The following is a 113,270-nucleotide window of genomic DNA, read 5'->3' on the forward strand; positions in this document are numbered from 1 at the left end:
GGTTCCTGTTCTTCTTTGTCACGGTTGCTTCGGTCATAGGACGTTATTTCCGTTATCGTCTCATGACCTCGGCACACAGAAAATCTGACAGGCTCCCGGCGTCGGAATCCAAGCCGGCCCCGACGCGGCCGTCTCACTCGCGCCCGACGACGAAGCCGGCGTCAAGCCGACCGACCCCCGCCCCGACGCCGGGGCAGCGCTATTCCTGGCCGCATTCCCACTGCCATCGTCGCCATTACCACCGCCGCCACAAGCGGACAGCGCCACGCTGGCGCCCAGAAACGCGCAGCCAAGCGTCTTGTTCAAAGTCGTCATGTTTATCGTGTTGTATAAAGCCGCGCGTCGCTTCATTGCAATTGCTCCACCCGAACCCCAACGGGCACCAGACGCGGCAAATACGCCTTGCCGAAAAACCGGCCCGCACGGCCGGCCGATTCGATATGAAAATCGCCGTTGTGTTCGATCATCGGACCGACGCCGCGCGCGCGTTCGGCGGCGGCACTCGTGAAATTGGGAAAGTAGCTGCCGAGCAGCGCGTTCATGTCCGGGCGCACGGGCCCTTGCCACGTGACGGCAAACACCACATTGCTGGGCAACACGTATTCATGAATCGTGACGCCGTCGGCGCCATACGAAGGACGCATCGTGTACGGCGTGGCCGCTGCGGTCGTGTTCAATGCAGCCGCCGATCGCAGCACCGATTGCGATGCCGTCCCCACACCCGGCGGCCCACCCAATGCCGCATACGAAGCGAGCGGCAACATGCCCGCTACGGCTAGCGCGAGCTTCACAACATTCATTACATGGCTCCCGAAAACAGATCGGAGCATCGTGCCAGCGGGCCGTTATTGGGATTGGGTGAAAAATCCCATTGGAAAATCGGAAACGGCTTGAGGAGACGCCACCAACAGGCAGCGTCTCCGAGTCAGCCATGCTGTCAGTCGTCAGAAGGCGACGAACGGTCCAGTCTGCTTGCCGACCTTGACGTTGCCGATCACGTTATAGATATCGCGGCCGTAGAAGAACGGCAGCCCCCACAGGAACATGTTGTTCCGGCTATTCGAGAAGGACTGGCCGAGGTTATTGAACGCGGTGTTGCCACTGGCCATCAGGCCGGTGACGTTGGCCAGCGGAAATGTCATTTGGAGCGGCGGGCTCGTTCCGTTAGTCGCTTCGATTGTCGCGATCGGATTCAGCGGGCTGGCCGGCGTGTATAAACCTTCGACGGAAGAGGGAATGGTGCTGTCCGGAAACGCGTAAGCCGGGGTGCCGCTATCGATCGCGCTCTGGTTGAACACATGCCCCTGATACTGCGTCGTGAACGTGCCGTATCTGTCGAGCGCGACGACGGTGGCCGTGGCCGGCAACGTATTGTTCGACTGCGTGTTGACGCCGAACACTAACTGGCCCGTCACGTTTGCCTGACCCGTAGCCGGCACGGCGGGCAGACGGATGACTGTGCCGTTGTTGTCGGTCGCGAACGCGGGGACGGGATTGGCAACCTCCTTGCTCGCCAGCATGCGCGTGCTGACGCAGTTGGTCTGCAAAGCGCAATAGTAGTAGAGGCCGGGCACCGCCGTGGTCAGGGCATCGAGCGAGTCGCTCGTGAAGTTGTCGATGCCGAGAATGCCGTTCGCTCCGAGGGTGTCGAAGCGCGTGCTCAAGTCCCCGCCGTTGTGCGCGATGCAGTCGGCCGGCGTGGAAAACTCGCCGTCGGCAATCACCTGGATCGGCAGATTGCTCGCCGTCTTGCTGCCTATCGTGATGTCGGCGCGTTTGACGGAACCCCACGTAAAGCCCGAGGCAAACGGCGCGCATTCGGCAATCGGCGCCGAGCCGATCTTGTCGTCTACCGCGCCGGCTTGCGTGAGCAGCAGCGGGGCCAGCGTCGGTATCGCGTTCGCTGAAATGCGTACGCCGGTCGAGCCGGTGTCCACCAGCATGTTGTCGACGGTGACGCAGCGGCTCGCGTCCGAGGTTCCCGGCACACAAATCTTGATCGACACGAGCAGGCGGTTGAGCCCGTTGGCGTCGCCCGTCGAGGTGCCGACGCGAACAGGCACGGTGTTGTCGCCGGTAGCCGGAGTGGATGAATTGTTCGAGCTACCGGAACCGCCGGAGCCGCCGGAGCCGTTTGGCGCTGGGGTCCAGGCCGGCGTAGCGTTCCAGCCGATGGAGTTGCTCTGGTTGCCGCTCGAACTTCCGCCGCCGCCGCAGGCGCAAAGAGCGATCGTCGCCAGGGCCGCCGCGAGCCCGAGCGTCTTCTTCAATGTGTTCATGTTGTGTTTTTTCATAGCTCGACGCGGGTCCTATTGCAGATCACCAGGACGCACGCCGGCGGGCATCAGGCGCGGCAACCAGGCCATGCCGCTGAAGCGCCCCAAACGGCCGGCGGATTCGATGCGAAAGTCGTCGTTGCCGTCGATAAGCGGCCCCGTGCCGGCCGCGCGGCTTTGGCCGGCATTCACGAAGTTGGGGAAGTAGCTGCCGAGCAGCGCCGTCATGTCCGGACGGATCGGCCCGTTCCATGTGACTGCGAACACGATGTTCTGCGGCAGCACATATTCATGGATGGTGACGCCATTGGCGTCGGCCGACTGGCGCATGGAGTAGGGCGCTGAGCCCGCCGGCTGAGCCGCGGGCGCCGCGGCGCCGGACTGCGGCGTGGCACGCAGCAGCGCCGTGGACGATGCGCCCGTGGATGGCGCCCCGCCCAGCCTTGCATACGACGAGAGCGGCAACAAGGTTGCGGCTAGCATCGCGATCTTCAAAAATCTCATCACATGACTCCCCAAAATATCGGGAGCATGTTGCCTGTGCGATGCTCAGGAAACCGTATGAAATTTCGGAAGCGAATGCACGAAGCGGCGCAACGGAAGCTGGCCGCAAGGTCGTGGCGAAGGACGTGACGTCAACGCGGCGTCAATTGAGCCAGGCCGCGTCGAGGTTGACGACGGCCTGAACTGGGCGGCTGATCAGTACGTGGGAACGGACGGATCGACCTGACGCGACCACGCGTCGATCCCGCCTTGCAGATTGAAGACGTTGGTATGGCCGCGCGATTCGAGGAACATCGCGACCTGGGCGCTGCGCGCGCCGTGATGGCAAACACAGACGATCTGCGCGTCGTCGTCGAGTTCTTCGCTGCGGGCGGGGATCTCACGCATTGGAATCGACAGGGCGCCGGCGATCGACGCCGTTTGAATTTCCCACGGCTCGCGCACGTCGAGCAGCACGGGCGCGGGACGCGAAGTATCGGCGAGCCATTCGGCGAGCGCCGGAGCGGTCAGATTTTGCATCAGCGGAACGTCCGGGATCGTGCGAGTTAGAACTTGAAACGCGACGGCTGCACGGCGTTGATGAGCGGCTCGACATACGTTTCGAACACGTCGGCAATGCGGTATTGCTTCTCGTCGATACGCGTGATGATCTGCGCCTTCATGACCGGCGCGGTGCCGACGAACGCCGCCAGACGGCCGCCGATCTTCAGATGGTCGAGCATTTCCTGCGGCAGCACCGGCAGGCCGCCCGACACGCAGATCACGTCGTACGGCGCAGCGCCGGCCCAGCCGCGCGCGGCGTCGCCGGTGGCGACTTCGGCGTTCAGCACACCGTTGGCGGTCAGATTGCTCTTCGCCAGTTCCGCCAGTTCCGGTTCGATGTCCACCGTCAGCACGTGCTGCCCGCGGTGCGCGAGCAACGCGGCCATGTAGCCCGAGCCCGCGCCGATTTCGAGCACGCTTTCGTGCTTCTTCACCGCCAGTTCCTGCAGCACGCGCGCTTCGATGCGCGGCGCCAGCATGTGCTGGCCGGCCGGCAGCGGCACTTCGAAGTCGACGAAGGCCAGTTCGCGATACACGGCGGGGACGAAGTTTTCACGCTTGACGATCGAAAGCAGATTCAGCACGTCCTGGTCGAGCACTTCCCAGGGGCGGATCTGCTGTTCGATCATGTTGAAACGCGCTTGCTCGATGTTCATGGTGGGTTCGGCTGTATGGTTTGGCGAGTCTCGCGGGGTTTGCTAGGTTTGCTATCAGCCACTGACCGCCGGCCTTGCCCGCGCAACTCGGCACGCAAAGCCTGTCAGGGTAACTGCGGGATTGTACCAAATGACGGTGACGATCCGCGCCTCGGCGGGCAACCGGCGGCGCCATCGCAAGACGAAAATTCGCGATGCCGGGCAGTGCACGCCCCCGTGTTAATCCCTAGCGATCTTTCCTTGCGCTTCCCGCATTCATCGCTCAAGAATGTAATCGATTACATTTTCAAGGCGAGTTCACTTGTCCAGATCGTCATCCAGGACGGCTCCCGCGGCGGTGTCTGCGGCGCGTTCCCAGCCCGGCGTCGCGCCATTGCGCGGCGCGGCCGAAGGCATGTCGATTGCCGGCGTGGCCGAGCAGGCGGGCGTCTCCGTGGCGACGGTGTCGCGCGTGCTGAACGGCCACGAGAACGTGCGGCCCGCCACGCGCGACAAGGTGCTGGCCGCCATCGACGCGAGCGGCTACCGCGTCAATGAACTCGCGCGCAACCTGCGCACTGCCGAGAGCCGGCTGCTGCTGACCATGGTCCCGGACGTGGGCAACCCCTTTTATGCGGAGATCGTGCGCGGCATCGACAGCGTGGCGCGTCAGCACGGCTACTTCATGCTGCTGTGCGACACCGGCGCCGATCCGGGCCGCGAGCGCAGCTACTTCGATCTGCTGCGGCGCCGCCGCGCGGACGGCGCGATCTGTCTCGATCCGGCCACCATCCAGCAGGCGCTGGGCGAGGCCTCCAGCGCGCTGCCGTGGGTCGCGTGCTGCGAGTTCGACCCGGCGATGGGTGTGCCGTACGTCGGCATCGACAACTACCGCGCCGCAGGCGACGCCGTCCGCCATCTGCTCGCGCGCGGCCACCGTCGTATCGGCCTTATCAATTCCGATGTCGATTACCTGTACGCACGGCAGCGTCAACAAGGCTATCTGGACGCGTTGATCGCGGCGGGCATCACACCTGACGAACGCTGGCGCATGAATCTGAACAGCCTCGACTATGAAGCCGGCGCGTCGGCCGCGGCCACCCTGATGAGTCAGCCGCAGGCGCCGAGCGCGATCTTCGCGGTCTCAGATACGCTCGCGATCGGCGTGATCCACGGCTTGCGCAGCGTCGGCAAGCGCGTGCCGGACGACATCGCCGTGGTCGGCTTCGACGATATCTCGCTCGCCGCGCAAATCGATCCGCCGCTCACCACCATCGCGCAACCCATGCGCGAGCTGGGCGAAACCGCGGCGCGCCTGTTGCTGCAACGGCTCGCCAATCCGTTGGCGAACGTGCCGGGCGTGCTGCTGCCGCATCGGCTCGTGATTCGCGGGAGCGCCTGAACCATGAGTCTCGCGATCCGTTTCGACGATATCCGCAAAGACTTCGGGCCCGTGCGCGTGCTGCACGGCGTGAGCTTCGAACTGACGCCGGGGCGCACCTACGGTCTGCTCGGCGAGAACGGCGCCGGCAAATCCACGCTGATGAAAATCCTCGCCGGCTACGAGACCGCAACCTCGGGCACTTTGCTGGTCGATGGGCAAGCGCACCAATTCATCGGATCGCGTGATGCCGAAGCGCAAGGCATCGTGCTGATTCACCAGGAGTTCAATCTTGCCGAGCATCTGACGATCGCGCAGAACATGTATCTCGGTCATGAAAAAAAGCGCGGCTGGTTCGTCGACGATGCCGGAATGAAAACCGAAGCCGCGCGCTTTCTCGCGCAGGTCGGGCTGGAAAAAACGCCTGATACGAAAGTGCGCGAATTGATCGTCGCGGAAAAGCAGATGGTGGAGATTGCGAAGGCGCTGTCGCGGCGCGCGCGGCTGCTCATCATGGACGAACCCACCGCAACGCTCACGCCATCCGAGACCGAGCGCCTCTTCACGCTGATGGCCAAGCTCAAGGCCGACGGGGTGACCATCATCTACATTTCGCACAAGCTGGACGAAGTGGAGCGCATCACCGACGAAGTGATCGTGATGCGCGACGGCCGCTTCGTCGCGCGTGGCGAAACTTCCGGACTCGCGCGCCAGCAGATGGCGAACCTGATGGTCGGCCGCGAGTTATCGGACATGTTTCCCGACAAGATCACCGTATCCGCCGACGCGCCGCTCGCGTTGAGGGTGGAAGGCCTAGTCGTGCCCGATTGGGTGGAAGACCTGAGCTTCGACGTGCGCGCCGGCGAAGTGCTCGGTTTCGCGGGACTGGTAGGCGCGGGCCGCACCGAAGCGTTCGAAGCGATCATCGGTCTGCGCAAGCGCACGGCGGGCCGCATCGAAGTCGCCGGCCGTCCCGCCGATCTGAACAGCCCGCGCGACGCAATGCGCCACGGCATCACGTATCTCAGCGAGGATCGCAAGGGCAAAGGTCTGCACGTGAACCTGAGTCTGCAAGACAACGTCACGCTGATGACCCTCGAACGCTATGCGCATCCATTGCTCGACATGAAAGCGGGACGCGCCGCATTGACCAAAGCCGTGAGCGAATTCGGCATCCGCACGGGCGACCTGTCGAGCCGCGCGCGTATGCTGTCCGGCGGCAATCAGCAGAAGCTCGCGCTCGCCAAATTCCTGCAGCCCGACCCGAACGTGATCGTGCTCGACGAGCCGACGCGCGGCGTCGACGTGGGCGCGAAACGCGACATCTATTTTCTGATTCATCGTCTCGCCGCGCAGGGCCGCGCGGTAATCGTCATTTCATCCGAACTGATCGAGCTGATCGGGCTGTGTCACCGCGTCGCCGTGATGCGCGCGGGTCGCCTGCAAGCCACGCTTACGCTCGAACATCTGACCGAAGAGGAGTTGATCGCCCATGCGACCGGCACCCACTGAAGCCGTGCAATCCGGCCGCGCGTTGCGCTTCGCGCATCGACTGTATGCGCTCGGGCCGCTCGTCGGACTGATCGCGCTGTGCATTGTCGGCACGTTGCTCAACCGCGACTTCGCGACCCTCGACAACATGATGAACGTGCTCACGCGCACGTCGTTCATCGGCATCATCGCGGTCGGCATGACCTTCGTGATCATTTCCGGCGGCATCGATCTGTCGGTCGGCTCGATGGCCGCGCTGATCGCGGGCAGCATGATCTGGCTGATGAACGGACTCGCGGCGGGCGTCGGCGGACACACGTTTCCGCCGCTGATGATTCTCACGCTCGGCATCGTGGGCGCGCTGATGCTCGGCGGCCTGTTCGGTTGCGCGCACGGCTTGCTGATTACCAAAGGGCGCATCGAGCCGTTCATCGTCACGCTCGGCACGTTGGGCATCTTTCGCGCGGTGCTGACCTGGCTTGCCGACGGCGGCGCGCTGACGCTGGATAACTCGCTGTCCGACTTGTATGGCCCGGTGTATTACGCGAGCCTGTTCGGCGTGCCGGTGCCGATCTGGGTGTTTCTTGTGGTCGCGGCCGGCGGCGCGCTGATTCTCAACCGCACGGCATTCGGCCGTCACGTGCAGGCGATCGGCTCGAACGAACAGGTCGCGCGTTATGCGGCGATTCGGGTCGATACCGTGAAGATCGTCACCTACATGCTGCTAGGCATTTGCGTGGGCGTGGCCACGGTGCTGTACGTGCCGCGGCTCGGCTCGGCGACGCCGACGACCGGCTTGCTTTGGGAACTCGAAGCGATCGCCTCGGTGGTGGTCGGCGGCACCGCGCTCAAAGGCGGCGAAGGGCGCGTGATCGGCACGGTGATCGGCGCGATCCTGCTTTCGGTGATCGCCAACATTCTGAATCTGACCAGCATCATCAGCGTGTACCTGAACGCGGCGGTGCAGGGCGTAGTGATTATCTTCGTCGCGTTCGTACAACGTGGACGGCGGTAGCGGTGGCGCTTCATATTGCGCCTTGAATCTGTAATCACGGCGAGTTGAGAATCGGGGCGCACGAACGCCTCACAAACGGAGACACAACCATGAAGCAGGTCATTCGAGCGGTCGGCGCCGGCATGCTGGCGTTGGGAATACTGGGCACGGCGAACGTCGCGCGTGCCGATGAAAAAGTCACGTTGGGCGTCGCGATTCCGACGGCCGATCACGGCTTCACGGGCGGCATCGTCTGGTGGGCGAACAAGGCCAAGACCGATCTGGAGAAGGCGCATCCCGATCTGAAGGTGATCGTCAAGACCGCGGCCGGCGCGCCCGAACAGGCGAACCAGTTGCAGGATCTCGTGACGGTCAACAAGATCAATGCGCTCGTGATCTTCCCGTTCGAATCGGCTTCGCTCACGCAACCGGTCGCGCAGGTGAAGAAGAAAGGCGTGTACGTGACGGTGGTGGATCGCGGCCTGACCGACACCAGCGCGCAGGATGCGTATGTGGCGGGTGACAACACGGCGTTCGGCAAGATTCCCGCCGAGTTTCTGGCGAAGGAGCTGGGCGGCAAAGGCGATATCGTCGCGCTGCGAGGCATTCCGACGACGCTCGACAACGAACGCTGGGCCGCATTTACCGGCGTGCTGAAGGCGTATCCGAACATCAAGATTCTCGATGCGAAGTACGCGAACTGGAATCGCGACGACGCCTTCAAGGTCATGCAGGATTACCTGACGCGCTTCAAGCATATCGACGCCGTCTGGGCCGCCGACGACGACATGGCCGTCGGCGTGATCAAGGCGATCGAACAGGCCAAACGCACCGACATCAAGATCGTGTTCGGCGGCGCGGGCTCGAAGGGCATGGTGAAGAACGTGATGGACGGCGCGCCGATGATCAAGGCCGACGTGTCGTACTCGCCTAAGTTCATCTACGACGCTATCAAGCTCACTGCCGAAGCGCGTCTGAAGGGCGACAAACTGCCGGCCACCACGATCATTCCGTCGGTGCTGATCACGAAGGAAAACGCGCAGCAGTTCTATTTCCCGGACTCGCCGTTCTGAGCTGAGCATCCGGGGCGCGCCGCCGGGCTTTTTGCCGCAGTGGCACGGCGAGCGCGCCCTCCCCGTTCAAGGAGCCGTACGATGAAAACCATCCAAGGGCCGGCGATCTTTCTCGCCCAGTTCATGGGCGACGAGGTGCCGTTCGACAACCTCGCGCATCTTGCCGAGTGGGCCGCGGGTCTCGGCTTCAAGGGGATACAGGTGCCGTGCGACAGCCGCCTGATCGATCTCGAACAGGCGGCGGCGAGCCAGACGTATTGCGACGAGTTGCGCCAGGTCGTGGACGACGCGGGCGTGACGATCACCGAACTGTCGACGCATCTGCAAGGGCAGCTCGTTGCCGTGCATCCGGCTTATGACGCATTGTTCGACGGCTTTGCCGCTGCCCACGTGCGCGGCGATCCGGCGGCGCGCACGCAGTGGGCGATTGAGCAGATGAAGCTTGCGGCGAAGGCTTCGCAGCGTTTGGGATTGAACACGCACGTGTCGTTTTCAGGGGCGCTGGCGTGGCCGTATCTGTACCCGTGGCCGCAGCGCCCCGCAGGTCTGGTCGAAGCCGCGTTCGACGAACTCGCGCGCCGCTGGACGCCGATTCTCGATGCGTTCGACGCGGCGGGCGTCGACGTGTGCTACGAATTGCATCCCGGTGAAGATCTGCACGACGGCGTGACCTTCGAGCGTTTTCTCGACGCGGTGAAGCAGCATGCGCGCGCGAACATTCTGTACGACCCGAGTCATTTCGTTTTGCAGCAGCTCGATTACCTTGCGTTCATCGACATTTATCACGAGCGTATCAAGGCGTTCCATGTGAAGGACGCGGAGTTTCGTCCGAACGGCAAGCAGGGCGTGTATGGCGGCTATAGCGGCTGGGTCGACCGGGCGGGGCGCTTCAGATCGCTCGGCGACGGCCAGATCGATTTCGGCGCGATCTTCTCGAAGATGGCGCAATACGATTTTCCCGGCTGGGCCGTGCTCGAATGGGAGTGCGCGCTGAAGCATCCGCACGACGGCGCGCGCGAAGGCGCAGAGTTTATTCAGCGGCACATCATCCGCGTGGCCGAGCATGCATTCGATGATTTCGCCGGCAGCGGTGTCGATGCCGCGCAGTTAAAGCGCGTGCTCGGCATCTGAGGAGCGCGACCAAACCGAAGGAGTAACGGCGATGCCACAACGAAGGCTCAAACTGGGGATGGTCGGCGGTGGACAGGGCGCGTTCATCGGCGCCGTGCATCGGATCGCGGCGCGGCTCGACGATCGTTTCGAACTGATGGCGGGCGCGTTGTCGTCCGATCCGCAGCGTGCGCAGGCGAGCGCCGACGAGGCGGGAATCGCGCGCAGCTATGCGGACTGGCGCGAAATGGCGCGCGCCGAAGCCGCGCGCGACGATGGCATCGACGCGGTAGCGATCGTCACGCCGAATCATCTGCACGCACCGGTCGCGACGGCGTTTCTCGAAGCGGGTATTCACATCGTGTGCGATAAACCGCTGGCGATTTCGCTGGCGGAAGGCGAGGCGCTGGCGAAACTGGCTCGCGAGAAGAACAAGCTGTTTGCGTTGACGCATACGTACTCCGGCTATCCGCTGGTGCGTCATGCGCGCGAGTTGATCGAAAGCGGTGAGTTGGGCGAGATACGCGTGGTGCAGGTCGAATATGCGCAGGACTGGCTGGCGGAGCCGATCGAAACGAGCGGCACGAACAAGCAGGCGGGTTGGCGCACGGACCCGGCGTTGGCGGGGCCGGCCGGATGTCTCGGCGATATCGGCACGCATGCTTATCATCTCGCCGCGTTCGTCACGGGTATGACGCCGCACGCACTCGCGGCGGAAGTGCATACGTTCGTGCCGGGGCGTCGCATCGACGACCACGTGCAGGCGATGCTGCGTTATCCGAACGGCGCGCGCGGCATGCTATGGGCGAGCCAGGTGGCGAGCGGCGCGGAAAATGCCTTGCGTTTGCGGGTGTACGGAACGAAAGCCGGTCTTGCGTTCGATCAGGAGCATCCGAATGAATTGTGGTTCACGCCACTGGGCGGCGCGGCCGAACGTCTGACACGAGGGCGCGTGAAGAGTACGATTGCGGCCCACGCGACGCGCGTGCCGTCGGGACATCCTGAAGGTTATCTGGAAGCGTTCGCGCAGTTGTACAAAGACGCGGCGTTGCAGATCGAAGCGTTGGACGCAGGCCGCGCTTTGCCCACCGAGAGCCTGTTGCTGACGACGGTGGAAGACGGTGTGGCGGGGCTACGCTTTATTGACGCGATGCTCGCGAGTAGCGCGGCGGATGGGCAGTGGCGGGAGATAAAGTCCGCTTGAGCGCGGACGCGTGGCGGACGGGGCCGGGCAGGCGCCGACTAGCTGCCTTTGCTCTTCTTGATCTGCTCTTCAAACGCGATATCCAGCTTGCTGGCCTTGCGCGGCTTCGGCGGCCCGAAAGCGTCGACGAATTTGACGAAGTCGTCGAGCGTCAGCGGATCGGAGACTTTTTTATCCGTGCCGCTCGATTTGTCGACCAGATAAAACAGGCCGCCGGACAGGCTGATCGCGGCGAATTGCGGATTGCCGCTGCGGGTTTTCAACCGCTCGACGGCGTGGATGGCTCGGGTAGTGCGCATGATGGGAAGGCGTCTAACTGAAGGTACGCACTTTAACAGTAATCCAGCGCGTGCCTGACTCCAGCAAGGAACGGGCGGACTGCGATGTCTTCAGTCGCGGACCGATCTTGTACGATTTTTTCGTTGTGTACGATTTTATGATACATTCAATGAAAATCGTACACATGCAAATTTATGCCGCGTGCCGCCCATTCCTTTCTTGAAGCCCAGGTTCTCGCCGAAGCATGCGAGGCCTTTGAGCGCTCTACCGGCATTTACAGGGCAGCGCCTGCTCGCAAGCATGTTTCGTATAGCGACGCCTCGATCTCTTTCGACCTCGCCGGACGGAAATTCGAAATGCCTACGCTCGTCACGACCCGGCTGGGCCTGGCGGAGATGGCAAACACTCTTCTTGCGGAAAGCCGGTCTTCCGCGATGGAGCCTCATCCGCTCTACCGTCGGCTCATGCTGGTCGCTCCTTACATCGAGCCGCAACTCGCCGACCGCCTCATCAAGCAAAACGTGCCATTTCTGGACGCAGCGGGCAACGTCTTTCTGAGCGAACCAGAAGGTATGGTCATGATCAGTGGCCGGCCCAAACCGCAGCAATTGCAAAAACCGCAGACAGGCCGCGCCACGACGCGAAAAGGTTTGCAGGTGATGTTCGCTATTGCGACACAACCGGGCCTTGTGTCGGAACCGTACAGAACTATCGCGCAGGCCGCTGGCGTCGCGTTGAGTACAGTCAACCAGGTGATCGACGATCTGCAGTTCCGTGGGCTGCTCGCCCAGAAGACCAGTGGTGAGCGCATCTTTCCGGACTGGCAGAAATTCGTTTTCGAGTGGAGCAGCCTCTATCAGACCCGCCTGCGACTCAAATTGGGAGCACGGCGCTTCGCCAGCACGACGCCCGAGTGGTGGCGCGAGTTCGACTTCGCAAGTGTCGACGCTCGCCTGGGTGGCGAGTCGGCGGCCGACATCCTGACGAATGAACTGAAGGCCGCGAACGTCACCCTCTACAGCCGCGCACCGCTGGGCAATCAGTTCATGCTGAACGCCAGGCTGCGCCCTGATCCACGCGGGGATGTCGAGATTCTTGAATCGTTCTGGCCGCAGTCGCTGGAGCTTAACTGGGTGGAATCGGGCCGCCAGCCGCTAGTCCACCCGTTCCTCATCTACGCGGACCTCGTTGCCTCGGGCGACAGCCGTAATCTTTCCGTCGCCGCGCAAATCTATGAGCAGTACCTTCCCCAGCCTTAAAGTAGCCGAAGAGCGGCCCGTCCACCCGGCTACCGCTGCGCTGCTTGCCCGCGTCCAGGAGACTGCGGATCAGCTAGGCACGAAGTTCGTTGTCGCCGGCGCAACCGCGCGGGATCTGGTGCTATGGCATGTGCACGGCGTGCGTGCTGAGCGCGCCACGCGTGACGTCGACGTTGCCGTTTGCGCGATCAGTTGGGAAGCGTACGGCGCACTGATTACCGGGCTCGAACGGACAGGCGTTTTCAGGGCGAGTACCCGGGCACAGCACACTCTGGTGTTTGACGATCCGAGCGTCGGTTATTCGATACCGTTGGACCTGGTTCCGTTCGGCGAAATTGAAACTCCCGAGGGCGCGGTCGCGTGGCCGCCCAAAGGAGAAGTTGTAATGAATGTGCTGGGGTTTCGGGAGGCCGTCGACGAATCCGTCGAAATCGATCTGGGCGACGGTCTCATGGTTCCGGTTGTAACTCTGCCGGCGCTTGCGCTTCTAAAAATTCTCGCGTGGCACGACCGGCGAGTGTCGAAGAATACCGACGCATCTGACCTGCTTCTGATCCTTCGCAGCTACGGCGACGCGGGCAACGCGGTCCGCGTCTGGGACGACGGCGCAGACCTTCTCGAGCAGCTCGGCTTCGATGTCGATCTTGCCGCGTCCGCACTACTTGGCCGCGAATCGCGGCAGATCGCCTCACCCGCAACAGCTGATGCAGTTTCGGCAATCCTCTCGAACGAAGCCGTATACGACACGCTGAGACGCGACATGCAGGCGCGTGCCGTCGCGCAGATGCTGGACGACTTCGCCGATGGATCCGACCGGACGTTGTCAGCCTTCCGGAGCGCATTTCTGGGCGTATCGGCCGGCGCCTGATTGGATCACGAGCCGGCCATGAGCCGCCTCACTGACTCAAATAGACAAACTTGCCGTTCTTGATCGTCCCCATCACGCTAGCGCGCTGGTCCAGCCCCACGTGATCCTTCGGGCTCGTGTTGACCACGCCGTTCGGCACGACCAGCTCATGCGCATGCTCCAGCTCGTCACGCAGTGCCGTGCGGAACGCCGGCGTGCCCGGCTGCGCCGTCTTCAGCGCGCGGGCCACCGCGTCCTGCAAACGCGGATACACGCCGGCCGCGTCGCCCGCGAACTGCGTTACGCTGCCCGGGCCGTACTTCGCTTCATATTCGTTCGTGAACGCGAGCGCCGCCTTCTTTGCCGGATGATCGGCCGGCAGCGTGCGCGCCACCACGACCGGCTGGGTCGGGAACAGCGTGCCTTCCACGTCCTTGCCGCCCAGCTTGATGAACTCCGGCGTGGCGATGCCGTGCGTCTGGTAGATCGGCCCTTTGAAGCCGCGCTCGATCAACGTGCGTTGCGGCAGCACCGTCGGCGTGCCGGCGCCCGCGATCAGGATCGCGTCCGGTTTGGCGGCCATCAGCTTCAGAATCTGGCCGGTGACGCTCGCGTCGGTGCGGTTATAGCGCTCGGTGGCCACCAGCTGGATATGGCGCAGCGCCGCGAACTTGCTGAACTCGTTGAGCCAGCTTTCGCCGTAGCCATCCGCGAAACCGATGAAACCCACCGTCTTCACGTTGTGGTTCGACATGTAGCGCGTCATCACGTCGGCCATCGCGCTGTCGGTTTGCGCCATCTTGTAGGCCCACACCTTCTTGCCTTCCTGCGGCTCGACCACGCTTGCCGAGCCGATCAGCGTAATCATCGGCGTCTGGCTTTCGGCGACCGGATCGAGCGCGGCCATCGCCGCCGGCGTAATGTTTGGCCCGACGACCACGTCCACGTGGTCTTCGTTGATCAGTTTGCGGATGTTGCGCACGGCGGCGCCGGGGTCGGAAGCGTCGTCGAGGAAGATGTAGTCGGCTTTCTGGCCGGCGATCGTGGCGGGCCACATCAGCATCGCGTTCTTGCTGGTGATGCCGATCACGGCCGCCGGGCCGGTGCTCGACAGATCGATGCCGACCTTGATGTCGGCGTGTGCAGCGGTGGCGAGCAGGAGCGCGCCAAAACCGAAAGCGGCAGCGAGTCCGCTGATTTTTTTCTTATACGACGTCATCGAAGGGTCTCCGTAGCAGGATGCGAGGGTGTTATCAAAGTTCGTAGCTTTCGTGTTCGCCCTTGAGCGCCTGTTCGATCAGCTTGCGGTTCATGCTCGGCGACAGTAGTTCGACGAGCGTATACACATAGCTGCGCAGATAGGCGCCCTGTTTCAGCGCGACCCGCGTCACATTGCTGCCGAACAGGTGGCCGACCGGCATGGCGCGCAAATGGCGGTCGCGCTCGGCGTTGAACGCGATATCCGCCATGATGCCGACCCCCAGGCCCAGTTCCACATAGGTCTTGATCACGTCGGCGTCGATCGCCTCCAGGACGATGTCCGGATGCAGCCCGCGCAGGCGGAACGCCTCGTTGATCTTGGTGCGGCCGGCGAACGCGTTGTCGTAGGTGATCAGCGGATACTGGGTCAGATCATCCAGCGACAAAAGTTTGCGGTCGAGCAGCGGATGATCCGGTTGCATCACCGCGACGTGGTGCCACTGGAAGCACGGCAGCGAGACCAGTTCCTTATAGTTGGAGATCGCCTCGGTGGCGATGCAGAGGTCGGCCTGGTCGTGCAGCACCATTTCGGCGACCTGGGTCGGGCTGCCTTGCAGAATCGAAAGGTGGACCTTGGGAAAGCGCTTCTTGAATTCGGCGATGGCCGCCGGCAGGGAGTAGCGCGCCTGCGTGTGGGTGGCGGCGATCACCAGATTGCCCTGATCCTGCGCCGCGTAATCTTTACCGACCCGTTTAAGGCTCTCCACCTCCTGCAGAATCTTCTCCACCGACTGCAAAATGATGCGCCCCGGCTCGGTCAGCGAGCGCACGCGCTTGCCGTGCCGCGTGAAGATTTCCACGCCCAACTCGTCTTCCAGCTCGATGATCGCCTTGGAAACGCCCGGCTGGCTTGTAAACAGCGCCTTGGCCGCTTCCGTCAGGTTGAAGTTCTGCCGCACAGCCTCGCGGACGAAGCGGAATTGGTGCAGGTTCATATATAACCTCTCCGCATATCAAAAGAATTTTTTAGTCGTTTGAAATATAAGGGCAGTTTATTACGATCTGTCCATCTTTTTCAATATGGATATCTGTATTTGTCATAAGCAAATGAGCGATGGGTCTAAACGTTCATGAGCCGAGGGTGACAAAGGAATGTATCCAGGGCGCGGCGAAACCGGATCGCCGTGTATCACTGCAAAAAATTGGGGTCCCCGAATGTACCAATACGATCAGTACGACCAGACCATCGTCGATGAACGGGTCGCGCAGTACGCCGATCAGGTTCGCCGCCGCTTGTCGGGCGAATTGAGCGAAGAGGAGTTTCGTCCGCTGCGCCTGCAGAACGGCCTGTACATGCAGCGTCACGCGTACATGCACCGCATCGCGATTCCGTACGGCAACCTGCGCAGCGACCAGATGCGCGTGCTCGCGCAGATCGCCCGCGAACACGACCGCGGCTACGGCCATTTCTCGACGCGCTCGAACATCCAGTACAACTGGATCAAGCTCGAAGAAACGCCGGAAATCCTGCGCAAGCTCGCGGCGGTGCAAATGCACGGCATTCAGACCTCGGGCAACTGCATCCGCAACATCACCGCCGACCAGTTCGCCGGCGTGGCGCCGGATGAAGTGGTCGATCCGCGTCCGTGGGCCGAAATTTTGCGTCAATGGTCCACGTTCCACCCGGAATTCGCGTGGCTGCCGCGCAAGTTCAAGATCGCCGTGTCGGGTTCCAGGGAAGACCGCGCTGCCGTGCAGATTCACGACATGGGTGTGTATCTGCGCAAGAACGAGCAGGGCGAACTGGTGGCCGATATCCTGGCCGGCGGTGGCATGGGCCGTACGCCGATCATCGGCGCGATCATCCGCAAAGATCTGCCCTGGCAACATCTGTTGACGTACTGCGAAGCGGTGCTGCGCGTATACAACCGTTACGGCCGCCGCGACAACATGTACAAGGCGCGCATCAAGATTCTCGTGAAGGCGTTGAGCCCGGAGAAATTCTCGGCGCAAGTCGAAGAAGAATGGCAGCACCTGAAGGACGGTCCTTCGACGCTCACGCAAGCCGAAGTGGATCGCGTGTCGCAGTACTTCCAGCCGCCGGTGTACGAGAAGCTCGCTGATACCGACGCTTCCTTCGAAAAACATCTGCTGGAAAATCGTGCGTTTGCCCGTTGGGTCGAGCGTAATGTGCGTCCGCATAAGGTGTCGGGCTATTCGTCGGTCACCTTGTCTTTGAAGCCGACCACGATCGCTCCTGGCGACGCCACAGACGCACAGATGGAAGCGGTCGCCGATTGGGCCGACGAGTACTCGCTCGGCGAAATCCGCGTGTCGCACGAACAGAACCTGATTCTCGCGAACGTGAAGAAGCGCGACCTGTTCGCGCTGTGGGAAAAGGCCAAGGCACAAGGTTTCGCGACGCCGAATATCGGCTTGCTGACCGACATCATCGCGTGCCCGGGCGGCGACTTCTGCTCGCTCGCGAATGCGAAGTCGATCCCGATCGCGCTGGCCATTCAGGAACGCTTCAACGATCTGGACTACGTGTACGACCTCGGCGACGTGTCGCTGAACATCTCGGGCTGTATCAATGCTTGTGGTCATCACCACGTCGGCAATATCGGCATTCTGGGCGTCGATAAGGACGGCTCGGAGTGGTATCAGGTGACGCTCGGCGGCGAGCAGGGCACGGGCGCTACCGGCGCACACCTTGGCCGCGTGATCGGCCCGTCGTTCTCGGCGGAAGAAATGCCGGACGTGATGAGCAAAGTGATCGATACGTTCGTGGAAAACCGCCACGAAGGCGAGCGCTTCATCGAAACGTACAACCGCATCGGCATCACCCCGTTCAAGGAACGTGTGTACGCCTCGCGTCAACCGGCTCACGCGTAACCGCGAAAAGGATACTGAACAGATGGCTTCTATCATCAAGAATCGCGCGATCGTCAACGATGACTGGACGGTCGTGCGCCCGGCAGAAGATGGCTCGCTGCCCGCGGTGAACGAATTGCCGGCAGGCAAGGTGCTGGTGCCGCTCGCGTTGTGGCAGGCTGAACGTGATGCGTTGACCGCTGCGCGTAGCGCCGCTGAGATCGGCGTGTGGCTCGCGCCGGACAGTGAACCGGCGGATATCGTCGCCGACTTCGACAAGATCGCGCTGATCGGCGTGGACTTCCCGGTGTTCCGCGACGGCCGCGGCTACAGCATCGGCCGCTTGCTGCGCGAGCGCTATGGTTACAAGGGCGAGCTGCGCGCAATTGGCGACGTGCTGCGCGATCAACTGGCGTTCATGTTCCGTTGCGGCTTCGACGCGTACGCATTGCGCGCGGACAAAGACTTCGACGACGCACTGAAAGCGTTCGACGAATTCAGCTTCAACTATCAGGGCGCGGTGAACTCGTCGCCGCTATTCCGCCGCCGTGAAGCGGGCGAACTGACCAAGGCATCGGCATGAGCGAAGTTCAAACCCTCACGCCGGAACTCGCCGCAAAGGTCGAGCGCCTCGATGCGTTGCTCGACTCGATCGCCGCGCGTCACGAGAACGTGAAGCTCGCCAGCAGCCTCGCAGCGGAAGACATGCTGCTCACGCATGCGATTCTGTCGCGCGGCGTGAAGATCGGTATCTTCTCGCTGAACACCGGCCGCTTGCATGCGGAAACGCTCGGCATGCTCGATCGCGTGAAAGAGCGCTACGGCTACGACATCGAACAGTTTCATCCGCAAGCTGCGGCGGTCGAGGAATACGTCGGTTCGCACGGGCTGAACGCGTTCTATGAAAGCGTCGATCTGCGCAAGCGCTGCTGCGAAATCCGCAAGGTCGAACCGTTGAACCGCGCGCTGTCAAATGTTAGTGCATGGGTCACGGGCCAACGTCGCGAGCAATCGGTGACGCGTGCCGAGTTGCATGCGGAAGAGCACGACGCCGCACGTAATATCGCCAAGTTCAATCCGCTGACCGAGTGGACCGAGGCCGAAGTGTGGGACTACCTGAAAGCGTTCGATGTGCCGGTCAATCCGCTGCATGCGCGTGGTTATCCGAGCATCGGCTGCGAGCCTTGCACGCGCGCCGTGCGCCCCGGCGAAGATAGCCGGGCAGGGCGCTGGTGGTGGGAGTCGCGCGATACGAAGGAATGCGGACTGCACATCACGACGATTACGCCGATCGCAGTAGAGCGCGGCGCAGACGTCCAGGCCTGAAGTTGAGCGAGCGGGCCTTGGTTTTTGGCCCGAACACCGCACATACCGATTTGAATACCTGCGCGACGCGAGCAACCGCTTGCGACGCGAACCAACGAAGGACCCAGATATGAGCACCACGCTCGATTCCACTGTGAACGCACCGCTCGCCAACACGGCAAACCGTATGGATCACCTCGACTGGCTCGAAGCCGAGTCGATTCACATCCTGCGCGAACTGGTCGCTGAATGCAGCAAGCCCGCGCTGCTGTTTTCGGGTGGCAAGGATTCGGTCGTGGTGCTGCACCTCGCGCTGAAGGCTTTCGGCATTGGCGCGAATCGCAAGACCGTGCTGCCGTTCCCGCTCGTGCATATCGACACCGGCCATAACTACGAGGAAGTGATCGATTTCCGCGATCGTCGCGCGAAAGAGATTGGCGCTGAACTCGTGGTGGGCCACGTGGAAGATTCGATCAAACGCGGCACGGTGCGTCTGCGTCGTGAACTGGATTCGCGCAACGCCGCGCAAGCCGTGACGCTGCTCGAAACCATTGAACAGTACGGCTACACCGCGCTGATCGGCGGCGCGCGCCGCGACGAAGAAAAGGCCCGTGCGAAAGAACGGATTTTCTCGTTCCGCGACGAATTCGGCCAATGGGATCCGAAGGCACAGCGCCCGGAACTGTGGAGCCTGTATAACGCGCGTCTGCATAACGGCGAACACCTGCGCGTGTTCCCGATTTCGAACTGGACCGAACTCGACGTGTGGCAGTACATCGCTCGCGAACAGCTCGAACTGCCGTCGATCTACTACGCGCATCAACGGGAGATCGTGCGCCGTAATGGCCTGCTGGTGCCGGTTACGCCGCTCACGCCGATGCGTGAAGGCGAAGTCAGTGAAACCGCGCTGGTGCGCTTCCGTACCGTCGGCGACATTAGCTGCACCTGCCCGGTGGAAAGCGACGCGGACGATCTCGAGAAGATCATCGCCGAAACGGCCGTGACCGAAATCACGGAACGCGGCGCGACGCGGATGGACGACCAGGTCTCCGAAGCCGCCATGGAACAGCGTAAGAAGCAAGGTTATTTCTAAGCACACGAGGGCAATGCAATCATGAGTATTCATCAACCAGAAGACCTCGGCGTGCTGCGTTTCATTACCGCAGGTAGCGTCGACGATGGCAAGAGCACTTTGATCGGCCGCCTGCTGTACGACAGCAAGGCTGTGCTTTCAGACCAGCTCTCGGCGCTGTCGCGCGCGAAGAATAAGCGTACCGTCGGCGACGAAATCGATCTGTCGCTGCTGACGGACGGCCTCGAAGCCGAACGCGAGCAAGGCATCACGATCGATGTCGCGTACCGTTACTTCGCGACTGCGAAGCGCAAGTTCATCATCGCCGATACGCCGGGCCACGAGCAGTACACGCGCAACATGGTGACGGGCGCGTCGACCGCCCATGCGGCGATTATTCTCGTCGACGCAACGCGCGTGACTTTCGTCGATGGCGTGGCGCAACTGCTGCCGCAAACCAAGCGTCATAGCGCGATCGTCAAGCTGCTCGGTTTGCAGCACGCGATCGTCGCCATCAACAAGATGGACCTGGTCAATTACAGCGAGCAGCGTTTCAACGAGATTCGCGACGCGTATGTCGAACTCGCGCGTCAACTGGGCTTGAGCGACGTGCGTTTCGTGCCGGTGTCGGCGCTCAAGGGCGACAACATCGTGACGGCGAGCGAAAGCATGCCGTGGTACGCGGGCGAGCCATTGCTGGATCTGCTCGAAGCGTTGCCGGTGGAAGTGCCGACGGGTCAGGCGCTGCGCTTCCCGGTGCAATGGGTGGCGCGCCAGGACGGTAGCCAGGCCGACGATTTCCGCGGCTACATGGGCCGTGTCGAAGCCGGCGAAGTGAAGCTCGGCGATACGATTGTCGTGTTGCCGGCCAATCGCGAAGCGACGGTTGCGGAAATCATTGCGCCGGTGCCGGGCGGCACGGCCGCGGTGGACCGCGCGTTCGCAGGGCAAACGGTGACGATTCGTCTCGCGGAAGACGTCGACGTGTCGCGCGGCGACACCTTTGTGTTGCGTGAAGCGGCGCCGGAGCCGGCGAAGAAGCTGGAAGCCGATCTGTGCTGGTTCGATGACACGCCGCTGTCGACGCAACGCAAGTATTTGTTGAAGCAGACTACCAATACGGTGTTCGCGCGGATCGGTGCGATCAAGGAAGTGCTCGACGTGCACACGCTGTCGCAGGCGACCGATCGCAAGGATCTGACGATGAACGACATCGGCCGCGTGGCGCTGACGTTGCAGAAGCCGCTGGTGTGCGATGTCTACGACTCGCATCAGGGTACGGGTGCGTTCGTGCTGATCGACGAAGCGACGCACCACACCGTCGCTGCCGGGATGATCCGGGCGTTTTCGGCTTAAGCGGGCGAGGGCGCATGGTTCGCGCCCCAACCAACAGGTTGATTCAAATGGGTAAGGTTTATCTGATCGGCGCAGGGCCCGGCGCTGCGGACCTGATTACGGTACGCGGCGCGCGGCTGCTCGGCACCGCCGACGTGGTATTGCACGACGCGCTGGTCGAACCGGCCATGCTCGATTACGCGCCTGCGCATGCGCGGCGGATTGCGGTGGGCAAGCGCTGCGGGCAATTGTCGACAGCCCAGCAGTTCATCAACAAGCAGATCGTCGACGCCGCTTTGGAGCACGACGTGGTGGTGCGCCTGAAAGGCGGCGATCCGATGCTGTTCGGCCGCGCTGATGAGGAAATGCGGGCGCTTGAGGCTGCCGGTATCGAGTATGAGATTGTGCCTGGGATTACTGCTGCTCTGGCGAGTGCGGCTTCTTTGAAGCGGTCTTTGACGCTGCGGGGTGTATCGCGCAGTGTTGCACTGGCTACTTTTAGTCGGGCGCCTGGGTCTGATGAAATTCGCGAGCAGGTTAACGCGGATTCGCTGGTGTTTTATATGGGCCGGGATAGTGGCGTTGAGATTGCGCAGCAGTTGATTGAGGCCGGCAAGCCTGTTGCCACGCCGGTGGCGATTGTCGAAGCTTGCAGCACCGAGCGCGAGCGCATGCTGACGCTCACACTCGAAGAACTCGCAGCCGGCGACGCCCAGCGCTGGGTCGATGCATCGCAGCCGAGCCTGCTGATGATCGGCGACGCGTTTGCCGAGCGGCGGCTCGACGTGGTGCGTGCGGCCGACGGAATGCGGGTCGCCGCGTAAGCCATCGTCCCCGTCATCCGCCCCGCAACTCCCCCGGCCCTTTCCCTGTCCAGCGCTTGAGTGCCCGCCGGAAATTCGCCGGGTCGCTGAAGCCGAGCAGCATCGCGATGTCGTCGGTGCTCATCTTCGTGGTCTTCAGATATTCGGTGGCAAGCGAACAGCGCACGTCGTCGACGATCGCGACGAACGACGTGCCTTCGCTCTCCAGCCGTCGTCGTAACGTGCGGCTCGTCATCTTCAATGCTTGCGCGGCTTCTTCCATCCCCGGAAATTCGCCGGGCTTGCGCATCAGCATCTGATACACCTCCCCCGATACGCCGACCGAAGTCTTTGCCTGCCCGATCAGCCGGTCGCAGGTTTCCTGCAATAACGTGGCGGTGAGCCGGTGCGCGAGCTGCGGCTTCTGCTCGAGAATGCTGCTGTCGTAATGAAGCTCGCATTGCGGCTGATCGAAATAGCACGGACAGCCGAGGTATTCGCTGTAGATGTTCGCATGCGCGGGCGCCGGATAGGAAAAGCAGGCTTTGGTCGGCGGACAGCTTCGGCCCGCAACGTCCTGAAGATGCGTGACGTGCTGCATGAACTGTTGTTCGAGCAGGAACTGGCGCAGTTCGGGCGACGGACTGGAGATGAAAGCGTCCGGAAAGGTCCAGATGCCTTCGTCCGGATATTCGGTCCACTCGATCGTGAGCGTCGGCGTCGCAAGCTGGTGATACTTCACGCCCAGCCGGAAGTAATCGCGCAATGACAGGCAAGACATCAGCGCGTAACCGTACATCCCGTACGCGGACAGATGCAGCCGCGAGCCGGTGATGAACGGCGTCGCCGGACTGCATGACAGCAAGATCGCATTGCGGCACACGGCAACGTATTGCCGCACCGAAGTCAGCGCCGCCGCATCGTTGATCCGCTCGGCGTCCACACCGCTGCCTTTGAGGCAGTCCTCGGGCGCAATGCCCTGTTCGCCGAGCACTTCGACCAGCGCGGCGATCTTGTACGGTGCGTAAATACGCTCGTTCTGCAACGGCAGCTTCGACGGCATCGCTTCACCTCAGATTGTCCCGGAACAACATCCGTGTGTCCGAAAATGACCTTACGGGCGGGATCGTATCCCACTAACATCGGTATCACAACAGGCAGTTCATTCGTGGATCGCCGCCGATAAGGAGACACCCTTGCTCAGCCGCAAAGTCATTATTTCCTGCGCAGTGACCGGCGCGACGCATACGCCGTCGATGTCCGAATATCTCCCTCTGACGCCGGCGCAGATCGCTGCCCAGTCGATCGAAGCGGCCGAAGCCGGCGCCGCGATCCTGCATCTGCATGCGCGTAATCCCGCCGACGGCAAACCGACGCCTTCGCCCGAAGTGTTCCGGCAATTCGTGCCTGCGATCGTCGAGGCCACCGACGCGGTCATCAACATCACGACCGGCGGCAGCACGCGCATGACGCTCGCCGACCGGCTCGCCTACCCGCGCCTCGCGAAGCCGGAAATGTGCTCACTGAACATGGGCTCGATGAACTTCTCGATCCACCCGATCGCCGCGCGCATGCCGTCATGGCGCTATGACTGGGAGAAGGACTTCATCGAAGGGATGGAAGACACGATCTTCCGCAATACCTTCAAGGACATCAAAAGCATCCTGCTCGAACTGGGCGAGACCGGCACACGCTTCGAGTTCGAATGCTACGACGTCGGGCATCTGTACAACCTTGCGCATTTCGTCGACCAGGGTTTGATCAAGCCGCCGTTCTTCATTCAATCGGTATTCGGCATTCTCGGCGGACTCGGCGCGGACCCCGAGAACATGACGGTGATGCGTTCGACCGCCGACCGGCTGTTCGGCCGCGAAAACTACCAGTTCTCGATTCTCGGCGCAGGCCGTCATCAGATGGCGTTCGTGACGATGGGGGCGATCATGGGCGGCAACGTGCGCGTGGGCCTCGAAGACAGCGTGTATCTGTCCAAAGGCGTGAAAGCGGAAAGCAACGCGCAGCAGGTGCGCAAGATTCGCCGCATTCTCGAAGAGCTGTCGTTCGAGATCGCGACACCGGCCGAAGCGCGACAGATGCTCGGCCTCAAAGGTGCGGACAAGGTCAGCTTCTGAGCCGGCCCCCGCGCAATCCGCCGACCCGCTGAACCGGCGAGCCGGTCAAACCCAATCGATAAAAACAACAACACGCCTTCATAGGTGGAGACATCATGACAACCCAGAGCGCCGGCCTTGCCGGCAACGCGCTGCATCGCATCGCGACGCATAAGGCGATGCTGAGACTGATCCCGCTGATGTGCGTGATCTATTTCATGTCGTACCTCGACCGCACCAACGTGTCGCTCGCGAAGGCGCGGCTTGCCACCGATCTCGGCATCAGCGCGGCCGCGTACGGTCTCGGCGCGGGCATCTTCTTCATCGGCTATGCGCTGCTCGAAGTGCCGAGCAATCTGATCGCGCACCGGGTCGGGCCGCGTCGCTGGATCGCGCGGATCGCGGTGACGTGGGGCGCTCTCTCCGCGTCGATGATGTTCGTGCAGGGCGAGTGGTCGTTCTATGCGATCCGCGTGCTGCTCGGCATCGCCGAAGCGGGTCTATTCCCGGCGCTGATGTACATGGTGACGATGTGGTTCGCGCCGCAGGATCGCTCGGTGGCGGTGGGCTGGATCTACACCGCGCCCGCGCTGGCGCTCGTGATCGGCAATCCGCTGGGCGGCGCGTTCATGCAGATGGACGGCTTGGGCGGCCTGCACGGCTGGCAGTGGCTGTTCCTGCTCGAAGGCTTGCCGACCATCTTTGTGGGCATGTTTCTGTGGTTCAAGCTGCCGGAAAAGCCGTCCGACGCACGCTGGCTGTCCGCCGACGAAGCGCGTGCACTCGAAGCGCGCGCCGTGCCGGATGCCGCGCATCCGGGAATGTTCTCGCAAGACTGGGTCGCCGCGTTGAAGCGTCCGGCCACGATGCTGATCGGCCTGATCTACTTTCTGAACCAGGTCGCGTTCGTCGGGCTCGTCTTCTTCACGCCCGCGATGATTCAGCAGATGCATGTGCAATCGCCGCTAATGATCGGCGTGCTGTCGAGCAGTGTCGGGATCGGCTTTCTGCTCGGTGTGCTGGTGCTGCCGCGCATACATCGCCGGGTGACGAACGACTGTTTCTATCTGGGTGTGCTGACCCTGGGGCTGGTGATCAGCGCGATCCTGTTCATCTCGTCGAGCGTGCTGTCCGTGCAACTCCTGCTGTTCGTCGCGACCGCGTTCTTCGCGGGCGGCGTGTTGCCGCTCTACTGGGCGATCGCGATGAAGCGGCTGCACGGCATCCAGGCCGCGGCGGGACTCGCGTTCATCAACACGCTCGGCCTGATCGGCGGATTCGTCGGGCCGTATCTGTTCGGCCTCGCGGAAAGTGCGTCAGGTCATAGCGCGTCCGGGTTTTCGGTGGTCGTGGGCGCGTCGATTCTCGGCCTGGCCCTCGTGCCTTTGCTCGCGAAGGCGATTCAGTCAGAAGGACGCGCGGCGAGTCCCGCCGAACCGCTGTTGAACACTGAGTCATAACTGCAGCGCCATTCCGGCGCTGCCGATTACGAGAACAAACAATGAGATTGAATGGAAAGGTCACCATCGTGACGGGCGCGGGGCAGGGCATCGGCGCTGCGACCGCACTCAAATTCGCGAAAGAAGGCGCGCGCGTCGCGGTGTGCGACGTGAATCACGACGCGGTGTCTCAGGTCGCGGCCGCGTGCCACGCGGCGGGTTCGCAGGCGCTCTGCTTCACGCTCGACGTGACGAACCGCGCGGCGGTGGACGGCATGGTGGCTGACGTGCGTGAGCGGTTCCGGCAGATCGACGTGCTGGTGAACAACGCCGGCATCACGCGCGACGCGCGCCTGCAAAAGATGACGCTCCAGCAGTTCGACGACGTGATCGACGTGAACCTGCGCGGCGTGTTCCATGCGGCTCAGGCGGTCGTCGAAACAATGATCGCGCAGGGCTCGGGCGTGATCCTGAATGCGAGTTCCGTGGTCGGCCTGTACGGCAACTACGGGCAGACCAACTATGCGGCGGCGAAGTTCGGCGTGATCGGCTTTACGAAGACATGGAGCCGCGAACTGGGACCGAAGGGCATTCGCGTCAACGCGATTGCGCCGGGGTTCATCGACACACCGATTCTCTCGACCGTGCCGCGGGAAGTGCTCGCGAAAATGCGCGAGCAGGTGCCGCTGCGCCGGCTCGGCACGCCCGAGGAGATCGCCAATATCTACGCCTTTCTCGCGAGCGACGAAGCGAGCTATATCAACGGCGCCGTGATCGAAGCATCCGGCGGCATGACGCTTTAAACATTCGAGGACCTGCATGAAAACCATCGACCTTCTCAGACCTGCTGCCGGACTGCGCGTGCTGATTTCAGGCGCCGCGGCGGGCATCGGCGCGGCGATCGCGCAGGCGTTTCTGGATGTCGGCGCGAACGTCTATATCTGCGATGTCGATTCCGCCGCGATTGACCGCGCTAAAACCGCGCATCCGCAACTGCACGCCGGCGTCGCGGACGTGTCGGATAGCGCGCAGGTGGACCGCATCATCGACGACGCGCGCGCGAAGCTCGGCGGCCTCGATCTGCTGATCAACAACGCGGGCATTGCCGGACCCACCGGCGCGGTCGAAGACCTCGATCCGGCGGAGTGGGAGCGCACGATTGCCACGAACCTGAACAGCCAGTTCTATTTTCTGCGCAAGGCCGTGCCGCTGCTCAAGGAGACGTCGGCCAACCCGGGCATCATTGCGATGGCGTCGGTCGCGGGACGCCTCGGTTACGCGTTCCGTACGCCGTACGCGGCGACCAAATGGGCGATTGTCGGGATGGTCAAGTCGCTGGCCATCGAGCTTGGGCCGAACAACGTGCGCGTGAACGCGATCTTGCCGGGCGTCGTGGAAGGCGAACGGATGGACCGTGTGATTTCTGCACGCGCCGAGTCGCTCGGAATCGGCTTCGATCAGATGAAGGGCGAATATCTGCAGAAAATTTCGCTGCGACGGATGGTGACCGTGCACGATGTCGCCGCGATGGCGCTGTTCCTCGCTTCGCCGGCGGGGCAAAACATCTCGGGGCAGGCAATCAGCGTCGACGGGAACGTCGAATATCTTTGAGCGGTGAAGCGGGGCCGCTACGAGGCGAAGTGCCTGAAGGAGTAGGGGCGCTTTTCTTTAGCAGCGGTTTGCAGGCGTTATCCAGCCTGGCGCTGGCAATACTGCGCGACCGCATCGAGAACCGCTTCGTCCTCGCCGACCGCCGTTGCGCAGTCGATCCGCACGTCCGGCTGCGCCTCACGGCAGCGCTCGATCAGTTCGGGCAAATCCTTCCTGATATGCCCCCCTTGCCCGAAGAACACGGGCACCACGGTAATCACATCGCAGCCCTGAGCCACGAGTTGAGCCACCGCCGTAGGGAGACTCGGTTCCATCAATTCGAGAAATGCCAGGGAGACCGGGCCGGCTGTCTCGTCCGTTGCACGCAACGCGCGCAGCTTTTCAGCGAGCCTCTCAAACGGCTCGCGCCAGCGCGGGTCCCTTGCGCCATGGCCAAACAGAACCAGCCCTTGCGTAGCCATTTCATCAGCTCCTAATGCCGATCAACCCACTTCAACCCAACCAACCCAAGCACCAGATAAACCAACCCAGGCGTAGCCGCAGTCAAAGGAGCAGGCCAGGTATTCAACGTGCCGATATGCGAGAACAAGGTGTTGAACAACTGAAAACTCATCCCCAGCATGATCCCGCCGAAAACCTTCATCCCGACGACACCAGCCCGCGTATGCAAATACGCAAACGGCAACGACAAGACCAGCATCACGAACACAGCAAACGGATACAGCAACTTGCGCCACAACGCAATTTCATACCGCTGCGTATCCTGATGATTCTCAGTCAAATGCTGGATATACCGGAACAGATTGAACATCGACATCCGATCCGGCGACACCAGCAGCACCGACAGAATTTGCGGCGTCAATTCCGAGCGCAGCGAATACTCCGGCATCGCGACTTCCTTCGCCCGATACACCGGATTCAGCGCATCGGCGGGCGTGCCTGGAGGAGGGGGCACGTCAATCAATTGCGTATCGGTCACGCCTGTCAACTGCCAATGACCCGGCGGCTGATACTTGCCACTCTTCGCGGTCCGCACATTGGAGAGCCGGAACTTCGAATCGAATTCATAAATGCGCACGTTGCTGATCGTCGCATCCGGCTTCAATTCGCCGACGTTCACGAAGCGCGTCACCTGCTCGCCGTCCGCGCGCGCCGTGAGCGTATCTTTCACCCACACGCCCGACTCAAAATTGCTCGACACCGAGGACCCGAGCGCCTCGAGCCGCACACGCTCCGACAACTGATCCGTATAAGGCCCGACCACCTCGCCAATCAGATAAGTCAGCAAAACCAGCGGAATGCCGATCTTCAACAGCGAACGCAAAGCCTGATTCGTAGCGAGCCCGGACACGCGGAAAATCGTGTACTCGGAGTTTGCCGCCATCTGCGCGAACACATAAATCGCGCTGATCAACGCCGCGACCGGAATAATTTCGTAGAAGCGCGACGGTGTTTGCAACGCAACCCGCAACACCGCGTACTGGAATTTGTAGTTGCCGTGCCCAACCGAATTCAATTCGTTGATCAGGTCAAAGAAGAAGAACAGACCTGAAAAAGCAAACAGAATGAAGATGAACGTGAGATAGATCTGACGCGCGAAGTACCTTTCATAGATGCGCATCGGTCAGGCTCCCTGCGAACGGCTGAACATCGCTCGCGTGAAGAGCGGCCGGTTGCGCACGCGCAGCCAGAAAATAAACGTGACGATCGCCGCGACGATCACGTGCAGACCCACCAGTCCGACCGGGAACGACATCTTGCCCTGCTCGATCCACGACTGCACCACGTTCAACAGATTCGAATACGTTAGATAGATCAGCACGGCCATCACGAGATTGATGGTGCGGCTGCGCCGCGGATTCTGGTGCGCGAGCGGAATGGCCAGCAGCATCAGATTGATCGCGATGAGCGGTAGCCCCGCACGCCACGCGAATTCGGCGAGATTGTCGTTGGTCGGGTTGCGCAGCAGCGTGAGCGTGGGCGTGCCGGTCGTACTGGGCGTATTGACGACCGGCTGGCTCTGGATCTTCACGCCATAGCGTTCGAACTCCATGATGCGGAAATCGGGCTGCCCCGGCTGGCCGTCGTAACGGCGGCCATTTTCCAGCACGACGAAGCGATCGCCGTTCTTACGCGTTTCCGTATGGCCGGTCTTCGACACGACCACGTTGACCTTGCCGTTCTCCGTGCTGGTCACGAACACGTTTTCCACGCGCGCCTGGTCGGGCGACATCTTCTCGATGAAGAATACGCGGTGGCTGGTGGCCGATTCGCGGAACTGCCCCGGCGCGAGCAGCGAGACCTCGTCGCGTTGCTGGAAGCGCGCGCGGATCAGCTTGCTCTGCTGGTTCGACCACGGCCAGCCGACGAACACGAAGAACATGATGAGGATGATGATCGGCGTGGCAAAAATGCCGATCGGCTTGATGAAGCGCGTCAGACTGACACCCGAAGAGAGCCACACGACCATCTCGGAGTCTTTGTACCAACGGGTCAGGACGAACAGGATCGACACGAACAGGGTCGCGACGAGCATGATCGCCAGGTAGCCGATCACGGTCAGGCCGATCAGGACCAGCACGTCGCGCGGGTCGATCTCGCCCGAGGCTGCGAAGCCGACGATGCGGATCATCATCGTCGTCAGCACGAGCGTGAGGAGAACCATGAACACGGCACCAGCCGTATACGCGAGTTCGCGCTGGAGGGAGCGTTCGAAGATCATTATTGATGATGAGAGGGGGCGCTCTCAGTGGCGCACGGGTTGCTTCCCGTCACACCTCCGGTGCAGCCGCCGCAGGAAAAATAGCGGATAATTGCGGCTTTCATCCTAAGCCCAGATTTTATCCGAGGACAAGCGCGATGGACTTTAGCATAAAAGCCTGTGATTGGACCAAAGGCTCGTCAAACGGTTTCCTGACTGGGAAATCCGATTGCATCGTAATCGGCGTGTTCGAGTCGCAAACCCTGTCGGGCGCGGCTCTTGAGATCGACGAGGCCACCCGCGGCCTGCTGACCCGCATCATCAAGGCCGGCGACATGGACGGCAAGGCCGGCACCACGCTGTTCCTGCATGAAGTGTCGGGCATCGGCGCGTCCCGCGTGCTGCTGGTCGGCCTCGGCAAGCAGGACGCTTTCAACCAGAAAGCCTACGGCGACGCCGTGCGGGCCGCCTGGCGCGCGCTGCTCGGCACCAAGATCGTCCAGGTCACCTTCACGCTGGCGCAACTGCCGATCCTCGAACGCACGGCCGATTGGGGCGTGCGCGCCGCGATCCTCGCGCTGCGCGAGCTGACCTACAAGTTCACGCAGATGAAGAGCAAGCCGGATAATTCGGTGCGCGCCTTGAAGCGCATTGTCTTCAGCGTCAATACCGGCGACGAGAAGACCGCCAAGCTGGCCGCGAAGCAGGGCGCCGCGCTCGCCAACGGCATGGACCTGACGCGCGACCTCGGCAATCTGCCGAGCAATGTCTGCACGCCGACCTACCTCGCCAACACCGCCAGGAAGCTCGCCAAAGACTGGAAGCTGAAGGTCGAAGTGCTGGGCGAAAAGCAGTGCGAAGCGCTCAAGATGGGCTCGTTCCTGTCGGTCACGGCCGGCTCGGTCGAACCGGCGCAGTTCATCGTGCTGCAGTACCAGGGCGGCGCCGCGAAAGCCGCGCCGGTGGTGCTGGTCGGCAAGGGCGTGACGTTCGACACGGGCGGCATTTCGCTGAAACCCGGCGAAGGCATGGACGAGATGAAGTACGACATGTGCGGCGCCGGTTCGGTGCTGGGCACGTTGCGCGCCGTCGCTGAAATGGGCTTGAAAATCAATGTGGTCGGCATCATTCCGGCGGTTGAGAACATGCCGTCGGCCACGGCCACCAAGCCGGGCGACATCGTCACCAGCATGAAGGGCTTGACGATCGAAGTGCTGAACACGGACGCCGAAGGCCGTCTGATCCTGTGCGACGCGCTGACCTACGCCGAGCGCTTCAAGCCGGCCGCGGTGATCGACATCGCCACGCTCACGGGCGCGTGCATCATCGCGCTGGGCCACCACAACAGCGGCCTGTTCTCGAAAGACGACGCGCTGGCGGGCGAGCTGCTCGACGCATCGCGTGAAGCGTCCGACCCGGCCTGGCGCCTGCCGCTCGACGACGAGTATCAGGACCAGCTCAAGTCGAACTTCGCGGATCTGGCCAACATCGGCGGCCGTCCGGCAGGCAGCGTGACGGCGGCGTGCTTCCTGTCGCGCTTCACCGAAGCCTATCCGTGGGCGCATCTGGATATCGCGGGCACAGCGTGGAAGAGCGGTGCGGCGAAGGGTGCGACAGGCCGTCCGGTGCCATTGCTCGCGCAGTTCCTGATCGACAGGGCCGCTGACGGTCGCGCCGCGCAATGACGCATTGCAGTAACGGTGCGGGCGCGGCTGCGAATGCAGCCGCCAGGCGGAGCCGCCGATGACGAGAATCGACTTTCACTCGAACGTCGGCGATTCGCTGCTGTATGCGTGCCGCCTGATCCGCAAGGCGTATCAGGCGGGCCAGCCGACCATCGTGCTGGCCGAGCCCGCGCGCCTGAAGGCCTTCGACGAACAGTTGTGGACCTTCGCGCCGCTCGACTTCGTGCCGCACTGCATGGCGGGCACGCCGCTCGCCGCGCAAACGCCGATCGTGCTCACTTCCAGCCTCGACGATGTGCCGCATCATCAGGTGCTGCTCAATCTGGGCGCCACGGTGCCGGCGCAATTCGCGCGCTTCGAAAGATTGCTGGAAGTGGTCGGTAACGCACACGAGGAACTCGCGGCGGGCCGCGAACGCTATCGCTTCTATCGCGATCGCGGCTATGCTCTGAACAACTACAAGCAAGGCAGCTAGGTCCCATTCGGTCCGCGTCGCGTGTGTCGGGTCTCAGGCATTCGGCGCACGCGGGCTGCTTCAGCTTCGACTCAAACACGGAGAGTGCACGTGTCCGATCCCAACGACGATTCGATCCCGGTTCTGCACGAGGTTCTCGTGCAGGGTCATCCTGTGCAGCCGCAGCAAACGTCGAGCGATGCGGCCAAACTGGACGGCCCGCGCGAACCCAGTTTCAAGGCGGAGCCCGTGCTCGCGCCGCAGCCGGTGCTGACGCCGGAGCAGGTGAGGTCGGCGGAACCGGTGCTCGCGGCGCAGCCGCTGCACGCACAGGAACCGACCTTCGCAGCGCAGCCGGCGGTGGCGCCGCAACCGGCCGATCCGCGGCAAGCGGCCGACCATCACCATCCAAAGAAGCGTTCGCGCTCGCACCAGGCCGCCGAACCGCGGCATGCGCATGACCACGCATTCGCGACGTCGGCGGGCGTGTTCGATCGGGCCGAGCCGATTACGCCGCTCGAGGCGGGCTCGACTGTACCGCCGGATATCGCGCGCGAAGGCGCGGGCGAGCCGCCTGTGGATCTCGATCTGGATGCCGACGTCATCGCCGAACGTCTGCGCCGACGCATCGCGGGTTTCCTGGCAGGCGACGGGCGCAGCGTAATCGAGGAACGTTGTCGCGAAACCTTGCACGCGCACACGGGGTGGCTCATCGACCAGATCACGCGCGAAGTGGCGCTCACGCTGGAGAATGAGATGACGAGCTGGGTGCGGGAAGCGGTGGTGGAAGAGATCGCGCGGCGCGCCTCAGGCAGCGCGTGATCCTATGAGATGAAGCGCGGGCGCGCCAAGCGGCGCTCGCGCGCAGCGCTCCTCGCCTGAACAGGCTTATTTGAGCGTGAGCACCCAGCTTGCGAGCGTAGCTGCCTGATCGGGCGTGAGTTGCGTATTCGCGGGCATCGGCACCTCACCCCATACGCCCGTGCTGCCATCCAGAATCTTGTGCTTCACATAAGTGGCGGCGTCTTCGCGGCCGGCATATTTCGCCGCGACATCATGCAGCGCCGGTCCCATGAAGGAACGCGCGACCGAGTGGCAACTCATGCAGTTCTGCTGCTGGGCCAGCGCGAGGCCCGCGGCCTCGGCGTGCGCCGCCGGGCTGCCGGCACTCAACGCGGCGCCCAGCACGACGGCCGCTGCAAGCGCTGTGTGCGACTTTGATTTCATTCTGGTCTCCGTCGGTGCAAGCGCCCGACTTGTGGTGCCAGCATTATAAAAGGAAAGGGGCGCACGGTTTTCCGTGCGCCCCTTTCGCTTTTACGTAGCTTTAGGCCTTTTCACAGGCGGGTCGCCGCGATACCGGACGACTTGCGTTCATCACGCTAACCATAGCCATAGCCGTCGCTCAGCCCGTTATCGCCCCCTTGTTGGCCGGCTGTGCCAACGCGAAGTACTTCGCCATCACGCCACGCGTGTAACGCGGCTTCGGCTGCTGCCATGCGGCGCGGCGCCGCTCCAGTTCGGCGTCGTCGATATTCAGTTGCAGCAGCAGCTTGTGCGCGTCGATCGTGATCGAGTCGTCTTCCTGCACGAACGCGATCGTGCCGCCCACGAAGGCCTCCGGCGCGACGTGACCGACCACCATGCCCCACGTGCCGCCCGAGAAGCGGCCGTCGGTGATCAGCCCGACGCTTTCGCCGAGACCCTTGCCGATGATCGCCGAGGTCGGCGCGAGCATCTCCGGCATGCCGGGGCCGCCCTTGGGGCCGAGGTAGCGCAGCACCACGACGTCACCGGCCACGATCTTGTCGGACAGAATCGCTTCGAGCGCGCTTTGCTCGTCGTCGAACACGCGCGCCGGACCGGTGATAACCGGGTTCTTCAGGCCGGTGATCTTGGCGACCGCGCCGTCGACGGCCAGGTTGCCCTTCAGGATCGCAAGGTGGCCTTCCTTGTAGAGCGCCTTGTCGATCGGGAAAATCACCTGCTGATCGGCGCGCGGCTTGCCCGGCACGTCCTTCAATTCTTCGGCGATGGTCCTGCCGGTGATCGTGATGCAATCGCCGTGCAGCATGCCCGCGTCGAGCAGGATCTTCATGACTTGCGGAATGCCGCCGGCCTTGTGCAGGTCAGTGGCCACGAACTGACCTGAAGGCTTCAGATTGCAGATCACCGGCACCTTCTTGCGCATGCGCTCGAAGTCGTCGATGCTCCACTCCACTTCGGCCGCGTGGGCGATCGCGAGGAAGTGCAGCACGGCGTTGGTCGAGCCGCCGGTGGCCATGATCACGGCCACGGCGTTTTCGATCGACTTCTTCGTGACGATGTCGCGCGGCTTCAGATCCTTCTTGACCGCTTCGACCAGCACGCGGGCCGATTCGGCCGCCGAGTCGACCTTTTCCTGATCCGGATTGGCCATCGTCGACGAATACAGCAGCGACATGCCCAGCGCCTCGAACGACGAGCTCATGGTGTTGGCGGTGTACATGCCGCCGCACGAACCCGTGGACGGGCACGCGTTCTGTTCGATCCCGTCGAAATCTTCCTGCGACATCCGGCCGGCCGTGAACTCGCCCACGGCTTCGAACGACGACACGATGGTCAGGTCGGTGCCCTTCCAGTTGCCCGGACGGATCGTGCCGCCGTACACGTAGATGCTCGGCACATTGGTGCGCAGCATGCCGATCATGCCGCCCGGCATGTTCTTGTCGCAGCCGCCGATCACGACCACGCCGTCCATCCACTGACCTTGCACGCAGGTCTCGATGCAGTCGGAGATGACTTCGCGCGACACGAGCGAGTACTTCATGCCTTCGGTGCCCATCGACATGCCGTCCGAGATGGTCGGCGTGCCGAAGATCTGCGGATTGGCGTCGGCGCCCTTAATCGCGGCGACGGCGGCATCGGCGAGACGCTGCAAGCCGGCGTTGCACGGCGTGATGGTCGAATGGCCGTTGGCGATGCCGATCATCGGCTTGTCGAAGTCGGCCTTCTCGTAGCCGAGCGCGTAGTACATGGAGCGATTCGGCGAGCGCGCCACGCCCTGCGTGATGTTCTTCGAACGACGGTTGTATGCCATGGGGGAGCTCCTGTCCTTTTGTTTTGATCCGCACCGCGCTGCGGGTTTCAGTCGCGCCGGCGTGGGCTGCCGGCGGCATCCGTCCAGTGTAGACCGGCGTGCCGCGCAACGACGCAGTTTTGCGATGCGCGCGTCCAATGTATTATTCGTGGCCCATTAGGTCGTAAAATGTATCACTCATGCTGCCAGCCATTCCTGATCTGCGCCAGTTGCGCTATTTCGTGACCGTCGCCGAAGAGAAGCACTTCGGGCGCGCGGCCGTGCGCCTCTCGATGACGCAGCCGCCCTTGTCGCAAGCGATTCGCGCGCTCGAAGAGACGCTCGGCGTCGAACTGTTCGCGCGCACCAAGCGCTCCGTCGAACTGACGTCAGTGGGCGCAGATTTGCTGCCCGAGGTGCAGCGCCTGCTGGCGAGCGCCGAGGGCCTGCGACCGCTCGCGCAGAGCCTTGCGCGCGGCGAGGCGGGCGTGTTGTCGCTGGCTTTCGTGTCCACGGCTGACTACGGGCTTCTGCCGCTGTTGCTGCGCGATTTCGGCGCGCGTCATCCGCGCGTGCGGCTGGAATTGACCGAAGCCACCAGCGACATACAGGTCGACGAACTGGTGGCCGGGCGCATCGACGCGGGTCTCGTGATCGCGCCGCTGCCGTCGCGCCACGCCACCCAGCTCTCGTGGCTGCCGATCGCGCGCGAGCCGCTGGTGATCGCCATGTCGACGGAGATGGCAGCGCGCGTGGCCAGCGCCAGCGGCGACCATGCCGACCCGCGCGCCGAATGGCTGGACACGCCGATCAGCCTGCGCGATGTCGCCGACGCGCCGCTCGTGGTCTTCCCAAGACGTCTGGCGCCGGGCTTTTATGACATCATTATGGATTGCTACGGCGTGGCGGGCCTCGCGCCCCGGGTCGGCCAGGAAGCGATCCAGATGCAAACGATCGTGAGCCTCGTGTCGGCCGGCATGGGTGTCGCACTGGTGCCGCAATCGTTACGTAATCTGCGCCGCACCGGCGTGGTGTACCGGCCGCTTTCCGAGTCGGTGCCCGCGATCGAGACGGGCCTCGTCTGGCGGACCGCGGAGGTGAGCCCGGTGCTGGCGGGTTTCATCGACATCGTGCGGGCGCATGCGGCGACCGTCGAGGCGCAACAATCCGCCGCTCCGCGCCTATAGACGCGTCCGCGCGAACGCATTGCCGGCCGGACCGTCCAATGCATGCACCGCAAGCTGCGGGCAGCGCCGCCCATTACTAGACATTTCGCTTCTGAACCTGAACTGCCCATAACAACACGATGCTCATTCACCCCAATTTCGACCCCATTGCCATTCATCTGGGGCCGCTCGCCGTGCGCTGGTATGGACTGATGTACCTCGTCGCGTTCATCGCGGCGATCGTGGTCGGCCGGTTGCGGCTGCGTTTGCCGTATGTCGCCGCGCAAGGCTGGACCGTCAAGGATATCGACGACATGCTGTTTTACGGCGTGCTGGGCACGATTCTCGGCGGCCGGCTCGGCTACGTGTTGTTCTACAAGGCGAGCTTTTATTTCGCGCATCCGCTCGACATCTTCAAGGTCTGGGAAGGCGGCATGTCGTTTCACGGCGGCTTTCTCGGCGTGACGCTGGCCATGGTGCTGTTCGCGTATCAGCGCAAACGCTCGTGGTTGCAGGTCACCGATTTCGTCGCGCCGATGGTGCCGACCGGCCTCGCGGCAGGGCGTCTCGGCAATTTCATCAACGGCGAGTTGTGGGGCCGCGTGACCGATCCGTCGGCGCCGTGGGCCATGTTGTTTCCAGGCGCCGCGCCCGACGACGCCGCGTGGCTCACCGCGCATCCGCAACTGGCCGCGCAATGGCATCTGAACGAAGTGTTCGCGCAATATCACATGCTGCCGCGCCATCCTTCGGAACTGTATGAAATCGCGCTGGAAGGCGTCGCGCTGTTCTTCGTGCTGTTCTTCTTCTCACGCAAGCCGAAGCCGATGGGCGCGATTTCCGCCGTGTTTCTGATCGGCTACGGCCTCGCGCGCTTCACGGTCGAATTCGCGCGCGAGCCGGACGACTTCCTCGGCTTGCTGGCCATGGGACTGTCCATGGGGCAATGGTTGTCGCTGCCGATGATCGTCGTCGGTATCGGCATGCTGGTGTGGTCTTATCGCCGCGCGCGCCACGAACCGGCACAGGCGGTCAGCGCGAACTGACCGCTACGGTTTATCGTGGCGAGTGGTCAAATGAGAAAAGCCGCGCGAGCGGCTTTTCTTTTACTGCGTCGAAGCAGCGCCTCTAACACCAGGAAGCGTTATTTCATCTGCACCGAGCCCGACACGTTGACGGTCACCGTCGACGTTCCGCCTTCGATCGGCACCGGCGCCGCGGCCTTTGCGTCGGCGCCCATGGCGCGCGCGCTCATCATCATCACCGGACGCGGCATCACGCCGTTGTGGCCGACGTTGACCTCGCGAATCGAATAACCGCTGTAGCCGAACGCCTGCGCGGACGAAGCGGCCTGCTCGCGGAACGACTTGATCGCTTCGCCGGTGAGCTTCTGCTCCGCGGCGCGCTGCGCTTCAGGCGAGAGCGAGAACTGCACATTGCCGACCTGCATGATCGATGCCATCTGACCCGCGAGCTTTGACACCGCGGCGAAGTCGTGCGATTCGAGCACGATCTCCGTGCGGCCGCGCCATGCGGAAATGCGCCCGTCACGGTCGGTGGACGGATAGATCGAGAACGAGCCCGTGCGCGCCGTCACGCCGCTCACACCCTTGGCTTTTTGCAGCGCCGAATCGGCGCGCTGGTTCAGCGTTGACGTGAGCGCCGACGGATCGCTCGCTTCCTGCTCATAGAACAGCGTGATATCGACGACGTCTTGCGGCACTTCAGCGCTGGCCTGCGCGTTCAACGACAGCACGCCGGCCGGCTGATATTGGCCGGTGCTTTGCGCGCGTGCCATGGCCGGCGTGAGTGCGAGCGCGGCGGGCGCGGCGCAGACGAGAGCGAAAGCGAGTGCACGTGCGGTGTTTTTCGTCATTGTTGGACTCCTTGCTTGAACAGGTTGTGCACGATTGGTGCAAACGCCGCGCCGTGGCATGGCGTTTGCGAGATCGTTAGGCGCTTGTAACCTGAGCTTGGTTCCCGGGTTTGACGTTGCTTTAACGTTTGCGTGTACACAAATACGCGCCACGCATTCATCGTGCATGCACGATCAGGCGAGCCGTTTGGTGATGAATCGCCATTCGGCCTCGGTCACCGGTGTGATCGACAGGCGGTTGCCTTTGGCGAGCACGCGCATGTCCGCGAGTTCGTCGTGCTCGCGTAACGCAGCGAGCGGAATAAGCGGAATCTTCTTCTTGAACACCACATCGACGAGCACCCAGCGGGGCGTTTCCTGCGACGACTTGGCGTCGTAGTAGGGGCTCTTCTTGTCGAACTGCGTCGGGTCGGAATACGCAGCGGACGATACCTCCGCAATGCCCGCGATGCCAGGCTCCGGACAGCTCGAGTGATAGAACAGCACACCGTCGCCGACCTGCATCATGTCGCGCATGAAGTTGCGCGCCTGATAGTTGCGCACGCCGGTCCACGGCAATGTGCGATGCGGTGCGTTGGCGAGATGGTCGATGCTTGCTTCGTCCGGTTCGGACTTCATTAGCCAGTAGCGCATGAATCGAATTGAACGTTAGGGGTTGAAGATGCGGAAGAAATCGGCGAACGAAAAACAGCGCCCAAAGAAAAACGGCACCGAACCGAAGTCCGATGCCGTTCTAAATAAGGTCCCCGCCTTAGCCGCTAGGCCGGCATCCTGAACCGGGGGTTCAGAATTGGTCGCAGTTAGCAACACTTCGGGTACATCAGACAGAGTGACGCGCACACCCGTGCTACAAATTTCCGCAACCGTGCACATGGCATTGGTTCAAGGAATATATGACCTTGGCGAACCAGGCAGGGAAGCTAAACCGATGAAGCTAAAAAAACGAACTACCGATTGACCTCAAACGTTTGCTGAATCTTGCACGCCTTGTGCTCACACATTCCGTTTGAATCCGCCGCCGATCTCAGGACCGGCAGCACGATAACACATGTACCTTATTGCACGCTGTACTGCTCAATCACAGTACCTAGTTGTTCGTTCATTTGATGCATTGTACGCCGGATTTCTTCAGCGGGAAATGCTTCTCCGTGTCTCACGCTCGATTGCAGTCTAAGCAGTTCCGATGCCAGCGACAGGGCAGCCATGACGGCAATGCGATCCGTGCCGCGCACGTTGCTGTTATTGCGGATCTTCGACATTTCGGCGTCGACGCGTGCAACCGCTTCGAGCAGCGCCGCTTCCGTTTCCGGCGAGCAGGCGAGGCGATAGGGCACGCCGAGAATCGATACTTCGATCTGCTTGGTGGTCATGCATTTTCTCCGTGGCGGGTCACGTCGCTCCCGGCTTCGGCTACTTGCTGAGCCGGCTCGAGCAGATCGAGCTGGTTGTCCGGCTCACTGTGCGCGCGCGCACGCGGTAGCTTCTCGAGGATCGCGTTCAGGCGCACTTGTGCGTCGTCGATCTTCGCCGAAAGCGCGTCGCGTTCCGCCTGCAGCGCGTTACGTTCCTCGCGCAGCATTGCAAGTTCCGTGCGCGTGGCTTCGGCGTCGGCGCGCGATTGCGCGAGTTGCTCTTCGAGCGCGAGTCGCGCCTCATTGTGGCGCTGGCTGATCGCGATCAGCTTGCCGATATTTTGTGAAAGTGTTTCGAGTTCGGTGAGCATCTGCTGCGTCCTCTAAAGACATCGCATTTTAGCGCGGAATGTCGCAGGTTCCGACAATTGTCTCGTTTCGAGACGTAACAACATCGCTTTGTGCAGGCTTTTTATCGACCATATGATGAAAAAGTACTCACGTGTCGGACAAGAGCCTGCACTTAACAGAACACATGGCCTGCGATCTCGCCATTCTTGACGGACTCCGAGGCCGCTCCTAAACTGCCCGCACTCTGGTGCCCGCGTGCGGCATTTTTTCAACGGCCCACGCAGTTAAACGGGAAGCAGGGCGCGCGGTTCATCTGGATTCAGCTAAACGCGCCAACCTGCGCTGCCCCCGCAACGGTAAGCGACCGCATTCGTCATGCAAGTCGATCCCGCTCGCGAGCTGGAAGTTCAACTCGCGAGTGTGCCACTGCGCGTCTCGCGTGGGAAGGCGGGATCGATGCGTCGCCAGCCCGGATACCGGCCAGAGGGAGAGGCACGTCCCGCGCGAAAATGTTAAATACGCGGGCGCCTCGTTACGCATCGGCCTGCGGGGAAGCGGGCCGCGCACGCTATCCACAGGACGTTCACCCCATGCTGTCCCCCTTCGCCCGCGCGGCGCTGCTCGCCTTTTCGAGCCTGCCGATCGTGGTGCACGCGCAAGCTGCGTCTTCATCTTCTGCTTCATCTGCTTCGTCTCCGTCGGCGGATTCTTCGGGCCCGGTGTCCTCTTCGGCGGTGCTGTCGCCCGTGGTGGTGACCGCGGATCGCACGCCGCAAGCGCTCGCCGACACGATCCCGCAGACCTCGCTGTTCGATCAGCAGGATATCGCCGACACCACCGCGACCGATTTGCCCGGCCTGCTGCAATTCGCGCCCGGCGCGCAAATCTCGCGCACAGGTGGTCCCGGTTCGACGACGAGCCTCTCTTTGCGCGGCGCGTCGTCGACGCAATCGCTGCTGCTGATCGACGGCGTGCGCGTCGATTCGGTGAGCCTGGGCGCCCCGCAACTCGCGCAGATTCCACTCGACCAGATCGATCACGTGGAGGTGGTAAACGGCAACGTGTCGGCGTTATATGGCTCGGGCGCGATCGGCGGTGTGGTGCAGGTGTTCACGAAAAACGGCGGCGATCACCCGCCGCGTTTCAATTTTTCGCTCGGCTACGGCAGCTATCACACGCAGACGCAGCAGGCGGGCGTGAACGGTGCATTGGACAAGGACGGCAACACGACCTTCAGCATTTCGCTCGCGCGTTCGAAGGACGACGGCTTCTCGTCGCTGAACACGAAGGAGGCGCCCAGCGCCAATCCGAATGCGAACGGCTATCTGAACGAGAGCATCTCGGCTTCGCTGCGCCACAAGTTCAACGACAAATGGGACGCCGGCGCCAGTTACTTTCAGTCGAATGGCAACAACAGTTACGACAACGCGTACGGCGTGCCAACCGATGTGAACAACCTGTATAGCAAGGTGCGCCAGGTCTCGGTGTTCGCGAACGGCAGGCTGACCGACTGGTGGACCACGCACTTCATCGTCGCCGAAGGCGACGACCGCAGCGTGTCGAACACCAACGGCGTGTACAACGGCCGCTTCGATACCGACAATCGCCAGTACACATGGCAGAACGATTTCGCGCTGGCCGCGCAGCAGAAACTGCAGGTCGGCTATGAGCATCTCGATCAAAGCCTCGATTCGGACACGTTCGCGGCGCCGGACCGTCATGTGGATTCGGGCTTCGCCGGCTATACGGGACGCTTCGGGCGCAACCAGTTTCAGGCCAACGTTCGGCGCGACCAGTATTCCGATTTCGGCGGAGCGAACAGTTACTATCTCGGCTACGGTTTCGACGTCACCGGCCATTGGAAGGTGACCGCAAGCTATTCGGATTCGTTTCGCGCGCCGAGCTTCGACGATCTGTACTATCCGATCAGCGGCAATCCGGCGATCCAACCGGAGCGCAGCCATTCGATCGAAGCCGCGCTGCAGTACGCATCGAATGCGCTCGGCGTGATGCGCCTTTCCGCATTCCAGACGCGCTATTCGAATCTGATTAACTATGAGCAGGTGACGCCCGGCATCTATCTGGCCGAGAACGTCGGGCATGCGAAGGTGCAGGGCATCGAAGGATCGTGGAGCGGCCATGTCGGCAAGACGGACGTGCGCGCGTCGCTGACGCTGCAAAATCCCGTCGACCTCGACAACGATGCCGACCTCGTGCGGCGCGCCCGGCGCTTCGGCGCGCTGACGGTGAACCGCAGCATCGCCGGGTGGCGCGTGGGCGGCGAGTGGATCGTGAGCGGCCCGAGCAACGACAGCAGCGGCAAGCTGGGCGGCTATGGCGTGGTGAATCTGTCGGCGCGCTACAACATCACGAAAGCATGGTACGTGGCCGCGCAAATCCAGAATCTGTTGGACAAGGACTATGAAACGGCCTACTCGTATAACTCGCCACGGCGCGGTGCGTATCTCACGGTTGGTTGGCAGCAGCAGTGACGCTTGCGCCCTCCTGTTGAGTTCGCGCGGATGAATCGCCATTCGAGTTCGATGCCCGCGACACTGCGCGTGATGAGCGCGAAGCGCGCGGCCGCGATCTGGCTGGCGCTCGCTTTGATTGCGCTGGCGGTGCTGATGGCGTCGCTCGCGCTCGGCAGCGTATCGCTCGCGCCGATGCGCGTGCTGGCGGCGCTGATGCCGTCGCATGCGCCGTCTGTCGGTGCCGCCGACCTGACTGCGGAAATCGTCCGCACGTTGCGATTGCCGCGCGCGGTGGCCGGCTTCGCCTGCGGCGCGTTGCTCGCGTTGGCCGGCGCGTTGCTGCAGGTGCTGTTGCGTAATCCGCTGGCTGAGCCCTACGTGTTGGGCGTATCGGGCGGTGCGGCGAGCTTCGCGCTGGTCGCGATGATCGCCGGTTGCGCATGGTGGATCGTCGACGCAAGCGCATTCGCCGGCGCGTTCGTATCGATCCTGCTGGTGCTCGGCCTCGCGCGCCGCGAGTTGTGGCGCGGCGAACCGCAGGACACCTCGCCGCGTTTGCTGCTGACCGGCGCGGTGATCGCGGCGGGCTGGGGCGCGCTGATTACTTTGCTGCTCAACCTCGCGCCGGATAACCGCTTGCGCGGCATGCTGTTCTGGCTGACCGGCGACCTCAACGGCGGCGCGATGCCGTGGACGGCGCTCGTCGCGCTTGTCATCGTGCTGGTTGCGATCGTGCCCGCCGCGCCGCGTCTGAATGTGCTGCTGCGTGGCGACGCCGCCGCGCAGGCGTTAGGCGTCGCGGTGATGCCGCTGCGTCTGCGGGTGTATCTGGTGGCCTCGCTCGCCGCGGCCGCGGCGGTGACGACGGCGGGCACCATCGGCTTTGTCGGACTGGTCGTGCCGCACATGATGCGGCTCGCGTTCGGCAACGATCAGCGCATGCTGCTGCCGGCCGCCGCGCTCGGCGGCGGCGTCGCGGTGATGGGCGCGGACCTGATCGCGCGCACCGTGATCGCGCCGGCGCAGTTGCCGGTCGGCGTGATTACGTCGATCATCGGTGTGCCGGTGTTTCTGTGGATGCTGCTGCACAGGCGCCGATGATGCAAACCCGTCACGCTCCTTCTCATGAAGCTACCCTCAGCGCGCAACGTTTGACCTTGCGTGTCGGCGCGCGCACTTTGCTCGATGCCTTCACGCATACCTTCTATGCCGGCGAGATCTGGTGCATCGCCGGCCCGAACGGCGCGGGCAAGACGACTTTGCTCTCCACGCTCGCGGGTTTGCTGCAACCGTCGGCGGGACATGTCGAACTCGATGGCGTGCACCTCGCCGACTGGCCGCCAATGCCGCTCGCGCAACGGCGCGCGCTGATGCCGCAAAGCGCGCCCGACGCATTCAGCGCGAGCGTGCTCGATATCGTGATGCTGAACCGCTTCCCGCATCTCAGCGGCTGGGGCTGGGAGCGCGAAGCCGATCGCGAAGCGGCGCACGCGGCGCTGGATCTGTTGGGACTCGCCGCATTCGCCGCGCGCGATGTGCTGTCGCTTTCAGGCGGCGAGCGGCAACGCGTGGCGCTGGCGGCGGTGCTGTGCCAGGACGCGCCGTTGCTGTTGCTCGACGAACCGTTGTCGCATCTCGATCTGCATCATCAGATCGACTGCCTCGAAGCGCTGGCCACGTGGACGCGCGAGCCTCGGCGTACAGTGATGTTTTCGTGCCACGACCTGAACCTCGCGCGCCGCTTTGCCACGCATGCGCTGCTGCTCGACGGCGCGGGCGGCGTGTATGCCGGACCGGTGCACGACGTGCTGACGCCCACGCTGGCGAGCCATGCATTCGGCTACCCGTTGATTCTGATTCGCGATGGCGAACACGAGGCGCTGATTCCCGCACCGCGCACGCGTCACGAATCGCCTGCCGGCCATGACACGCCGGCAAGCTGACCGCTTCATTCCAACATTCTCTTTCAGACACGCTCATGACTTCATTGCCACGCTTGCCCGGATTGCCCGAAGTCGAACCGCTTGATCAAACGCTGCGTGACGAGTTGCAGCACATCATCGATACCAAGACGAAGCCGCCCGGCAGTCTCGGCCGGCTCGAAACGCTCGCGCGTCAGATGGGCCTGATCCAGCGCACCACGCATCCCACCGTGACGCGCCCAGCGATGATCGTGTTCGCCGGCGACCACGGCGTTGCCGAGGAGGGCGTGAGCCCTTATCCGCAAGCGGTGACCGCGCAGATGGTCGCCAACTTTCTCGCGGGCGGCGCGGCGATCAATGCGTTGAGTCGCGTCTCGGGCATCGAACTCGAAGTCGTCAACGCGGGCATTGCGACGCCGTTGCCATCCACCGCGGGTCTTATCGACATTCCGATTATGGCTGGCACCCGCAACTTCGCGCGCGAACCGGCCATGAGCCGCGACCAGGCAATCGCCGCGATGCAGGCGGGCGCGGCGCGCGTGCGGCATCACGCGGCGCTCGGCACCAATGTGATCGGCTTCGGCGAGATGGGGATCGCGAACACCTCGGCGGCCGCGTGTCTGATGAGCCGCTTGTGCGGCGTGCCGATCGACGAATGCGTCGGCCGCGGCACGGGGCTCGACAACGCGGGGCTCGCCAGGAAGCGCAACGTGCTGGCGTCGGCGCTCGCGCGTCACCCTGTGTCCAGCGATCCGCTCGACGTGCTCGCCACTTTCGGCGGCTTCGAGATCGCGATGATGGCAGGCGCGTATCTCGCGGCCGCCGAGGCGCGCATGACGATTCTGGTCGACGGCTTCATCGGCACCTCGGCCTTGCTGATCGCCGACGCCTTCGCGCCGAGCGTGCGCGAGTACTGCGTGTTCGCGCATGCGTCGAACGAAGCGGGGCATCGGCGCATGCTCGATCATTTCGGCGCGCTGCCGTTGCTGTCGCTCGACATGCGGCTCGGCGAAGGCACCGGCGCGGCGCTCGCGGTGCCGTTATTGCGCGCGGCAACGGCGTTCGTCAACGAAATGGCGAGCTTCGAATCGGCCGGCGTCGCGAATCGCGATGCGTGATCCGCTCGATCGCTCAGACAGAAGCGCACGCCTCGCTCAATCATGAATCCGCTCGCTGAACTGCGGTACTTCTTCACAGCGCTCGGCTACTTCACGCGCGTGCCCGTCCCGCGCTGGGTCGGCTATGAGCCGCACTATCTGAACGCGGCGGCGCGTTATTTTCCGCTCGTCGGCGTATTGATCGGCGGATTGAGCGCGCTGGTCTATCTCGCCGCGCTGCGTGTATTTCCCGCGGGCGTGGCGGTGCTGTTGTCGATGGCCGCGTCACTGCTCGTGACCGGCGCGTTTCACGAAGACGGCCTCGCCGATTGCGTCGATGCGTTCGGTGGCGCCTATACGCGCGAAGACGTATTGCGAATCATGCATGATTCACGCATCGGTGCTTTCGGTGCTGTCGCGCTCGTCGTCGCACTTGCGTTGAAATGGCAAACGCTCGCCGCATTGCCGCCGATGCGCGCCGCAAGTCTGATGATTGCCGCGCACGCGGCGAGCCGCACTTGTGCGATCAGCTACCTGGCCACGCTCGATTACGTGCGCGCCGAAGGCAAGGCCAAACCGGTCGCGCAGCGCCTGAGTGTAGGGGCGTTCATGTGCGCCGCGATGTTCGGTTTGCCGTGGTTGCTGTGGCCGAATGGGCTCGCCGCGCCGGACTGGCGCTTCGCGGGTTCGGTGGTTGTGGTTCTGGTCGTACTTCGTATCGCGATGGGCCGTTATTTCGTCAGACGCATTGGCGGGTATACCGGCGACTGCCTCGGCTTCGCGCAGCAAGTTTTTGAATTGAGCATCTACCTGGTGGGGCTCGCATGGATATCGTCCTGATTCGTCATCCCGCGGTCGCGCTCGACGCGGGCGTGTGTTACGGCCACAGCGACGTGGCGCTCGCCGAAGATGCCGAGGTGTCGTCGACGACACTTGCCCTGAAGCTCGCGACCTTGCAGGTGCCCGCGCCACGCGTGCTGATGTCGAGTCCACTGAAGCGCTGCTCGGCGCTCGCCGCCGAGTTGGCCAACGACTTCGGCAGCGTGGTCAGTCACGACGACCGGCTGATGGAAATGGATTTCGGCAACTGGGAAGCGCAGCGCTGGGATGCCATCGATCGCGAATTGCTCGACGACTGGGCGGTCAACTTCGAACACGCGCGGGCGCATGGCGGCGAAAGCGTCGCGCAGTTCGTCGCGCGGGTGCGGGCATGGCTCGACGCATTCGCGCTCACGCGCGAGTTGTCGCCGGCTTATGTGGTCACGCATGCGGGCGTGATGCGGGCGATTGCGTCGATCGTGCTGGACGTGCCGCTGGAGCGTTGTTTGCGATGGTCGCTCGATACGACCGGGATCGTCTGGTTGCGCAGAAACGATGAAACGCAGCAGTGGGTGCTGGTGCGGTGGAATGCGTGAGGCGCGTTGCGGTTGATGGTCCTCGCGTTACTGCGCGCCGGGCTTCCTGCGTGAACGCGCCACTTCGAGGTCCTCGCACATTTGCTTCGCGCCTTGCGCAATGCGAGGCGCGGGGCGGTTGATCAGATCGCCGTCGATCGCGAAGAGGTTGTTATTTGCCACGGCGGTCAGGCTCGGCCATGCGCGCCATGTGCCGAGTTGCGGCAAGGTGGTGTCCGGCCTGGTCGCGCCCGGTGCTGCGGTGACGATTGCTTCCGGATTCGCGGCGAGCACCGCTTCCGTCGACACCGTCGGCACCAGCGGCTCGAGTCCGGCGAACACATTGCGGCCACCGCATAGCGCGATGACGTCGCTGACCATATGCTTGCCGTTGAGCGTCATCAACGGTTGATCCCACACCTGATAGAACACGCTGACGGGCGGCCGGTTCGTGTACTGGTTGCGCAGTTTCGCGATGTCCTGGCGGTAGGCGGCCGCCGCCGCATCCGCGGTCGATGACGTGCCCAACAATTGTCCGAGTTTCGTCAGCGACACGGCGACGTCGTCGAGATGATGCGGCTCGCTGAAGAACAACGGAATGTGCATCTCGCGCAGGCGATCGAGCTGACGCTGCGCATTGCCATGCCGCCACACCACGATCAGATCGGGTTTGAGCGCGACGATGCGTTCGAGATCGAGCGCCTTGTTATCGCCGACGCGCGGCAACTGTTTCGCCTCGGGCGGATAGTCGCTGTACGAGACGACGCCGACCACTTTCGCACCAGCGCCCGCGGCGTACAGCAATTCGGTGACGTGCGGCGCGAGGCTGATGACACGTTGCGCGGGAGCGGGCAAGGTGACGGTTGCGCCGGTGTCGTCAGTCACGGAGATGGCGGCGTGAGCGTGATGTGCGGTGATGAAGAGTGCGAAGGCGAGGGCGAGTCGGTTCATCGGGCGAGGCCGCGAGGCGCGTAGTTATTGTGGGAGCGAGTTCGTCTTCTTTGAATCAGCCCGCTCGTTGGGATCGATTTCTCGTACGGCTTCGCGCATGCTTTCTTCGAAGCGTGCCCATTCAGCTTCGCTTGCGGGCAAGCCGAATCGGACGCTGCCCGACAATGTGAATAGACGCGTCCACACGCCGCGTCGCGCGAGGGCTGCATGCAGAGCGGCGGCGCGTGGGTCGTCGGTCCACGCGAAAAGCGGCGTGCTGCGGGTGTTGAAACCTTGCGCATGCAACAGACCGGTCAGCCGCGCGCTTTCGGCTCCGAGTCGTGTGCGCATATCACGTTGCCAGGCTTCATCGGCGAATGCGGCTTTGACCACGTGACGGGCTGGACCACTGACCGTCCACGCGCCGAGCGCGCCGCGCAACCTTTGGAGCAAAGCAGGCACGCCGAGTACAAATCCCGCGCGTACACCGGCGAGGCCGAAAAATTTTCCCGGCGAGCGCAACACGATCAAGCCGTCGCGGTGCGTGCTCGCCGCGAGCGAGGCAGCCGGCATCGTATCGGCGAAGGCTTCATCGACCAGCAGCGTGCCGCCGCGCGCGCTCAGCTGCGCATGCCAGTGCAGCAGCCTGGCGGTGCTCAGATGTGCGGCGGTCGGATTGTTCGGATTCACGACGACTACATGCATGAGCGCTTCGGGCAACGTTTCCCATGCGACGTCGAGCGGCATCACTTCATGGCCGCTGCGCGCGAATGCGGGCGCGTATTCGCTATACGTAAGCGGCGCGATGCCGACGCATGCGCGCGGTAGCAGCGCGGGCAGCGCGCGAATCGCCGCCTGGCTGCCCGCGACCGGCAGCACATGTGCCGCGTCGGGCGCGCCGTAATAGCGCGCGGCGTACGCGGCGAAATCGTCGCCTTCGTCGGGCAGACGGCGCCAGGCATCGGCGGGGACCGGCGGGACCGGATAGCCGTGCGGATTGATACCCGTCGACAGATCGAGCCACTCCGTGTACGGAATGTCGTAGCGCCGCGCCGCTTCGTGCAGATTGCCGCCGTGCACGACTGCATCTATCGCGGCGAATGTTTCGCCGCCCACTTGGACGTTCACTGAATCAACCATGAAACGGCACGCTTAACAACGCCAGCACGATCAACACCGCAAGCCACAGAATCACCGTGCGCTCGACCAGCATCAATGCGGCGCTCACGTGACTGGCTTTCGCGGTATGCCCGAAGCCGAGCGTCGGCCGGTGTTCCAACGCGCCGTGATACACCGCCGGCCCGCCGATTAGCACGTTCAGACTGCCCGCGCCGGAAGCCATCACCGGCCCGGCGTTCGGGCTGTCCCACCTTGGCGCCTGCTCGCGCCAGCAGCGCCACGCGGTACGTGTGTCGCCGAGCAACGCGTAGCTCGCGGCGGTCAGGCGCGCGGGAATCCAGTTGAGCACGTCGTCGATACGCGCGGCGGCCCAGCCGTAGCGCAAATAGCGCGGCGTGCGATAACCCCACATGGCGTCGAGCGTGTTGGCGAGGCGGAACGCGAGCGCGCCCGGACCGCCCGCAATGGCGAACCAGAACAGCGCGCCGAAGATCGCGTCGTTGCCGTTTTCGAGCGCCGATTCGACGGCGGCGCGCGATAGCGCACCTTCGTCGGCGTCCGCGGTTTCGCGCGAGACGATGCGCGCGGTCAGCAAACGCGCTTGCCGGAGGTCACGCTGCACCAGCGCCTGCGCGATCGGCGCGATGTGCTCGTGCAGACTGCGCGCGCCGAGCGCGAACCACAGCAGCAGCACATGCACCACGCAGGCCGCGTAGAACGGCAGCACGGCGATCAGACACCATGCGATCAGTACTGGCGGCATGACGGCCAGCGACCAGGCCAGCAGACCTTTGAGCCGTAAGCGCCGCCCGGTGTTGTAGCGTTTTTCCAGGCGCTTCGCCCAGTTGCCGAAGCCCACCAGCGGATGCGCCGCGCGCGGCTCGCCGAACCAGCGGTCGACGGCGACGCCCGCGGTGGCCAGCGTCACGAGAAGCGGGAGCGAGAGCATTACGCGTGGCTCGCGGTTTTCAGCGCGAGCGGCAAACCGGCGACCAACATCGTGGCCTGAGTGCTCAACGCGGCGATGCGCTGGTTGAGCCGGCCGAGTTCATCGACGTAAAGACGCGTGGCCGCGCCGAGCGGCACCACGCCCAGGCCGATTTCATTGCTGACCACGATGAGCTTGCCTTTGGCGTTGATGAGGGCCGCTTCGAGCGCGGCGACATGCGCGTGACAGCGCTCGAGCGGCAGGGCGTCGCCTTCTGGCGGACACAGCAGATTGGCGAGCCACAACGTGAGGCAATCGATCAGGATGCAGTGGCCGGACGCGTCGTTTTGCGTCACGGCGCCGGCGAGATCGACGCCCGCTTCGAACAGTTGCCAATGCCTTGGACGCCGTTCGCGATGATGCGCGATGCGCGCGCGAAATTCGGCGTCGTCCGTCACGCGCGCGGTGGCGATGTAGGTGACGGGGAGGGCGCTGTCGGCGGCAAGCTGTTCGGCATGCAGGCTTTTGCCTGAGCGGGCGCCGCCGAGTACGAAGGTGAGGTCGCGGGGAGTCATCGCGTGATTGTACCGGCGTGCAGCGCGGGCCGGCGCGATGGGATAATGCCGCGTTTGATGGGTTTGGTGCGAGCGATGCGAACGACGCGACGCGAGTTGCATGCATGCGTTAGCCGCGTTCCACACCCTGCGCGCAGTGTCGCGGCATTGCCGCTTGCTTCACTGCTTAACCCGATTGACTCACTGTTCACCGCCAAGCCCGAGATTCCGTGACCACCACTTCGACCCCGCCTGTCGCCGTACCCGTGCCGCGCGGCACGCTGATGATTCAGGGCACCACGTCCGATGCCGGCAAGAGCACGCTGGTCGCCGGGCTGTGCCGCCTCGCGCGGCGCGCCGGAGTGCGGGTCGCGCCGTTTAAGCCGCAGAACATGGCGCTCAACAGCGCGGTGACGGTGGACGGCGGCGAGATCGGCCGCGCCCAGGCTTTGCAGGCGATCGCCGCTGGCATTGCCGCGCACACGGATCTGAACCCGGTGCTGCTCAAGCCGACCAGCGACCGCGGCGCGCAAGTGATCATCCATGGCAAGGCGCGCATGAATCTCGACGCGCGGGCCTATCACGACTACAAACCCGTCGCGTTCGAAGCGGTGCTGCAATCGTATGCGCGTCTGCAGGCGGCGTACGAGACGATATTCGTCGAGGGGGCGGGCAGTCCCGCGGAAATCAATCTGCGTGATCGCGATATCGCCAACATGGGTTTCGCGGAGGCGGTCGATTGTCCGGTCGTGCTGGTCGCCGATATCGACCGCGGCGGTGTGTTCGCCCATCTCACGGGCACGCTCGCGTGCCTGTCCGAGAGCGAGCAGGCGCGGGTGCGCGGGTTCATCATCAACCGTTTTCGCGGCGACGTCAGTTTGCTGAAGCCCGGCCTGGATTGGCTCGAAGCGAAAACCGGCAAGCCGGTGCTCGGCGTCGTGCCCTACCTGCACGGCCTCACGCTCGACGCCGAAGACATGCTGCCGCCTGAGTTGCGCGCGGCGCACAGCGGCGGCGCGGGACGCATGCTGCGAGTGGTTGTGCCGGTGCTGCCGCACATCAGCAATCACACGGATTTCGACGCGCTGCGCGCGCATCCACAGGTCGATTTTCATTACGTGCGTAGCGGCACGCCACCGCCGCCGGCTGATCTGATCATTCTGCCGGGCTCGAAGAACGTGCCGGGCGATCTGGCGTTTTTGCGCGCGCAAGGTTGGGACGCGGTGCTGCAAAAGCATTTGCGTTACGGCGGCCGCGTGATCGGCATTTGCGGCGGCATGCAGATGCTTGGGCGTGAAGTGGCCGATCCGCATGGTGTCGAGAGCGCGCCGGGGACGTCGGCGGGACTCGGCTGGCTCGATTACTCGACGGTGCTCACGCGCGACAAGACGCTCAAGAATGTCACCGGACACCTCGCGTTGCCGGGCTCGCCAGAAGTGGCCGGCTACGAGATTCATATGGGCGAAACGCGCGGCCCCGCGCTCGACAGGCCCGCGTTACGCTTGGGCGATGCGCACGCCGCGCATCCCGACGGCGCGATTTCCGCCGACGGCCAGATTCTCGCGACATACGTCCACGGTTTGTTCGACACGCCGGCCGCGTGCGCCGCGTTGCTCGCATGGGCGGGATTGCGCGAGGCCGAGGAAATCGACTATCCGGCGTTGCGCGAAGCGTCGCTGGAACGCCTTGCGGATACGCTTGCGCAGCATCTCGATCTGCCGAAATTGTTTGCGGCGATTGGGTGAGCCGGAGTCCGGCGCGGCGGGGGTGGGGTGGGCCAATTAAATCCTATTGAGAAATAATCAAAGCCCGCAGGACGGTTTTTTGCCTCATACGGTTCGAATAGAGTTCCGATATCGACGGCCGGTTCCAGGCTGTCCCTCTCTCAAGGATCTCGTCATGAACTCGAATCGCTCCGCCGATCTGGCCGCTCTGCTTCTTCGCGTCGCCTTGGGCGTGCTCTATCTCGCTCACAGTCTGCAGAAGATTTTCGTCTTCACGCTGCCCGGCACGGCACAGTTTTTCGTCTCGCTCGGCTTGCCGGGTTGGCTCGGCTATGTGACGGCCTTCGTCGAACTGTTCGGCGGCATCGCGCTGCTGCTCGGCGTGCAGGTCCGCTGGGTCGCGCTGGTGCTGCTGCCGTTCATGCTTGGCGCGATGTCGCAGCATCTGCATAACGGCTGGGGCTTCGCGTCGCCGCATGGCGGCTGGGAGTATCCGGCGTTCTGGGCGGTGACGTTGGCGGTGCAGTCGCTGCTCGGCGGCGGGGCGCTGGCGTTCGGTGGGGCGAAGGCGCCGCGGGCGGTGGCTGCCTGACCGGCCAGGCCCAGTAAGGCCAAACCCAGTCAAAAAAAGCACGCGTCCGGAAGGCCGCGTGCTTTTTTCATGGCGCGGCGCTCGTGGCGCCGGCTTCACGCAATCAATACAACACCATCTGCGTACAGCGAAACAGCGCCATCGTCTTGCCGTTCGGATCGGTGACCGTGGCATCCCACACCTGCGTGCTGCGCCCAAGATGCACGCCCGTCGCGACCGCGCGGATCGTTCCCTCCGTCGCCGTGCCGAGAAAATTGCTTTTCAGCTCGATGGTCGTGAAATTGCGCGCCGTCTCCGGCAAGTGGGCGAGGCAGGCGTAACCGCAGGCGGTATCGGCGAGACCGATCACGGTGGCGGCGTGCAAAAAGCCATTCGGCGCGAGCAATTCCGTGCGCACGGCCAATTCCGCGGTCAGGACGCCTTCTTCCAGCGACAGCACATGCACGCCCAGCAAGCCGGGCAGCGAGCCTTTCTGGCGTTCGTGGAGACGTTCGACGGTGTATTCCGGGCGGAGTTTGCTCATGAGATTCGGGTCCTCAATGGAAAAATCGGCGGGCACGGCGGCCGATTAGCCGTTTGGGGGCTTCGGCCAACGTGCATTTCTCGATATTATCAACGGCTGGATCAGCAGGTGGCACTGAACCCGGCACGAATCCGGGCACACTTGCGCATGTCAAAGCAACTACGCGGCAAACCGGCTGGCGGCGCCCAGCCTTCTTTCCGGGAGAATTCATGACGGTGATCGTGGTGGCGAATCCGAAGGGCGGCGTGGGCAAAAGCACGCTGTCGACCAATCTGGCCGGCTATTTCGCCGCAGCCGGCGAATGGGTCGCACTGGCGGACCTGGACAAACAGCAGTCCGCGCACGCGTGGCTGTCGTTGCGGCCCGACACGCTGCCGGCCATTGAAACCTGGGAAGTCAATCAGGACGCGCCGGCCAAACCGCCCAAAGGGCTGGAGCACGCGGTTATCGACACGCCGGCCGGGCTGCACGGCAATCGTCTGGGTATCGCGCTGGATCTGGCCGACAAGGTGATCGTGCCGCTCCAGCCGTCCATGTTCGATATTCTGGCCACCCAGGAATTCCTCGAACGGCTGGCCAAGGAGAAGGCCGTCAGGAAAGGCGCGATCGAAATCGGCGTGGTCGGCATGCGCGTGGATGCGCGCACCCGCTCGGCGGAACAACTGCATCGTTTCGTCGAGGGTTTGAAACTGCCGGTGCTGGGTTTTTTGCGCGACACGCAGAATTACGTGCAACTGGCGGCCCACGGGCTGACCCTGTGGGACGTCGCGAAAAGCCGTGTGGAGAAGGATCTGGAGCAGTGGCAGGCGATCCTCGAATGGACTAACGGGAGCGGCAAGAAAGGATGAAGCGGGCAGGCGGGCCGTGGCGCCCGCTACACCGTGATGCAGCCCACGTTATAAGTATTTGGTCGCTTCGCGAAGGGCGCGCGCCGGTGGTTTTACAAGGGGCTCAAGTCCAGACTGACGTTTGACGCCCACGCCTTAACCCGGCCAAAAAGAAGCGTTCAGCGCCGCGACCAGACGAGGGCTCAAGGGAACTACAAGGCGTTCAGGTCCAGTTCTGCGTCGGCACGTGATCGCGGCTGCCCTTGATCTTGTTGTTGTCGTCTACGAATACCAGGTCCGGCTTCCAGCCGGCCTTCAGTTCCGCTTCATCCACTACCGCGAACGCCGCGATGATCACCAGATCGCCCAGCTGCGCGCGCCGCGCGGCGGAACCGTTCAGCGAAATCATGCCGCTGCCGCGCTCGCCCTTGATCGCGTAGGTCGAGAAACGCTCGCCATTGTTGATGTTCCAGATGTCGATCCGCTCGTTTTCGACGATATTCGCCGCTTCCAGCAAGTCTTCGTCGATCGCGCACGAGCCTTCGTAGTGCAACTCGCAGTGCGTGACCGCGACGCGGTGGATCTTCGACTTCAGCATGTTGCGTTGCATGACCAATCCTGTGTGATTTCTCTTATGCGTGTCTACGCTATCTGAGACAGCTTCAGATTTCGAGGTTGTCGATAAGACGGGTGGCGCCGAGCTTGGCGGCCGCCAGCACGACCAGTTCCGCGTTCGCGTCTTGCGGACCCGGCGGCAGCAGATTCGAGCGCTTGCGCACCGCGATGTAATCCGGCTGCCAGCCGCGCGCGGCCAAGGCCGCCATCGCCGCCTGTTCGATCTTCGCGAAGTCGCGCTCGCCGGAAAGCACGGCGTCGCGCACGCGATTCAATTCAGCGGCCAACTTCGGCGCTTCGGCGCGCTCGGCGGCCTGCAGATAGCGATTGCGCGAGCTGAGCGCGAGCCCGTCGGTGTCACGCACGGTTTCGGCGGCGATGATGTCCGTGGGCAGCGCGAACTGGTTGCACATGCGGCGCACGATCATCAACTGCTGGTAATCCTTCTTGCCGAACACGGCGACGCGCGGCTGCACGCACGACATCAGTTTCATCACCACCGTGCACACGCCCTGGAAAAAGCCGGGCCGGAATTCGCCTTCGAGAATATCGCCCAGATCGTGCGGCGGATGCACGCGATACTCCTGCGGCTCCGGATACAGATCCTTTTCCGTCGGCGCGAACAGCACGTAGACGTTTTCCTTCTGGAGCTTTTCGATATCCGCTTCCATGGTGCGCGGGTATTTGTCGAAATCCTCGTTCGGACCGAACTGCAGCCGATTGACGAAAATACTCGCCACCACCGGATCGCCGTGCTGGCGGGCGAGACGCATCAGCGACAGATGGCCCTCGTGCAGATTGCCCATGGTCGGCACAAAGGCCGTGCGATTCTGGCCGCGCAACTGGTCGCGCAATTCATGGATCGAGCTGATGACTTTCATGATCGGACAGGGATTTCCTCGCGCGGCGCGAGACGGGCTGGACGCAAAACCCTACGGAATCGCGCGGGCCGCCGCCTCACTGGTAATGACAGGTTCGGAGCGCGGGATTGTAGTGGATTTGCGTGGCCGCCGCACCGAAAAGAGGCGGCTTTTCCCATCGGGTGAAATCCTGATATGCGGGATTTCGCCCCGTTCGAGGCCGTCAGGCGGGCAGATAGGCGAGGCGCACATAAATCGGCGCGAAGGGTTCTGCCTGGGTGATTTCGACGAGCGTTTCGCGGCACAGCTCGAGCACGGCGATGAAATTCACTACCACCACCGGCACGCCCTTGCTCGTGTCGAACAGGTCGGAGAACTCGATGAAGCGCGCGTTCTGCAGCTGCCGCAGGATCGAGCTCATATGCTCGCGCACCGACAGCTCTTCGCGCGAAATCTTGTGATGCTGGACCAGCTTGGCGCGCTTGATCACGTCGGCCCACGCGGCGCGCAGGTCTTCGCTGTTCACGTCGGGAAAACGCGGCGTGATGCTTTGCTCGATGTAGACCTCGGCGCGCAGGAAATCGCGCCCGAGTTGCGGCAACTGGTCAATACGCTGCGCGGCGAGTTTCATCTGCTCGTATTCGAGCAGGCGCCGCACGAGTTCGGCGCGCGGATCTTCGGCTTCCTCGCCGCTGTCGGCTTTCTTGACCGGCAGCAGCATGCGCGACTTGATCTCGATGAGCATCGCGGCCATGAGCAGATACTCGGACGCGAGTTCGAGATTGGTCTGGCGCAACTGGTCGACATAGCCGAGGTATTGCACCGTGACGTCCGCCATCGGGATGTCGAGCACGTTGAAGTTCTGCTTGCGGATCAGGTACAGCAACAGATCCAGCGGTCCTTCGAACGTTTCGAGAAAGACTTCGAGCGCGTCCGGCGGAATGTACAGGTCCGTCGGCAGCTTGAAGAGCGGCTCGCCGTACAGGCGTGCGAACGCAATGCCGTCGACGGTGTCCGGGGTCGAATCGGTGGCGGGCGCGGCGAGCGCGGCGTCGGCCGGCGGTGCGCCGTGGGCCTCGTCGGCGTGACTCACGCGCTTAGAAGTTTTGATAGTACGAGTAAGGCGTCTGTTCCACGCGCGAGGCTTTCTGCTCGGCGCGTTCTTCCAGGTCGATCGGCTGTTTGTCCCACAGCAGAGCGCGGCCGCGGCGCTGTTCGGCTTCCAGATTGGGTTTCTGTTGCTTGAGCTGGTTCAGGAACTGGGTGATGTCCGATTGATACATGGCTCGACGTCCGTGGTATGGGAATTGGCGGCTGCCCGGCGCGCATTTGCGTAGCTCGCATCTGGGTTGTTTCGTCGCACGGTGCCGCTGCTATTCCATAATTTTACCGCATGCGCGGCGCGGGGGCGAAAAACGGCGGCATAGCCGGGCGGGCGGCGCATGAAGATAGCTGGAACCCGCGTGGCGCGGCGCGCGTCCAAGGCGGGCGCGTTGGCGGCTGGCGTGCCGCGGACGTTGTTTTAGAGATCTGGCGGCGTCGCGCCGATGTGGTCAAATAGCGTGCTTCGGCCGCCGCGGCGCGCCTGAGCGACAAAATTCATCAACCACGGCCGGAGGTCCTGTTTGGCGGGGTGCGCGATCGACAAGCCGCGGCTGCGGCGCGGCAAGGCCGGTTCCGGGTCTGGGCATCGCACGCCCATGCGGCACTGGCTGCGCACGTGGCTGGCATTTGGCCTCGTCATGCTGACGCTGGCAACCGGCAACGCCCATGCAGCGAAAGCGGCGGCCAGCTACAAGGTCGACATCGAAGCCACGCCGCGCTCGCTGCGCAAGCTGCTCGAAGCGCATCTGGATATCGCGCGTTTCGCCAAACGTCCCGACATCAGCGACGACCAGTTCGAGTTTCTGATCACCGCCACGCCCCAGCAAGTGCGAGATCTGGCTTCCACACAGGGCTATTTCACGCCGATCGTGCGCACGGATGTGCGTACCGTCGATGATGCGAAGCGCGTCACGGTGAGCGTCGATCCCGGTCCGCAGACCGTCGTCTCATCGGTTTCGCTGTCGTTTCGCGGGCCGGTGCTGACCGAAGATCCTGAGCAGGAAAACACCGCGCGCTTCGCATTTTCACTGCACGAAGGCGATCCGTTCTCGCAGGGCGATTGGGACGACGCGAAAAACGCGTCGCTCAAGGCCTTGCAGGCGCGTCGCTATCTGGGCGCGAAGGTCTACCACTCGGAGGCACGAGTCGATCCGCGCACGCACGAGGCCAAACTGTCGGTCACGTACGAGAGCGGGCCGACCTTCACGATGGGCAAGCTGGACGTATCGGGCACGCGCCGCTATCCGGAACAGATCGTCGAGAACGTGAATCCGATTTCGGTGGGCGATATCTACGACGTTCAGCGCATCACCGAATTGCAGAGGCAGTTGCAGAACACGCCTTACTACGCGAGCGTCGCGATCGACGTGAACAGCGACCCGGCCAAGCCGGTCGAGACGCCGGTGCACGTGAAGGTGTCGGAATATCCGTACAACAGCATTCGAGGCGGCGTCGGCTATTCGACGGACAACGGTCCGCTGGTCCAGGGTTCCTATTCGTATCTCGACACGTTCGGCAAGGCGTGGCCGTTCACCATTCAGGGTCGCGTCGACCAGATCCAGCAATACGGACAAATCCAGCTCGCCATGCCGCCGGGGCCGCGTGCGTGGACCAATAGCATGCTGGCGTCCTACACCACGACCGACGTATCCGACACGCGTATTTACAGTATCCGCGGCGGCGTGCAGCGGGCCCGGACCTCGCAATTCATCGACTACAACTACTCGCTCCTGTACTACCAGGACCGGCTCGATCAGAATGCGGCGGAGCCGACCACGAGCCGCGCGCTGGTGCCGTCCTGGTCGTGGACCCGGCGCCATACCGACGACCCGTTGTTTCCGCGCAGCGGCAACCTGATTCACGTCGAGGCGGGTTTCGCGGTGAAAGGCGTGTTGACCGACCAGACCTTCATTCGCGGCTACGCGCGCGGTCAGCAGTATCTGCCGATCGGCAAGCAAGACCTCGTGCTGATTCGCGCCGAACTCGGCGGCGTGTTCACGAGCGGCCCTTCGAGCGGCATTCCCGCGTCGCTGCTGTTTCGCGCGGGCGGATCGAATTCGGTGCGCGGCTATGGCTATCAGAGCATCGGTAACAGCGTCGATGGTTCGGTGCTGCCCACCAAGTATCTCGTCACGGGCTCGGCCGAGTACCAGCACTGGTTCAATCACGACTGGGGCGCGGCTGCGTTCTTCGACGTCGGCACCGCCACGGACACATGGGGCGAAAAAGTCTTTTATCCCGGCGTCGGCGTCGGGGCGCGCTGGCGCAGCCCGGTTGGCCCGGTCAACGTCGATCTCGCCTACGGCATTCGCAACAAGAGCGTGCGGCCGTATCTGACGCTGGGCATTGCCTTCTGATGAAAACCTGCTTCCACATGATCCACGCATGACCACGGACGTTTCCACTCAACCTCCCGTGCAGCCTCCCGGCGCTAATCCGCCAGGAGAGCCGCCGGGACAGCAGCCGCCGCCCGGGGCGCCGCCGCCCAGGCGCCGCCTCGGCCGGTTGCTGCTGAAAACGTTCGCGTGGATGGTGGCCGTGCTGGTGTTGTTGCTCGCGTTGGGGGTGGGCTTGCTGTACGGCGCGCTGACGACCGAGCGCGGCACCGCCTATGCCTGGCAGGCGGCGGTGAAGCTGCTGGGCGGCAAGCTGAGCGGCACGCTGGAGCGAGGGACGCTCGCCAATGGCCTGCAATTGCGGCAAGTACGCTGGCGCAGCCTCGACGGCAGCGGTACCGATATTCAGATCGACCGCGTGGCGGGCCGCTGGGCGCTCGCGCGTGAGCCGTGGCGATTCACGATCGACTATTTGCATATCGGCACGGTGGACGCGCGCATCGGTTCTTCGTCGTCGAGCAGCAGCGGGCCGGTGAAATTGCCGCAGGATTTGCGCTTGCCGATGCAGCTCGACGTCCGCGACGTCCAGGTCGACAAGCTGCTGCTGCATCAGGGCGCGTCGACAACCGAATTCTCGCGCTTCGTCTTTCATGGTCGCAGCGACGGGCGCCATCACGAAGCCGCGATCGAGCGGCTGGATACGCCGTTCGGCGCGGTGACGGCGGCCGCCAAACTCGACGGTGTGCGGCCGTTTCCGTTGAGCGGGGAGATCGGCTATTCGGGGAAGGTGAACGACGAAGCGGTGCAGGTGGGCGGCCATCTGAGCGGCTCGTTGGAGAATCTCATCGCGGAACTCGACGCTAGCGGCATGAAGCTCGCCGGTCATGCGCGAGTCGAGGCTACGCCCTTCGGTGACGTGCCGCTGCAGCGCGCCACGCTGACTTTCGATCACATCAATCCGCAGGCTTTTGCGCCCGGTGCGCCGCTGGCCGATCTGGCCGTGCGGGCGGAATTGCAGCCGGTGGGGCAGGATGCGGCGGGGGAGGTCGTGCTGGGGGCGAGTGGGGCAACGGGGGCGAGTGGGGCGAGTGCCGCGAGTGCAATAGGCGCTGCGTCCGGGACAGGTGCGGCAAGTGGGGCGAAGGCAGTGAGAAAGCCCGCGAGTTCGGCGAGTGCTGGTCGTTCGGCGACTGCTAGTAGCACCGCGAACACCGCCAGCGCAGCCGACACCCGCAGCCGCGCGGCCAGCCAAAGTGCCCTCACAAGCGCAAGCCAGGCCGCGAGCGCAGCACAACCGCCCGTGGCGAAAAACGGAAAGAGCAACACCCCACCCGCCGCGACTTTCGCCGTCGCCGGCCATGTTTCGATCGTCAACGCCAAACCCGGCGCGATCGACCAGAACCTGCTGCCGCTAATCGACGCCAACGCAAACGTGCGGCTCGACGCCCAGGCGCAGCGCATCTCGAACCTCGCCGTGCGGATCGTGAAGAACGCTACGCTCACAGGCGGCGGTACGCTATCCGGCAAGCGCGGACAGTTCGATCTGCGCGTCGCCAATCTCGACCTGAACGCGCTGCAGGCGACGGTGCGGCCCACGCAGCTGTCCGGCCCCATCGGCGTGCGCCTGAACGACGATGTGCAGAGCCTCACGCTCGATCTCGCCGACCCGAAAGCGGCGTTGCGCGCCCAGGGCAAGGTTACGTTCGATCCCGCCCGCATGAGCTTCAACGACGTGCGCATCACGTCGGGCAAAGGCCGCATCGACCTGTCCGGGGCGCTCAAGCACGACGCGAATTCCACCTACAACCTGAAAGCGCAACTGACCGATTTCGATCCGTTGACGCTGACTTCGCAGATGCCGTCGCGCAAGCCGATAGCCGAAGCGGCGCCGGCAGCGAACCAGGCCAGAAACAGCAAAACCGCACAGGCCGCGGCCGCGCAAGCGGGCAGCACGGCCGGCGCAAAATCCGCGGCGCCCGCCGATAAAGCCGCCGCCGCCGTGAAAAACACCGCCAAAGCTGCGGTCAAAACCGAAGTAGTCGAGCGCAAAACGCCGCCGCCAAAGAAACGCGGCGCCCCGCCCGCCCGCAAGATCGAAGCGCGCGTGACCGGCACGCTCACCGCCGCCGGCATGCTCGGTCCAGTCTTCACGACCAAGGCCGAATTCAAGCTCGGTCCGAGCGTCTACGACGGCCTGCCGCTGACCGGCGGTGGAACGATCCAGTTGGCGGGCTCGCGGATTTTGCCGAGCCGCGCGAACCTCTCGGTGGCGGGCAATCAGGTGGATCTGCAGGGCAGCTTCGGCGCACGCGGCGACCGGCTGAAGTTCCACGTCGACGCCCCGGCGCTGGAACGCCTCGGCTTCGGTCTCGCGGGACTTATCGCGACCGATGGCGACGTCACCGGCTCGTTCGCGCATCCGAATGTCGTGCTGAACTACAAGGCGGACAGCGTGGTATTCAGCAGCAACCACATCGGCCATGCGGAAGGGCACGCCGAATTGCGCGACGGCGCGAACGGCGCGCTCGTCTTCACCACCGACGCGCGCAATGTCAGCGCGGGCGGCGTCGATCTGAGCACGCTCACGGCACGTCTGTCCGGCACGCGCGCCAATCACACGCTCGAGGCCGCGGCCACCGGCAAGTTGCAGGAGCGTCCGCTCGATCTCACGCTCGCCGCCAACGGCAAGCTGACCGAAGCGCGCGACGGCACGCGCTGGGACGGCACCGTCACGCGCTTGCAGAACCGCGGCACGCCGGCGTTGAATCTCGAGTCGCCGCTCGCCGTCAGCGCCGGGCCGGACCGCCTGACGCTGGGCACGACCCGGCTCACGCTCGAAGGCGCGGTGTTGAGCCTGAAAACCTTTGTCTTCGACCACGGCAAGCTTCAGTCGGCAGGCAGTCTGACCGGCATCCCGGTCGCGCGTTTGCAAGACCTGCGGCGCGAGATCACGGGCGAGCCGCCGCACGTCAAAACCGATCTCGTGTTCGACGGCGACTGGGACTTCGCGCTCGGCAGCACGGCGACCGGCCACATCCAGTTGCAGCGCCGCAGCGGCGACGTCACGGTTGAAATCGGCCGGGGGCTCGCGTCTCTCGGTATTTCGAGCATCGCCGCGCGCGCCGAGTTCAGCGGCGGCAACCGGCTCAACGCCACCGTGCACGCGCAGGCGAGCCGCATCGGCGTGATCGACGCCGACGCGCACACCACGCTGGTGATGCGCGACGGCTTCCTGACCCTCAACGAAGACGGCGCGCTCACCGGCAATGTGAACACCAACGTGCCGTCGCTGAAAACGACCGGCGGCCTGTTCGGCCCGAGCTATCTGCTCGACGGCCACCTCGCGCTCAAGCTCGCGCTCGGCGGCACCGTTGCCAAACCGAACCTGACCGGCTCGCTGCTCGGCGACGGCCTGTCCGCGACCATGGTCGATCAGGGCGTGCAGTTGAAGGACGGCGTGGTGCGCATCGCGCTTTCGCACAATCTGGTCGACTTCCAGCAGGTTGAATTTCACGGCGCAAGCGGCACCCTGCGTGCCACCGGGCGTGTGCGTCTGGACGGCGCGGAGCCCGATCTGACCGCGAGCATCGTCGCGGACAAGCTCGAATTGTTTGCCGCGCCGGATCGTAACTTGTCGCTGTCGGGCAGCGCGAGCGTCGCGAACGCGGGCGCGCAGGGCGGCATGGCGATCAACGGCAAATTCGTGGTCGATCATGCGTTGTTCGACATGCCGGAGCAGTCCGCGCCGAAGCTCGGCGACGACGTCGTGGTGGTGCGCCCGGACGGTTCGGTGGCGGGCGAGCGGCCGCGACCCGTGCCCGGCACCAACAAGCCGATCGGTCCGTTTGCGCCGCGCGCCAATATCGACATCAGCCTTGGCAACAACTTCCGTTTTCGCGGCCAGGGCGCCGACCTGGGCCTGACCGGCACGATCACGGCGATGAGCGCGCCGGATCTTCCGCTGCGCGCGGTGGGGAACGTGCGCGTCACGCAGGGCTCAACCTACACGGCGTTCGGCCGCAAGCTCAACATCGAGAACGGTTTCTTCACGTTCAACGGGCCGGTGGCCAATCCAGGCATCAATATCCTGGCCATGCGCCGCAATCAGCAGGTCGAGGCGGGCGTGCAGGTCACGGGCACGGTTCAATTCCCGACGGCGAAGCTGGTGTCCGAGCCGAACGTGCCGGACAACGAAAAGCTCTCGTGGCTGCTGTTCGGCCACGGCACGGATCAGGGTAATAACCTCGGTCAGCAAAGCACCATGACGACGGCGCTCGCGCTGCTCGGCAGCGCGAGCGGCAAGCGGATCGCGCAGACGTTCGGGCTTGACGAATTTTCGGTCGGGCAGAGCGAAGTCGGCTTGACTGATCCGCAAGTGGTGATGGTGTCGAAGGCGATCAACGAGCGGCTCGTGATCGGCTACGAACAGGGGCTGCAGTCGGCGAGCAATGCGATCAAGGCGACGGTCAACCTGACGCGGTACTGGTCGGTCGGGGCTTACGGCGGCACGTTCACCGGCGTCGAACTGTTTTACACGCGGCGCTTCGACCGGATTCGGTGGTGATGGGTTGATTGGCTGCGCTGGAATCTTCGCGCCTGGGTCAAAAAAACGGCACGCCTTTTTAGAGCGTGCCGTTTTTTCATGCTTGCTTGCTGCGTGAGACGCCGCGCGCTTCTTACTTCACGCGCATGCCCGGCTTCGCGCCGCTGTGTGGCTCCAGAATGTACAGGCCCGGTTCCGCTTTCTCGTCGGTGGCGGAGGCGGCCAGCACCATGCCTTCGGACAGGCCGAACTTCATCTTGCGCGGCGCGAGGTTCGCGACCATCACTGTCAGCTTGCCGACCAGTTGCTCCGGCTGATACGCCGACTTGATGCCCGAAAACACGTTGCGAGTTTTCTCTTCGCCAACGTCGAGCGTAAGCTGCAGCAGCTTGTCCGATCCCTCCACCGCCTTGCACTCGACGATCTTCGCAATGCGCAAATCGATTTTCGCAAAGTCGTCGATCGAGATGATGCCGGACGTTTCGTCCTTGTCGGCGGCTGCTGCTTTCGCTGCCTTCGACTTGCCTTTGGCATCGGCCGGCGCGGTTGCTTCCGGCGTGGCTTGCAGCGAGTCGCTATTGGCGGCGATCAGCGCGTCGATCTGCTTCGAATCGACGCGCGTCATCAAATGCTTGTACGCGTTGATCGGGCGCGTGGAGCTAAGCGGCACGTTGGCGTCGGCCCATACCAGCGGTTCGATGCCGAGGAAGCCTTCGACCGCTTCGGCGAGCTTCGGCAGCACCGGCTTGAGCGCCAGCGACAGCAGACGGAACGCTTCGATGCTCACGCTGCAGGTTTCATGCAGCGCGACGCCGTTCGCCGGATCTTTGGCCTGATCCCACGGCTTGGCGGTATCCACGTATGCATTCACGGCGTCGGCCAGTTCCATGGTCTGACGCAGCGCGCGGTTGTACTCGCGCGCTTCGTAGTTCGCGGCGATTTGCGGCACGGCAGCGCGCAGCGACGCGAGCAGCGGATGCTGCATCGCGCTGTCCTGCACGCGGCCGTCGAAGCGCTTGATCAGGAAGCCGGCGGCGCGGCTCGCGATGTTCACATACTTGCCGACCAGATCGCTGTTCACGCGCGCCTGGAAGTCGTCGAGGTTCAGGTCGAGGTCTTCCATCGTGCTGTTCAGTTTGGCCGCGAAGTAGTAGCGCAGCCATTCCGGATTCAGGCCCGTGTCGATCACGCTCTGCGCGGTGATGAAGGTGCCGCGCGACTTCGACATCTTCGCGCCGTCCACGGTCAGGAAACCGTGCGCGAACACGTTGGTCGGCGTGCGGTGACCCGAAAACTCGAGCATGGCCGGCCAGAACAGCGTGTGGAAATACAGAATGTCTTTGCCGATGAAGTGGTACTGCTCAGCCGTCGAACCCTTGCGAACCCACGCGTCGAAGTCGAGGCCGCGTTTTTCGGCGAGGTTCTTGAAGCTCGCGTAATAGCCGACCGGTGCGTCCAGCCACACGTAGAAATACTTGCCCGGCGCGCCCGGAATCTCGAAGCCGAAATACGGCGCGTCGCGCGAGATGTCCCAGTCGGCGAGCTTGGCTTCGCCGGCGTCGCCGAGCCACTCGCGCATCTTGTTGGTGGCTTCCGGCTGCGCCAGGCCGCCCACCCATGCGCGCAGGAAATTCTCGCAACGCGGATCGGAGAGGCGGAAGAAATAGTGCGTCGACGTCTTGCGAATCGGCGTGGCGCCGGAGACGACCGAGTAGGGATTGATCAGCTCGGTGGGCAGATAAGTCGAGCCGCATACTTCGCAGCTGTCGCCATACTGGTCTTTGGCGCCGCATTTCGGACATTCGCCCTTGATGAAGCGATCCGGCAGGAACATTTCCTTGACCGGGTCATACGCCTGTTCGATATCGCGCGCGTCGATCAGGCCCGCTTCCTTGAGCGCGAGATAGACGTTTTCGCTGAGAACGCGGTTCTCTTCGGAGTCGGTCGAGTAGTAATTGTCGAACGAAATTCCGAAGCTGTCGAAGTCGCGCTTGTGTTCCTGCCAGACGCGGTCGATCAACTGCTTCGGCGTGAGACCTTCCTTCTCCGCGCGCAACATGATAGGCGTGCCGTGCGTGTCGTCGGCGCCCACGTAATAGACCTCGTGTCCGTGCATTCGCAACGTCCGGACCCAGATGTCCGTCTGGATATATTCGACCAGATGGCCAATATGGATTTGCCCGTTCGCATACGGAAGGGCCGACGTGACGAGAATCTGGCGACGGCCTGACGGCGCGCCTGCGGAGAGATCGGTTACGGGTGCTGACATAAGGATGGTGGGAGCCTGCGGTGGGACGAAAGGTTGATTCTAGCAGGGCAGGCGCCCGGCGCGGGGCGGGCCGCCTGGGCGCGGCGTGAGTCGCTGCGGGCCGGACGGTGTGTAAACCGAGCGCCCAAAAAAAACCGGGGCTATTAACCCCGGAGCAACAACGACAAGAGGAGAATGGTGACGCGGCGGCTTCGCCAGCCACGTACCGTAAAGACAGACAGCGGATTTTCGGCAGAGTTCGAAATTTTTTTCGTTCCCCTGCGAGTTTCTTTCCCGCCGCCTTTCACGGCTTTCCAAAGCATAACGGTCGCCGAAGGTCCAACCCCGGCGACCGGCTTTCTCAATCTCCCTCGGTCTCGTCCTTATTGCGTGGTGTGCTGAGCCGTAGCGCGCAGATAGATTTCCACGCGGCGGTTCGCGGCACGGCCGGCTTCGGTATTGTTGTCGGCGATCGGCTGGTTCTGGCCCATGCCTTGTGCCGACAGGCGTTGCGGCGCGACGCCACGTTGGCCCAGGTAACCCGTCACGCTTTCCGCACGGTTCACCGACAGCGTCTGGTTGTAGGCCGGCTGGCCCGTGCTGTCCGTATAGCCGATCACTTGTGCGATCAGTTCCGGATTCTGCTGCATGGTTTGCGTCAGTTGATCCAGCACCGGCGCGAACGACGGCTTGACTGCGTAGCTGTTGGTGTCGAACGTGACCGAGCTCGGAATGTTCAGCTTGAGCGAACCGTCCGGCTGTTCGGTGATCTGCGTGCCGGTGCCCTTGGTGGCGCCCGACAGCTTGTTGTGAATGGCTTGCCAGTTGTAGCCGGTGATGCCGCCCACCGCCGCGCCGACGCCCGCGCCGATCGCCGCGCCCTTGCCGCCGCCGAAGATCGCGCCCAGCGCCGCGCCAGTGCCGGCGCCCACACCAGTACCGACAGCCGTGTTCGTGCCCTGTTGGCTGGCGCAGCCGGCCAGCAATGAACCGGCAACCGCGAAGACTGCCAGGCGAGTCATGATTTTTGCATTCATTTTTGATTCCTCTTGAGTGAAGCGAGTCAGGCGAGCAAGGCGCGGCCAAACAAATTTATCTGGCGAAGATGACGGCCATGAAGCCGTCGGTTCACCAATACGAAAAGTCTTACGCCCTGTTCAGCCTCGGTCCGACAGTAAAAAAGGGTCTTCCGGCACGCCGTGGCGTCAGCCACTACAATAATGACTGAAGCACGCAGCGATGCGGCCCCCATGGCGTTCCGCCTGCCCGAAGGGTGCCCGGCACGCCTGGTTTTCGCAATGCTGTCTAACAATTTCTTTCAAATTCCGGCGCGTGGCCGAGACTTCGATTCCGCTGCGCCGCAGGTGTTCCCCACGGAGTGTCAATGAGTATCGATCGGGCATTGGTCGACGCTGCCCTCGCAGCCGTCGCTGACCCCAACACCGGCCGGCCGTACGCAGCCGCCAAGAACATCAGGAACGTCGCCGTGCAGGGTGACACGGTCAGTGTCGAGGTGGTACTCGGCTATCCGGCCATGCGCCAATTCGACGCGATCCGCGCGCAATTTTCCGATGCGCTGCGCGCCGTGCCAGGCGTGGCGGACGTGCGTGTCCAGCTGTCGCAGCAGATCGCGGCGCATACCGTGCAGCGTGGCGTGAAACTGTTGCCGAACGTTAAGAATATCGTCGCGGTGGCGTCGGGCAAGGGCGGCGTCGGCAAAAGCACGACCGCTGTGAATCTTGCGCTGGCGCTGGCGAGCGAAGGCGCGTCGGTCGGTATTCTCGACGCGGACATCTACGGCCCGTCGCTGCCGATGATGCTCGGCATCGTCGGCCGCCCCGAGTCGCCGGACGAGAAGTCGATGAACCCGATGACCGGCCACGGCTTGCAGGCCAATTCGATCGGCTTTCTGATCGAGCAGGACAACCCGATGGTGTGGCGCGGTCCAATGGCGACTTCCGCGTTGGAACAACTGCTGCGGCAGACGAACTGGAACGATCTCGACTATCTGATCGTGGACATGCCGCCGGGCACCGGCGACATTCAGCTCACGCTCTCACAACGCGTCCCGGTGACGGGCGCGGTGATCGTCACCACGCCGCAAGACATCGCGCTGCTCGACGCGAAGAAGGGCCTCAAGATGTTCGAGAAGGTGGGCATTCCGATTCTTGGCATCGTCGAGAACATGGGTATGCATATCTGCTCGAATTGCGGCCACGAAGAGCATATTTTCGGCGCCGGCGGCGGCGAGCGCATGGGCAAGGAGTACGGCGTCGACGTGCTCGGCAGCCTGCCGCTCGACATCGCGATCCGCGAGCAGGCCGACTCGGGCAAACCGACCGTGGTGGCCGACCCGCAGGGACGTATCGCGGAGATCTATCGGTCGATCGCGCGCAAGGTGGCGGTCCATATCGCCGAACGCGCTCGCGACATGACGTCCAAGTTTCCCAATATCGTGGTCCAGAACACCTGAGGAAACGCGCGCTGCACTAAGTTTTTTGCCGCGCGAGAAGGCTCCTCGAGGATCACGCCCTCCGGCTGGCGTGACGCGCCGGGTTCGAGAGGCCGCGCTTGATCAGCCGTTCGGACAAGGGGCCAAGGCGTCTGTTTTGGCCTGGTCTCGCGGTATCATGTCGACTTCACAAGTTCGGCTCGGCGGCCGCAGGGGCGGCCACCAGGCCGGCAAGAGGATCGCATGGGAAAACGAATCGACGGGCAGGCGGTGCATGCGTTCATCGTCCTGGCTGCCAGCAGTGTGCTGTTATGCGGCTGTAGCGCGTTCCTGAGACCACAGGAAAAACGTGCGGACGCGCAGTTGCTGCCCACCGTGGGCAATCAGGCGCGCGGTCTCGTCACGTTCATCGAGCGCTCGGACGGCGTGCAGGTCACCTACAATCTCGCGGGCATGCAGCCCAATAGCGACCACGCGTTGCAAGTGCACGAGCGCGGCGACTGCAATGCCGCTGACGGTTCCAGCGCCGGTCAGGTGTTTTCGCCGGCCGCGGAGCGTCTGAAATCGGGCGCGCGCGTCGAGGGCGACCTCGGCAATATTCACGCGGACGCGAACGGCGTGGCCACGGGCTTCATCGTTGCGCCGGACGTCTCGCTCGACGGCATCCGCTCGGTGTTGCAGCGCGCGGTTCTGCTGCACCACGACGCGACCGATCCCTACGCCTATCCGCAACATGGCGCGGGCCCCGCGCTCGCCTGCGGATTGATTCGCCAGTGAGCGTTGGGGCAGCTGCGTGATCAAGGCCCAGGTACAGGCTGCCAGCGTCCGGTCAGGCGGTCTTGAAACAGGCATCGGACCGCTTCTGAAGCCAACCTGCGGCAGCATTCTCACGATCGCGTAAAATGAGCGCCTTTCGTTCGGCTGGCTCGCCGGAAGGCCTGTTCTGCCGCATGGGCGGGAAGCCCCGCAGGGCAAGCGTAGGGCGCCTGAACGGCACGCCGCCCGGACCGCTTCCGCGGAGTCAGCGCAAAGCAGGCGCGCAGCAAGCCGAAAGTGACCCGGCAGTTACCGGGTTGTTATCCGTCACATCTCTGTCATTCACGTCGAGCAGCGTTCACCTATGACTATCAAATCCGACAAGTGGATCCGGCGCATGGCCGCGTCGCACAACATGATCGAGCCGTTCGCGCCCGATCAGGTTCGCGTCTCCGAAGACGGCCGGAAGATTGTCAGCTACGGCACGTCGAGCTACGGCTACGACATCCGCTGCGCCGACGAATTCAAGATCTTCACGAACATCAACTCGACTATCGTCGATCCGAAGAATTTCGACGAAAAGTCGTTTGTCGACTTCAAGGGCGATGTCTGCATCATCCCGCCGAATTCGTTCGCGCTCGCGCGCACGGTGGAGTATTTCCGCATTCCGCGCAGTGTCCTGACCGTGTGTCTGGGCAAGTCCACGTATGCGCGTTGCGGGATCATCGTCAACGTGACGCCGTTCGAGCCGGAATGGGAAGGGCACGTCACGCTCGAATTCTCGAATACGACACCTTTGCCTGCGAAAATCTACGCGAACGAAGGCGTCGCTCAAGTGCTGTTTTTCGAAAGCGACGAAATTTGTGAAACGTCGTACGCGGATCGCGGCGGCAAATATCAAGGTCAGCACGGCGTCACGTTGCCGAAAACGTGACGTCGGCGGCGCACTGACCCACCAGCTATACCGGGTGACCGCTGCCATTGACAGAATGCAGCGGTCGTTCTTTTTGGAGAATCGCCCATGAAGTTTCGTTTTCCCGTCGTCATCATCGACGAAGATTTCCGCTCCGAGAACATCTCGGGTTCCGGCATCCGCGCTCTGGCCGAAGCCATCGAGAAAGAAGGCGCGGAAGTGCTCGGGTTGACGAGCTACGGCGATCTGACCTCGTTCGCGCAGCAGTCGAGCCGCGCCTCGTGCTTCATCCTCTCGATCGACGACGACGAGTTGCTGCCGTACGTCGATAACGTGGTGGTGGAAGGCGAGACGCCGGAGCTGGCTGCGGCGATCGTCGCGCTGCGGGCGTTCGTGACCGAAGTGCGCCGCCGCAACGCCGACATTCCGATCTTCCTGTACGGCGAAACGCGCACCTCGCGCCACTTGCCGAACGACATCCTGCGCGAACTGCACGGCTTCATCCACATGTTCGAGGACACGCCGGAGTTCGTGGCGCGCCACATCATCCGCGAGACCAAGGTGTATCTGGATTCGCTCGCGCCGCCGTTCTTCAAGGAACTGGTGCAGTACGCGGACGAAGGTTCGTACTCGTGGCACTGCCCGGGACACTCGGGCGGTGTCGCGTTCCTGAAGAGCCCGCTCGGCCAGATGTTCCACCAGTTCTTCGGTGAGAACATGCTGCGCGCGGACGTGTGCAATGCCGTGGACGAACTCGGCCAGTTGCTCGACCACACCGGACCGGTGGCGGCCTCCGAACGCAACGCGGCGCGCATCTTCAGCGCGGATCACGTGTTCTTCGTGACCAACGGCACGTCGACCTCGAACAAGATCGTCTGGCACGGCACGGTCGCGCCGGGCGATATCGTGCTGGTGGACCGCAACTGCCACAAGTCGATCCTGCACGCGATCACGATGACCGGCGCGATTCCGGTGTTCCTCACGCCTACGCGCAACAACTTCGGCATCATCGGGCCGATTCCGCGCAGCGAGTTCGAGCCGGAAAACATCAAGAAGAAGATCCTCGCGAATCCGTTCGCTCGCGAGGCGCTCGCGAAGAATCCGGATCTCAAGCCGCGCATTCTGACGATCACGCAAAGCACGTACGACGGCGTGATCTACAACGTCGAAATGATCAAGGAGATGCTCGGCGACTGGCTCGACACCTTGCACTTCGACGAAGCCTGGCTGCCGCACGCGGAATTCCACGAGTTCTATCAGGATATGCACGCGATCGGCGCGGGGCGTCCGCGGATCGGCGCGATGGTGTTCGCCACGCACTCCACGCACAAGCTGCTGGCCGGCATCTCGCAGGCTTCGCAGATCGTCGTGCAGGATTCGAAGAACAGCCGCTTCGACAAGCATCGCTTCAATGAAGCGTATCTGATGCACACGTCCACGAGCCCGCAGTACGCGATCATCGCCTCGTGCGATGTGGCCGCGGCCATGATGGAAGCGCCGGGCGGCCCCGCGCTCGTGGAAGAATCGATTGCCGAAGCACTCGATTTCCGCCGCGCCATGATCAAGGTCGACGCCGAATACGGCGACGACTGGTTCTTCAAGGTGTGGGGCCCGGACCAGTTCGCCGAGGAAGGCATCGGTTCGCGCGAAGACTGGATGCTGCGCCCGAATGACGCGTGGCACGGCTTCGGGCCGCTCGCCGAAAACTTCAACATGCTCGACCCGATCAAGGCGACCATCGTCACGCCGGGTCTGGACATGGGCGGCGGCTTCGGCGAGACGGGCATTCCGGCTGCGATCGTCACGAAGTATCTGGCGGAACACGGCATCATCGTCGAGAAGACCGGGCTGTATTCGTTCTTCATCATGTTCACGATCGGCATTACGAAGGGCCGCTGGAATTCGATGGTTACCGAACTTCAGCAATTCAAGGACGACTACGACAACAACCAGCCGTTGTGGCGCGTGCTGCCCGAGTTCGTCTCGCATCATCCGATGTACGAGCGCATCGGCCTGCGCGATCTGTGCCAGCAGATTCATAGCGTCTATCGCGCGAACGACATCGCCCGATTGACGACGGAGATGTACCTGTCGAGCATGGAACCGGCCATGAAGCCGTCGGATGCCTTCGCCAAGCTCGCGCACCGCGAGATCGACCGCGTGCCTATCGACGAGCTCGAAGGCCGCGTCACGTCGATCCTGTTGACGCCGTATCCGCCGGGTATTCCGCTGCTGATTCCGGGCGAGCGCTTCAACAAGACCATCGTCAACTATTTGCGTTTCGCGCGGGAATTCAACGAGCGCTTCCCGGGGTTCCATACGGATATCCATGGACTTGTCGGCGAAACGATCAATGGGCGTATCGAATACTTCGTCGATTGCGTTCGCGGCTGATGATGTTGCGGGTGACGTCCCTGTTGGCGGCCGGCGCTGGCGTTCGCGGCGCGCGGCGCGCGTTCGGTACGTTGGCGCTGGCTTCGGCGGCGGTGTTCGGCGCGGCGTCGTTGCCGGCGCATGCCGAAGTCGCCGCGGCCGATCCGATCGATGCGTCGATGCGTACGTGCCTTGCGCGCGGCGACATGTCGTCGACGACGGGGCAAGTGCAGTGCATGGACAACGCGCGGATCGGCTGGAAGACCGCGCTCGATAACGCGTGGCAGCAGCTTCAACAGAAGTTGCCGCCCGCGCGGCGCAAGCAGTGGGAAAAGAGCCAGGCGAGCTGGCAAGCTTCGCGCGATGCCGAGAAGCAGTTGCTCGCAGCCGTGTTTGCCACGACGCACGGCTCGATGTACGTGCTTGCCGAAGCTGACATGCAATTGCAGCCGGTGCGCGACCGCGCGCTCGTGCTGCGCAGTGCGCTGGCGAAGGCGAGCGCCGGCGGCGACCCGCCGCGCCGTGTGCGCGCGTGCAGCGCGGACGCACAGTGTGAGCATGCGATGTTCGATCTGAACCGCTATTACCGGCGTTTGCAGTCGAAGATGCCGGTGCGTACGCGTCCGACGCTGACACGCGCGCAGAAGGCGTGGACCGCATATCTGAATGCTACGACGCCGGTGGTCGATGAGCGTGGCCGTATCGATATTATTGGCGCGCGGGTGGCGACGCTCAAGCGCTTGTCGGAGACGGTCGGCAATAGCTGAGCGTTGAGCGACCGACGATCCGCTTTGGCCGAAGCGATGCTCAATCGAGCATAAAGCCTTCTGCTTCTGGGCTTGGCAACTTGATGGCTGGTTCGCCGAGCAGGTCGCGCATTGAGTCCTCGATCACTACGGACATCATGTTGAGCGCGAGGTCGTTGTCGTCGGTGCCGAAAGGCTCTTCGATTTGCGATGCAATGGCTTCGTGCGCCATGAACGTGTACGCCACGAAGACCGCGAAGACGGGCGTGAAGATGCCGATGCTGTCCACCAGGCCGAACGGCAGCGACGCGCAGAAGAAATACACCGTGCGGTGAATCATCACCGAATAGGCGAACGGCAGCGGCGTTGAAGCGATGCGCTCGCATCCGCCGATTACATCCGAGATTCCATTCAGATTTCGATCGAAGGCGATGACGGCCATTGGGTCGATCGCGCCTGTTTGGGCCTGGCGTTGCACCCATTCGCCGAGCGAAAGCAGCAAGGCGGCCGGTTTGTAGCGCGATGCTACGACGCGGGCGAAGAGGGCTGGCGGCAGGCGTTCGGCGAGGTCTGCGGTTGGGTCGCTTTTGCGGAGTTGGTGACGCAGCGCGTGCGGGAGGGCGCTGAGTGCTGCTGTAAATTCTTTGAGGTCTTCTTTTTGCAGCTGTTTTGTCGGCAGGGTGAGCGCCTGGCGGATGAGTGAGCGCGATTCGTTCAGCAGTTGACCCCACAGTTTGCGGGCTTCCCACCAGCGGTCGTAGCTGGCGTTGTTTCTGAAGCCTAGAAATACCGCTAACGCTATGCCTATTAGCGAGAAGGGCGCTGTGGTGTTGAGGTTTAGCGAGATCGGGAGCAGGTGGTCGTGGGCTGCTACGGCGACTATCGAGATGCAGAAGATCAGCGCGAGGCGCGGTAGCAATTGCGGGAGGACGGAGCCTCGCCAGGCTAGCAGCATGCGGAACCAATGGACGTGGGGGCGGATGATCATCTGGTTTTTTTGCCTGCGGCGCTTCGGGGTTTCTATTATCGCTTTTTTGGGTGTTGGGGGATGTTTGGGCATCGTGCTTCGTGCTTTGGGCTTGGGCCTTTCCTTGATTTGTTAGTGGTCCATTAGTGTTGCCCCTGTGCGGGGCGGCACCTACTTTTCTTTGCCGGCCGCAAAGAAAAGTAGGCAAAAGAAAGCGGCTCACACCGCTAGTTCTTAAGCGGGTCCCCCGCGCAGTCGCGGTAGTGGTGCATCTGGAATCTGTGTTCTCGCACATTCCGCGTGAGTGACAAGGCGCTCATTCTTCCGGCGGCGCTGCGCGCACCGTCGCGGTCGTTCATTTGCCCCGTTCGCTTCGTTTTCGCTCAGCGTTTCCCTACCGCTGTAGTCCTCGTATTCGGGTGATGGTTGGGAAATTTCAGAAATCTTGCTGGTGGGCGGCTTTTAGCTCGTGCGGGTGATCACTCGTCAATCGATACGTTTTAGACTCAGTTCGCCGTCGAGACAACGACGGCCAGGCTTGGCGGCCTGTGTGTAGAGTAGAACCCGTGCGCCTGCGCAGTCAGGCGTGCGTTAGCCTTCGCACGCTATCTTGTTATGGGCGGGCCGTGGCAAGGAGACCTTCGAGTCTGCCGGTTCTGGTTCTACGCCGGCCGCCAACCTTGTCACTGTGCCCGCTCACCACCTTGCAAGCGCGTGTCGGGCGATCCAGGTAAGTTTCAGCGAGATCGCGCCATGAGTAAATCCATCAAGAATTCACGCACTACGTCGCGTCCGCCCGTTGATGCACTTCAATACGAAAAACTGGCTTTGTCCGCATTCGGACTCGTTGAACGGCAGCTAGGTCAATTGGACAAGCTGGTCACGTTTGTGGCTTCAATAGTTAGGAGTCCGGCGGTGACAAGAGAGGAAAGGCACCGCCAGCGGAAACTGCTGGAACTGCTGTTGGACACCGTCGAGGACTACCACCGCGAAGTCGAAATTGACCGCGAGTTATACCAGGTCATGGCACTCGACGCGAAGGGCATTCCGGAAAGGCGGATCACGGCGCGCCGCGCAGCGGACCTCCTGGCAAAGGCTGCGCGGACAGCGGCGGGTAGCCGTGAGCGTATCGGCGCAACGAGGCGGACGGAGAACAAACAGATGCAATTCAAAACGGTCTCGCGTCGCACGGCGACAGCACACTGACGGCGAGCCACAAGCCACAAGCCACAAGCCACAAGCCACAAGCCACAAGCCACAAGCCACAAGCCACAAGCCACAAGCCACAAGCCACGAGTCACGAGTCACGAGTCACGAGTCACGAGCGATGAGCCACGAGCCGTGACCCGTGACCCGTGAGGTAGGAGCCAGGAGACACGAGACACGACCCGCGACCCGCGACCCGCGAGTGGCGACCTGCGGCGTCGCACTGCGGCCATGAAGGAAGAGGCATGTATCTTTCGCATTCCGAGGGTACTGCGGTGCGACGGGATGCGCGTGCTGCGGTGATCGCAAATGTGCTGGGTCAACGCTGACATTTTCCCGAGCAACCCCGCTTAAAGATCCGAAAGCCTCCAACAGCACATCGCCGAGGCGAAGCCGACGGCCCGCACCGCGTACGGCGAAACCCACGGACTTCAAGCAGACCCTTCCGGCGAGCGCGTTGCGCGAGGCGGGAAGAATGAGCGCTTTGTCACTCACGCGGAATGTGCGAGAGCACAGATTCCAGATGAACCACTACCGCAACTGTGCGGGGGGCCCCGCTTAAGAATTAGCGGTGTGAGCCGCTTTCTTTTGCCTACTTTTCTTTGCGGCTGGCAAAGAAAAGTAGGTGCCGCCCCGCACAGGGGCAACACTAATGGACCACTAACAAATCAAGGAAAGGCCAACACCACAAAAAAACACCCAAACCCGCGGCGCAGACCAAAAACCTCAATCCTCAAACCTCAATCCTCAATCCCTAGCCGAAGAAGCCGCCCCATGACTCAACCAATCCAGCACAGCACTAGCATCATCATCAGCCCCTTGCCTGGCCTTAGCCACAGTCTCAGCCACATCAGCGCTAGGCACAGCCCGCCGAATAGCCACACCCACAGCAAGAATATCAATCATAACCAGATGCAAAATCCGCGAAATCATCGACAACTGCGACTCACGAATTTCAATATGATCAGTCTCAAGCGCGACAGTAGCCCGCTTAGCCAAAGGCGTATTACTCGAAGTAATAGCAATCACCTTAGCGCCAGCCTGCATAGCCACATCAAGAACGCGCAACAACTCAGGCGCGCGCCCTGACTTGGACACAGCAACGATCACATCCCCCTTCCCAAGCAAAGCAGCCGACGCCGCCTGCATATACAAATCGCCGTAGGCGATAGTAGGAATGCCAAACCGGAAGAACTTGTAATGCGCATCCTGAGCGACGATATTCGAATTCCCGAGCCCATAGAACTCGATGCGCCGCGCGCCGTTCAGCAGATCAATAGCCCGCTCGACCTGATCGAAATTCAAATGCTCGCGCAACTGCAAAATCGCCGACACGGTGTTATCGAGCACCTTCGCGCCGAAGTCCGTCGCCGTATCGCCGAGATGCACCTGACTATGGCTAACAGGAATAGTGCCCGTCAACCCAGTCGCCAGCTTCAGCTTGAAATCCGACAGCCCCTGGCAACCCAACGACCGACAAAACCGGATCACAGTCGGCTGACTCACATCCGCCTTCCGCGCGATATCCACAATCGGATCATTGATAATCGACCGCGGATGATTCAGCGCAAGATCAGCCACACGTCGCTCGGCCGGCGTCAACGCATCGCGCATCTGCCGAATCCGCTCGAACACGGCCGATGAACTGCCCCCGGCGCGATTCGACAACTGCTCGGCAAGAATCGCGGAAACACCCAGAAACGCCGGATATTCAGCGGTAATCACATAAGTCGGCACGTTCTGCAGATAAGCCTCGAACCGGCCTTTAGCCTCGAAGCGCTTGCGAAACGACGACCGCGAAAAGAACTCGCCAAGCCGCGGCACGACACCACCGCCAATATAAATCCCGCCCAACGCCCCGAGCGTCACCGCAATATTGCCCGCGAAGGTGCCGAGAATGCCGCAGAACACATCGACGGATTCCGCTGCCAGCGGTTCGCCTTCCAGCGCACGCTTGACGATCTCGATCGTGTCGACATTCGCCGCCACGCGTTTCTTGTCGCGGCCCGCGAGCGCGCGATAAATCACTTCGATACCAGGCCCCGCCGCCACGCGCTCGAACGACACATGCGACCACTTCTTGCGCGCGTACTGCAACACGATATCTTCGCGTTCGTCAGCCGGCGCAAAAGTCGCATGACCACCTTCACTGCCAAGCGCGATCCAGCGATCATCAGCGGGAATCAAACCGGACACACCCATGCCGGTCCCAGGCCCAAGCAAACCAATCACGCTATTCGGCCGACGCGCACCACCGCCCACCTGCACGCGCTGCGCGTCAGTGAGGCCAGGCAGCGCCATCGCCAGCGCGGTAAAGTCGTTCACCACCAGCAGCGTGTCGAAACCAAGCGCGCGCCGCGTCGCCTCGATCGAAAAGCTCCAGTCGTGATTCGTCATGCTCACCTGATCGCCATCGACCGGATTTGCAATAGCAATCGCCGCATGATTCACGCGGCCGATCTTGGTGTCCTTCAGATACTTTTTGATGACTTCGGCAACGCCCGGATAGTCCGCGCACGGATAGACCTTCACCGAGCCGATTTCGCCGGGGCTCGTCTCCAGCGCGAAGCGCGCATTCGTGCCGCCGATGTCGGCCAGCAGCCTCGGTCCATCGGCGTGCTGGCCCGCGCCCGGAACAGCCTTAGTTTGCACACCAGTAGACATCGAGTCTCACTCCCTTGTCGTTTGCCAACTGCGAGATGGCATTTTTTTGTAGCGAAGCGGACGCGGCATTCAGCACGTCCATCTTGCGCGGTCCTGCAATCAGCAAAAACAGATGCTTCACTTCCTTCAACGCGGACATCGACCAGCTCACGCGCGCATGAGGCGCGCTGCCAGGATGCACGGCAACGAAGCGATCGGTGGTGGTGATCGCATGATCCCATTCGGGCGAGTCGGCGAAGATCGACGCGGTGTGGCCGTCTTCACCCATGCCGAGAATCGCGACGTCGGGCACGCTGCTAAAACGCGCGTCCGCGTTCAGCGCGGCGACGTGCGCGTTGAGATCCTGCGTGGTGTCCACGAGCGGCCAGAACGTGGTGTCCTTCGCGGCGTTCTGCAACAGCGTGGCGTGCACCAGCTGCGAGTTGCTCGCGCTGTCCGTTTCCGGTACCCAGCGGTCGTCGACCAGCGTCACGGCAATGTGCGCCCAGTCGAAGCTTTGCGTCGACAATGTCTGCAGGAACGGGCGCGGGCTGCTGCCGCCGGACACTGCAAGCATTGCTGGGCGCGCGCCAGTGGTGGAGCCGGCGGCCTGCGCGGCGAGCGACGCATGTAATGCGTCGCCGACCGCTTTCGCCAACGCGTCGGATTGGGCGCGTTGGTCGTCGAAAGTGTGAAGCTGGATCACTTCTCCTCCGTGCTGCTTTTTTGTGTGATCTGCGGAATGTGCCGTACTGCTCTCACGCGATGCCTGCACAGTGGATGACTTGCAGGCGCCCTCGTGATACCGGCGCCATTCCGTTCAGTTCGTCGGTGGGTCTTACGGGCGGCGCGCCATATTCCATTCAATACGACGTGCCGCCGTGATTCAATTCTCTTCTTCGAGCCAGCAGGTGCCGTGCTGCGCCAGCATCGCGCTCGAAGCGGCCGGTCCCCACGTGCCCGACGCGTACGGTTTGGGCGGCTTGTTCGACGCCTTCCATTCGTTCAGGATCGGTTCGACCCAACGCCACGCGGCTTCCTGCTCGTCGCGCCGCACAAACAGCGCGAGGCGGCCGTTGATCACGTCGAGCAGAAGGCGCTGATACGCTTCCATCTGTCCTTCGCGGAAGAACTGGTCGAACGCGAGGTCGAGGTGAACGCTGGCGAGGTTCATGCCCTCGCCGGGCTGCTTCGCGAGACAGTACAGTCGAATGGTTTCGTTCGGCTGCAGTCGGATCACCAGGCGGTTCGCGCCGGCACGCAACGCGGAAGCGCCGAGCGCCGAATGCGGCACCGCACGAAAGTTCACGACGATCTCGGCGACGCGATCCGCCAGGCGCTTACCGGTGCGCAGAAAAAACGGCACGCCGGCCCAACGCCAGTTTTCGATCTCGACCTTCAGCGCTACGAAAGTCTCGGTCGTGCTGTCCGGCCGCACGCCGGGCTCGGTTGCGTACGCAGGCACCGCGGTGCCGCGGATCACGCCGGAATGATATTGGCCGCGCACGGCGACCTTGCCGATATCGCGCGGATCGATAGGCTTCAAAGCGCGCAGCACGCGCAGCTTTTCGTCACGTACCGAATCCGAATCCATGGAGTGGGGCGGTTCCATCGCGACGATGGAAAGCAGTTGCAGCAAATGGTTCTGCACCATGTCGCGCAACGCGCCGGTGTTGTCGTAGAAGTCGCCGCGCGCTTCCACGCCGAGTTCTTCGGCAATCGTGATCTGAATGCTCTCGACCCACTCGCGACGCCACAGCGGTTCGAACAGCGCATTGCCGAAGCGCAGCGCCAACAGGTTCTGCACCGGTTCTTTACCGAGGTAGTGGTCGATCCGGTAGATCTGTTCTTCAGCGAAGATTTCGCCGACGGCATCATTGATGGCATTCGACGACTTGAGGTCGTAGCCGAGCGGCTTTTCCAGCACGATGCGCGAATTCTCGTTCAGCCCAACCGATGCCAGCGCATGGCAGATCGGCACGAACAGCGACGGCCCCGTAGCCAGATAGAACACGCGAATGCCAGGCAGGTTCTGTATGGCGTCGCGCAAGTGCACGAAGTCTTCCGCTTTGCCGAGGTCGATGTTCACGAACTCGATGCGCTCCAGAAAACTCGACCATGCCGCTTCGTCCACACCGTTCTTCGACACATGCGGTTTGACGTGCTCGTTCACCCAGTGGATGTACTCGCCGCGATCCGTTGCATGCCGCGCCACCGCAACGATCTTGCCGCTGTCGGCCAACATGCCGCCTGCACGGTGCGCTTCAAACAGTGCGGGGAGGATCTTGCGCATCGACAGATCGCCGGTTCCGCCGAAGAGAACGAAGGTGAAGCTTGAATCGGTTTGCATGAGTCTCCGTCGATGTCCTGGGGCCGCGGAAGATGAGCGAAAGCGCGACCGTAGTCCGATAAAATATTTTTTGACACTGAATTGTAGTTTAACTACAATCCAAATCAAGAGGTAGCGCTAATTCGATGAAAAAAGCGTGCGCTGTGAGTCAAGATGCGCGTTTTCCCGAATCGGCAGGCGTCCCCTGCATGTTAATGGACATTGCGTGTCGGCACGCGCCAGCATGCCCCGGCGGCCTTACGGAAAGCCGGGGAGTTGAGCGGCTTTCCGTAATGGTCGGCACCAGGTTGACATGTAAGGCACCTCGAGTCTGCCGCGCGAAACGCGGGCAGGCAAAAATCAAAAGAGGAGACAGTCAGTTGCATCCCGAACCACTCATCTCTTGAGCTTCCAGCGGCCGGACATTGGTCCGCCGGCACATGCCTCGCGCATGCGCCCGACCGTGCTCGATCGCCCAGTGTTTTGCCTGTTTGAACCAACCACAGCACCCTGGCGACATCAGGGGCCATTTGTTTTTTGTTCAGGTGTCTGGAGGAGATAAGCAATGAAATTTCGCGCGATCATGGGCGCTTTGTGCGCCGCAGGTCTGATGTGTGGCGTCTCGGCCGTGCAAGCCGCCGAGTCGGTCGAAGTGTTGCACTGGTGGACTTCGGGCGGTGAATCGAAAGCCGTCGGCGTCCTCAAGGACGACATGACGAAGCAGGGTTACACGTGGAAGGACTTCGCGGTTGCGGGTGGCGCCGGCGCGGCTGCCATGACGGCACTCAAGACGCAGGTCATCTCGGGCAACGCACCGAGCGCTGCGCAGATCAAGGGTCCGCTGATCCAGGACTGGGCGTCGCAAGGCGTGCTGGTGCCGATCGACTCCGTCGCGGGCGACTGGAAGAAGAATCTGCCGCCGGAAATCGACAAGATCATGCACGCGGACGGTCACTACGTGGCAGCGCCGTTCTCAGTGCACCGCGTGAACTGGCTGTACATCAACAAGGCAGCGCTGGACAAGGCAGGCGGCAAGGCGCCGACCACGTGGCCTGAGTTCTTCGCGGTGGCCGACAAGATGAAGGCCGCGGGCATTCAGCCGATCGCGATGGGCGGCCAGCCGTGGCAAGACCTGACGCTGTGGGAAGACGTCGTGCTGTCGCAAGGCGCGGGCTTCTACAAGAAGGCGCTGGTCGACCTCGACGAGAAGACGCTGACGTCGGATCAGATGGTCGGCGTGTTCGACACGGTCCGCAAGATCCAGGGTTACTTCGACGCGGGCCGCACGGGCCGTGACTGGAACCTGGCAACGGCCATGGTCATCAACGGCAAGGCCGGCATGCAGTTCATGGGCGACTGGGCGAAGGGCGAATTCGCCAACGCCGGCAAGAAGTCGGGCTCGGACTACATCTGCGCCGCGGTGCCGGGCACGGAAAAGTCGTACACGTTCAACGTCGACTCGTTCGTGTTCTTCCAGCAGAAGGGCGCGAAGGCGGCCACGCCGGGTCAGCTCGCGCTGGCCAAGACGATCATGTCGCCGGACTTCCAGGAGCAGTTCAGCCTGAACAAGGGTTCCATCCCGGTTCGTCTGGGCGTGTCGATGGCCAAGTTCGACGACTGCGCGAAGAAGTCGTACGCGGATGAACAAGTGGCGATCAAGTCGGGCGGCTATGTGCCTTCGCTGGCACACGGCATGGCGCAACCGGATGCAGCAGCCGGCGCGATCTCGGACGTGGTCACGAAGTTCATGAACTCGCAGCAGGATTCGAAGAGCGCAGTTGCCGCGCTCGCGAAGGCAGCGAAGACCAAGTAAGTGAAGTAAGCGAAGCGGCGCGCCCGGCGGTTCAGCAACGGGCGCCGGGCGCGCCCTTCACGTCGCTGATTGCACTGGTTGCACTGGTCACAAGCGGCTTCACCCCTGGTTTCATAGAGTCACACCTATGCCGTTGCGGCCTCGCGTCTGTCAGGCGTGAATCTCCCGGCGGTACAGTTTCAGCAGGAGTCGAGTAGTGACTGCTTCTATCAGCGGAAACGGGAAAACGGCTAGCGCCGCCCGCCGCGCGTCGCCCATGGCGGCCCTTGCCGATCGCTGGATTCCGAAGCTGGTGCTCGCACCCAGCGTCGTGATCAGCCTGATCTTCGTCTATGGCTTCATTGCAATTACCGGCTATCTGTCGCTGTCCAATTCGCGACTGATGCCCCGTTATGAATTTGTCGGTCTCGATCGTTATCGCGAACTGTTCGATAACGATGTGTTCTGGACCTCGGCTGCGAACCTCGGCTGGTTCGGCATCCCGTTCATCGGTATCTGTATCGGTCTCGGTCTGTTTCTCGCGATCCTGCTCGATCAGCAGATCCGCAACGAAGGCGCGCTGCGCGCCGTGTTCCTGTACCCAATGGCGCTGTCGTTCATCGTGACGGGTACGGCGTGGCAATGGATCATGACGCCGAGCATCGGCCTCGAAAAAGTATTCCACGACTGGGGCTGGACGAGCTTTTCGTTCAGCTGGCTGGGCGATCCGGACAAGGCGATTTTCTGCGTCGTGATCGCGGCCGTGTGGCAGTCCACCGGCTTCGTGATGGCGCTGTTCCTTGCGGGCTTGCGTGGTGTCGATGGTGAAATCTTCAAAGCCGCGCAGATGGACGGCGCGGGCTTGCCCACCATCTACCGCAAGATCGTGATTCCGAGCATGCGCCCGGTGTTCTTCTCCGTGCTGCTGATTCTCTGCCACATCACGATCAAGACGTTCGACCTTGTGGTTGCATTGACCGCGGGCGGTCCGGGCACGTCGTCGTCGCTGCCGGCTATTTTCATGTACACGTTTTCGTTCAATCGCGGGCAGCTGGGCGTCGGCGCGGCATCGTCGATGATGATGCTCGCCACTGTCGTGGCCGTGCTCGTGCCGCTCATGTATCTGGAATCGAGGAGCACCCGCAATGCAGCCTAAGATGACGATCAGCCGTGCCGTCATTTATGCGGCCCTGTTCCTGTTCGCCCTGTATTTCCTGTTCCCGCTGTACGTGATGCTGTCCACGTCGTTCAAGGACATCGATCAACTCCGCACCGGCAATCTGCTCACGCCGCCCACGCACTGGACCGTCGATCCGTGGATCAAGGCCTGGAGCGGCGCGTGCACGGGTGTGCGTTGCGACGGCATGCAGCCGTTCTTCATGAACTCGGTGCGCATGGTGATTCCCGCCGTGCTGATCTCGTCGATCATCGGCGCGTTCAACGGTTATGTACTCACGCACTGGCGTTTCCGTGGCGCGGATCCGATCTTCACGATGATCCTGGTCGGCTGCTTCATTCCGTTCCAGGCGATCCTGCTGCCGATGGCGCGTTTCGAAGGCTTTCTCGGCCTGTCGAACACGACCACCGGTCTGGTGGTGGTGCACGTGATCTACGGTATCGCCTTCACCACGATGTTCTTCCGCAACTTCTACGTCAGCATTCCGGCTGAACTCGTGAAAGCGGCGCGTATCGACGGCGCGGGTTTCTTCACGATCTTCACGAAGATTCTGCTGCCGGTCTCGCTGCCGATTTTCATGGTGTGCCTGATCTGGCAATTCACGCAGATCTGGAACGACTTCCTGTTCGGTATCGTGTTCTCCGGCGTCGATTCGATGCCGATCACGGTGGCGCTGAACAACCTCGTGAACACCTCGACCGGCGTGAAGGAATACAACGTGGACATGGCCGGCGCGATCATCGCCGCGTTGCCCACGCTGCTGGTCTATATCATCGCCGGACGCTATTTCGTGCGCGGCCTGACGGCCGGCGCGGTGAAGGGCTAAAGGCCAGGCTAAATCATCCGAGCGCGGCGGCTTCTGTTCGATTCGAAGCCGCCGTCACCCGACAAAGTTTTCAAGCAGTACCAGAGACAAGAGGATTCACAGCATGGCAAGCCTTTCCATCCGTGACGTGTACAAGACTTACCCGAACGGGGTGCCGGTTCTGAAGGGTGTCAATATCGACATCGAAGACGGCCAGTTCCTGATTCTGGTCGGCGGTTCGGGCTGCGGGAAGTCGACGCTGCTCAACATGATTGCCGGCCTCGAGACCGTGACCAAGGGCGAGATCCAGATCGACGGCAAGACGGTGAACAACCTGTCGCCGAAAGATCGCGACATTGCGATGGTGTTCCAGTCGTACGCGCTGTACCCGTCCATGACGGTGCGCGAGAACATCTCGTTCGGTCTGAACATCCGCAAGGTGCCGAAGAACGAGCAGACGCAGATTGTCGACCGCGTGTCGAACACGCTGCAGATCACCCATCTGCTGGACCGCAAGCCGGGCCAACTGTCCGGCGGCCAGCGTCAGCGCGTGGCCATGGGCCGTGCCTTGGCGCGCGATCCGGTCATGTTCCTGTTCGATGAACCGCTGTCGAACCTCGACGCGAAGCTGCGTATCGAGATGCGCTCGGAAATCAAGCTGCTGCATCAACGCCTCGGCACGACGATCGTCTACGTGACGCACGATCAGATCGAAGCGATGACGCTCGGCGACCGCATCGCGGTGATGAAAGACGGCGTCGTGCAGCAGTTCGGCGCACCGCAGGACATCTACGACTCGCCGTCGAACCTGTTCGTGGCCGGCTTCATCGGTGCGCCGCCGATGAACTTCATTCAGGGCAAGCTGGTGGAGCAGGGCGCGGGCGTGGCGGTCGAGCTGGATACGGGTGTCGCACGCACGGCGGTGAATTTGCCGTTCGACTCGGCGAAGGTGAAGTCGCACGTGGGCCGTGAGGTGATTCTCGGCCTGCGTCCGGAGCGCATCACCGACGCGCGCGGCGCACACGGCGACAACGCGAAGCTGCAGCCGATCGAAGTGAAGGTCGACGTGATCGAGCCGACCGGTCCGGATACGCTGGTGTTCGCGCAGGTCAACGGCAAGCGCATTGTGAGCCGCGTGCACCCGGCGTCGAATCCGCAACCGCTGGCGAATACGACGCTGCTGTTCGATACGTCTAAGGCGGTGCTGTTCGATCCGTCGAACGAAGAGCGGATTGCCTGATCGCGAAAGTCCGATTGCATGAGAAGAGAAAAGCCCCATGCGTTGCAAGACGCATGGGGCTTTTCATTGCGGCGACCTTGGCTTACTGCTCCGGAATACGCAGATCCGGATTGTTGCGCGCCAGTTCCGTCACCCACTCGATGAAAGCACGCAGCCGCGAACTCAGATTGCGGCGATGCGCATACAGCACCGAAAGCGGCGTGCCGGGGCTCGTATAGCCGGTGAGGATTTCCTTCAGCGCGCCTTGCGCAATCAGATCGGCGACCATGAAGCGTGACGGCTGGATGATGCCGTGACCGAGCGCCGCCGCGCCGATATAGACGCTGCCGTCGTTGACAGCGAGCACGCTCTTTAACGACACCTTGGCAATATCGCCGTCCACCTCGTATTCGAATGGAAACGTCCTGCCGGTGCGCGCGGACACGTAGTTGACCGCGCGGTGCTCGCTCAATTCTTCGAGCGTGGTCGGCTCGCCGTGTTTCTCCAGATATGCCGGCGACGCGCACGTGACAATGCGCGCCTGGCCGATGCGCCGCGCGACGAGACTCGACTCTTCCGGCGTGCCCATACGGATCACGCAATCCACGCCGTCCTGAATCAGATCGATGTTGCGGTCGGCGAGGCCGAGCCGCACGTCGATCTCCGGGTATTGCCGGTAGAAATCGTCGAGCGCGGGCAGCAGCAGCGCGCGCGCCAGCGTGCCGGACGTATCCACGCGGATCGTGCCGGCCGGATTTTCGCGCTTGTTCGACAGCGACGACTCGGCATCGGTGACCTCAGCGAGGATGCGCACGCAGCGCTCGTAGAACAGCGCGCCGTCTTCGGTGACGCTGACCTGGCGCGTCGAACGATTCAACAGACGCACGCCGACGTGTTCCTCCAGCGCCTGGATGGTGCGGCTAACTTTGGCGCGCGGCAGGTCGAGCGACTCGGATACTTTGGTGAAGCTGTTCGCCTCGACCACACGCGTAAATATCTCCATGGCTTCGAAACGGTCCATGTTTTGCCTTAAGGTTGATTGGCGGAAGTAGGTTTCGAAGTGAAGTGTATAGGCTGGGAAATTTGTTGTCGCAAACCGTTAGGGTCGACGTGGCGCGGACGCTCGTCTTTTGCGCGACACGGCCACGCCGTAGCCTTCAATCCCGGTCCGGCGCGCCGAGCGGGAAATACGAACGATAGGGCCGCGCTTCGTCCACCGCGCGAGCGAACGACGGCCGCGCCAGCAGGCGCTTCCGGTAGGCGAGCACGTGCGGAAACGCCGGGCCGATCGCGTGCGTCCAGTCGGCGTAAAACAGGAACGGCGCGGCGCCGCAATCGGCGAGGCTGAACGTGTCGCCGGCCGCCCATTCGCGCTCCGCGATCACCTTGTTCAGCCAGCCGTACGCGGTATCGAGCATGGCGCGCGCATCGGCGACGGCTTGCCGGTCGCGCTCCGGTTCAGGACGCATGCTGTCGTAGACGATCTTTTGCTGCGGCGTCGAGATGTAGTTGTCGAAGAAGCGATCCATGCTGCGCACTTCCAGCGCCGCGCGAGGATCGGCCGGCAGGAGTTGAACCGGCCCGGCGTGATAAAGGCCCAGATACTCGATGATGATGCTCGCCTCCATTACCGTCCGGCTGCCGTCCACCAGCACCGGAAAGCGCTTGATCGGCCAGAGCGCGGCGAATTCGGCCATGACTTGCGGGTCGTCGTGCGCCAGTAGGCGCAGTTCGAACGGCGTGCCGTTTTCGTAGAGCGCGGTCAGGACCTTCTGGCAGTACGAGGAGAAGGGATGGGCGTAGAGCTTCAGGGTCATCGTGGTCACCTTGGACGGTTGGTGAGTTGCTGTGGCACGAAAACGGCCGGAGCGACCGTTTTATCTCACGACGAGTGGGAGCCGCGCAAATCGACAGCCACGACCCTTGGCATCACCATTCGCTACGTTAAAACGTCACAAAGCCATCAAGAAAGATGGTGTAACATTTGAAAACTTTGTAAGAGACCGCGACGTGACCGGCTAGACGGCGCATTAGCAACGAGCCCGGGGCGTCACTCAACCAAAAACGAATAATTCGACGCACGGGGAGCTTCACATGTCCAGCATCACGTCCTCGGTGAACAGCGCGACGGCCAACGCGCAGAGCCAGGTTCAGCAGGCAGCGCAATCCATCATCAGCGGTTCGACCGGCAATTCGTCGATGGATGTCTCGACCCTGGTCTCGGCACTCGTCAACGCCAAAACGGCGGGGCAGGCGGCGGCGTTGCAAGCCAGGCAGACCAGCGACAACACCACGTTATCCGCCTACGGCGCGCTCAGTTCGGCCTTGTCCGCCTTGCAGGCGGCGATCAAAAACCTGTCGGACGGAACGACGTTGTCCACCTTCGCGGCCACCGCGAGCGCCAAGGGCCTTGACCCGAAAGCGGGCCCCGGCGCGGTGGCCGGCAGCTATACGATCGACGTGACGCAGATCGCTTCGTCGCAAAGCCTGTCTTCGGCGGCGTTCGGCGCGACCACGCAACTCGGCACAGGCACGTTGAGCATCTCGGTCGGCGGCAAGTCGATGGATGTCTCGATCGACAACACCAACAACACGCTGAGCGGCATCGCCGCCGCGATCAACAAAGCGTCCAGCAATCCCGGCGTCACGGCTACGATCGTGACCGGCACCGGCGGCGCTCACCTCGTGCTGCGCTCGGCGGCCACCGGTTCGGGCAATACGATCAACGTGACCACTAGCAACGTCCAGAACGACGCAGGCCTGTCGAGCCTCGGCGTGACGTCGACGCCCGGCGCGAACGGCGGGGCGTCCACGATCGTGTCGTCGGATGCCGGCAATGCGTGGCATCAGAGCGAAGTGGCGCAGGACGCGCTGCTCACCATCGGCGGAATCGCGGCGCGCAGCGCCAACAACGCCGTCACCGATGCCATTGCCGGCGTCACGCTGAATCTGTCGAGCACTTCGGTCAACAATCCGCAGACGCTGACCATCGCGCCGGACACCACCGCGCAGAACACGGCCATCACGAATTTCGCCAACCTGTACAACACCGTCGTCACCACGATCAGCAAGCTGTCCTCGTACGACAAATCGTCGAAGCAGGCCGGCGCGTTGCTCGGCGATTCCACGCTGTTGACGGTCAAGAACGCGCTGGCGTCGATCGTGAGCGGCGGGGTGGGTACGGGCACGTCGGTGGTGAGCCTTGGGCACATCGGCATCACGCTGAAAGGCGATCCGGCGGACGGCACGCTGGTGGTCGACAACGCGAAACTCACTACCGCGCTCAATACCAGCCCGGCGCAGGTTGCCGCGCTATTCAACTCGACCGATGGTCTCGGCGCGAAGTTGAACAAGAGCATCAACGAGTTCACGCGGACGGGCGGCATCATCGACACGCGCAATACCGCGTTGAATGCCGACCTGAAGAGTGTCACCGCGCAACAGACCAGGCTCAGCGATTACTCCACGCAATTGACGAAGCAGTATCAGAGTCAGTTCACCGCGTTGAACACCTTGATGGCGACCATGAACAACAATTCGGCCTATCTGACGGCGCTGTTCGGCGGCTCGAAGAGCGCGGGGGCGTTGGCGACCAACAAGTGAGTTTGAAGCGCGGCGCGTTGCAGTTTACGGGCAATGCGCCGTGCGACCTCGCGAGCCACGCCGCGTCAGTCAATGCGGCAAACGCACATTGAACCTGAACGTCACCAACCTCGCGAGCAGGATAAAAGCGGTGGCAATCAACACGCTATACACCGTGTCGAAATCGATGTAATCCAGCAGCACGTACAGCCAGCAGCCCACGAACGCACACGTGGCATACGGCCGCGAATCGCGCAGGATCAGCGGCACTTCATTGCACAGCACGTCGCGGATCACGCCGCCGAAAACGCCCGTCAGCACGCCCATCATCACCGAGGTGAACCACGGCATCTGCGCGTCGTGCGCGATCGATGTGCCGCCTATGCTGAACAGTCCCAGCCCGATCGCATCGGCTACCAGCAGAACCCGCTCTGAAAACAGCCGCGAGGTCATCTTCAACAGCGTCGGCGCGAATAGCGACATAACGAAGATCGCGATCAGATAGCCTTGATGTTCGACCCAGTAAAAAGGCCGCCTCTCCAGCAGCACATCGCGCAACGTGCCGCCGCCGAAAGCCGTGGCGATCGCCACCAGAAATGTCCCGACGGCATCAAGCCGGCGGGTTTTGGCTTCGATGAAACCTGAAATGGCGTACGCGAAAATCGCCAGCGCCTCCATGATGGTCAGCGCGAGCGTCAGCCTTGGATGGATCACCGTGGCTCCGTCAGGCTTTGGCGTGAGCCGGCGCAGCGCCCGGCTGCAACAGCACGACCACCGCGCCGGCGCCGCCGTCATGCGGACGCGCCTGGCAGAATGCGATCACTTCGGACTTCTGCACGAGCCACGCGCGCACTTTGCCTTTCAACACCGGCTCCTTGCCGATCGACCCCAAGCCCTTGCCGTGAATCACGCGCAAACACCGCAAGCCGCGCTTCACCGATTCGCGGATGAACTCGGCCAGCGCCTCGCGCGCTTCCTCGCGCCGCATGCCATGCAGATCGATTTGCGCTTGCACGATCCAGTCGCCGCGCCGCAGTTTGCGCACGACTTCCTGGCTCACGCCGGGGCGGCAGTAGTACAGCGTCTCATCCGTTTCGAGCAGAATCTCGGGATCGAACTCGTCCGAGATTGCTTCGTGCAGCACGGCTTCTTCGTCGAGTTTGGTCTGTACCGGCAGCGGCGGCGGGGGATTGCGCGGCTGCGTGGCGCGCGGCGGCACGGCGAGCGGCGCGACGGAGCCGATCTCGCGGCGGAACAGATCGGCGTCCGCCGAGGCTTCACGCTGCGCGGCAGCAGCGGCTACCCTTTCACGCTCGCGCCGTTGCGTGTCGACTTTGAGCGCGTCGCGCAATGCGCCGAGGCCGGCGAGACCGGCCGCCGGATCGAGCTTCGGTTTGACGGCAGGCGCAGCCGGTTCGGGCGCGGGCCGCGCGACGGCTCGCGCGCGCTTCGGTTCGCTCGGGTGAGGCTGATTCTTCGGCATATCGCTAGTAACAGGCAGAGAAAGGAGATCGGTCGCGCGACGTTTCCTGGCGACCGGAAGACCTGAATGCAAAAAGGCCGCCGGCTTTGCAGCCGCGGCCTTCTTTCAAGCGGGCGGCCGGGCGATGCCCAGCCGCCATTTTACCGTTGCACTCAGTCTGCCGACGCGGTTCGCAGACTGGCGCGGCCGCCGCCGTGAATTAACGCTCGGCTTCCTGGCTCATCGCGTGCTCGCCGACCATCTCGTCGATGGTTTCCAGGTAGCGTTGCGCGTCGAGCGCAGCCATACAACCCGTGCCGGCGCTGGTGATCGCCTGACGGTACACGTGGTCCTGCACGTCGCCCGCGGCGAACACGCCCGGCACGCTGGTGGCGGTCGCGAACCCGTTCAGGCCGCCCTTGGTGATGATGTAGCCGTTCTTCATCTCCAGTTGGCCGGCGAAAATGTCCGTGTTCGGCTTGTGGCCAATCGCGACGAACAGACCTTGCAGCGCGATGTCTTCGGTGGCACCCGTTTTTGTGTTCTTGATGCGCAGGCCGGTCACGCCGGACTGGTCGCCGGTGACTTCGTCGAGCGTGCTATCCCACTTGATCTCGACCAGGCCTTCCTTTTCCTTTGCCAGCAAACGGTCGATCAGGATCGGCTCGGCGCGGAACTTGTCGCGGCGATGAATCACGGTCACCTTCCTGGCGATCCCGGACAGATAGAGCGCTTCCTCGACCGCGGTATTGCCGCCGCCGATCACGGCCACATGTTGTTGCTTGTAGAAGAAGCCGTCGCAGGTGGCGCAAGCCGACACGCCTTTGCCCATGAACGCTTCTTCCGACGGCAGGCCGAGATACTGCGCCGATGCGCCGGTCGAGATGATCAGCGAGTCGCAGGTGTATTCGCCCGAGTCGCCGATCAGGCGGATCGGCTTCTCATCGAGCTTGGCCGTATGAATGTGGTCGAAAATGATTTCGGTGTTGAAGCGCTCGGCGTGCTCCAGGAAGCGCCCCATCAGTTCCGGGCCTTGCACGCCGTTGGGGTCCGCAGGCCAGTTTTCGACGTCGGTCGTGGTCATGAGCTGGCCGCCTTGAGCCAGACCCGTGACAAGCACCGGCGCGAGGTTGGCGCGCGCCGCGTAGACCGCCGCCGTGTAGCCGGCGGGACCGGAACCGAGAATCAGAACCTTGGCGTGTTTCGTGGAAGTTGCAGGCATGATCGAATCCTTTTACGGCGCCCGGCTCGCCCATGCGAGGCCGCGCGACTTGAGCTGAAACTATAGATGGGTATCAGCGCGACATTATAAAGGGCGGGGCGCCGGCCTGCTCCATGAAGCTTTCCGATCACGCCGATAGCGTCGGCGGCGGGCCTCGCCACACCTTTCTGTGGCCAAACGGCCAAGTTACCGTCATTTACAGCCTCGCGCGGGACACTGCGTTTACAATAGGCCGGATCGAAGTTCCCGGAAGCCGGGATCGGGCCCGAAGCCGCGCTGGGCGAGGCTTAAGCACGACTCAGGCCGGAGCCGGGCACACACCGGGCACACACGCAACAGGATCAATGGCAAAAGCTCCCTATTCCGCGAGCGCGCAGGCATTGCCGCACCGCATGTCGCGCCTTTTCACCGAAATCCGCTGGATCCTGCAGGTGGCGCTCGGCGTTTTCCTGCTCATGGCGCTCGTCAGCTATAGCCGGCGCGATCCGAGCTGGACCCACGCCGCGCAGGTGGACCATATCGCCAACTGGGCGGGCCGCGTCGGCGCGTGGACGTCGGACATCCTGCTGCTGCTGTTCGGCCTGTCCGCCTACTGGTGGATCGTGCTGCTCGGCCGCCATATCTCCGCGAACTACAAGCGCATCACCCATCACGAGGAAGAGCAGGAAGACGTGCCGCGCGAGAGCTGGCTCGCCGACGCGTTCGCTTTCATGCTGGTCCTGCTGGCCTGCGACGGCATCGAGGCGCTGCGCATGTGGTCGCTGAAAGTGCAGTTGCCGCGCGCGCCGGGTGGCGTGATCGGCGAGGCCGTCGCGCGTGGCGTGTCGCATGCGCTGGGCTTCACGGGCGGCACGCTGGCGCTCCTGATCGTGCTCGGCATCGGTTTGTCGCTGTATTTCCGTTTCTCGTGGCTGTCCGTGTCGGAGAAGGTCGGCGAATCGATCATTTCCGCGGTGACTTTCGCCAAGCTGCGCCGCGAGGCCGGCCGCGACCGCAAGCTGGGCGAAGCGGCTGCGGTCAAGCGCGAGGGCAAGGTCGAGAAGGGCCGCGTGCGGATCGAGGAGCACGAGCCGGTCATGATCGTGCCGCCGGTCGTCACGCCGGCCAAGTCGGAGCGTGTCGAGAAAGAGCGGCAAGTGCCGCTCTTCACCGACCTGCCGGGCGATTCCACCTTGCCGCCCATTTCGCTGCTCGATGCCGCGCCCGTCGCGCAGGAAACTATCTCCGCGGATACGCTGGAATTCACCTCGCGCCTGATCGAGAAGAAGCTCAAGGACTTCGGCGTCGAAGTGAGCGTGGTCGCGGCGTATCCCGGCCCGGTGGTCACGCGTTATGAGATCGAGCCGGCCACCGGTGTGAAGGGCAGCCAGATCGTCGGTCTTGCCAAGGACCTCGCGCGTTCGCTGTCGCTCGTGTCGATTCGCGTGGTTGAAACCATTCCGGGCAAGAATTTCATGGCGTTGGAGTTGCCGAACCAGCGTCGTCAGACCGTGAGCCTCTCAGAGATTCTCGGCTCGGCGGTCTATGCGGATGCCGCGTCGCCGCTGACCATGGGGCTCGGCAAAGACATCGGCGGCAAGCCGGTGTGCGCCGACCTCGCGAAGATGCCGCACTTGCTGGTGGCGGGTACGACGGGGTCGGGCAAGTCGGTCGGTATCAACGCGATGATCCTGTCGCTGCTCTACAAGGCGAGCGCCGAGCAGGTCCGCATGATCCTGATCGATCCGAAGATGCTCGAAATGAGCGTGTATGAAGGCATTCCGCATCTCTTGTGTCCGGTCGTGACGGACATGCGTCAGGCCGGTCACGCGCTCAACTGGGCAGTCGCTGAGATGGAGCGCCGCTACAAGCTGATGAGCAAGCTCGGCGTGCGTAACCTCGCCGGCTACAACAACAAGATCGACGAAGCCGCCAAACGCGAAGAAAAACTGCCGAATCCGTTCAGCCTCACACCGGACGATCCGGAGCCGCTCACGCGTCTGCCGAACATCGTGGTGGTGATCGACGAACTGGCCGACCTGATGATGGTGGTCGGCAAAAAGGTCGAAGAACTGATCGCGCGGATCGCGCAGAAGGCGCGCGCGGCCGGCATTCACCTGATTCTGGCGACTCAGCGTCCGTCGGTGGATGTGATCACCGGCCTCATCAAGGCTAACGTGCCGACGCGGATGGCTTTCCAGGTGTCGTCGAAGATCGACTCGCGCACCATTCTCGACCAGCAGGGCGCGGAATCGCTGCTCGGTATGGGCGACATGCTGTATCTGCCGCCGGGCAGCGGCTTGCCGGTGCGCGTGCACGGCGCGTTCGTGTCGGACGAGGAAGTGCATCGCGTGGTCGACAAACTCAAGGAGCAGGGCGAGCCGAACTACATCGAGGGCATTCTCGAAGGCGGCGTGACGGGCGAGGGCGACGAAGGCTCCGCGGGCGCCGGAGGAACCGGATCGGGCGACGGCGAGTCGGACCCGTTATACGACCAGGCGGTCGACGTCGTGCTGAAGAACCGCCGTGCGTCGATCTCGCTGGTGCAGCGGCATTTGCGCATCGGCTATAACCGTGCGGCCCGGCTGCTCGAGCAGATGGAAAACTCGGGCGTGGTGTCGGCGATGTCGTCGAACGGCAATCGCGAGATTCTCGCGCCGGCGCGGGAAGCGGAGTAAACCGCGGGCAGCGAGGCGGCAAATGCGCCTTCGGCCGCGAAACGCGGCGCCTGTTTAGCGCAACCGAAAGCAAGGCAAGCCACGCGTTGTGGCGTAGAGGCGTTGCCACCGCGTCAAAGGCTCGTTTGGGCGAGCGATGCTTTTCGGCATCAAAGGGCCGGTCGCTCTACCCTAAGGCTCGTTTAAGGCGGGGTGGCTAAGCTGCCCATGACCCGTCTGAGTACGGCGCCGATGGGAAACAGGCTCGCTGGCATCGCGGCAGCCCCTCGCCAAATATGGGCACCCAAGGCATTGCCCAACGCGCAAGCAAGCGGTCACGACCGCTCAACGAATTCAATCAAGGGAGAAAACCACATGCAGCTATTCGCGCAGCAGCACGCACGAGAGAATGCTCAATCCAACCGATTTGGCCAGTTCGCCCGCAGCTTTGTGCGCGGCGTCGGCAGCTTGGCGATCGGCGCGTCGGTGCTGTTCGCGTCGCAGGCGTTCGCGAGCGGGACCGAGCAACTGAAGGCGTTCGTCGCGCAAGTGCATTCGGCGCGCGGCACTTTTGTCCAGCAGGAAGTGCGGGCGCCGAGCAAAGCGCAAGGCGCAAGCGGCGCGTTGTCGACCCAAGGGACGGGCAAAACCGGCACGTCGAGCGGCACCTTCACGTTCGCGCGTCCCGGCAAGTTCATCTGGCAATACGAGAAGCCCTATGCGCAACTGTTGCAGGCAGACGGCGACAAGCTCTATGTCTACGACAAGGATCTGAATCAGGTGACGGTGCGCAGCCTCGGCGGTGCGCTCGGTGCGAGCCCGGCGGCGATCCTGTTCGGCAGCAATGATCTCGACAAGAACTTCACGTTGCGCGATGCGGGCGTGAAGGCCGGCATCGACTGGCTCGAACTCACGCCGAAAGCGAAAGACACGCAGTTCCAACGCGTCGGCATCGGCTTCAAGGACGGCAATCTCGAAGCGATGGAATTGCACGACGTGTTCGGCAACGTGACGCTGCTGACCTTCTCGAACATTCAGAAGAATCCGCCGCTGCCGGCCGACGCGTTCAAGTTCACGGTGCCGAAGGGCGCGGACGTGATCAACGGATAAGCCGATACGCAGTTGGCGTGCGATCGTTAAAAAGCCATGGCATGCCGTGGCTTTTTTATTGCAGTGTTATTTGGTCACCAGTCGGCCACTATTCGTCCACTTCCAGAACCTGCACCGGATGCGCGGCCTTCATATCGTCGATAAACGCTTCGACGATATCCGTACGATGCTGCCGCGCCCGTGTGACCATGTGAAACGCGACGCGATAACGCATCTGCGCCGGGTTCAGCGCGGCGAGCAACCCTTGCTTGACGAACGGCGCCGCGAAATGTCCCGGCAGATAGCCGAGATGATGCCCGGAGAGCACCAGCATCGCGACCGCTTCCATGTTGTCCGCGACTGCGGTGACGTTCTGCGGCGTGGTCGAACTCTCGGCTTCGGGCAGCGGATAGCTGCGCCACGCCCATTCATGCTGCGCGGCCTCCGCGGGCGGCACCTCACCGGCCTGAGCGAACAACGGATGCCCTTTCGCGCAATAGGCGAACTGATCTTCCGCGAACACCTCGGTGTATTCGAGCGACGGCACGCGATGCCAGAAATAGCCGATGCCGATCTGAATGCGCCCATTGAGCAGCAGTTCTTCGAGTTCGCCCGGCGAGCGCACCAGAATCGAAAATCGCACGGACTGATCGCGCGCCCGGAACCGGCCGATCGCGTCGCTGATGCGCGCGCTCGCCGACACCGGCGTGTGGCCTATCATGCCTATATCGAGCGTGCCGACCAGCTTGCGGCCCACGTTGCGCGCCTGCATGCCGAAGGTATCGACGGCTGACAGCAGGGCGCGCGCCGCGTCGATGAATTGCTCGCCGCGCGCGGTCAGGCTGAAGCCGCCGCGACCGCGCTCGCACAGCCGGTAGCCGAGGCGGGTTTCCAGCGTGGCGAGTTGCGTGCTGATGGTCGACTGGCCGACGTTGAGCGTCGCTTGGGCCGGGGAGACGCCGCCCGCATCGACAATGGCGAGAAATACGCGGATGAGCCGCAGGTCGAGATCGGTGAGTTGGGAGAACATACGTCAGGATACATCGCTGAAGATCAATGTGAAGTTTATTCCGTCGGTATTTTAACTTCTAGGAAACTGCTCAAGAATCGAGATTCGTCCGGCAAGGTGCGGTTCTGATGCTTCTCCTCGGCCGGTCCGCATGTTTTTGCTTGCTGCCCCCTTTTCATTGCCGAGACACGATGAATCCCTCTTCCTTCATTTCCCCAGAAGCCGGCGAACGGCCGCAACCGCTGTCCGGCAACGCCATGCCCCGCTGCGGCGGCATCGCGACGATGATGCGGCTGCCGAACGTCGGCTCGGCCGAAGGCTTCGACGCCTGCTTCGTCGGCGTGCCGTTCGATCTCGGCACCTCGAACCGCACCGGCGCGCGCTTCGGGCCGCGCCAGATCCGCAGCGAATCCGTGCTGCTGCGTCCGTACAACATGGCGACGCGCGCCGCGCCGTTCGATTCGCTGCGCGTGGCCGACCTCGGCGACGTCGCGATCAATCCGTATAACCTGCACGATTCGATCAAGCGCATCGAAACCGCCTACGACGAAATTCTTCAGCACGATTGCAAGCCGATCACGCTGGGCGGCGATCACACCATCGCGTTGCCGATCCTGCGCGCGATTCATCGCAAGCACGGCAAGGTCGGTCTGATTCACGTCGACGCGCACGCCGACGTCAACGACACCATGATGGGCGAGAAGATCGCGCACGGCACGCCGTTCCGCCGCGCGGTGGAAGAGGGCTTGCTCGATTGCGACCGTGTCGTGCAGATCGGCTTGCGCGGCACGGGTTACGCAGCGGAAGACTTCGATTGGTGCCGCGATCAGGGTTTTGAAGTGGTGCAGGCCGAGGCGTGCTGGAACCAGTCGCTCGTGCCGCTGATGGCGCGGATTCGCGAGCGCATGGGCGACGGTCCGGTGTACATCACGTTCGACATCGACGGGATCGATCCGGCTTTTGCACCGGGCACGGGCACGCCGGAAATCGCCGGGTTGACGGTGCCGCAGGCGCTGGAAATCATTCGCGGCTCGCGTGGGCTGAATATCGTCGGCTGCGATCTGGTCGAGGTCGCGCCGCCTTACGATCCGTTCGGCACGACCGCGCTGCTCGGCGCGAACCTCGCGTTCGAGTTGCTGTGCGTGCTGCCGGGCGTCGAGTATCGGGCGTCCACACGCTAAAACGATTCGAGCGATAAGAAAAGGCCTGCATTTGCAGGCCTCTTTGCGTTTTATCTGACGCAGACGCTAGCTCGTATGAGCCTCACGCATACGCCGTCTTGCGCGCCGACACGAACACCAGATAGCACACCGCGCCGATCACCAGCGCGGGCAAGGTCGCGCCGAGATTCGGCAGCCATTGATTGATCACCTGATACGCGACGATGCCGATCGCCCACGCGAGGAACGCGCTCAGATGCCAGCCGCCCGAGAAGCCATAGCGGCCGCGCACGTCGGCGAGCGCGGCAACTTCGATACGGCGCTTGCGCACGATGAAGTGATCCACCAGCACGACACCGAACAGCGGCGCGAACACCGAGCCGATGAGCAGCAGGAAGTTCTGATACTTCGCCATTGGCACGGCAAGGGCGATCAGCGTGCACAGCGCGCCGAACGCCGCCGACAGCATGGGTACGCTGCCGCGCGTCCAGAACGTGCCGGTCGACACCGCCGCCGAGTGGATGTCAGCGAAGGCGTTGTCGACTTCGTCGATCAGGATCAGCAGCAGCGCAAGGCCGCCGCCCGCTTGCGCCAGCGCGCCGGTCAACAGCGTGTCGCCGCCGCCCGCCGCGAGGCCGTAGATCGCACCGAGCGCGTAAAACCAGATGTTGGCGATGCCGTAACCGATCAGCGTGCCGCGGAAGGTTTCGCCGGGCTTCCGGCCGAAACGCGTGTAGTCGGCGATCAGCGGCAGCCATGAGAGCGGCATGGCCACCACCAGATCGATCGCGCCGCCAAACGACATCTCACCTGTGCCGGGGCGGCGCATCAGCGCGGCCAGATCGTGCTTGGCGAGCAGATTCCACGTGAGCCACGCCGCGCCCGCGAGCAGCAGCCAGATGCCCCACGTGCGCAGAAAGCGCCGTACGAACGAGAGTGGGCCGCTGATCGCCAGCAGCGTCGCGAGCAAGCCGAAGATCACCGTCCAGATGAGCGGCATGGAAAGGCCGAAGGCCTGTCTGGCGAGCGCGTCGGCGGAATCGCGCATCACGATCACCTCGAACGAGCCCCAGCCGACCAGTTGCACCGCGTTCAGCACGGCCGGCACCGACGCGCCGCGCACGCCGAGCGTCGGCCGCAGCGACGACATGGCCGCGAGCCCCGTATCCGTGCCGATCACGCCGGCCAGCGCCAGCAGCACCACGCCGATCACGCTGCCGATCACGATAGCCAGCAACGCGTGCGGCAGCGACAATCCCGGCACCAGCAGCGCGCCTGCCTGCGCGACCAGCAGGCCTATGCCGAGCGAGAACCAGAGCGCGAAGGCGTCGCCAGTGCGGAACGCGCGGCGCGCGTCGGGCACCGGCGTGAGCGGTGCGTAGGTGGAACCGGCGTCGCCGGTGAGTGGATCTTGTGCCATCTGGTCTTGTCCCTGTTGATAGTGCTTGCCGACTTATTTGCAAACCTGTTTGCCGACTCAGTTGCCAACTCAGTTGCCAATCTAGCTGCGAAGTTGTGTCGACGCTTGTGTCTGCTGTTATGTCCGCGGTCAGGTCATGCATTGCCTGCCCTGTCCGCTCGATCTTCCAATTGCTTCAACCGTTGCCGGATTGCGACCGGGCGAGTCGTTCCCGGCGCGCCGCGTGTGTTCGTCCGGGAGCCGGGCGATTCTTGCCCAGGCGCCGTCACTGTCATAATGCAGGACGTTGCCCGCACTTTCGCGTGCTGGCGTGGCTCACCGGCAGTACGCCGCCTTCACACGGACCGCGTCCGGAAAAGCCGAGATTATCCCCAAAACGTCATGTTTGAAGAAACCCGTGCCAATGTTCCGCTCGCCGAACGCCTGCGGCCCCGCAATATCGACGAAGTGATCGGCCAGAAGCATCTGCTCGGCCCGAACAAGCCGCTGCGGGTCGCGTTCGAATCCGGCGAAGCCCATTCGATGATCCTCTGGGGCCCGCCCGGCGTCGGCAAAACCACGCTCGCCCGGCTCATGGCCGATGCGTTTCACGCGGAGTTTATCGCGCTGTCCGCCGTGCTCTCGGGAGTGAAGGATATCCGCGAGGCGGTCGAGACCGCGCAGATTCATCGCGCGAACGGGCATCAGACGCTCGTGTTCGTCGACGAAGTGCACCGCTTCAACAAGAGCCAGCAAGACGCGTTCTTGCCGCACGTCGAGTCCGGGTTGTTCGTGTTCGTCGGCGCGACGACCGAGAATCCGTCGTTCGAGGTGAATAGCGCATTGCTCTCGCGTGCCGCCGTCTACGTGCTGAAAAGCCTGACCGACGATGAGCAGCGCGAGTTGCTCGAACGCGCGCAGCAGGAGCTCGGCGGCCTCACGTTCACCGACGAAGCCCGCGACGCGCTGATCGGCTCCGCCGACGGCGACGGCCGCAAGCTCTTGAACAACCTCGAAATCGTCGCGCGGGCGGCGGCGCAGCAAAAAACCACCGAAATCGACGGCGCGCTGCTCGGCAGCGCGCTCGCCGAAAATCTGCGCCGCTTCGACAAAGGCGGCGACGCATTTTACGATCAGATCAGCGCGCTGCATAAATCGGTGCGCGGCAGCAGCCCGGACGGCGCGTTGTACTGGTTCTGCCGCATGCTCGACGGCGGCGCGGACCCGCGTTATCTGGCGCGCCGCATCGTGCGCATGGCGTGGGAAGACATCGGCCTCGCCGATCCGCGCGCCGCGCGCATCGCTCTGGATGCCGCCGAAACCTATGAGCGCCTGGGCACGCCCGAGGGCGAACTGGCGTTGGCGCAGGCGATCATCTATCTGGCGGTCGCGCCGAAGTCGAACGCCGGATACAACGCGTACAACGAGGCGCGGCGCTTCGTGAGCAAGGACCAGTCGCGCGGCGTGCCGGTGCATCTGCGCAACGCGCCGACCAAGCTGATGAAGGAACTCGGCTACGGTCACGAGTACCGCTACGCGCACGACGAACCCGATGCCTACGCGGCCGGTGAAACCTACCTGCCGGACAACATGCGCGATCCGCACTGGTACGAGCCGACGCCGCGCGGCCTCGAAGGCAAAATCGGCGACAAGATGGCGCGTCTGGCCGAGCTCGATGCGCAGTGGCGCAGCGAGAACAAACCGAAGAAGGGCTGACGGTTTCGAGCGCCTCTCGCGCTCCGGCTCGCTTTGCGCGCGGTTTCGCGCCTCGCTTTGTGCTTCGATGTACGCGTTGTTTCATGCCTCGCCGTGCGCCTCGACCCGCTCCTCGTTCCGCGCCTTAGCGCGCGCCGTGTCGGCATTCCGCACACGCCGGCCATCTAACGCACCGGCCGCCCGCGCCGGTGCGCTAAAATCCCACCTTCATACAACGAATACCCGCCCCATCCCATGCTCGACACTCAGCTGCTGCGCAAAGACCTCGACGGCGTCGCCAAGCGCCTCGCCGACCGCGGCTATACCCTCGACGTGGCGGCCTTCGCCGCGCTCGAAGCGGAACGCCGCGATACCCAGACCCGTACCGAAGAGATGCAGGCGCGCCGCAACAGCCTGTCGAAGCAGATCGGCGCGATGAAAGGCAAGGGCGAGGACACCTCGGCGGTGATGGCCGAAGTGGGCGGGATCGGCGACGAGATGAAGGCGTCGGCGGCGAAGCTCGACGACATCCAGAAGCGTCTGTCGGAACTGCTCCAGGGCGTGCCGAATCTGCCGCATGAAAGCGTGCCGGTGGGCGAGGACGAAACCGGCAACGTCGAAGTGCGGCGCTGGGGCACGCCGCGCCAGTTCGATTTCGAGGTGAAGGATCACGTCGATGTCGGCACGCCGCTCGGGCTCGACTTCGAGACCGGCGCGAAGCTCTCGGGCGCGCGCTTTACGATGTTGCGCGGCCAGATTGCGCGGCTGCATCGCGCGCTCGCGCAGTTCATGATCGACACGCACACGCAGCAGCACGGCTATACGGAGGTCTACACGCCGTACATCGTGAATCCGGAAATCCTGTACGGCACCGGCCAGTTGCCCAAATTTGCCGACGACATGTTCCGCGTCGAAAAGGGCGGCGACGAAAACACGGTCACGCAGTATCTGATCTCCACGTCGGAGATTTCGCTGACGAACACGGTACGCGACAGCATCCTCGAAGCGGACGCGCTGCCGGTCAAGCTGACCGCGCATTCGCCGTGCTTCCGCTCGGAAGCGGGCTCGTATGGCCGCGACACGCGCGGTCTGATTCGCCAGCATCAATTCGACAAGGTCGAGATGGTGCAGATCGTCGCGCCGGAAACGTCGTACGCCGCGCTGGAAGAGATGGTCGGCCATGCTGAGACGATCCTGCAGAAGCTGGAATTGCCATATCGCGTGATCACGCTGTGCACGGGCGACATGGGCTTCTCGGCTGCCAAGACGTACGACCTGGAAGTGTGGGTGCCGGCACAAAATACGTATCGCGAAATCTCGAGCTGCTCGAACACGGAGTCGTTCCAGGCGCGTCGCATGCACGCGCGTTATCGCAATGCGCAGGGTAAGCCGGAGCTGGTGCACACGCTGAACGGCTCGGGTCTGGCCGTCGGCCGCACGCTCGTGGCGGTGCTCGAGAACTTCCAGAACGCCGATGGTTCGGTCACTGTGCCGGTTGCGTTGCGTCCGTATCTGGGCGGCATTGAACGACTGGAAGTGGCGGCTGGATGAGCGGTTCCATGAGCGGCGGCATCGTAATTGCGTCGATACTGTGCTGATGTTGCATCGAGACATGTACGGCGTACCAGGCGCTTCTGAAGTTTTTTTGGGTCAAGGGGCTTGGCAAACCGAAATAGGCTGTTTTATAATCTTTTTCTCCCAAGCAATCGACCCGCTTGGTACTGATGAGGCGGTAGTCAACGTGATTCAGTAGACCCGGAAAGGTGGCAGAGTGGTCGAATGTACCTGACTCGAAATCAGGCGTACGGTTTTCCCGTACCGTGGGTTCGAATCCCACCCTTTCCGCCAAATTTAAAAACCCCGCAGAGCGAACGTTCTGTGGGGTTTTTGCTTTGACGCAACGCGACTTCGGACTGTTCGTCGAACAAAGCAGTCACCTCAAACCAGTCACCTGCCAGCCTCAGCACAATTCCCGCTTGCTGCATCCAAAGAGATCCGCGCTGCGTAAATCCCCTCAAGGACCGCAAGCCCCGCACACCTCTTGAATTCAACGCGTGTCCCCCGCTCAAGGAGACGCGCCCATGCCCGATTCCGCACCGACCTCACCACTACCGCGCGGCTCGCGGGTCGCGGTCATCGGCGCCGGCATCTCGGGTTTGGCCAGCGCCTATCTGCTGACGCGCAACCATCGGGTCACGCTGTTCGAATCGGCCGGCTACCTGGGCGGCCACACCAACACAGTGGATGTCACGCTCGACGGCCACACGCATCCCGTCGACACCGGCTTCCTGGTGTTCAACGATCGCACCTATCCGAACCTGATCGCGCTGTTCGCCGAACTCGGCGTGCAGTCGCATCCGAGCGACATGACCTTCTCGGTCTCGCTCGACGAAGGCCGTCTCGAATGGGCCGGCACCAGTCTGAACACGGTGTTCGCGCAGCGCCGCAACCTGTTTTCACCGACCTTCATCGGCATGCTGCGCGACATCATGCGGTTTAACGGCAGCGCGCAAACCAACCTCGAACTGGCGATTGAAACGCGCGCGTCGATGGGCGAGCTGCTGACGGAAGGCGGCTACGGCGGCGCGTTCCAGCGACAATATTTGCTGCCGATGGCCGCCGCGATCTGGTCGAGCGCTACCGCCGACATCCTTGCGTTCCCGGCCACGACTTTCCTGCGCTTCTGCCTGAACCACGCACTGCTGCAAGTGAATCGCCGGCCGCAGTGGCGGACCGTGGTCGGCGGCGGCCGCGAGTATGTGAAGCGTCTAGCCGGCACGCTCGACGACATCCGCATCGGCACGGCAGTGCGCGGCGTGCGGCGTGACGCCGATGGCGTCAACGTGTTCACTGACCACGGCACCGAGCGCTTCGACGCGCTGGTGCTCGCCACTCACGCACCGACCACGCTACGCCTGCTGGAAGACGCCGATCATGACGAGCGCGGCGTGCTTGCCGCCGTGCGCTATCAACCGAACGTCGCGGTGCTGCATACGGATACGAATCTGCTGCCGCGTCGTCAGCGCGTGTGGTCGGCTTGGAATTATCTTGGCAGCCGCGGTGTCGACGGCACGCATCCAGTGTGCGTCAGTTATCTGGTCAATCAGTTGCAGCCGCTGCCGTTCAGGACACCGCTCGTCGTCACGCTCAACCCGGTCACCCAGCCGGCGCCGGGCACCGAACTGCGCCGCTTCGTCTACGATCATCCGCTGTTCGATCTGGCCGCCATCGACGCGCAGCATCGTCTGCCTTCACTGCAAGGCAAGCGGCGCACGTGGTTCGCCGGCGCGTGGACGGGCTACGGTTTCCATGAGGATGGTCTGAAATCGGCGCTACGGGTCGCCGCCGATTTCGACGCATCGCCGGCATGGGCCAGGCTATGAACCCGTCGAGCGACAATGCCGGCGCCGATCCAGCAGGCTGGCTGTTGACCGGCAAGGTGATGCACGAACGTCTGCGCCCGAACCATCATCGCTTCACGTATCCCGTGTTTTACGTGCGATGCGACCTGGATCGGCTGGCCTCGCTCGATAGCGGCTGGTTCGGCATCGACCGCTGGCGGCCGCTCAGTCTGTATCGACGCGACCACGGTCCGCGCGACGGCAGCGACCTCGCCGCATGGATGCGCGAGCAACTACGTGTCGCAGGCATCGAGGAAGCCGACGGCCGTATCTGGCTGCAGGCTTTTCCGCGCGTGTTCGGCTACGCGTTCAACCCGATCAGTTTCTGGTACTGCCACGACCGCGACGGCCGGTTGCGCGCACTGCTGGCCGAAGTGCGCAATACATTCGGCGAGCGCCACAGCTATCTGCTCAGCGCAAACGGCAACGCGCCGATCACCACGAACACGCGGCTCATGTGCCGCAAAGTGCTGCACGTGTCGCCGTTTTGCCGCGTGGAAGGCGGCTACACCTTTCGCGTGAAGGAAGCGGCCAGCAGCGCGTCGGTTTCCATCGACTATCACGATGCCGACGGTCTGCTGATCCGCACCGCACTCGGCGGCCGTCTGACGCCGCTCACGCGCGCGGCCGCGTTCGCCGCGCTGCTGCGTCAGCCGCTCCTGACCGTCGGCGTTGTCGCCAGAATCCATTGGCAGGCCGTGCGCCTTGCCCTCAAGAAAGCGCCGTTCCACGGCAAAAACCCCGCGCCGGCCCGCACCGACCACGCGTCCACCCACCACGCCGCAGCCGCCAAACCATCCGCCGCCGCGCGCCCCATTTCGTCCGATTGAGGAGATTCAGTCATGGCGCTTTCAAGAACCCTGAGCGGGCACCAAACCGCCCCCGCGTCAGGCCGTCTGTTTCTGTCCTTGCTCGAGCGGATCCAGGTGGGGCATCTGATCCTCATAACGCCCGATGGTCAGCAGCGCGTGTTCGGCGATCCGCACGCGGCGCCCGGCGCGCGTCTGGAGATGCGTGACTGGCGCGCGTGCGGCGCGATTCTGCGCAAAGGCGATATCGGTTTTGCGGACGCATGGCGCTCTTTCTGGGTCGATACGCCCGATCTGGCCGCGCTGCTGCGCGTCGCGATCCGCAACGAGCGCGCGCTGCAACGCACCGTGTACGGCGGCTGGCTCGCGCGGCTCTGGTACGGACTGCGTCATAAGCTGAGGCCGAACACACGTTCAGGCAGCCGGCGCAACATTCACGCGCACTACGACATCGGCAACGCGTTTTACGCGCAGTGGCTCGACGCGACTTTCACGTATTCGAGTGCGGTGTTCGACGGCCATTTCCATCAATCGCTCGAAGACGCGCAGCACGCGAAGTATCAACGCATCATCGATAGGCTTGGTTTGCGCGACGGTATGCGCATTCTGGAAATCGGCTGCGGATGGGGCGCTTTTGCGCTGCATGCGGCGCGTCTGGGCATTCACGTGCATGGCGTGACGATCTCGCCGGCGCAACTCGAATTCGCCCGGCAGCGTGTGAACGAAGCAGGCCTGAGCGAGCGCGTGCAACTCGAACTGCGCGACTATCGCAGCTTGACCGGTCAGTACGATGCCGTCGTATCGATTGAAATGTTCGAGGCCGTCGGCGAACGATTCTGGCCGACGTACTTCCAGATTCTGCGCGAACGTCTGCGACCGGGCGCTCGCGCGCTAGTGCAAACCATCACGATCGACGACTCGCACTTTGCCGCTTATCGGGCGACCAGCGACTTCATTCGCGAGTTCATTTTTCCTGGCGGCATGTTGCCGAGCCCGCAACGTTTCACGCAAGCCGCGCGGCGCGCCAAGCTCACGGCGCGCACGTCGCTGGCGTTCGGCCGCGATTACGCGGAGACGTTGCGCCGCTGGCGCGGCGCATTCGAAGCGCAACTCGATACGATCCGCGTGCAAGGCTTCGATGAGATTTTCGTGCGCACGTGGCGGCTGTATCTGGCGTATTGCGAAGCCGGCTTCGACGAAGGACGCACGGATGTCATGCAGTTCGTGCTTTCGCAAGCGGACTGACGTGCGCGCCTTCGTCGCTCTCGTCCTGGCGTTGTGGGTGAGCGCCGCTTGCGCGGACTGGCGCGGCGACGTCCAGTCCGCGCAACTCGTCGGCGAAGGCGATTTCAGTGTGCTTGGCTTCCGGCTCTATCGCGCGCAGATGTGGAGCGAACGCGTGCCGGTCGATTACGACGCCCGTTTCGCGCTGCATATCGTGTACGCGCGCGGCATTAAACGCGAACGCCTCGCGGACACTGGCATCAGCGAGATCAAGCGTCTGGCGGGCGCGCCGATTCCGGCCGACACGCTGGAACGCTGGCGCGCGGACATGCTGCACGCTTTCGTGGACGTCAGCCCCGGCGACCAGTTGAGCGCGGTGTATCTGCCGGACAAGGGCGTGCGTTTTTATGCCGGCGAGCGCATGACCGGCGAGTTCGACGATCCAGCCTTCGCGCGCGCGTTCTTCGGCATCTGGCTCGACCCTTCCACGCGCGCGCCCACTTTGCGCAAGCAATTGCTGGGTATGGAGCGGTAGCTACCGCGGGTTGCAGCGGCGCTATTCGTTGACGCCCCGGTTGCTCTGCTTCTCGCAATCGGAGCCGGCGGCGGGCGCTCCTGTGGATGCCGCATTGTCACCCGGCGCAGCGGTGGCCTTCGCGCTGCCGACGCAATTGATAAACGTTGCCCTGTGCATCGAAAGAGGCCGGCGACGATTGCGCATCACCGCATGCGGCGGCGCCACGCGAACGCCGCGCTTCATTGTTCGCCTGCGCGTCGATAAACGCGCTCGCATCGTCGAGCACCGGCGCAAAGCCGCGCAACGGCCCGGCAAACGCGCCCACCAGCAGCGCATGCCCGACGCGCGGATAGTGCTTCACTTCGACATCCGCATCGCCCGACGCACACAGTTTCACCGCGAGCCGGTCGGTGTTGCCCGGATCGACGGTCGTATCGCGCTGGCCGGCGGCGAGGAACATCGGCGGCTCGTCGCCGGCGACAAAGTTGATCGGCTGACTTGCGGCACGCAATGCCCGCGGGAAAATTTCCTCGAGCGTCGCGTCGTGCAACGGCAGAAAATCATACGGGCCAGCCAGGCCGATCACGCCGCTGATATCGGTTTTGCTCATCTGCTGCGCGGCCAGATAGCGGCCATCGGTGGCGAGCAGCATCACGATGTGCGCGCCCGCGGAGTGTCCCATCAAAAAGATTCGCGACGGGTCGCCACCGAATTCGGCCGCATGGTCGCGTGCCCAGCGCACGGCTGTGGCCGCGTCGTCGACGAAGCCGGGGAACGCCATGTCGGGCCACGTCCGATAGTCGGGCAGCACGGCGACGAAGCCGCGCGAGGCTAATGCCGCGCCGACGAACAGATAGTTGCTGCGCGAACCGTTCTGCCAACTGCCGCCATAAAAGAACACCACGATCGGACGGCCGTGCGAAGAAGCGGCTGGCGGCGCGCCGGCGGCGGGCACGTAGACGTCGAGCTTCTGGCGCGGCGCGCTGCCGTAAGCAAGGCCGTTTTCGGCGCGGAACTGCTTGTGCGATACGGCGGCGTTCAGCACGCCGGCCGCGCTGCAGCCGCCGAGGGCGGCGAGCGCCAGCGTGGCGGTCAAGGTGAGCAGGCGTCGAGGCATGGGAGTCGAATCCGTCCGAAGAGATGCGTTCGAACAATGTACGCGCCAACCCCGCGAGCGGATGCAGGTCGCGCTATGACCCGGCCGGCTCACGCGGCATGAAACGGCGGCCACGGCGAAATCCCGGCCGCTTGCAGCAGCAGAATGAGATTGAGCGCCAGCACGACCACCGTGCCGAGGATCGCCGCGAGGGTCGTCACGCGACGATTCCGGTAGCGGCCCATCAGATCGCCGCGAGGTGAACCACACGAGCGCGATCATCGTCGCGGCGCCCCGATGCCGGTGCAACTGACACAACGCGTAACGCAGCTCAGACGCTCATATTCAGCGAACCGTTCACGCCGTTCGGGAAGAAACCGCCTTTGGTCGCCGCCGAACTCGTCAGATAGACGATGTTGAGGACGTTGCTGTAGTTGCGGCTGAATGCGAGCCCATTGCTGTCCAGCGGCACGATGTTGGACGTGCCGGCGGTCGCGCCGGTGATGCCCTGATCGTCGTGGCCGTTATGATCGAGGCTGTTACGTGCAGCCGAAATCGCATTGGCGGCCGTGACGAGACCCGTCATGTCGATACCTTTCGAGTACAGCACCGTGCGCACCAACCCGGCGTGATACGCCTCGGCCGCGAGAATGCCGGCCGCCGCTTCGAGAAACGTCTTGTTGGTGATGAGCGGCGAGGCGCCTTTATAAGCCGTCACGCCGACGTCCTCGAAGATGTACGCGCCGAGCAGGAAGTTGTTGTCGTTCGCATACGGGTTGAACGGGGCGCCGGCAGGCACGAGGCCCGCAGCGCGCGCCGCGCTCGAAAACGCGCCGTTCGGATCCGTGCCGCCGATGTCGATTGCCGGCATGGCAACCGCGGCCGAACCCAACGCGCTGCGCAGGAAGGTGACGTGCTCGCGCTCGTCGTTGGCGATCTCGTTGGCGTACGCCTTCACCACCGGATCCTGGAAGGGCACTTGCTGCCCCGGAATCACCGTGCCCATCGTGCCGACGCCGGCCGTCATGCTCGCGGCGAGCCCGGCGCCGGTCGTCGCGTACGTATAGAACTGCGATTCGAGGTACTCCAGATTCAGCGCGAAATTCAGGATTTCCGCGTCGGTCGGCGCACTCTGGGCCGACACGTTCGAAACCGAGCCGCCCCCGCCGCACGCGCTGATCAGCGTGCCGCCGACAAGTCCCAGACTCAGGCCGCCGGCGTTGCGAAAGAACTGTCTGCGTTGCAGGCGGCGCGTGGCGCGTCGATCGAATGCATCAATAAGGAATGCTGATTTAGTGCTGGACTCCGACATGGCGATGCTCCTCAAATGGTTCGCTGCGGATGCCGCGGACTCGCGGCGCACACGCGGGGACAGCCGTTGCTCTCGCGCTGCAAAGACGCAAAATCGCGGACGCAAAGAGGCCTCCGTTCTTCTGAGAAGAACTAAATGATCAAGGGAGAAGAGCGAGTCCTCATTCGCCTTTACGGGGCGAATACTCGGCTAGATGCAAACCCCGCAAAAGATTTCTGTTCGCGTGTGCAGCATGAAGTGCGCTGCATGTGAGGAGCTGGTCGGGCATGCCGCCCGACATCGCCGCGGATCGTTTCGTCCGGCAAGTTTGGCGCGGCTCGCGGAGGATCGGCTGCGATCCTCTGTACAATTGGCCGATCGATTGAACATCGACCTTCCATTCGACCCATATCGACCGAATTCATGGCTATTACCTACAAGACTCCCGACGACATCGCCAGGCTGCGCATTTCCGGCCGCCTCGCGGCCGATGTGCTGGCGATGATCGGCGAGCACGTCAAGGCCGGCGTCTCCACCGACGAGCTGGATGCACTGTGCAACGACTACATTGTCAATACGCAAAAGTCGATTCCGGCAAATGTCGGCTATCTGGGTTTTCCGAAGACGGTGTGTACCTCGGTCAACTCAGTGGTGTGCCACGGCATCCCGAATCGCGCCGAGATCCTGAAAGACGGCGACATCATCAATATCGACGTCGCGATCATCAAGGACGGCTACTTCGGCGATACGAGCCGCATGTATTGCGTCGGCCAGCCGAGCACGGTGGCGCGCCAGCTGGTCGACACGACCTATGAAGCGATGCTCGCCGGCATCCGCGAAGTGAAGCCGGGCGCCACGCTCGGCGACGTGGGCCATGCGATTCAGAAGGTGGCGCAGCGCGACGGCTTCTCGATCGTGCGCGACTATTGCGGGCACGGCATCGGCAAGGTCTACCACGAAGATCCTCAAGTGCTGCACTACGGCCAGCCGGGGCAGGGCGTGCGTCTGAAGCCGGGCATGGTCTTCACGATCGAGCCGATGATCAACGCCGGCCGCGCCGGCACCGCGGTGCAACGCGACGGCTGGACCGTGGTCACCAAGGACCGTTCGCTGTCGGCGCAATGGGAACACATGATCGCCGTCACCGACGACGGCTATGAACTCCTGACACCGTGGCCGGACGGCACCGGTAGCTACGAAGCGCCATGACCCCGCGTGGCGCGTACCGCGTCCGGCCACTTGCGCCGGAGCTGGGCGCGTAACGTGCTGCTGAGTCGGGATACGCTCCGTATGTCGCTTCCCGAGGGGAGTTCCTGCGGCGCATACCCTGTTCCGGTAAAGAATGATTTGACTCTCGCGCCGGTTCGGTTAAAGCTACGCCTTAGGGTTTCAAGGGGTTTTCGTCTGCATGAGTCCGTCATTGACCGTTCGCCGTATCGCCGCTGATCAGGGCGCTGTTTTCCGCGAACTCCGTACTGCGTCGCTGCGGGAGGCACCGTATGCCTTCGGCGCCACGCTTGAGGACGCGTTGTCGGCCGACGCCGCCAGTTTCGACGCCACCGCCGCGGATCATGCGGTTTCCTTCACCTCCACCACCTTTATTCTCTACACCGAGGGCCATCCGGCGGGACTGATCGAAGCGTACTTCGACGATACCGCGGCGCGCCGCGCATTCGTTTGCGAACTGTGGGTGGCCCCGGCCGTGCGTCATTTGCGCGGCGGCGAGCTGCTGGTCGACTCGGCCGCCGCCTGGCTCGCGAACGAAGGCGCCACGGAAATCTACGCGTGGGTCGCCGACGCCAACCGCAATGCCATGCGCTTTTACGAGGCGCTCGGCTTCGGCCCGACCGGCGAGCACCGTCGCGTCACGCGAGCACCGGACCAGGCGGAAAGCCTGCTGGTGCGCCATGTGCCGACCACGTCCCAGGTGTTTCAGCAGTGATCTCGCGAGCGGCGCGACAGTCTGCCGCTCGATTCCCTTCCGCGTCTCTTCAGCGTCGGTCGCCAGTTTGTCGGCGCGATGCGCGGCCTGAACGTCCGCTGCAAGGCCGTCGCGTTGCCGGTGCGGGAGCGCGTCGTGATGGCGGTGGCCCGTTCTCCCGGCGAAAAAGCTGGCCGCGCGCGTCGACGCCTGTAAAATACGCAAAATTTTTTGCCGAACGCTATGTCGCCCAAGAAATCGCCCTTTTTCGAACTTCGCAGCGGCTCTGTCGACACGCTCCTGTTCGTGGTCAAGACAACCGACCTCGACGCCATGCGTGCCGAACTGACCCGGCGCTTCGAGGCGACCCCCGAATTTTTCGCTAACGACGTCGTCGCGATCGACGTGCGCCGTCTCGCCGAGAACGAACGTGTGCCGCTCGCCGACATCGCGCAACTGCTCGACAGCGTACGCATGCGCCCCGTTGGCGTGGTCGCCAACGCGCAGCAGGCGTGGGCGGCGGAGTCGCAGCTGCCGTTGCTCGAAGCGCGTGACCGCCGCGGCGCCGCTAACGCTCCCAAATCCGCAGACGAAGACACCGCTGCCGCAGCCGCGCCGGCTGTCACCGCCGCGACGGCCACGCCGCCTTCCGATCTGTTCGAGCTCGCAGCCGCCGCGCCGGAGAACGGCACGCCAGCCACGGCCGCGGCCGTCGAACCGGCTCCCGCCGCGGAACCGGTGCGTCTCGCCACGTCGTCGCAAACCATGGTGGTCGACAAGCCGCTGCGCTCCGGTCAGCGCATTTACGCCAAGGGCGACCTGGTCGTGCTCGGCCTCGTGAGCTACGGCGCGGAAGTGATCGCGGAAGGCAACATCCATATTTACGCGCCGCTGCGCGGCCGGGCTTTGGCCGGCGTGCAGGGCAATCACGACGCGCGCATTTTCTGCACGTGTCTCGAGCCGGAACTCATCTCGATCGCAGGCATCTATCGAACGACTGAGAACCCTTTGCCGGCCGACGTGCTCGGCAAGCCGGTGCAGATCTGGCTCGAAGAAGAAAAGTTGATGATCGAACCGCTGCGGCTCACCTAAGCGACGTGAAGCGCGCCGCGTCGATCAAGCCGATGCACGCGGCGTTTCACGGCAAATATGGCCGCACATAATTGACGAATTTGACGAACACAAGGTAAGGGTAATGGCAAAAATCATTGTGGTGACTTCGGGCAAGGGTGGCGTGGGCAAGACGACCACGAGCGCGAGTTTTGCATCAGCCCTCGCTCTGCGTGGCAGCAAAACCGCCGTGATCGACTTCGACGTCGGCCTGCGTAACCTCGACCTCATCATGGGTTGTGAACGCCGCGTGGTGTACGACCTGATCAACGTGATCCAGGGCGAAGCCAATCTGAACCAGGCGCTCATCAAGGACAAGAAGTGCGAGAACCTGTTCATCCTGCCGGCCTCGCAAACGCGTGACAAAGACGCGCTGACCATGGAAGGCGTCGAGAAGGTCATCAACGACCTGATCGCGATGGACTTCGAATTCATCGTGTGCGATTCGCCGGCCGGTATCGAATCGGGCGCGCTGCTCGCCATGCATTTCGCCGACGAAGCACTGATCGTGACGAATCCGGAAGTCTCGTCGGTGCGCGACTCGGACCGCATCCTCGGCATTCTGTCGTCGAAGACCAAACGCGCGATCGAGGGCAAGGAGCCGATCAAGGAACACCTGCTGATCACCCGCTACAACCCGAAGCGCGTCAGCGAAGGCGAAATGCTGTCGCTGACCGATATCCAGGAAATTCTGCGCATCGACCTGATCGGCGTGATTCCGGAATCGGAAGCGGTGCTGCACGCATCGAACCAGGGCTTGCCGGCGGTGCATCTGGACGGTACCGATGTGGCCGAAGCCTATAAAGACGTCGTGTCGCGTTTCCTCGGCGAGCAGAAGTCGCTTCGCTTTACCGATTACCAGAAGCCCGGGCTGCTGCAGCGCCTCTTCGGCACCAAGTAAGGGGAGCGCACGTAATGTCGATTCTTTCGTTTTTGCTGGGCGAGAAGAAGAAGTCCGCGTCGGTAGCGAAGGAACGCCTGCAGTTGATCATCGCGCATGAGCGCGCCGGCGGCCATGCGCCTGCCGATTACCTGCCTGCGTTGCAACGCGAACTGGTGGCCGTGATCTCGAAGTACGTGAAGATTTCCCATGACGATATTCGCGTGAGCCTCGAACGTCAGGACGATCTCGAAGTGCTCGAGGTCAAGATCGAAATACCGCAGGCCTGATCGTTTAAAAGGTCTGTTCCGTCTCGCGGCCGGTTTCTTATGACGTGCTGCGCGCTTCGCTGCGTTGCGTCGAGATGACGTGATGCAGGGCGGCGCGCGAGTGCGCCGCTCCGTTGTGCCTCTTTGTCATTCCTAATTCCCCTCTGTGTTCGTGCGCATGGGCATGCATGGGCTTTCTCGCGCGCGTCAGCGGCGCGTCGAAATAATCCGTTGCACTTCGGCGTGTGGCGTTACATGCCCACGGTCAGCCGCTGCGTCCCCTCGCGCATTAAATGGATAACGCCGCCTTCGGCGCCTATCTACAGAGGGATAACATGAACAAG

At 63.1% G+C, this 113,270-nt stretch carries 102 protein-coding genes, 1 tRNA gene, 1 other RNA gene and 1 riboswitch (1 of these 105 running past the window's edge); of the genes, 61 read left to right on the forward strand and 43 right to left on the reverse strand.

What is annotated here, in order from left to right:
• Positions 1 to 347 precede the first annotated feature (347 nt).
• The 5 genes from B0G73_RS08650 to B0G73_RS08670 form a co-directional block, all read right to left on the reverse strand.
• Complete coding sequence (locus B0G73_RS08650; RefSeq protein WP_106279806.1) at positions 348 to 800, reverse strand: DUF2844 domain-containing protein; 453 nt, start codon at positions 798 to 800, stop codon at positions 348 to 350.
• Positions 801 to 944: 144 nt separating this feature from the next.
• Entirely contained in the window at positions 945 to 2,279 is a 1,335-nt protein-coding gene (locus B0G73_RS08655) for a DUF3443 domain-containing protein (protein ID WP_258193239.1), read from the reverse strand.
• Positions 2,280 to 2,309: 30 nt separating this feature from the next.
• Positions 2,310 to 2,780, reverse strand: a complete 471-nt coding sequence (locus B0G73_RS08660) for a DUF2844 domain-containing protein (RefSeq protein ID WP_106279810.1) — start codon at positions 2,778 to 2,780, stop codon at positions 2,310 to 2,312.
• 195 nt (positions 2,781 to 2,975) lie between these two features.
• Positions 2,976 to 3,299 (reverse strand): rhodanese-like domain-containing protein, encoded by a 324-nt coding sequence (locus B0G73_RS08665; RefSeq protein WP_106279812.1) that lies wholly within the window; start codon positions 3,297 to 3,299, stop codon positions 2,976 to 2,978.
• Between the two features lie 26 nt (positions 3,300 to 3,325).
• Positions 3,326 to 3,979: a protein-L-isoaspartate O-methyltransferase gene (locus B0G73_RS08670; RefSeq protein WP_106279814.1), complete on the reverse strand. Its 654-nt coding sequence runs from the start codon at positions 3,977 to 3,979 to the stop codon at positions 3,326 to 3,328.
• 301 nt (positions 3,980 to 4,280) lie between these two features.
• Here B0G73_RS08670 and B0G73_RS08675 point away from each other — a divergent pair, with 301 nt between their 5' ends.
• The 6 genes from B0G73_RS08675 to B0G73_RS08700 all read left to right on the forward strand — a co-directional run bounded on the left by B0G73_RS08675 (position 4,281) and on the right by B0G73_RS08700 (position 11,211).
• Positions 4,281 to 5,360 carry a LacI family DNA-binding transcriptional regulator gene (locus tag B0G73_RS08675; RefSeq protein WP_106279815.1) on the forward strand — a complete coding sequence of 360 codons (1,080 nt, stop codon included), beginning with the start codon at positions 4,281 to 4,283 and terminating at the stop codon, positions 5,358 to 5,360.
• Between the two features lie 3 nt (positions 5,361 to 5,363).
• Positions 5,364 to 6,851: a sugar ABC transporter ATP-binding protein gene (locus B0G73_RS08680; protein WP_106279817.1), complete on the forward strand. Its 1,488-nt coding sequence runs from the start codon at positions 5,364 to 5,366 to the stop codon at positions 6,849 to 6,851.
• Entirely contained in the window at positions 6,832 to 7,845 is a 1,014-nt protein-coding gene (locus tag B0G73_RS08685) for an ABC transporter permease (protein WP_106279819.1), read from the forward strand. Before B0G73_RS08680 ends, B0G73_RS08685 begins: the two co-directional genes overlap by 20 nt.
• Positions 7,846 to 7,934: 89 nt before the next feature.
• Positions 7,935 to 8,897, forward strand: coding sequence for a substrate-binding domain-containing protein (locus B0G73_RS08690; RefSeq protein WP_106279821.1), 963 nt, complete (start codon positions 7,935 to 7,937; stop codon positions 8,895 to 8,897).
• Positions 8,898 to 8,978: 81 nt separating this feature from the next.
• A complete protein-coding gene (locus B0G73_RS08695; protein ID WP_106279823.1) occupies positions 8,979 to 10,028 on the forward strand; it encodes a sugar phosphate isomerase/epimerase in 1,050 nt (349 codons plus the stop codon).
• Between the two features lie 31 nt (positions 10,029 to 10,059).
• Positions 10,060 to 11,211: a Gfo/Idh/MocA family protein gene (locus B0G73_RS08700; protein WP_106279825.1), complete on the forward strand. Its 1,152-nt coding sequence runs from the start codon at positions 10,060 to 10,062 to the stop codon at positions 11,209 to 11,211.
• 38 nt (positions 11,212 to 11,249) lie between these two features.
• Here the strand turns inward: B0G73_RS08700 and B0G73_RS08705 are convergent, their stop codons facing one another.
• Positions 11,250 to 11,510 carry a hypothetical protein gene (locus tag B0G73_RS08705; protein ID WP_106279827.1) on the reverse strand — a complete coding sequence of 87 codons (261 nt, stop codon included), beginning with the start codon at positions 11,508 to 11,510 and terminating at the stop codon, positions 11,250 to 11,252.
• A 174-nt stretch (positions 11,511 to 11,684) separates the two neighbouring features.
• Here B0G73_RS08705 and B0G73_RS08710 point away from each other — a divergent pair, with 174 nt between their 5' ends.
• Both B0G73_RS08710 and B0G73_RS08715 read left to right on the forward strand, forming a co-directional pair.
• The gene (locus tag B0G73_RS08710) at positions 11,685 to 12,749 is read left to right on the forward strand and encodes a type IV toxin-antitoxin system AbiEi family antitoxin (protein WP_106279829.1); all 1,065 of its coding nucleotides are present in this window, start codon (positions 11,685 to 11,687) and stop codon (positions 12,747 to 12,749) included.
• Positions 12,724 to 13,617 (forward strand): nucleotidyl transferase AbiEii/AbiGii toxin family protein, encoded by an 894-nt coding sequence (locus B0G73_RS08715; protein WP_106279831.1) that lies wholly within the window; start codon positions 12,724 to 12,726, stop codon positions 13,615 to 13,617. The genes B0G73_RS08710 and B0G73_RS08715 overlap by 26 nt, the downstream gene beginning before the upstream one ends.
• Positions 13,618 to 13,645: 28 nt before the next feature.
• Here the strand turns inward: B0G73_RS08715 and B0G73_RS08720 are convergent, their stop codons facing one another.
• Positions 13,646 to 14,815 (reverse strand): ABC transporter substrate-binding protein, encoded by a 1,170-nt coding sequence (locus tag B0G73_RS08720; protein ID WP_106279833.1) that lies wholly within the window; start codon positions 14,813 to 14,815, stop codon positions 13,646 to 13,648.
• A 34-nt stretch (positions 14,816 to 14,849) separates the two neighbouring features.
• Positions 14,850 to 15,791, reverse strand: coding sequence for a CysB family HTH-type transcriptional regulator (locus B0G73_RS08725; RefSeq protein WP_106279834.1), 942 nt, complete (start codon positions 15,789 to 15,791; stop codon positions 14,850 to 14,852).
• A 220-nt stretch (positions 15,792 to 16,011) separates the two neighbouring features.
• Here B0G73_RS08725 and B0G73_RS08730 point away from each other — a divergent pair, with 220 nt between their 5' ends.
• The 6 genes from B0G73_RS08730 to cobA all read left to right on the forward strand — a co-directional run bounded on the left by B0G73_RS08730 (position 16,012) and on the right by cobA (position 22,206).
• Entirely contained in the window at positions 16,012 to 17,691 is a 1,680-nt protein-coding gene (locus B0G73_RS08730) for a nitrite/sulfite reductase (protein WP_106279836.1), read from the forward strand.
• Positions 17,692 to 17,713: 22 nt separating this feature from the next.
• Positions 17,714 to 18,253, forward strand: coding sequence for a DUF934 domain-containing protein (locus tag B0G73_RS08735; RefSeq protein WP_106279838.1), 540 nt, complete (start codon positions 17,714 to 17,716; stop codon positions 18,251 to 18,253).
• Positions 18,250 to 18,996, forward strand: coding sequence for a phosphoadenylyl-sulfate reductase (locus B0G73_RS08740; RefSeq protein WP_106279840.1), 747 nt, complete (start codon positions 18,250 to 18,252; stop codon positions 18,994 to 18,996). The genes B0G73_RS08735 and B0G73_RS08740 overlap by 4 nt, the downstream gene beginning before the upstream one ends.
• Before the next feature lie 109 nt (positions 18,997 to 19,105).
• Positions 19,106 to 20,068: a sulfate adenylyltransferase subunit CysD gene (cysD, locus tag B0G73_RS08745; RefSeq protein ID WP_106279842.1), complete on the forward strand. Its 963-nt coding sequence runs from the start codon at positions 19,106 to 19,108 to the stop codon at positions 20,066 to 20,068.
• Between the two features lie 18 nt (positions 20,069 to 20,086).
• Positions 20,087 to 21,403, forward strand: a complete 1,317-nt coding sequence (locus B0G73_RS08750; protein WP_106279844.1) for a sulfate adenylyltransferase subunit 1 — start codon at positions 20,087 to 20,089, stop codon at positions 21,401 to 21,403.
• 47 nt (positions 21,404 to 21,450) lie between these two features.
• Positions 21,451 to 22,206: a uroporphyrinogen-III C-methyltransferase gene (cobA, locus tag B0G73_RS08755; protein ID WP_106279846.1), complete on the forward strand. Its 756-nt coding sequence runs from the start codon at positions 21,451 to 21,453 to the stop codon at positions 22,204 to 22,206.
• A gap of 13 nt (positions 22,207 to 22,219) precedes the next feature.
• Here cobA and B0G73_RS08760 read toward each other — a convergent pair whose 3' ends face one another.
• Entirely contained in the window at positions 22,220 to 23,248 is a 1,029-nt protein-coding gene (locus B0G73_RS08760; RefSeq protein ID WP_106279848.1) for an AraC family transcriptional regulator, read from the reverse strand.
• 133 nt (positions 23,249 to 23,381) lie between these two features.
• Between B0G73_RS08760 and B0G73_RS08765 the strand changes: the two genes are divergently transcribed.
• From B0G73_RS08765 to B0G73_RS08780, 4 genes are all read left to right on the forward strand, one after another.
• Positions 23,382 to 24,314: a 3-keto-5-aminohexanoate cleavage protein gene (locus B0G73_RS08765; protein WP_106279849.1), complete on the forward strand. Its 933-nt coding sequence runs from the start codon at positions 23,382 to 23,384 to the stop codon at positions 24,312 to 24,314.
• A 95-nt stretch (positions 24,315 to 24,409) separates the two neighbouring features.
• Positions 24,410 to 25,753, forward strand: a complete 1,344-nt coding sequence (locus B0G73_RS08770; RefSeq protein ID WP_106279851.1) for an MFS transporter — start codon at positions 24,410 to 24,412, stop codon at positions 25,751 to 25,753.
• 41 nt (positions 25,754 to 25,794) lie between these two features.
• Positions 25,795 to 26,535 carry a 3-oxoacyl-ACP reductase FabG gene (gene fabG / locus B0G73_RS08775; protein WP_106279853.1) on the forward strand — a complete coding sequence of 247 codons (741 nt, stop codon included), beginning with the start codon at positions 25,795 to 25,797 and terminating at the stop codon, positions 26,533 to 26,535.
• Positions 26,536 to 26,551: 16 nt separating this feature from the next.
• A complete protein-coding gene (locus tag B0G73_RS08780) occupies positions 26,552 to 27,343 on the forward strand; it encodes an SDR family oxidoreductase (RefSeq protein ID WP_106279855.1) in 792 nt (263 codons plus the stop codon).
• Positions 27,344 to 27,420: 77 nt separating this feature from the next.
• On the opposite strand, the gene B0G73_RS08785 is transcribed toward B0G73_RS08780, so the two are convergent.
• From B0G73_RS08785 to lptF, 3 genes are read right to left on the reverse strand one after another with little or no spacing between them, the layout of a single operon-like run.
• Positions 27,421 to 27,804 (reverse strand): sirohydrochlorin chelatase, encoded by a 384-nt coding sequence (locus tag B0G73_RS08785; protein WP_106279857.1) that lies wholly within the window; start codon positions 27,802 to 27,804, stop codon positions 27,421 to 27,423.
• A gap of 11 nt (positions 27,805 to 27,815) precedes the next feature.
• The gene (lptG, locus tag B0G73_RS08790) at positions 27,816 to 28,964 is read right to left on the reverse strand and encodes an LPS export ABC transporter permease LptG (protein WP_106279858.1); all 1,149 of its coding nucleotides are present in this window, start codon (positions 28,962 to 28,964) and stop codon (positions 27,816 to 27,818) included.
• Positions 28,965 to 28,967: 3 nt separating this feature from the next.
• The gene (lptF, locus tag B0G73_RS08795) at positions 28,968 to 30,065 is read right to left on the reverse strand and encodes an LPS export ABC transporter permease LptF (protein WP_106279860.1); all 1,098 of its coding nucleotides are present in this window, start codon (positions 30,063 to 30,065) and stop codon (positions 28,968 to 28,970) included.
• A gap of 137 nt (positions 30,066 to 30,202) precedes the next feature.
• Here lptF and B0G73_RS08800 point away from each other — a divergent pair, with 137 nt between their 5' ends.
• The 3 genes from B0G73_RS08800 to B0G73_RS08810 all read left to right on the forward strand — a co-directional run bounded on the left by B0G73_RS08800 (position 30,203) and on the right by B0G73_RS08810 (position 33,005).
• Positions 30,203 to 31,729, forward strand: a complete 1,527-nt coding sequence (locus B0G73_RS08800) for a leucyl aminopeptidase (RefSeq protein WP_106279861.1) — start codon at positions 30,203 to 30,205, stop codon at positions 31,727 to 31,729.
• Between the two features lie 58 nt (positions 31,730 to 31,787).
• The gene (locus B0G73_RS08805; RefSeq protein ID WP_106279863.1) at positions 31,788 to 32,204 is read left to right on the forward strand and encodes a DNA polymerase III subunit chi; all 417 of its coding nucleotides are present in this window, start codon (positions 31,788 to 31,790) and stop codon (positions 32,202 to 32,204) included.
• 90 nt (positions 32,205 to 32,294) lie between these two features.
• A complete protein-coding gene (locus B0G73_RS08810) occupies positions 32,295 to 33,005 on the forward strand; it encodes a DUF2486 family protein (RefSeq protein WP_106279865.1) in 711 nt (236 codons plus the stop codon).
• Positions 33,006 to 33,071: 66 nt separating this feature from the next.
• Here the strand turns inward: B0G73_RS08810 and B0G73_RS08815 are convergent, their stop codons facing one another.
• On the reverse strand, positions 33,072 to 33,410 hold the full coding sequence (locus tag B0G73_RS08815) for a c-type cytochrome (protein ID WP_106279866.1): 339 nt from the start codon (positions 33,408 to 33,410) through the stop codon (positions 33,072 to 33,074).
• A 178-nt stretch (positions 33,411 to 33,588) separates the two neighbouring features.
• Entirely contained in the window at positions 33,589 to 35,262 is a 1,674-nt protein-coding gene (ilvD, locus tag B0G73_RS08820) for a dihydroxy-acid dehydratase (RefSeq protein WP_106279868.1), read from the reverse strand.
• Between the two features lie 179 nt (positions 35,263 to 35,441).
• On the opposite strand from ilvD, the gene B0G73_RS08825 reads away from it, so the two are divergent.
• Entirely contained in the window at positions 35,442 to 36,428 is a 987-nt protein-coding gene (locus B0G73_RS08825; RefSeq protein WP_106279870.1) for a LysR family transcriptional regulator, read from the forward strand.
• 119 nt (positions 36,429 to 36,547) lie between these two features.
• A complete protein-coding gene (gene lgt, locus B0G73_RS08830; protein ID WP_106279872.1) occupies positions 36,548 to 37,453 on the forward strand; it encodes a prolipoprotein diacylglyceryl transferase in 906 nt (301 codons plus the stop codon).
• A gap of 98 nt (positions 37,454 to 37,551) precedes the next feature.
• Here lgt and B0G73_RS08835 read toward each other — a convergent pair whose 3' ends face one another.
• The 5 genes from B0G73_RS08835 to B0G73_RS08855 form a co-directional block, all read right to left on the reverse strand.
• Complete coding sequence (locus tag B0G73_RS08835; protein WP_106279874.1) at positions 37,552 to 38,283, reverse strand: SIMPL domain-containing protein; 732 nt, start codon at positions 38,281 to 38,283, stop codon at positions 37,552 to 37,554.
• Between the two features lie 174 nt (positions 38,284 to 38,457).
• Positions 38,458 to 38,916: an EVE domain-containing protein gene (locus B0G73_RS08840; protein WP_106279875.1), complete on the reverse strand. Its 459-nt coding sequence runs from the start codon at positions 38,914 to 38,916 to the stop codon at positions 38,458 to 38,460.
• A 106-nt stretch (positions 38,917 to 39,022) separates the two neighbouring features.
• A non-coding RNA gene (gene ssrS, locus B0G73_RS08845) (6S RNA) lies at positions 39,023 to 39,204 on the reverse strand.
• 134 nt (positions 39,205 to 39,338) lie between these two features.
• Positions 39,339 to 39,653 carry a cell division protein ZapA gene (locus B0G73_RS08850; RefSeq protein WP_106279877.1) on the reverse strand — a complete coding sequence of 105 codons (315 nt, stop codon included), beginning with the start codon at positions 39,651 to 39,653 and terminating at the stop codon, positions 39,339 to 39,341.
• The gene (locus B0G73_RS08855) at positions 39,650 to 40,006 is read right to left on the reverse strand and encodes an ATPase (protein ID WP_106279879.1); all 357 of its coding nucleotides are present in this window, start codon (positions 40,004 to 40,006) and stop codon (positions 39,650 to 39,652) included. Before B0G73_RS08855 ends, B0G73_RS08850 begins: the two co-directional genes overlap by 4 nt.
• Before the next feature lie 208 nt (positions 40,007 to 40,214).
• Positions 40,215 to 40,486, forward strand: a riboswitch (cobalamin riboswitch).
• A 90-nt stretch (positions 40,487 to 40,576) separates the two neighbouring features.
• On the opposite strand from B0G73_RS08855, the gene B0G73_RS08860 reads away from it, so the two are divergent.
• From B0G73_RS08860 to cobC, 6 genes are read left to right on the forward strand one after another with little or no spacing between them, the layout of a single operon-like run.
• Complete coding sequence (locus tag B0G73_RS08860; protein ID WP_106279881.1) at positions 40,577 to 42,478, forward strand: TonB-dependent receptor domain-containing protein; 1,902 nt, start codon at positions 40,577 to 40,579, stop codon at positions 42,476 to 42,478.
• 30 nt (positions 42,479 to 42,508) lie between these two features.
• A complete protein-coding gene (locus B0G73_RS08865; protein ID WP_106279883.1) occupies positions 42,509 to 43,561 on the forward strand; it encodes an iron ABC transporter permease in 1,053 nt (350 codons plus the stop codon).
• Positions 43,561 to 44,403, forward strand: coding sequence for an ABC transporter ATP-binding protein (locus B0G73_RS08870; RefSeq protein WP_106279885.1), 843 nt, complete (start codon positions 43,561 to 43,563; stop codon positions 44,401 to 44,403). Before B0G73_RS08865 ends, B0G73_RS08870 begins: the two co-directional genes overlap by 1 nt.
• Before the next feature lie 35 nt (positions 44,404 to 44,438).
• Positions 44,439 to 45,500 carry a nicotinate-nucleotide--dimethylbenzimidazole phosphoribosyltransferase gene (gene cobT / locus B0G73_RS08875; protein WP_106279887.1) on the forward strand — a complete coding sequence of 354 codons (1,062 nt, stop codon included), beginning with the start codon at positions 44,439 to 44,441 and terminating at the stop codon, positions 45,498 to 45,500.
• A 42-nt stretch (positions 45,501 to 45,542) separates the two neighbouring features.
• Positions 45,543 to 46,319: an adenosylcobinamide-GDP ribazoletransferase gene (locus B0G73_RS08880; RefSeq protein WP_106279889.1), complete on the forward strand. Its 777-nt coding sequence runs from the start codon at positions 45,543 to 45,545 to the stop codon at positions 46,317 to 46,319.
• The gene (gene cobC, locus B0G73_RS08885; protein ID WP_106279891.1) at positions 46,304 to 46,894 is read left to right on the forward strand and encodes an alpha-ribazole phosphatase; all 591 of its coding nucleotides are present in this window, start codon (positions 46,304 to 46,306) and stop codon (positions 46,892 to 46,894) included. Before B0G73_RS08880 ends, cobC begins: the two co-directional genes overlap by 16 nt.
• A 27-nt stretch (positions 46,895 to 46,921) precedes the next feature.
• Here the strand turns inward: cobC and B0G73_RS08890 are convergent, their stop codons facing one another.
• Genes B0G73_RS08890 through cobU form a run of 4 tightly spaced genes read right to left on the reverse strand, consistent with a single transcriptional unit; the run spans position 46,922 to position 50,425 of the window.
• Positions 46,922 to 47,824, reverse strand: coding sequence for a cobalamin-binding protein (locus tag B0G73_RS08890; RefSeq protein WP_106279893.1), 903 nt, complete (start codon positions 47,822 to 47,824; stop codon positions 46,922 to 46,924).
• 24 nt (positions 47,825 to 47,848) lie between these two features.
• Positions 47,849 to 48,943, reverse strand: a complete 1,095-nt coding sequence (gene cobD / locus B0G73_RS08895) for a threonine-phosphate decarboxylase CobD (protein WP_106279895.1) — start codon at positions 48,941 to 48,943, stop codon at positions 47,849 to 47,851.
• Complete coding sequence (gene cbiB / locus B0G73_RS08900) at positions 48,936 to 49,871, reverse strand: adenosylcobinamide-phosphate synthase CbiB (protein WP_106279897.1); 936 nt, start codon at positions 49,869 to 49,871, stop codon at positions 48,936 to 48,938. Before cbiB ends, cobD begins: the two co-directional genes overlap by 8 nt.
• The gene (gene cobU / locus B0G73_RS08905; protein ID WP_106280427.1) at positions 49,871 to 50,425 is read right to left on the reverse strand and encodes a bifunctional adenosylcobinamide kinase/adenosylcobinamide-phosphate guanylyltransferase; all 555 of its coding nucleotides are present in this window, start codon (positions 50,423 to 50,425) and stop codon (positions 49,871 to 49,873) included. The genes cbiB and cobU overlap by 1 nt, the downstream gene beginning before the upstream one ends.
• Positions 50,426 to 50,688: 263 nt before the next feature.
• Here cobU and B0G73_RS08910 point away from each other — a divergent pair, with 263 nt between their 5' ends.
• Together B0G73_RS08910 and B0G73_RS08915 are read left to right on the forward strand one after the other, a co-directional pair.
• The gene (locus tag B0G73_RS08910; RefSeq protein WP_181196526.1) at positions 50,689 to 52,149 is read left to right on the forward strand and encodes a cobyric acid synthase; all 1,461 of its coding nucleotides are present in this window, start codon (positions 50,689 to 50,691) and stop codon (positions 52,147 to 52,149) included.
• A gap of 154 nt (positions 52,150 to 52,303) precedes the next feature.
• Entirely contained in the window at positions 52,304 to 52,720 is a 417-nt protein-coding gene (locus B0G73_RS08915; protein WP_106279899.1) for a DoxX family protein, read from the forward strand.
• A 103-nt stretch (positions 52,721 to 52,823) separates the two neighbouring features.
• On the opposite strand, the gene B0G73_RS08920 is transcribed toward B0G73_RS08915, so the two are convergent.
• On the reverse strand, positions 52,824 to 53,243 hold the full coding sequence (locus tag B0G73_RS08920) for a PaaI family thioesterase (RefSeq protein WP_106279901.1): 420 nt from the start codon (positions 53,241 to 53,243) through the stop codon (positions 52,824 to 52,826).
• Positions 53,244 to 53,452: 209 nt separating this feature from the next.
• On the opposite strand from B0G73_RS08920, the gene B0G73_RS08925 reads away from it, so the two are divergent.
• Positions 53,453 to 54,091: a ParA family protein gene (locus B0G73_RS08925; protein ID WP_106279903.1), complete on the forward strand. Its 639-nt coding sequence runs from the start codon at positions 53,453 to 53,455 to the stop codon at positions 54,089 to 54,091.
• 202 nt (positions 54,092 to 54,293) lie between these two features.
• Here B0G73_RS08925 and panD read toward each other — a convergent pair whose 3' ends face one another.
• The 4 genes from panD to B0G73_RS08945 form a co-directional block, all read right to left on the reverse strand.
• Positions 54,294 to 54,680 carry an aspartate 1-decarboxylase gene (panD, locus tag B0G73_RS08930; protein WP_012432059.1) on the reverse strand — a complete coding sequence of 129 codons (387 nt, stop codon included), beginning with the start codon at positions 54,678 to 54,680 and terminating at the stop codon, positions 54,294 to 54,296.
• Positions 54,681 to 54,732: 52 nt separating this feature from the next.
• A complete protein-coding gene (gene panC, locus B0G73_RS08935) occupies positions 54,733 to 55,566 on the reverse strand; it encodes a pantoate--beta-alanine ligase (protein WP_106279905.1) in 834 nt (277 codons plus the stop codon).
• A 202-nt stretch (positions 55,567 to 55,768) separates the two neighbouring features.
• Positions 55,769 to 56,638: a ScpA family protein gene (locus tag B0G73_RS08940; RefSeq protein ID WP_106279907.1), complete on the reverse strand. Its 870-nt coding sequence runs from the start codon at positions 56,636 to 56,638 to the stop codon at positions 55,769 to 55,771.
• A 4-nt stretch (positions 56,639 to 56,642) separates the two neighbouring features.
• Complete coding sequence (locus tag B0G73_RS08945; RefSeq protein WP_007175923.1) at positions 56,643 to 56,828, reverse strand: DUF3460 family protein; 186 nt, start codon at positions 56,826 to 56,828, stop codon at positions 56,643 to 56,645.
• 342 nt (positions 56,829 to 57,170) lie between these two features.
• On the opposite strand from B0G73_RS08945, the gene B0G73_RS08950 reads away from it, so the two are divergent.
• Complete coding sequence (locus B0G73_RS08950; RefSeq protein WP_106279909.1) at positions 57,171 to 59,006, forward strand: autotransporter assembly complex family protein; 1,836 nt, start codon at positions 57,171 to 57,173, stop codon at positions 59,004 to 59,006.
• Between the two features lie 28 nt (positions 59,007 to 59,034).
• On the forward strand, positions 59,035 to 63,549 hold the full coding sequence (locus B0G73_RS08955; protein ID WP_106279910.1) for a translocation/assembly module TamB domain-containing protein: 4,515 nt from the start codon (positions 59,035 to 59,037) through the stop codon (positions 63,547 to 63,549).
• A 112-nt stretch (positions 63,550 to 63,661) separates the two neighbouring features.
• Here B0G73_RS08955 and metG read toward each other — a convergent pair whose 3' ends face one another.
• Together metG and B0G73_RS08970 are read right to left on the reverse strand one after the other, a co-directional pair.
• Positions 63,662 to 65,797, reverse strand: a complete 2,136-nt coding sequence (gene metG / locus B0G73_RS08960) for a methionine--tRNA ligase (protein ID WP_106279912.1) — start codon at positions 65,795 to 65,797, stop codon at positions 63,662 to 63,664.
• A 362-nt stretch (positions 65,798 to 66,159) separates the two neighbouring features.
• Positions 66,160 to 66,813, reverse strand: coding sequence for an OmpA family protein (locus B0G73_RS08970; protein WP_106279916.1), 654 nt, complete (start codon positions 66,811 to 66,813; stop codon positions 66,160 to 66,162).
• Positions 66,814 to 67,160: 347 nt separating this feature from the next.
• Here B0G73_RS08970 and apbC point away from each other — a divergent pair, with 347 nt between their 5' ends.
• From apbC to B0G73_RS08995, 5 genes are all read left to right on the forward strand, one after another.
• Positions 67,161 to 68,249, forward strand: coding sequence for an iron-sulfur cluster carrier protein ApbC (apbC, locus tag B0G73_RS08975; protein WP_106279918.1), 1,089 nt, complete (start codon positions 67,161 to 67,163; stop codon positions 68,247 to 68,249).
• 222 nt (positions 68,250 to 68,471) lie between these two features.
• Complete coding sequence (locus B0G73_RS08980) at positions 68,472 to 69,005, forward strand: superoxide dismutase family protein (protein ID WP_106279920.1); 534 nt, start codon at positions 68,472 to 68,474, stop codon at positions 69,003 to 69,005.
• A 343-nt stretch (positions 69,006 to 69,348) separates the two neighbouring features.
• Positions 69,349 to 69,918: a dCTP deaminase gene (dcd, locus tag B0G73_RS08985; protein WP_012432068.1), complete on the forward strand. Its 570-nt coding sequence runs from the start codon at positions 69,349 to 69,351 to the stop codon at positions 69,916 to 69,918.
• Between the two features lie 87 nt (positions 69,919 to 70,005).
• Complete coding sequence (locus B0G73_RS08990) at positions 70,006 to 72,291, forward strand: arginine/lysine/ornithine decarboxylase (RefSeq protein WP_106279922.1); 2,286 nt, start codon at positions 70,006 to 70,008, stop codon at positions 72,289 to 72,291.
• 2 nt (positions 72,292 to 72,293) lie between these two features.
• Entirely contained in the window at positions 72,294 to 73,037 is a 744-nt protein-coding gene (locus B0G73_RS08995; protein WP_258193265.1) for a lysozyme inhibitor LprI family protein, read from the forward strand.
• Between the two features lie 40 nt (positions 73,038 to 73,077).
• Here the strand turns inward: B0G73_RS08995 and B0G73_RS09000 are convergent, their stop codons facing one another.
• A complete protein-coding gene (locus B0G73_RS09000; RefSeq protein ID WP_106279924.1) occupies positions 73,078 to 74,004 on the reverse strand; it encodes a bestrophin family protein in 927 nt (308 codons plus the stop codon).
• 732 nt (positions 74,005 to 74,736) lie between these two features.
• Between B0G73_RS09000 and B0G73_RS09005 the strand changes: the two genes are divergently transcribed.
• Positions 74,737 to 75,189, forward strand: a complete 453-nt coding sequence (locus B0G73_RS09005; protein ID WP_106279926.1) for a hypothetical protein — start codon at positions 74,737 to 74,739, stop codon at positions 75,187 to 75,189.
• A gap of 747 nt (positions 75,190 to 75,936) precedes the next feature.
• Here B0G73_RS09005 and B0G73_RS09010 read toward each other — a convergent pair.
• From B0G73_RS09010 to zwf, 3 genes are all read right to left on the reverse strand, one after another.
• Positions 75,937 to 77,853 (reverse strand): bifunctional transcriptional regulator/glucokinase, encoded by a 1,917-nt coding sequence (locus B0G73_RS09010; RefSeq protein WP_106279928.1) that lies wholly within the window; start codon positions 77,851 to 77,853, stop codon positions 75,937 to 75,939.
• Positions 77,831 to 78,538, reverse strand: a complete 708-nt coding sequence (gene pgl, locus B0G73_RS09015; protein ID WP_106279930.1) for a 6-phosphogluconolactonase — start codon at positions 78,536 to 78,538, stop codon at positions 77,831 to 77,833. Before pgl ends, B0G73_RS09010 begins: the two co-directional genes overlap by 23 nt.
• A gap of 180 nt (positions 78,539 to 78,718) precedes the next feature.
• The gene (gene zwf / locus B0G73_RS09020) at positions 78,719 to 80,182 is read right to left on the reverse strand and encodes a glucose-6-phosphate dehydrogenase (protein WP_106279932.1); all 1,464 of its coding nucleotides are present in this window, start codon (positions 80,180 to 80,182) and stop codon (positions 78,719 to 78,721) included.
• A 544-nt stretch (positions 80,183 to 80,726) separates the two neighbouring features.
• On the opposite strand from zwf, the gene B0G73_RS09025 reads away from it, so the two are divergent.
• The 4 genes from B0G73_RS09025 to B0G73_RS09040 all read left to right on the forward strand — a co-directional run bounded on the left by B0G73_RS09025 (position 80,727) and on the right by B0G73_RS09040 (position 85,175).
• Positions 80,727 to 81,974, forward strand: a complete 1,248-nt coding sequence (locus tag B0G73_RS09025) for an ABC transporter substrate-binding protein (RefSeq protein WP_106279934.1) — start codon at positions 80,727 to 80,729, stop codon at positions 81,972 to 81,974.
• A gap of 196 nt (positions 81,975 to 82,170) precedes the next feature.
• On the forward strand, positions 82,171 to 83,109 hold the full coding sequence (locus B0G73_RS09030) for a carbohydrate ABC transporter permease (protein ID WP_106279936.1): 939 nt from the start codon (positions 82,171 to 82,173) through the stop codon (positions 83,107 to 83,109).
• A complete protein-coding gene (locus B0G73_RS09035) occupies positions 83,099 to 83,956 on the forward strand; it encodes a carbohydrate ABC transporter permease (RefSeq protein ID WP_106279938.1) in 858 nt (285 codons plus the stop codon). Before B0G73_RS09030 ends, B0G73_RS09035 begins: the two co-directional genes overlap by 11 nt.
• Positions 83,957 to 84,059: 103 nt before the next feature.
• Positions 84,060 to 85,175, forward strand: coding sequence for an ABC transporter ATP-binding protein (locus tag B0G73_RS09040; RefSeq protein WP_106279940.1), 1,116 nt, complete (start codon positions 84,060 to 84,062; stop codon positions 85,173 to 85,175).
• Between the two features lie 82 nt (positions 85,176 to 85,257).
• Here B0G73_RS09040 and B0G73_RS09045 read toward each other — a convergent pair whose 3' ends face one another.
• Both B0G73_RS09045 and B0G73_RS09050 read right to left on the reverse strand, forming a co-directional pair.
• Entirely contained in the window at positions 85,258 to 86,175 is a 918-nt protein-coding gene (locus tag B0G73_RS09045; protein ID WP_106279942.1) for a LysR family transcriptional regulator, read from the reverse strand.
• Between the two features lie 136 nt (positions 86,176 to 86,311).
• A complete protein-coding gene (locus B0G73_RS09050; RefSeq protein WP_106279944.1) occupies positions 86,312 to 86,971 on the reverse strand; it encodes a glutathione S-transferase family protein in 660 nt (219 codons plus the stop codon).
• 277 nt (positions 86,972 to 87,248) lie between these two features.
• Between B0G73_RS09050 and fliD the strand changes: the two genes are divergently transcribed.
• Positions 87,249 to 88,757 carry a flagellar filament capping protein FliD gene (gene fliD / locus B0G73_RS09055; protein ID WP_106279946.1) on the forward strand — a complete coding sequence of 503 codons (1,509 nt, stop codon included), beginning with the start codon at positions 87,249 to 87,251 and terminating at the stop codon, positions 88,755 to 88,757.
• A 69-nt stretch (positions 88,758 to 88,826) separates the two neighbouring features.
• On the opposite strand, the gene B0G73_RS09060 is transcribed toward fliD, so the two are convergent.
• The 3 genes from B0G73_RS09060 to trxB form a co-directional block, all read right to left on the reverse strand.
• Complete coding sequence (locus B0G73_RS09060) at positions 88,827 to 89,447, reverse strand: trimeric intracellular cation channel family protein (protein WP_106280433.1); 621 nt, start codon at positions 89,445 to 89,447, stop codon at positions 88,827 to 88,829.
• A gap of 13 nt (positions 89,448 to 89,460) precedes the next feature.
• On the reverse strand, positions 89,461 to 90,219 hold the full coding sequence (locus B0G73_RS09065; protein WP_106279948.1) for a Smr/MutS family protein: 759 nt from the start codon (positions 90,217 to 90,219) through the stop codon (positions 89,461 to 89,463).
• Positions 90,220 to 90,418: 199 nt separating this feature from the next.
• The gene (gene trxB / locus B0G73_RS09070) at positions 90,419 to 91,420 is read right to left on the reverse strand and encodes a thioredoxin-disulfide reductase (RefSeq protein ID WP_106279950.1); all 1,002 of its coding nucleotides are present in this window, start codon (positions 91,418 to 91,420) and stop codon (positions 90,419 to 90,421) included.
• A 344-nt stretch (positions 91,421 to 91,764) separates the two neighbouring features.
• Here trxB and B0G73_RS09075 point away from each other — a divergent pair, with 344 nt between their 5' ends.
• Complete coding sequence (locus B0G73_RS09075) at positions 91,765 to 94,077, forward strand: DNA translocase FtsK (protein ID WP_116142601.1); 2,313 nt, start codon at positions 91,765 to 91,767, stop codon at positions 94,075 to 94,077.
• A gap of 354 nt (positions 94,078 to 94,431) precedes the next feature.
• Entirely contained in the window at positions 94,432 to 95,166 is a 735-nt protein-coding gene (lolA, locus tag B0G73_RS09080; protein WP_106279952.1) for an outer membrane lipoprotein chaperone LolA, read from the forward strand.
• Between the two features lie 88 nt (positions 95,167 to 95,254).
• Here lolA and B0G73_RS09085 read toward each other — a convergent pair whose 3' ends face one another.
• Positions 95,255 to 96,175 (reverse strand): LysR family transcriptional regulator, encoded by a 921-nt coding sequence (locus B0G73_RS09085; RefSeq protein ID WP_106279954.1) that lies wholly within the window; start codon positions 96,173 to 96,175, stop codon positions 95,255 to 95,257.
• 170 nt (positions 96,176 to 96,345) lie between these two features.
• Between B0G73_RS09085 and speB the strand changes: the two genes are divergently transcribed.
• Complete coding sequence (gene speB, locus B0G73_RS09090; RefSeq protein ID WP_106279956.1) at positions 96,346 to 97,335, forward strand: agmatinase; 990 nt, start codon at positions 96,346 to 96,348, stop codon at positions 97,333 to 97,335.
• Between the two features lie 82 nt (positions 97,336 to 97,417).
• Here speB and cytX read toward each other — a convergent pair whose 3' ends face one another.
• On the reverse strand, positions 97,418 to 98,734 hold the full coding sequence (gene cytX, locus B0G73_RS09095) for a putative hydroxymethylpyrimidine transporter CytX (protein WP_106279958.1): 1,317 nt from the start codon (positions 98,732 to 98,734) through the stop codon (positions 97,418 to 97,420).
• A gap of 381 nt (positions 98,735 to 99,115) precedes the next feature.
• Between cytX and B0G73_RS09100 the strand changes: the two genes are divergently transcribed.
• From B0G73_RS09100 to B0G73_RS09130, 7 genes are all read left to right on the forward strand, one after another.
• Positions 99,116 to 100,429 carry a replication-associated recombination protein A gene (locus B0G73_RS09100; protein WP_106279960.1) on the forward strand — a complete coding sequence of 438 codons (1,314 nt, stop codon included), beginning with the start codon at positions 99,116 to 99,118 and terminating at the stop codon, positions 100,427 to 100,429.
• A gap of 234 nt (positions 100,430 to 100,663) precedes the next feature.
• A complete protein-coding gene (gene serS / locus B0G73_RS09105; RefSeq protein ID WP_106279962.1) occupies positions 100,664 to 101,959 on the forward strand; it encodes a serine--tRNA ligase in 1,296 nt (431 codons plus the stop codon).
• 206 nt (positions 101,960 to 102,165) lie between these two features.
• Positions 102,166 to 102,256: transfer RNA gene (locus B0G73_RS09110), tRNA-Ser, on the forward strand.
• A 233-nt stretch (positions 102,257 to 102,489) separates the two neighbouring features.
• The gene (locus B0G73_RS09115; RefSeq protein ID WP_106279964.1) at positions 102,490 to 103,791 is read left to right on the forward strand and encodes an NAD(P)/FAD-dependent oxidoreductase; all 1,302 of its coding nucleotides are present in this window, start codon (positions 102,490 to 102,492) and stop codon (positions 103,789 to 103,791) included.
• Positions 103,788 to 104,639, forward strand: a complete 852-nt coding sequence (locus tag B0G73_RS09120) for a DUF1365 domain-containing protein (RefSeq protein ID WP_106279966.1) — start codon at positions 103,788 to 103,790, stop codon at positions 104,637 to 104,639. Before B0G73_RS09115 ends, B0G73_RS09120 begins: the two co-directional genes overlap by 4 nt.
• A gap of 12 nt (positions 104,640 to 104,651) precedes the next feature.
• Entirely contained in the window at positions 104,652 to 105,863 is a 1,212-nt protein-coding gene (locus tag B0G73_RS09125) for a cyclopropane-fatty-acyl-phospholipid synthase family protein (protein ID WP_106279968.1), read from the forward strand.
• Positions 105,829 to 106,377, forward strand: coding sequence for a chalcone isomerase family protein (locus B0G73_RS09130; RefSeq protein ID WP_106279970.1), 549 nt, complete (start codon positions 105,829 to 105,831; stop codon positions 106,375 to 106,377). The genes B0G73_RS09125 and B0G73_RS09130 overlap by 35 nt, the downstream gene beginning before the upstream one ends.
• A 97-nt stretch (positions 106,378 to 106,474) precedes the next feature.
• On the opposite strand, the gene B0G73_RS09135 is transcribed toward B0G73_RS09130, so the two are convergent.
• Both B0G73_RS09135 and B0G73_RS09145 read right to left on the reverse strand, forming a co-directional pair.
• Positions 106,475 to 107,476 (reverse strand): alpha/beta hydrolase, encoded by a 1,002-nt coding sequence (locus B0G73_RS09135; protein ID WP_106279972.1) that lies wholly within the window; start codon positions 107,474 to 107,476, stop codon positions 106,475 to 106,477.
• Positions 107,477 to 107,786: 310 nt separating this feature from the next.
• Positions 107,787 to 108,767, reverse strand: a complete 981-nt coding sequence (locus tag B0G73_RS09145) for a ferritin-like domain-containing protein (protein ID WP_106279974.1) — start codon at positions 108,765 to 108,767, stop codon at positions 107,787 to 107,789.
• Between the two features lie 402 nt (positions 108,768 to 109,169).
• On the opposite strand from B0G73_RS09145, the gene map reads away from it, so the two are divergent.
• From map to B0G73_RS09175, 6 genes are all read left to right on the forward strand, one after another.
• A complete protein-coding gene (gene map, locus B0G73_RS09150; protein WP_106279976.1) occupies positions 109,170 to 109,955 on the forward strand; it encodes a type I methionyl aminopeptidase in 786 nt (261 codons plus the stop codon).
• A 199-nt stretch (positions 109,956 to 110,154) separates the two neighbouring features.
• A complete protein-coding gene (locus B0G73_RS09155; RefSeq protein WP_106279978.1) occupies positions 110,155 to 110,688 on the forward strand; it encodes a GNAT family N-acetyltransferase in 534 nt (177 codons plus the stop codon).
• Positions 110,689 to 110,910: 222 nt separating this feature from the next.
• The gene (gene minC / locus B0G73_RS09160; RefSeq protein ID WP_106279980.1) at positions 110,911 to 111,759 is read left to right on the forward strand and encodes a septum site-determining protein MinC; all 849 of its coding nucleotides are present in this window, start codon (positions 110,911 to 110,913) and stop codon (positions 111,757 to 111,759) included.
• A 103-nt stretch (positions 111,760 to 111,862) separates the two neighbouring features.
• On the forward strand, positions 111,863 to 112,678 hold the full coding sequence (minD, locus tag B0G73_RS09165; RefSeq protein ID WP_006048490.1) for a septum site-determining protein MinD: 816 nt from the start codon (positions 111,863 to 111,865) through the stop codon (positions 112,676 to 112,678).
• Between the two features lie 14 nt (positions 112,679 to 112,692).
• Entirely contained in the window at positions 112,693 to 112,947 is a 255-nt protein-coding gene (gene minE / locus B0G73_RS09170; RefSeq protein WP_012432104.1) for a cell division topological specificity factor MinE, read from the forward strand.
• A gap of 314 nt (positions 112,948 to 113,261) precedes the next feature.
• Positions 113,262 to 113,270: the 5' end (the start) of a YXWGXW repeat-containing protein gene (locus B0G73_RS09175; protein WP_106280436.1), read on the forward strand. Its footprint extends 303 nt past the window's final position; only the first 9 of its 312 coding nucleotides appear in the window; it begins with the start codon at positions 113,262 to 113,264; its stop codon lies beyond the right edge, outside the window.

The organism is Paraburkholderia sp. BL25I1N1, assembly GCF_003002025.1.
In the GTDB taxonomy this organism is placed as follows: Bacteria; Pseudomonadota; Gammaproteobacteria; order Burkholderiales; family Burkholderiaceae; genus Paraburkholderia.

What these genes read in the sequence shown, in the direction of transcription:
- B0G73_RS08650 (WP_106279806.1), bottom strand. Translation starts at nt 800, where the DNA reads ATGAATGTTGTGAAGCTCGCGCTAGCCGTAGCGGGCATGTTGCCGCTC.
- B0G73_RS08655 (WP_258193239.1), bottom strand. Translation starts at nt 2,279, where the DNA reads ATGAACACATTGAAGAAGACGCTCGGGCTCGCGGCGGCCCTGGCGACG.
- B0G73_RS08660 (WP_106279810.1), bottom strand. Translation starts at nt 2,780, where the DNA reads ATGAGATTTTTGAAGATCGCGATGCTAGCCGCAACCTTGTTGCCGCTC.
- B0G73_RS08665 (WP_106279812.1), bottom strand. Translation starts at nt 3,299, where the DNA reads ATGCAAAATCTGACCGCTCCGGCGCTCGCCGAATGGCTCGCCGATACT.
- B0G73_RS08670 (WP_106279814.1), bottom strand. Translation starts at nt 3,979, where the DNA reads ATGAACATCGAGCAAGCGCGTTTCAACATGATCGAACAGCAGATCCGC.
- B0G73_RS08680 (WP_106279817.1), top strand. Translation starts at nt 5,364, where the DNA reads ATGAGTCTCGCGATCCGTTTCGACGATATCCGCAAAGACTTCGGGCCC.
- B0G73_RS08685 (WP_106279819.1), top strand. Translation starts at nt 6,832, where the DNA reads ATGCGACCGGCACCCACTGAAGCCGTGCAATCCGGCCGCGCGTTGCGC.
- B0G73_RS08690 (WP_106279821.1), top strand. Translation starts at nt 7,935, where the DNA reads ATGAAGCAGGTCATTCGAGCGGTCGGCGCCGGCATGCTGGCGTTGGGA.
- B0G73_RS08695 (WP_106279823.1), top strand. Translation starts at nt 8,979, where the DNA reads ATGAAAACCATCCAAGGGCCGGCGATCTTTCTCGCCCAGTTCATGGGC.
- B0G73_RS08700 (WP_106279825.1), top strand. Translation starts at nt 10,060, where the DNA reads ATGCCACAACGAAGGCTCAAACTGGGGATGGTCGGCGGTGGACAGGGC.
- B0G73_RS08705 (WP_106279827.1), bottom strand. Translation starts at nt 11,510, where the DNA reads ATGCGCACTACCCGAGCCATCCACGCCGTCGAGCGGTTGAAAACCCGC.
- B0G73_RS08710 (WP_106279829.1), top strand. Translation starts at nt 11,685, where the DNA reads ATGCCGCGTGCCGCCCATTCCTTTCTTGAAGCCCAGGTTCTCGCCGAA.
- B0G73_RS08715 (WP_106279831.1), top strand. Translation starts at nt 12,724, where the DNA reads ATGAGCAGTACCTTCCCCAGCCTTAAAGTAGCCGAAGAGCGGCCCGTC.
- B0G73_RS08720 (WP_106279833.1), bottom strand. Translation starts at nt 14,815, where the DNA reads ATGACGTCGTATAAGAAAAAAATCAGCGGACTCGCTGCCGCTTTCGGT.
- B0G73_RS08725 (WP_106279834.1), bottom strand. Translation starts at nt 15,791, where the DNA reads ATGAACCTGCACCAATTCCGCTTCGTCCGCGAGGCTGTGCGGCAGAAC.
- B0G73_RS08730 (WP_106279836.1), top strand. Translation starts at nt 16,012, where the DNA reads ATGTACCAATACGATCAGTACGACCAGACCATCGTCGATGAACGGGTC.
- B0G73_RS08735 (WP_106279838.1), top strand. Translation starts at nt 17,714, where the DNA reads ATGGCTTCTATCATCAAGAATCGCGCGATCGTCAACGATGACTGGACG.
- B0G73_RS08740 (WP_106279840.1), top strand. Translation starts at nt 18,250, where the DNA reads ATGAGCGAAGTTCAAACCCTCACGCCGGAACTCGCCGCAAAGGTCGAG.
- cysD (WP_106279842.1), top strand. Translation starts at nt 19,106, where the DNA reads ATGAGCACCACGCTCGATTCCACTGTGAACGCACCGCTCGCCAACACG.
- cobA (WP_106279846.1), top strand. Translation starts at nt 21,451, where the DNA reads ATGGGTAAGGTTTATCTGATCGGCGCAGGGCCCGGCGCTGCGGACCTG.
- B0G73_RS08760 (WP_106279848.1), bottom strand. Translation starts at nt 23,248, where the DNA reads ATGCCGTCGAAGCTGCCGTTGCAGAACGAGCGTATTTACGCACCGTAC.
- B0G73_RS08770 (WP_106279851.1), top strand. Translation starts at nt 24,410, where the DNA reads ATGACAACCCAGAGCGCCGGCCTTGCCGGCAACGCGCTGCATCGCATC.
- fabG (WP_106279853.1), top strand. Translation starts at nt 25,795, where the DNA reads ATGAGATTGAATGGAAAGGTCACCATCGTGACGGGCGCGGGGCAGGGC.
- B0G73_RS08780 (WP_106279855.1), top strand. Translation starts at nt 26,552, where the DNA reads ATGAAAACCATCGACCTTCTCAGACCTGCTGCCGGACTGCGCGTGCTG.
- B0G73_RS08785 (WP_106279857.1), bottom strand. Translation starts at nt 27,804, where the DNA reads ATGGCTACGCAAGGGCTGGTTCTGTTTGGCCATGGCGCAAGGGACCCG.
- lptG (WP_106279858.1), bottom strand. Translation starts at nt 28,964, where the DNA reads ATGCGCATCTATGAAAGGTACTTCGCGCGTCAGATCTATCTCACGTTC.
- lptF (WP_106279860.1), bottom strand. Translation starts at nt 30,065, where the DNA reads ATGATCTTCGAACGCTCCCTCCAGCGCGAACTCGCGTATACGGCTGGT.
- B0G73_RS08800 (WP_106279861.1), top strand. Translation starts at nt 30,203, where the DNA reads ATGGACTTTAGCATAAAAGCCTGTGATTGGACCAAAGGCTCGTCAAAC.
- B0G73_RS08805 (WP_106279863.1), top strand. Translation starts at nt 31,788, where the DNA reads ATGACGAGAATCGACTTTCACTCGAACGTCGGCGATTCGCTGCTGTAT.
- B0G73_RS08815 (WP_106279866.1), bottom strand. Translation starts at nt 33,410, where the DNA reads ATGAAATCAAAGTCGCACACAGCGCTTGCAGCGGCCGTCGTGCTGGGC.
- ilvD (WP_106279868.1), bottom strand. Translation starts at nt 35,262, where the DNA reads ATGGCATACAACCGTCGTTCGAAGAACATCACGCAGGGCGTGGCGCGC.
- B0G73_RS08825 (WP_106279870.1), top strand. Translation starts at nt 35,442, where the DNA reads ATGCTGCCAGCCATTCCTGATCTGCGCCAGTTGCGCTATTTCGTGACC.
- lgt (WP_106279872.1), top strand. Translation starts at nt 36,548, where the DNA reads ATGCTCATTCACCCCAATTTCGACCCCATTGCCATTCATCTGGGGCCG.
- B0G73_RS08835 (WP_106279874.1), bottom strand. Translation starts at nt 38,283, where the DNA reads ATGACGAAAAACACCGCACGTGCACTCGCTTTCGCTCTCGTCTGCGCC.
- B0G73_RS08840 (WP_106279875.1), bottom strand. Translation starts at nt 38,916, where the DNA reads ATGCGCTACTGGCTAATGAAGTCCGAACCGGACGAAGCAAGCATCGAC.
- B0G73_RS08850 (WP_106279877.1), bottom strand. Translation starts at nt 39,653, where the DNA reads ATGACCACCAAGCAGATCGAAGTATCGATTCTCGGCGTGCCCTATCGC.
- B0G73_RS08855 (WP_106279879.1), bottom strand. Translation starts at nt 40,006, where the DNA reads ATGCTCACCGAACTCGAAACACTTTCACAAAATATCGGCAAGCTGATC.
- B0G73_RS08860 (WP_106279881.1), top strand. Translation starts at nt 40,577, where the DNA reads ATGCTGTCCCCCTTCGCCCGCGCGGCGCTGCTCGCCTTTTCGAGCCTG.
- B0G73_RS08865 (WP_106279883.1), top strand. Translation starts at nt 42,509, where the DNA reads ATGAATCGCCATTCGAGTTCGATGCCCGCGACACTGCGCGTGATGAGC.
- B0G73_RS08870 (WP_106279885.1), top strand. Translation starts at nt 43,561, where the DNA reads ATGCAAACCCGTCACGCTCCTTCTCATGAAGCTACCCTCAGCGCGCAA.
- cobT (WP_106279887.1), top strand. Translation starts at nt 44,439, where the DNA reads ATGACTTCATTGCCACGCTTGCCCGGATTGCCCGAAGTCGAACCGCTT.
- B0G73_RS08880 (WP_106279889.1), top strand. Translation starts at nt 45,543, where the DNA reads ATGAATCCGCTCGCTGAACTGCGGTACTTCTTCACAGCGCTCGGCTAC.
- cobC (WP_106279891.1), top strand. Translation starts at nt 46,304, where the DNA reads ATGGATATCGTCCTGATTCGTCATCCCGCGGTCGCGCTCGACGCGGGC.
- B0G73_RS08890 (WP_106279893.1), bottom strand. Translation starts at nt 47,824, where the DNA reads ATGAACCGACTCGCCCTCGCCTTCGCACTCTTCATCACCGCACATCAC.
- cobD (WP_106279895.1), bottom strand. Translation starts at nt 48,943, where the DNA reads ATGGTTGATTCAGTGAACGTCCAAGTGGGCGGCGAAACATTCGCCGCG.
- cbiB (WP_106279897.1), bottom strand. Translation starts at nt 49,871, where the DNA reads ATGCTCTCGCTCCCGCTTCTCGTGACGCTGGCCACCGCGGGCGTCGCC.
- cobU (WP_106280427.1), bottom strand. Translation starts at nt 50,425, where the DNA reads ATGACTCCCCGCGACCTCACCTTCGTACTCGGCGGCGCCCGCTCAGGC.
- B0G73_RS08910 (WP_181196526.1), top strand. Translation starts at nt 50,689, where the DNA reads ATGATTCAGGGCACCACGTCCGATGCCGGCAAGAGCACGCTGGTCGCC.
- B0G73_RS08915 (WP_106279899.1), top strand. Translation starts at nt 52,304, where the DNA reads ATGAACTCGAATCGCTCCGCCGATCTGGCCGCTCTGCTTCTTCGCGTC.
- B0G73_RS08920 (WP_106279901.1), bottom strand. Translation starts at nt 53,243, where the DNA reads ATGAGCAAACTCCGCCCGGAATACACCGTCGAACGTCTCCACGAACGC.
- B0G73_RS08925 (WP_106279903.1), top strand. Translation starts at nt 53,453, where the DNA reads ATGACGGTGATCGTGGTGGCGAATCCGAAGGGCGGCGTGGGCAAAAGC.
- panD (WP_012432059.1), bottom strand. Translation starts at nt 54,680, where the DNA reads ATGCAACGCAACATGCTGAAGTCGAAGATCCACCGCGTCGCGGTCACG.
- panC (WP_106279905.1), bottom strand. Translation starts at nt 55,566, where the DNA reads ATGAAAGTCATCAGCTCGATCCATGAATTGCGCGACCAGTTGCGCGGC.
- B0G73_RS08945 (WP_007175923.1), bottom strand. Translation starts at nt 56,828, where the DNA reads ATGTATCAATCGGACATCACCCAGTTCCTGAACCAGCTCAAGCAACAG.
- B0G73_RS08955 (WP_106279910.1), top strand. Translation starts at nt 59,035, where the DNA reads ATGACCACGGACGTTTCCACTCAACCTCCCGTGCAGCCTCCCGGCGCT.
- metG (WP_106279912.1), bottom strand. Translation starts at nt 65,797, where the DNA reads ATGTCAGCACCCGTAACCGATCTCTCCGCAGGCGCGCCGTCAGGCCGT.
- B0G73_RS08970 (WP_106279916.1), bottom strand. Translation starts at nt 66,813, where the DNA reads ATGAATGCAAAAATCATGACTCGCCTGGCAGTCTTCGCGGTTGCCGGT.
- apbC (WP_106279918.1), top strand. Translation starts at nt 67,161, where the DNA reads ATGAGTATCGATCGGGCATTGGTCGACGCTGCCCTCGCAGCCGTCGCT.
- B0G73_RS08980 (WP_106279920.1), top strand. Translation starts at nt 68,472, where the DNA reads ATGGGAAAACGAATCGACGGGCAGGCGGTGCATGCGTTCATCGTCCTG.
- dcd (WP_012432068.1), top strand. Translation starts at nt 69,349, where the DNA reads ATGACTATCAAATCCGACAAGTGGATCCGGCGCATGGCCGCGTCGCAC.
- B0G73_RS08990 (WP_106279922.1), top strand. Translation starts at nt 70,006, where the DNA reads ATGAAGTTTCGTTTTCCCGTCGTCATCATCGACGAAGATTTCCGCTCC.
- B0G73_RS08995 (WP_258193265.1), top strand. Translation starts at nt 72,294, where the DNA reads ATGTTGCGGGTGACGTCCCTGTTGGCGGCCGGCGCTGGCGTTCGCGGC.
- B0G73_RS09000 (WP_106279924.1), bottom strand. Translation starts at nt 74,004, where the DNA reads ATGATCATCCGCCCCCACGTCCATTGGTTCCGCATGCTGCTAGCCTGG.
- B0G73_RS09005 (WP_106279926.1), top strand. Translation starts at nt 74,737, where the DNA reads ATGAGTAAATCCATCAAGAATTCACGCACTACGTCGCGTCCGCCCGTT.
- B0G73_RS09010 (WP_106279928.1), bottom strand. Translation starts at nt 77,853, where the DNA reads ATGTCTACTGGTGTGCAAACTAAGGCTGTTCCGGGCGCGGGCCAGCAC.
- zwf (WP_106279932.1), bottom strand. Translation starts at nt 80,182, where the DNA reads ATGCAAACCGATTCAAGCTTCACCTTCGTTCTCTTCGGCGGAACCGGC.
- B0G73_RS09025 (WP_106279934.1), top strand. Translation starts at nt 80,727, where the DNA reads ATGAAATTTCGCGCGATCATGGGCGCTTTGTGCGCCGCAGGTCTGATG.
- B0G73_RS09035 (WP_106279938.1), top strand. Translation starts at nt 83,099, where the DNA reads ATGCAGCCTAAGATGACGATCAGCCGTGCCGTCATTTATGCGGCCCTG.
- B0G73_RS09040 (WP_106279940.1), top strand. Translation starts at nt 84,060, where the DNA reads ATGGCAAGCCTTTCCATCCGTGACGTGTACAAGACTTACCCGAACGGG.
- B0G73_RS09045 (WP_106279942.1), bottom strand. Translation starts at nt 86,175, where the DNA reads ATGGACCGTTTCGAAGCCATGGAGATATTTACGCGTGTGGTCGAGGCG.
- B0G73_RS09050 (WP_106279944.1), bottom strand. Translation starts at nt 86,971, where the DNA reads ATGACCCTGAAGCTCTACGCCCATCCCTTCTCCTCGTACTGCCAGAAG.
- fliD (WP_106279946.1), top strand. Translation starts at nt 87,249, where the DNA reads ATGTCCAGCATCACGTCCTCGGTGAACAGCGCGACGGCCAACGCGCAG.
- B0G73_RS09065 (WP_106279948.1), bottom strand. Translation starts at nt 90,219, where the DNA reads ATGCCGAAGAATCAGCCTCACCCGAGCGAACCGAAGCGCGCGCGAGCC.
- trxB (WP_106279950.1), bottom strand. Translation starts at nt 91,420, where the DNA reads ATGCCTGCAACTTCCACGAAACACGCCAAGGTTCTGATTCTCGGTTCC.
- B0G73_RS09075 (WP_116142601.1), top strand. Translation starts at nt 91,765, where the DNA reads ATGGCAAAAGCTCCCTATTCCGCGAGCGCGCAGGCATTGCCGCACCGC.
- lolA (WP_106279952.1), top strand. Translation starts at nt 94,432, where the DNA reads ATGCAGCTATTCGCGCAGCAGCACGCACGAGAGAATGCTCAATCCAAC.
- B0G73_RS09085 (WP_106279954.1), bottom strand. Translation starts at nt 96,175, where the DNA reads ATGTTCTCCCAACTCACCGATCTCGACCTGCGGCTCATCCGCGTATTT.
- speB (WP_106279956.1), top strand. Translation starts at nt 96,346, where the DNA reads ATGAATCCCTCTTCCTTCATTTCCCCAGAAGCCGGCGAACGGCCGCAA.
- cytX (WP_106279958.1), bottom strand. Translation starts at nt 98,734, where the DNA reads ATGGCACAAGATCCACTCACCGGCGACGCCGGTTCCACCTACGCACCG.
- B0G73_RS09100 (WP_106279960.1), top strand. Translation starts at nt 99,116, where the DNA reads ATGTTTGAAGAAACCCGTGCCAATGTTCCGCTCGCCGAACGCCTGCGG.
- serS (WP_106279962.1), top strand. Translation starts at nt 100,664, where the DNA reads ATGCTCGACACTCAGCTGCTGCGCAAAGACCTCGACGGCGTCGCCAAG.
- B0G73_RS09115 (WP_106279964.1), top strand. Translation starts at nt 102,490, where the DNA reads ATGCCCGATTCCGCACCGACCTCACCACTACCGCGCGGCTCGCGGGTC.
- B0G73_RS09120 (WP_106279966.1), top strand. Translation starts at nt 103,788, where the DNA reads ATGAACCCGTCGAGCGACAATGCCGGCGCCGATCCAGCAGGCTGGCTG.
- B0G73_RS09125 (WP_106279968.1), top strand. Translation starts at nt 104,652, where the DNA reads ATGGCGCTTTCAAGAACCCTGAGCGGGCACCAAACCGCCCCCGCGTCA.
- B0G73_RS09130 (WP_106279970.1), top strand. Translation starts at nt 105,829, where the DNA reads ATGTCATGCAGTTCGTGCTTTCGCAAGCGGACTGACGTGCGCGCCTTC.
- B0G73_RS09135 (WP_106279972.1), bottom strand. Translation starts at nt 107,476, where the DNA reads ATGCCTCGACGCCTGCTCACCTTGACCGCCACGCTGGCGCTCGCCGCC.
- B0G73_RS09145 (WP_106279974.1), bottom strand. Translation starts at nt 108,767, where the DNA reads ATGTCGGAGTCCAGCACTAAATCAGCATTCCTTATTGATGCATTCGAT.
- map (WP_106279976.1), top strand. Translation starts at nt 109,170, where the DNA reads ATGGCTATTACCTACAAGACTCCCGACGACATCGCCAGGCTGCGCATT.
- B0G73_RS09155 (WP_106279978.1), top strand. Translation starts at nt 110,155, where the DNA reads ATGAGTCCGTCATTGACCGTTCGCCGTATCGCCGCTGATCAGGGCGCT.
- minC (WP_106279980.1), top strand. Translation starts at nt 110,911, where the DNA reads ATGTCGCCCAAGAAATCGCCCTTTTTCGAACTTCGCAGCGGCTCTGTC.
- minD (WP_006048490.1), top strand. Translation starts at nt 111,863, where the DNA reads ATGGCAAAAATCATTGTGGTGACTTCGGGCAAGGGTGGCGTGGGCAAG.
- minE (WP_012432104.1), top strand. Translation starts at nt 112,693, where the DNA reads ATGTCGATTCTTTCGTTTTTGCTGGGCGAGAAGAAGAAGTCCGCGTCG.